This is a genomic window from Candidatus Binatia bacterium, from assembly GCA_035631035.1.
In the GTDB taxonomy this organism is placed as follows: Bacteria; Eisenbacteria; RBG-16-71-46; order SZUA-252; family SZUA-252; genus DASQJL01.
This window is the reverse complement of record DASQJL010000060.1, coordinates 1-114,265: the sequence shown is the minus strand read 5'-3', so window position 1 is coordinate 114,265 and position 114,265 is coordinate 1. Positions and strand designations below refer to the sequence as shown.

Below are 114,265 nucleotides of genomic sequence, written 5' to 3'. Positions count from 1 at the left end.
CCGCACCTTCTCGCGCACGCCGCGGGGCGCCCCCTGATGCTGCGCCGCTGTCCCGAGGGGATCGACGCGGCCTGCTTCATCCAGAAGCATCCGGGGCAGGGGCTGTCGGGGATGGACAGCGTGCGCGTGCGCGAGCGCCTGAAGACGGAGCAGCATCTCGTCCTGCGCGATGAGGCGGGCCTCCTGTCGCTGGCGCAGGTGGGCGCCCTGGAGATCCACGTCTGGGGAGCGCTCGCCGAATCGCTGGAGCGTCCCGACCGCGTGGTCTTCGACTTCGACCCCGCTGCCGAATCGCCGTGGAAGGACGTGGTCCTCGGCGCGCGGCGCGTGCGCGAACGGATCGAGGCCCTCGGCCTGGAGTGCTTCGTCAAGACGTCGGGAGGGAAGGGACTCCACGTCGTGGTTCCGACGCGGCCGGGTCCGACCTGGGACGACGTGAAGGAGTTCTCGGCCGCGCTCGCCTCGTCCCTGACGCGCGAGGCGCCGGACCGGTTCACGACCCATCTCGCGAAGGCCCGCCGCGGCGGGCGCATCTTCATCGACACCCTGCGGAACCGGCGCGGCGCGACCTGGGTCGCGCCCTACTCCCCCCGCGCGCGGCCCGGCGCGCCCGTCTCGATGCCGCTCGCGTGGGACGAGCTCACGACGTCCCTCCGCCCCGACTCCTTCTCCATCCCGCGCCTGCTCGAACGCCGCCGCGGGTCCCGCGCTGACGCCTGGGATGGGATCGGCCGCGTGCGGCAGACCATCACGCGAACGGTCCTTCGCGAGGCCGCGAGCGCGGGTTGAAAGCGCTACAACGGCCCGGCAACCGTTACACGTAGAAGACTGCCACAGCGGCCCTTGCGGCGGCTCGGCATCCACTCTCCCATCGAATTGGACCTTCCGCGGGGCTGGCACGGATGCTGCGGTGAGGGAGAAGCAGGCGCCGCTTCTGCTCCGTCCCTCGCGTCCGGTCGGGGCGCGGTCCAAGCGGGCCTCGTGGCCTGGACGCTAAGGAGGTTCCAAATGCTTTGGACCATCACGATCATCCTGTTCGTGCTGTGGCTCATCGGGATGGTGTCGAACTACACGATGGGTGGACTGATCCACCTGTTGCTGTTGATCGCCGTCATCACGTTCTTGATCCGGATTATCCAGGGACGGCGCCCGGTCTGATCCACGGCTTGGATCCCGGGGCTGCGCGCGAAGCGGCGCGCAGCCCCGTTGCTTTGCCTGGCGATGCCCCGGCAGGGGTCCGGGGGCGTCACCGCCGGACATGCTTCGGGCGGCCAGCGCGGATGCGCCGGCCGCCCGTGGTGGCGAAAGGGGGGACTCGCGCCGCTAGCGCGATTCCGAACGGGAACGCGAGCTCTGCGTACCGCTGCGGGCGCCCGTTTCCATCAGCTCCATCTCCTCGCCGCAGCAGCACGTCGGGTTCTGGGCCTCGGACTCTTCGATCTGCGACGCCTTCGTCACGCTGATCTGGCAACCGCAGTCCTCGTTCGTGCACTGATACTTCTCTCCCTGCTGCATCATGACCCTGCTCCTTTCTCGGTGCGCCGGACTACCGGCGCTCCGGGCCACGCTCCGCGGCCTGAACGTTGATCTGGGACTCCGCGACCTGAGTCAGGGTCTTGTCGGCCTCGTACTCCTCGTCGAGGGTCTCCTGGAGGGACTGCGCCGCCTGGCGGTCGCCGCGGAATTCGGCGAAGGTGCGGAGCGTCCCGTAGGAAGCGATCTCGTAGTGCTCCACCTTCTGGGCCGCCGCGATCAGGCCGGCATCCCTGACGCTCGGTTCGGAGTCGCCCTTCACGATCTCCTCACCCTCTTCGATCAGGCCGATCATGGCCTTGCACGACTTTCCCTTCGAGGGGTGTCCCAGGCTGCGGAAGATCTCGTCGAGCCGGCGCACGTGACCGCGCGTCTTCTCGAGATGGTCTTCGAACGCCGTTCGAAGCTCGGGGGACGTCGCGGCCTTGGCCATCTTCGGGAGGGCGCGCACGAGCTGGTTCTCGGCGTCGTAGATGTCCCGAAGCTGGTCGACATAGAGTTTCTCCAACGAATCGACTTGCATGACGCGCTCCTTGCGCGGCCGGCTCCGCGAGGGTCAGCCGGCGTGGGTCTGGAAGCCCGGCCGGTTCACCGGCTGGCGGGCCTGGTTGAACGACTCGCGCCCGCGATCCACGGCCACGCGCGCATCCTCGCGCACGCCCTCCATGGTCCCGCGAGCCTTGCCGATGATGTCCTTCGCTCCCGTCCCGACCTTGCGGGCGGTGGTGCCCAGTCGGCGCCGCACGTCCTTGCCGGGCGTGGGGGCGAGAAGGAGTGCGATGCCGGCGCCCACGATCGCGCCGACGGCAAACGACATCCCGCGCTTTCCGGCCGGCGCGGCATCGACGTTCGACTGCTGCAGTTCGTACATGGCTGCCTCCCATCGGGTGGTACGTGGCGGTACGGGATTCACTGTCGCGAGCGCGGCGGCGTTGTTACAATTACCGTAGCGGTCCGGCGCGGCTCCTGCCGTGTCCCGGACCGGCGGCTCGCGAAATCCCGACGCGGCACGCGCACGATACGACTTCCCTTCGGCGCGGTTCCGCATACGAGGGGGTCGTGCAAGGACAAGGCCACCAGGGGAAGGGGATCAAACCCTTGCTTGAATCGGCCCCGGCGGACCCCCAAACTTAGGGGCAGCTCCGCGTTCGGCGGACGGCTCCGGGTGCGCCCGCAACCGGGCCCGCCGAACCGATCCGTCCACCCTGACCCGGGAGGACGGACGCCGCGCCGAAGGAGGAACCAGTCCTGCACGTTCACGATCAGGAAAGCGCCGATCCCCGGGCCGAAACTTCGACGCCCGATGCGGGGTCCCCGGAGCGGGACGCACTGCTCGCCCGTCACCTCCGGAACCTGGGGCGCATGTACCCGGTGCTGGCGCACGACCTGCATGGATTCCTGAATACGATGACGCTGAATCTCGAGCTGCTCCAGCGCGCCGCCGGCAAGGACGAGGTGGATGGCGAGAGCCTGGCCCGCATCCGCCGTTACGCGGCGCTCGTCGCCAACGAGATTCCGCCGCTCGACCGGATGCTGACGGCGGTGGTCGGACAGATGAAGCTCTCGGCTCATCCGACCACACGCTTCGATTGGCGCGCGCTCTGCGAGGAGCTGGCGATCGTGTTCGATTCCTACGCTCGTCACCGGAGGCTGCGGCTGAAGGCGACCCTGGCCGACGTGCCGATGGCGGTCGCGGGAGATCGCGACGCGATGGCGCACGCGCTCACGGCGCTGATCTTGAACGCCGTGGAGTCGGCCCCCCCGGGGGCCGATCTGACGCTGTCGCTGCAGGCGGACCGCCGCCTGGCGACGCTGACGCTGGCGGCGGTACCGCCGGCAGTCCTGACGCGGGAGCCCGCCGTGCCGGAGAGCGCGGCGGCCGCGCGCGAAATCCTGGAAGGGCTCGGCGCCAGGATCGACGATGCACCCGGAGCGGACGGCTCCTCCACGCTCGGCATTACCGTGCCCCTCGTACCCCTGATTTCATAGGAGATCCGTCGTTTATGCCTGTTGCCCTGGTCGTCGATGACGAACCGAACAGTCTCTCCGCGCTCGCGGAGCTGGTTGAGAGCGAAGGTTTCGCCACCGTCACGGCGGGAACGCTGGCCGACGCGCGGAGCCGTCTGAGCCAGACGCCTCCGGACGTCGTTCTGGTGGACCTGATGCTGCCGGACGGAAGCGGGCTCGACCTGTTCGCCGAGCTCGATCCCACCCATCGCACCGAAGTGATCCTGATCACGGGAAACGCGACCGTGGACTCCGCGGTCGCCGCCCTTCGGACCGGCGTGCTCGACTACCTGACCAAGCCGGTCGATTTCCGGCGCCTGAAAACGGTTCTCCAGAACGTCTCGCGCACGCTCGCGCTGAAGGAGGAGATCGGGACCCTCCGCGACGAGCTGCGCCAGCTGGGGCGGTTCGGCCGGCTGATCGGGAACTCCACGGCGATGCAGAAGGTCTACGACCTGATCGTGCGCGTCTCCCCGACCGACGCGACCGTGCTCCTCGTGGGTCTCAGCGGCACCGGTAAGGAAGAAGTGGCTGCCACCATCCACGAGGTCGGCCGCCGCAAGAAGCAGCCGTTTCTGCCGCTCAACTGCGGCGCCGTGCCCCCGAATCTGATGGAAAGCGAGCTGTTCGGACACGAGCGCGGCAGCTTCACGGGCGCCGCCCAGATGCACCGCGGCTATTTCGAGCGCGCCTCGGGGGGGACGCTCTTTCTCGACGAGATCACCGAGATGCCGCTCGACCTGCAGGTGAAGCTGCTCCGGGTGCTCGAGACCGGGACGATCATGAGGGTGGGCGGCGACAGCCTGATCGAGGTGGACGTCCGGGTGATCGCGGCCAGCAACCGGTCGCCCGAGGCCGCGGTGCGGGAGGGGAAGTTCCGGGAGGATCTCCTCTACCGTCTGAACGTCTTTCCGATCCAGCTTCCGCCCCTCAAGGAGCGCAACGGCGACATCGAGCTCCTGGCCGAACACTTCCTGGCGCAGATCAACCGCGAGGAGGGATTCACGAAGCGCTTCAGTCCGAACGCGCGGCGGCGCATGGCGTCGTACGCCTGGCCGGGGAACGTGCGCGAGCTGAAGAACCTGATCCGCCGCGAGTACATCATGTCGGACGAGGTGATCGAGATGGACGCGCTGCCGGTCAACGCGGCCGCGGCCGCTACCGCGGCCGGCGACGGGGCCGCCCCCGAGGCGATCAAGGTGGGGATGTCGCTCTCGGACATCGAGCGCTACTTCATCCTGGCCACGCTGGAGCAGTACGGCGGGGACAAGCGGAAGGCCGCGGAAGTGCTGGGGATCAGCCTCAAGACCATGTACAACCGGCTGAACAACTACGCGGCGGCGGTGCAGTAGCGGGCTACTTGATGACGATGACCTCGACTTCCCCCCGCTTGCGGAGGACGTTCACGTCCACGCCGTGCTCGTGGGACTGGAAGGAGAGCTCGACCTGGGCGTCGCCGACGGCGAGCTCTCCCAGGGAGATCTGCTCCACGCTCTCGGGCAGGACGGGGCGGTGCAGCGTGATGGTCCGGCGCGGAGCGTCGATGGTGAGGCCGAGGCAGGCCTGCAGGAAGAGGAAGGGCGCGCCGGCAGCCCACGATTGGGGGGCGCAGGCGACGGGGTAGAGAATGGGCCCCGCGCCCGACCGGCGGGCGAAGCCGCAGAAGAGCTCCGGGGTGCGGTGCAGGTCGAAGTGGAGCGTCGCGTCGAAGAGCCCCCCGAGCAGCCGGGACGCGGCGTGGCGGAACCCGTACCGCGAGAGGCCGGCCGCCACGATCGCGTTGTCGTGCGGCCAGACCGATCCGTCGTGATAGGACATCGGGTTGTACCGCGCTTCGCGCGACGAGACGGTGCGCAGTCCCCATCCCGTGAAAAAATCCTCGCTCAACAGGGTGTCGGCCATCCGCGCGGCGCGCTCCTTCGAGGCGATCCCGGTGTAGAGACAGTGGCCCGGATTCGACGTTCGCACCCGGCAGGGCTTCTTGGCCCCGTCGAGGGCCAGGGCGTAGGATGCGATCTCCTCGCACCAGAACGCCTCTTCGAAGCGGGCACGCAGCGCCTCGGCGCGCATGGCCAGCCGCGCCGACTCGTTCTCGTCGCCGAGGACGCCGGCCAGCGCGGCCGCCGCGTGGTAGGCCGCGAACACGTAGCCCTGCACCTCGCAGAGCGCGATGGGCGGATCGGCGAGCGACCCGTCCGCGTGGAAGACCGAGTCGAAGGAATCCTTCCACCCCTGCTGCACCAGCCCCGTGGACGACTGGCGCGCGTACTCGACGAAGCCGTCCCGGTCCGGATCTCCGTCCCCCTCGATCCACGCGAGCGCGCGCTCGACGTGAGGCCAGAGCGCCGCGGCCAGCTCACGGTCTCCCGTCCGCTCGTAATAGGCGCCGGCCAGCATCACGAACAGGGGCGTGGCGTCCACGCTGCCGTAGTAGCGGCCGAAGGGCACCTCGCCCAGGGCCGCCATCTCGCCGCCCCGCGCCTCGTGCAGGATCTTTCCCGGCTGGGCATCGCGCTCGTCGTTCACCGCGTCCGCCTGCGTGGCCGCGAGATAGGCGAGCACGCCGCGGGCGATCCAGGGATTGACCCAGAGCGTCTCCAGCGCGGTGATGATCCCGTCACGGCCGAACGGGGTGCTGAACCAGGGGACGCCGGCGTAGGGGTAGGGGCCGGTCGGCGTGTCGGTGGTCATCATGTGGATGTCGGCCAGGGAGCGGCGGAGCCAGTCGTTGAAGAAGGCGTTGGAGGAGCGGATGCCGCAATCGCCGCGGCAGCCCTGCTCCATCGACTGCGCCAGGCCCCGGAGCGCCTCGTCGTAGGGCACCGGCTCCGGGCGCGCCCGCCCGGTCTCGAAAGCGAACGTGGTGAGGAGCTCCCAGAACGCATGCTCCTCCAGGGAAAGGTCGAAGCGCAGCTCGCCTCCGGAAGCCGTGTCGGCCGGCGTGGAGCAGACGATCCGCGTGGTGCGCCGCACGTGGTCCCGCCCTTCGTAGTCGAAGCGGAGAACGCCGGCCGACTCGTTCTCGGGAGGCAGGCGCCGTCCCCGCTGGAGGCGCTTGGTGCCGCGGACCTCGAAGATGTCGGCGAAGTCGGCGTCGAAGGTGAGTCCCATTGGCACCGTCACCGTGGCCAGGCCGTGGTTGGTGACGCGGATCCGCTCGTAGCAGACGCCGTCCCAGAGGAGCATCTCCCGCGACACGTGAAGGGTGCCGCGCGGAATGACCACGCCCTCGCCGATCGGCAGATCGGGGTTCGTGAGGTCCACGACGACGCGCGTATTGTCCCGCGTGACCGTCGACGAGAGCAGGAGCGGCCGGTGCCAGCCGATCGTGAGCCCCAGCCGGGAGAGGAATCGGGTGCCGTCGTGGTAGAGGCCCAGCTCGCCGAAGCCCACCGGCGCCACGTCGCCGAAGCGGTCGAGCACGGCCATCGAGTCCCCATGCTTCAGGACGTGCGTGCGATCGTCGATCCGCGTCGAGCTTGCCAGGATGTAGAACTGATCCTGGATCTGGATCAGGTCGTCAGCTTCGGTCGGCATACGCTCTCGGGTGCTCCGGCTGCGCGATGCCGGCGTAGACGTCGAGGTAGTCGCGCGCCATGCGGCGCGCCGAGAAGCGGCGCTCGAAGACGCGCCGCACGCGCGAGCGGTCGATCGCGCCCAGCCGCTCCACGGCCGCCACGGCCTCCTCGACGCCCGACACCACGAATCCCGTCGCTCCGTCGTCGAGCACCTCGGGGACCGAGCCCCGCGGGTAGGCGATCACCGGCGTGCCGCACGCCATCGCTTCGATCATGACCAGACCGAACGGCTCGGGCCAGTCGATGGGGAAGAGGAGGGCCATGGCATTGCCCAGGAACGCCTCCTTGTCCGCCTCGCCGATCTCACCCAGGAACTCCACGCCCGGCTCGTCCAGGAGCGGGCGGATCACCGCGTCGAAGTAGTCCCGGTCGGAGCGGTCCACCTTCGCGGCGATGCGCAGCGGGACGCCGGCGCGCCGCGCGATCTCGATCGCGACGTCCACCCCCTTCTCCGGGGAGACGCGCCCCAGCACCGCGAGGTAGGCGCCCGGACCGAGCCGCGGCGTCCACGCGGACTCCGGCAGTCCATGATAGACCGTCGCGCGCCACCCGGCCCACGGGAGCGGCGCCCGCTGGGCGTTCGAGATGGAGACGAGCGGGAGGCTCGCGAACTCGCGGTAGAGCGGCGCCAGTTCCGGAAGATCCAGGCGGCCGTGCAGCGTCGTGACGTTCGGAAGGCGGCTCCGGCGCGATAGGGGGAAGTGCAGGTAGTCGCAGTGGAAATGGACCACGTCGAAGCGGTGCGCCTGCTGAAACACCTTCTCGAGCAGCAGCAGGTGCGCGGCGATCGGGTCGCCGGCAGAGGCGTTCAGCCGGAGCGCGGTCGCGGATCCGGGGATCAACTCGGCGGCGGTCACGGAATCGCCGCTTGCGAACAGGGTGACCTGGTGTCCCAGGGAAACGAGCTCTTCGGTCAGATACGAGACGACACGCTCCGTTCCGCCGTAGAGCCGCGGGGGCACCGACTCGTGGAGCGGAGCGACCTGGGCGATCTTCATGGAGTGACGAACCTCCGCGCTCGGAGGAGCTTGGAATGGGTGACGTGATGGCCCCACGCTGGCGCAGCAGACCGATGTTTAGCAGAACACATGCCCGCTAAGAGCCGGTACGCCCCCCGCCGCCGAGGGCGATCCCTCCGGTCCAGCGAAGCGTCGTGGCACGAACCCTGCGATCCGCCGCCCCGCAGCAGAGCAGCCGCGGACGCAGCGCGGGGCAACGAAGTCACCGACGCGCCCTTTTCTTCAAACAGGAGGAAGTCATGTCGAAGCTCGTGACGGCCATCTTCAATTCCAGAGCCGCGGCCGAAATGGCCGTGGATGAGCTGACCCGCGCCGGCTTCGCGCCGGAGGACGTCAGCCTTCTGATGTCGGAGTCCACGCGCGGCCGTGAGTTCGCCGTGAAGAAGGGTTCCAAGGTACCCGAGGGAACGGCGACCGGAGCCACGGTCGGCGGCGTCATCGGTGCGGTGGCCGCGGGACTCGCGGCGGTCGGATCGCTGGTCATTCCGGGACTCGCCCTCGTGGCCGCCGGACCGGTCGTCGCCGCCCTGGCTGGGCTGGGAGCGGGCGCCGCGGCGGGCGGACTGACGGGTGCCTTGATCGGACTCGGGATTCCGGAGCACGAGGCCAAGTTCTACGACAAGGAGATCGAGAAGGGCGGCATCCTGCTGGGCGTCTATGCCCACGACGATCGGCAGAAGGTGGCGCGTGACATTTTGGAAGCCGCGGGCGCCGAGAAGGTCGGCCGGGCCTGAGCGACCCCATTTGTACACGGTACAGCGGGGTTTTCCAGGACTTACATGGGTAGCGGAGCGGCCTCGGGCCGCTCACCCCGCTGTTTCCAAGAACTTACGCCCAATCTGGAATCGGCACGGAGGCTGCTAGGTGAACATCCGACGAGTTCACGGAGCGAAGGAATCTCGACCCGGCTCCAGATACCTGAAGCGACATTCCAGCGATCACGGGTGCTGAGCTGAGCAGGCACGCCGTTCCGTGCCGGCTCACGACAAGCACCTTTCGAGCGATCCGACGCTCCAGCGAGGGATGAGATGAACTGGGACACCGTCGAAGGCAACTGGAAGGAATTCAAGGGACGCGTCCGTGAGCAGTGGGGACGCCTCACCAACGACGAAGTTGACGTCATCAGCGGACGGCGGGACAAGCTCGTCGGGAAGCTGCAGGAGCACTATGGCATTGCGCGCGAGGAAGCCGAGCGCCAGGTCCGCGAGTGGACCGACATGCTCGAGGTGTCGCGCCCCTAGGCCGCAATAAAATCCTCGTAGAAGCCCAAGCGGGGGGCCCTCCTCCTCCAATTGGCCTTCCCACGGGAATCGGGCGGTTCCCCACCCAACCCATTCCCATAGATGGAAGGGCCCCCGCTTCAAAACCTCCGGTCGCGGACGCCGCGGTCGGAGGTTTTCGTTGGTCCTCGGGTGGAGTCTTCGCGGTGGGGAGGCTTCGCGTGCCGGAGAGCAAAGCGAGGCAAAAAAACGGGCGGGCAACGTGCTCGTTTGGATTTCAACTCGGTGAGGCGAAGAGTTCACTTTCGTGATCTTCGATTCTCACGTCTGAATTCCACGAGCACCCTGCACCGCCCAACAAGCGGCCGCTTGGCGCATCTCTCTATGTCAACGGGCCCGGTCAGGGACCGCTGATCGATCAGCGGTCGTTCTCGCATCCGAGCGAGAACGGTGCCAATGGCGCGGCACACGGGATCCGCCATGACGAGCGCTGCGGCGCCGCGGCTTATGCGGCTCGAGCGCGAGCGCCGCGGGCTCGGCGTCGCGGCGACGGGCGAGCAATTCTACAAATAACAACAGTAGAGGGCCGCCCGTCCGCGCGTTTAGCCGCTGGGGCGCCCTTCCTAGCGCCCATGGCACATCTGTTGCGCGGCTCCGCCGCAGTCGAGGGACCTGAACGCATGACCATCATCGAACGACTCCAGACGACCGGCATACGCCGGACCGGCTCGCCGGCAAGAGGATTCCGCTACCGCACCGCCAAGGGCCCCGTTCCGCGCGCGGAGCTGGCGCGTATCGACGCGCTGAAGATTCCTCCCGCGTGGACCCGGGTCGCCGTCGCCCCATCGCCGAAGTCCGCCGTGCAGGCGGTAGGGCAGGATGCCGCCGGCCGGTGGCAATACCTCTATCACGAGACGCACACGGCCCGGCGGGAGCGGGCCAAGCAGCAGCGCCTTCTTCGCTTCATTGCGGCGCTCCCCAGAATGCGCCGCGCCATCGCGCGGGATCTGCGCCGCCGGGGGTTGGGGCGCGAGAAGGTGCTGGCCGGGATCCTCAAGATCCTGGGCACCTGCTTCCTCCGCCCGGGCAACCAGGTCTATGCCGACAAGAACGGCAGTTTCGGGCTCGCGACGCTCCGGCGCCAGCACGTCAGCGTGGACGGAGACCGGGTCGTGTTCGACTTCATGGGGAAATCCAAGAAGCGCCAGCGCCGCGAGCTGGTCGATCCCGAGATCGCGCGGCTCGTGCGGGAGCTGCTTCGCTATCCCGGCGAAGTCTTCAAGTTCCGGTCCGAGGACGGCTCCATGACCGACGTGCACACGGGGCACATCAACGCCTACATCAAGGAGGTCATGGGCGAGCAGTTCAGCGCCAAGGACTTCCGCACGTGGGCGGGTTCGCTCCTCTGCGCCTGCGCCCTGGCCCGGGCGGAATCGGAGCGCGCCCGCACCAAGCAGGAGCGGAAGAAGCGGATCGCCGCCGCCCTGCGCGAAGTGGCCGAACAGCTCGGGAACACGCCCGCCGTCTGCCGCTCGTCGTACGTGTTCCCGGCGGTTCTCCGAAAGTACGAGCAGGGGCGCGTGATCGGAGCCTTCTTCGAGGACGTGTCCGAGCTCTCCAACGGCAACGCCAGGCGCGTCGAAAAGAGCGAGCGCGCGCTGATCGAGCTGCTCCGATGAGCCCTCGCTCGGCCCGCCCGCGCGCCAAGTTGGTGGTGATCCGCCCCGAAGAGCGGGTCCGCCCCCGGGGCAGCCGCGCCACGCCGGCGCGGAGCCGCCCGGAGCGCGGAGCCGGAGAGCCCCATCGAAACGGCTCGCCGCCGCCCGACCTCCTCATCCTCCACAACGCCGGCTCCGCCCGCTTCACGACCGAGGCGATGAACGCGGCGGCGCAGACGGTGTTCGGACCGCTCGGCCTCAAGCACCGCGTGGTCACGGTGGAGGCCGGGCCCGGCGCCGACGCGGCGGTGCGCCGTCACGTGGCGCGCGCGATCCGCGAGGGCTGCAGGCGCGTCGTCGCCGCGGGAGGCGACGGCACGGTCAGCATGGTGGCGCAGTGCCTGGCGCGCCGGCGCGGCCAGGACCCCGCCGTCTCGCTCGGCATCATCCCGGGCGGCACCACGAACGTCCTGGCCCGCGAGCTGGGAATTCCACTCGGGCTGGAAGAAGCGATGGCGGTGATCGCCGAGGCCGGCCAGGTCGTGGCGCTGGACGCCATCCTCGTGGGCCGGCGGTACGTCTTCACCCAGGTGGGCGTCGGCCCCGACGCGCTCATGATCCGCGACACGACCCGCGAGCGGCAGGAGAAGCTGGGCCGCCTCGCCTACGTGCTCACATTCGTGCGGCGGGCCTTCGGCTTCCGGCCGCGGTGGTTCACGCTGCGTCTGGACGGCTCCGTGGTCCGCGCGCGCGCCTGGCAGATCGTGGCCGCCAACGTGGGAACGGTGGGCGCCCCTCCGTTCACGTGGGGACCCCGCATCGATCCCACCGACGGGACGCTCGACCTGTGCGTTTTCAACGTGAACCGGAAGCGCGACTTCGGAAAGCTGCTCTGGCGCTCCCTGACGAGCCGCCACCGGAGGGACGAGAACGCGCGCTTCTACCGCGTCAAGGACCGCGCGGTCGTGGAGTCGAGCCAGCCGGTGCTGGTGCAGGGCGACGGCGAGATCATCGGACGCACCCCGGTGACGATGCGGGTCGTTCCCTCGGCCCTCCGCATCCTGGTCGCCAAGCCCGCAGCCGGCGCCAGCGTGACCGAGCCTGCCACGGCGGCAGCCGAAGCGGCGCCCCCCGCGACCGGGACCGGGGAGGCGCTCCCCGCGGCGGCGGAAGCGGCTCCCTCGGCGCCGAGCCGCAGCGCGGCTTCCGAAGAAGACGCTCCGGCGGCGGCCTCCGACGCGGGCGCCGGTCCCGAGGCCGCGCCCACCGTGACCGAGGACGTCGCCCGGATGATCGGCGAGCGCTCCCGCACGTGGCCGCTCCAGGGGATCTTCCGCCACCCGCTCGCCGCGATCGAGGCGTACGACGCCGCCATCTTTCTCCACCTCAACAACGTCACGTTCGGCGAGGCCGTGGACCGCGGGCTGGAGGCCCTCTCGCGCTTCATCCACTATGGCGAGGGGTGGGCCGTCGTCGTGCTGCTCATCCTCTTCGTGGACCTTCGGCAGGGGCTGGAGGCCGCCGTCGTGGCGCTTCCGGCGCTGTGGGCCACGATGATCACGGTCAACGTCGTCCTGAAGCCCATCTTCCGGCGCCGGCGTCCCTTCATCGCGTTCGTCAAGGCGCGGGTCATCGGAACGCGTCCGCGCGACTTCTCCTTTCCCTCGGGCCACGCCGCCGCCGGGTTCGCGGGCGCGGTGCTGCTCGGCATGTTCCTGCCGCGGTGGGCTCCTCTCTTCTACCTGTTCGCGCTCGCGGTGAGCTTCTCGCGGATCTATCTCGGCGTGCACTACCCGAGCGACGTCGTCATGGGGGCGTTCGCCGGCAGCGTCCTCGCGGTGGTCTATCGCGCGCTCATCCACCTGCTCCTCGCCGGCGGCGCCTGACCGGAGGAACCATGCCCCAGAAGACCATGCCCAAGAAGCCGCAGCGGCCGCCGCAGAAGCAGCGGCGCCAGCCGGGACGCGAGCGCCTGATGAAGCCGCGGCCCAAGTACGACGATCCGTCGCGTCCCTCGTGCGGGCGGCTCCTCGGCAAGGCCGCCCTGATCACGGGAGGAGACAGCGGGATCGGACGCGCCGTGGCGGTGGCCTTCGCCCGGGAGGGCGCCGACGTCGCGATCGTCTACCTGGAGGAGCACGAGGACGCGCGCGAGACCGAGCGGCTGGTCCGGGAGCACGGCCGGCGCGCGATCCTGATCGCGGGCGACGTGGGGGACGACTCGTTCTGCCGCGAGGCGGTGCGACAGACGGTCGCCGGGCTCGGGAAGATCGACGTGCTCGTCAACAACGCGGCCGAGCAGCATCCCCGGGAGCGTCTCGAGGAGATCTCGGAGGAGCAGCTCGTGCGCACGTTCCGGACGAACGTCTTCTCCATGTTCTTCCTGACGCGCGCCGCGCTGCCGCACATGCCGGAGGGCGCCTCGATCGTGAACACGGCCTCGGTGACCGCCTACCGCGGGAGCGCGCACCTCATCGACTACGCCTCCACGAAGGGGGCGATCGTCTCCTTCACCCGCTCGCTCGCCCAGGCGCTCGTCGACCGGAAGATCCGGGTGAACGCCGTGGCGCCGGGACCGATCTGGACGCCGCTCATCCCCTCGACCTTCCCGCCGGACCAGGTCAAGACCTTCGGATCGGACGTTCCGCTGGGACGCGCGGGCGAGCCGGTCGAGGTCGCTCCCCATTACGTGTTCCTCGCGTCGGAAGAGGCCTCGTACACGACGGGACAGGTGCTCCACCCCAACGGGGGGGAGATCGTGAACGGATGAGCGCCGACGAGATCACGCGCGCCGAAGAGCGCCCCCTCTCGATCCTCGTGGTCGACGACGATCCCGACTCGGCCGACAGCCTGGCGCTCCTGCTGGAGCACTGGAACCACCGGGTCTGCGTCGCCTACGACGGCGCGCAGGCGATCGAGACCTTCCGCCGGGAACGGCCGTCGGTCGCGCTGATCGACATCAGCCTTCCCGATATGGACGGGTACGAGGTCGCGCGCGCGCTGAAGAAGGAAGAGCACCCCGCGACGCTCGTCGCATTGACCGGCTACGGCGACGACGGGGACCTGCGCGCCTCCAAGGAGGCCGGCTTCGACCGTCATTTCGTGAAGCCGATCGATCTGCGCAGCCTTCGGGAGCTGCTCCTGGGCGCGGGCGCGCGGTCGTGAGCCGCGGGATCGCCGTGTCGGCGCCGTTGGCCTTCATATTGCTGTTCCTCGGAAGAGAAGGGGTTGGGCCATAGGAGCGAAGCGAAGGGTGCGCTCCAACCGCAAGGCCGATGGGGCCGGAGGAGGATGAAGGATGTCGCTGCTACTCGAGATCTGCTTTGTAATTGTAACAATTGCGGTAGTGGCCATCGCCATCGCCACGGTCAGCGCCCTCCAGCGGGTGGGGAAAACGACCGAGAAAGTCAACGAGCTCACGGAAGAAGTTCGCGGCTGGATCGCTCAGCTGAAGCACGTGACGAGCGGCGCCGAGGAACTCGTGGTCTCCATCAAGGAAGTCGTCCCTCCCGTACGACGCGTCGTGGACCGCTTCGAGGCGATCGGCGAGCGTACCGCCCAGCTCTCGGACGCCATTCTGGAAGAGGTGGAGCGTCCCGTCATGACCGCCGTCGCCGTCGCGCGCGGGGTCCGTACGGGAACGGCCCACTTCTTCGAACGAATCACGAACCGATTTCATCGCGGCCGCGCCGCGACGAACGGAGGCTACGCAGATGAATGAGAATCCTTATCTGAACGAAGAGTCCAGGGGCGTCGCGTCCGGGATGTCCGGCTTCATGCTCGGCGCCATCGTCGGCGCCGGCGTCGCGCTTCTGTTCGCCCCCGCCGCCGGGACCGACACGCGGCGCAAGCTGGGCGAGACGGCCAAGCGTCTCGGCAGCGCGGCGCGCGACAAGGTGCAGGAAGGCCGCGAGCAGCTTCAGGACCGTTTCGGCAGCAGCAGCGATCGCGAACGCCAGGGCTCCTCGTCCTCGAGTCCGACCACGGGCTTCGAAGCGGGCCGCCGCGAGCCGGTTCCCAGCACGGGCAGCACCACGAACCCGGGGCAGACGGGACGCACCGGCGCGACGCCGGGACGGTCGAATCCCTAACAGGCGTTTCTCGGCTATAGAAAAACCCCCCACAAGGGGGCGGCACCGCGGAGGTGTAGGCCGGACGGTTCGGGCTCAGGCTCGGCCGTATGCGAACTACACCTTTCGCGGGCCTTTTTTTGGGTGCTCCGCCGCATGATACTCTGATCGTATGCCACGCCCCTCCGCACGCGACCTGATTCGCGCCGCAGGCGTCGCGGCCCTGTACTACGGGGCGGGAAGACTGGGACTCGCTCTCGCCTCGGTCAGCTCCAGCGCGACGGCGGTGTGGCCGCCCACCGGGATCGCGCTCGCCGCCCTCCTCGTGTTCGGATATCGCATGTGGCCGGCGATTCTCGCGGCCGCCTTCCTCGTCAACATTCCCGTGTCGGGAGCCGGCGCCGTGTCGGCCGCCGTCGCCGTCGGCAATACGCTCGAGGCGCTGGCGGGCGCCTGGCTGGTGCGACGCTTCGCCGGGGGTTCCGCCGCGTTCGAAGAGCCCCGCCGGATCTTCGCCTTCGCCGGGATGGGCATGCTGGCCACCGCGGCGAGTCCGACCATCGGCGTGACCGCCGTCGCCGCCGCCGGCGCGGTCGCCTGGCGCGAGTACGGGCCGGTGTGGCTCACCTGGTGGCTCGGCGATCTCTCCGGCGCCCTCGTCGTGGCGCCGTTCCTCATCCTCTGGCTCCGCCGCCCCCACGTTCGATGGAAGCTGCGCCGCGCCGCGGAGGCGGCCGCCCTGTTCGCGTCGCTCATCCTCATCGCATCGCTCGTATTCGGGGGCGCGTCCAGCTTCCCGGGAGGGGCGCCGCCGCTGGAATTCCTGTGCGTCCCGGTGCTGGTCTGGGCGGCGTTCCGATTCTCGCTCCGCGAGGCGTCCACCGCGACGCTGCTGCTCTCGGGGATCGCCATCCTGGGCACCCTCCGCGGAGCCGGGCCTTTCGCCCGGGCCGACGTGAACGAGTCGCTCCTCCTGTTGCAGGCCTACACCTCGGTCTCCTCGGTGCTGGTGCTCGCCGTCACCGCCGCGCTCGCGGGCCGCCGACGGGACGAGGTGCGCGTGCGCCGCCTGGCCACGGAGCTGGAGGGGCGCGTCGAAGCGCGCACCGCCGAGCTGAAGCGCGCGGTGCAGACCCTCCGCGAGGAGGCGCGCGAGCGCGAGCGGGCCCAGGAGGCGCTCGGAACGAGCGAGGCGCGCCTGCGCGAAGCGCAGCGGGTCGCGCGGGTGGGCAGCTGGGAGTGGGACATCGAGCGGGACTCGCTCTGGTGGTCGGAAGAGCTCTACGAGATCTACGGGGTGGACCCCGCCACCTTCCCGGCGACGTTCGATTCCTTCATCGCGCTCGTGCACCCCGAGGACCGCCCCCTGGTCCGGCGTGTGGTCGAGGCGGCCCACCGGAACCGGCAGCCGTTCAAGATCGAGCACCGCGTCGTGCGTCCCGATCAGACGGTCCTCACCGTGGCCGCGCGGGGCCGCGTGGTCGTCGACGATCAGGGGCGCGCGGTCCGGATGCTCGGCACCGGGCAGGACGTGACCGACGAGAAGCGGGCCGAGGAGGAGCGCTCGCACCTACTCGTGGAGCGCGAGGCGCGGCGCCAGGCCGAGGAGGCGAACCGGCTCAAGGACGAGTTCCTCGCCACCCTCTCCCACGAGCTGCGCACGCCGCTCAACGCGATCGTGGGCTGGGCCAATCTGCTCCGCGAGGGAACCCTGGATCCCGCCACGACGACCCGCGCGGTCGAGACGATCAGCCGCAACGCCCAGATCCAGAGCCGGCTGATCTCCGACATCCTCGACATCTCCCGGCTCATCGCGGGACAGCTCGACTTCAAGCTCCAGATGGTCAGCCTCGAGAGCGTGATCGAGGGCGCGCTCGACACCATGCGCCCCGCCGCGGAGGCCAACGGCGTGCGCCTCGAGGCGAACCTGGCGCCGGCGATCGGCTCGGTGCTCGGAAGCCCCGACCGCCTCCAGCAGGTCGTCTGGAACCTCCTCTCGAACGCGATCAAGTTCACGCCGAAGGGCGGACGGGTCTGGATCGCGCTCTCCGCGCGCGAGACGAGCGCCGTGATCCGCGTCGAGGACGAGGGGATCGGCATCGATCCCGACTTCCTGCCGCACGTCTTCGAGCGCTTCCGGCAAAAGAATCCCTCCAGCTCGCGGCGGCACGGCGGCCTGGGACTGGGGCTGGCCATCGCGCGGCACATCGTCGAGTTCCACGGCGGGACGATCACCGCCGAAAACCGGGAAAGCGGCCGGGGCGCGCGCTTCGTGGTGACGCTGCCGCTCGTGGAGGCGGCCGAGGCGGCGCGCGCCGTGGAGGGGGGCGCGCCCGGGAGGGGCGCCCCGCGCGCCGAGTGGGGTCCCGACCCGGCGGGCGCGCCGGCCCGCGCCGCCGCGGCGGCCGAGGGGGCGGAGCCGGAGCCGGCGGCGAACCCGCTGGCCGGGGTGCGCGCGCTCCTCGTCGAGGACGAGGCCGATTCGAGGGAGCTTCTGGCGCGGCTCCTCACCAGCTGCGGCGCCGAGGTGCGGGTCGCCGGCAGCGCGGCCGAGGCGCTGCCGCTCCTGGTGCGCGAGCATCCGAACCTCCTGATCAGCGACATCGCGATGCCCGGGGAGACCGGCTACGACCTGATCGAGCGCGTTCGAGCGCTCGCTCCCGAGGCCGGCGGCCGCATTCCCGCGATCGCGGTGACCGCCTATACCGGCGCGGAGGACGCGCGCCGCGCGCTCCGCTCCGGCTACCAGGCCCATCTGTCGAAGCCGGTCCAGCTCCGGGAGCTGGTGCGCTTGGTGGCGGACCTCATGGAGGGCGCCTCGCTCCCGCTCGAATCCCCCGGACCCTCGGGACCGCATGGCCGCTGAGGGAAGCGGGGGCGTCGCGCGCAGGGGCGGGCCGCTCGGCCTGATGGGCATCTTCGCCCACCCCGACGACGAGACGCTGGGGGTGGGCGGCGTCTTCGCCCGCTATGCCGCCGAAGGGGTGCGGACCTCCCTGGTCACGGCGACGCGCGGGGACCGCGGTCGCTTTCGCGGCGTCCGCCACGGCGAGGGCCCGGAGCATCCCGGTCCCGAGACGCTCGCCCGAATCCGCGAGCGCGAGCTGCGCGAGGCGGCGCGTGTGCTCGGGATCGGGGACGTCACGCTCCTCGACTACGGCGATGGACGGCTGGACGAAGCCGATCCGCGCGAGGCGGTCGCGCGGATCGCGGCGGAGATCGGCCGCGTCCGGCCGCACGTCGTGCTCACGTTCGCGCCGGACGGAGCCTACGGACACCCGGACCACATCGCGATCTGCCAGCTGGCCACGGCGGCCGTCGTCGCCGCGGCCTCGGCGCCGGCGCCGCACACCGTCTCCAAGCTCTACTACATGGCCACGACCCAGGCGCGCTGGGACGCCTACCAGGCGGCCTTCAAGAAGCTCGTGTCGCTGGTGGACGGCGTGGAGCGCCAGGCGCAGCCGTGGCCGGAATGGATGGTCACGACCACCGTCGACACGCGCGAGCAGTGGCCCACCGTATGGCGCGCCGTCGTCTGCCACGACTCGCAGGTGGGAGGCTATGAGAAGCTGAGGCATCTCGCGCCGGAGCACCACGAAGCCCTGTGGGGCCGTCAACAGTTCTATCGCGTTCTGAGCGTCGTGAACGGAGGCCGCGGCATGGAGACCGATCTCTTCGAGGGGTTGCGATGACGACGAAGACCGATGGAGGCGCCGCGTCCGCCGGCGCGAACGAGGCGACCCGCCGGGAGGCGCCGCTCGCGATGGATGCCGATCGCTTCCGCGCGGCGGGGCACCGTCTGGTGGACCGCGTGGCCGATCTCCTCGCGTCGGTGCCGGAGCGGCCCGTCACGCGCGGCGAGGCGCCCTCCGGCGTCCGCGCCGCGCTCGATCTGAACGGGCCCTTGCCGGAGGAGGGCTGCGAGCCGGAGGCGCTGCTGACGACCACGGCCGGGCTCCTCTTCGACCACTCGCTCTTCAACGGCCATCCGCGCTTCTTCGGCTACATCACGTCGCCGCCGGCGCCGGTGGGCATCCTGGGCGAGATGCTCGCGGCGGCGGTGAACGCGAACGCCGGCGCCTGGATCCTCGCGCCGGCGGCCACGGAGATCGAGACCCAGACGATCCGTTGGATCGCGGAGCTGATCGGCTATCGCGCGTCGGCCGGCGGGATCCTCGTGAGCGGCGGCAACATGGCGAACTTCGTCGGCTTCTTCGCCGCGCGCGCCGCCATGGCGCCCTGGCCCGTGCGCGAGAAGGGTACCGCGGGCGGACCGCCGCTTCGCGCCTACGGCTCGGCCGAGACGCACACCTGGATCCAGAAGGCGGCCGACCTCGCGGGCATGGGCACCGAGTCGGTGCGGTGGATCGAGACCGACGGCGCCTTGCGGATGCGCGTGGACGCGCTGCGCCGGAAGATCCGCGAGGACCGGGAGCGCGGCGATGTGCCCTTCCTGGTGGTCGGCACCGCCGGGAGCGTCGGGACGGGCGCGGTGGATCCGCTCCCGGAGATCGCGGCGCTCTGCCGCGAGGAGAAGATCTGGTTCCACGTGGACGGCGCCTACGGCGGGCTCGCCGCCGCGGTGCCCGAGGCGCCCGAGGATCTCCGCGGGCTCGCCCTGGCGGACTCCGTCGCCGTCGATCCGCACAAGTGGCTCTACGCCCCGATCGAGGCGGGCTGCGCGCTGGTGCGCGATCCGGCGCGGCTGCGCGCGGCGTTCGCGTACCACCCGCCGTACTACCGCTTCGGCGAAGAGGGACTCAACTACGTCGAGTACGGCCCGCAGAACTCGCGCGGGTTCCGCGCGCTCAAGGTGTGGCTGGCCCTCCGGCACGCCGGCGCCAAGGGCTACCGCGCCATGATCGCCGAGGACATGCGCCTGTCGCGCGTGATGGCCGAGCGCGTGGACGCCGAGTCCGACCTCGAGCGCTTCACGCAGTCCCTGAGCATCACGACCTTCCGGTTCCTCCCCCGCGATCTGCGCGAGCGCCGCGGGGAGGCCGAGGTCGCGGAGTATCTCGACCGGCTGAACCAGGACCTGCTGGACCGCATCCAGAACGGCGGGGAGTGCTTCGTGTCGAACGCCGTCATCGGCGGGCGCTACGTGCTGCGCGCCTGCATCGTGAACTTCCACACGGGCGAGGCGGACGTCGCGGCGGTTCCGGCGATCGCCGCGCGGGTCGGGCGCGAGGTGGACGCGGCGCTCCGTCCCGCGGCCCTGCGCGCCGCGCGGACGTGAAGCGCGGCGAAGGGACGGCGCGCTAGCGGAAGCGGACGGGCAGCCGCACCGACGCGGCGTGCTCCGGCAGGTCGGAGGGGTTGCTCCGCTCGAGGATCAGCGTGCCCTCCTCCGTCTCGGGAGGCTCGAAGTCGAGCGTGAGGGAGAAGGGAACGTACTCGGGCGTCATCCAGTCGCCCGTCGCGCGCGCGACGCCGCGCGCCACCACCGAATCGCGCGCATCCAGCAGGCGCACCGGAAACTCGGCCTCGAAGAACCACGAGCCGCGCGCCCGCCCGGCGATCCAGAGCGGGCTCTGGGCGACCTGGTTCGGCTTGGGGGTATCGAGGAGCACGGGACCGAGGCGCGTGGCTCCGGCATCGGCGGGCGAATCGGCCAAGGGATCCTCCCCGCCATCCGTCGGCGGCGCTTCGCCCGCCGTCATGGCGACCGAGTCGATCCCGTAGGGGGCCGGCCGGGGAGGCGGCGAGGCGAGGCTCTCGGCGACGCTCGCTGCGCTGGAGTCGACCATGTATCCCGCGTCGGGGTTCGCCGCGTCGGAGTCTCTCGGCAGCGGGCGCAGTGCGAAGTAGCCGAAGCCTGCTCCCGCCAGGAGCGCCGTGATTCCGGCAATCCACCAGAGGCGATGGGCGCGGCTCATGGAGCCGCTCAGGCCACCAGGACGCGGCGCCGCGCCGCCGAGGGAACGCGCGGCTCCGGCGTGAGGATCCCGTCCAGGTTCAGGGGGTCGGCGGCCGCGACGCGGACGCCGGCGCCGGAGCCCGCTTCCGAGCGGCGCAGCCGGCGGAGCAGCTCCACCGCCTCCGGCAGCGCGTACTGCTCACCGGCGAAGCGCTGTACGAAGCGCCCGCCGCGCACGTCTCCGCGGAGCTCCCACAGGCGGTAGACGCGCACCAGCTCCCGCCACCGGACCGGAAGGCGCTCGCGGTCGAGCAGGCGCCGGAAGATCACCCCGTAGCGATCGATCAGCCGGCGCGCGAGGAACTCGGTCTCCGCCTCCGCCGCGAGCGTGAAGGGAGCTCCCGCGGCGAGCCGCCCGGCCGTATCGGCGTCGCCGGCCTCGCGCGGCGCACGCAGCACCGTCCACCGGCCCGGCGGCGCGAAGCGCGCGCGCTTCAGAACGCCGCGCCGTCGGCTGGGAGGCGTGATCAGCCGCCGGAGGCCGCTCCAGGAATCGCAGGTGACGAGTCCCCGGCCGATGAGCTCGGCGAGACCCATCTCCACGTGCGTGGGGAGGAGGCCGGAGTGCCGCTCCAAGTCCTGCGCGAAGGAAGCCCCCCGGGCCGCGAGAACCGAGAGGAGAACGTCGGCGTAGGTCGAGATCTCGCGCGGATCGCTGTCGCCACCGGCCGCTCCGGCGTCCTCGCCGTCGTCGGCGGGCGCCGGCGTTCGCGCCGCGGCGGGTGCCGCGAGCGAGAGCCAGAGGTCCAGCTCTTCGCGCGGGAGGAGCGCGACCGGCGTCGCGCGGATCGGGGAGCGGCCCCCGCCCCACAGGCGGCCCCAGGCCAGCTCGCCCGAGAGGGTCGCCTGATCGAGCCATTCCTGGCGGTAGCCCTCCACGCGGGCGGGAAGGACGCTCGATTCCCACGCCGCGGCGGGGATCTCGAAGCCCGCGAGCTGGCGCGCGATCTCAACCACGCCGCGCGGGCCCTCGAGCCGGTATCCCTCGGCGGCGTGCTGCCAGCAGGCGAGGAAGCGCCAGAAGCCGGCCGCCGTGACCGGCTCGATCTCGCGCCGCAGCCGCTCCAGCGTCTCGCGATGGATCCGCGCGAGAAGCCGCCGGTCGCACCACGCCTGGCGCCCCTCGAGCCGGCAGCGGAGCACGCGGCCTTCGACCTCGAGGGCGAGGAGATATTCTTCCGCCGAAGGCGGAAGAAGTCCGTCGCCCGCGCCCACGAACACCGGCCCCAGCGCCTCGAGCCGCCCGCGCAGCACCGTCTTCGGATCCGTCGCCGCCTCCACCGCGCGCCACCGCGCCTCCTCGCCAGCCGGCGCCTCGCGAACCACGCGGCGGGCCGTCGCCAGCTCCTCGATCCAAGGCATCCACCCGGAAACCTCAGCCTCACGCTCCGTGACGTACCCCATCCAGAGGAGCGCCTCGTGCACCTCCTCGGCGTTCTCGGGATCGGGCCACGCCTGCTCGCGCACGCGGGTCACCGCGTCGGGATCGAGCGCGCCGAGCGTGTCGGCGGTCTCGGGATCGAGGAAGCGGCGCGAGCTCACCGCCTGCGTGCGGCGCTCCTCGAGCGGCGCGTCGTCCAGGAAGGCGTACGGCGCCGCGTTCAGGATGCCGCGCGCGAAGGCCGAGGGCTCGGGCGTGTCCACGGCGATGCGCTCGATCGCGCCCGACCGGAGCCCGCGCAGCACCTCGAGGAAGCCGTCGGCGTCCATCGCCTCGGTCAGGCAGTCCTCGATCGTCTGGCGCACGATCGGGTGCTCCCACGGCACTGGCAGCTCTCCGGGAGGAAGCGTCTCGGGGCAGGCGAGCACCTGGGGGAACGCCTGGGTCAGCGCGTCCTCGGCCCGCATGCGCAGGAGCGGCGTCGGAACCCGCTTGCCGCCTCCCTGCGTGCGCGAGAGGAGGAGCGCGCGGGTCAGGTTCCACCGCCACCGCGTTCCGAACATCGGCTGGTCCAGGAGCGCCTGCACCAGCAGGTCGCGCGCGGTCGCGGGGTGCAGGAACTGGAAGACGTCCTCGAGGGGGAAGCTGTGGTGCGGCCCCAGCGAGATGATGATCGCCTCCTCGTTGGCCGCGGCCTGCAGCTCGAAGCCGAAGCCCCGGCAGAAGCGCTTGCGGAGCGCGAGCCCCCAGGCCCGGTTGATCCGCCCGCCGAAGGGCGCGTGCACGACCAGTTGCATCCCTCCCGACTCGTCGAAGAAGCGCTCGAGCACGACCCGCGCCGGCGTGGGGATCGCGCCCAGCGAGCGTTCCCCTTCGCGGAGATAGTCGGAGAGCTGCGTCGCCGCCTCGGCCGAGAGCCCGAGGTCGCCCGTGAGCCACGCGGGGTCGCGCCCGCGCACCCGCACGCGACCGACCGCCGCCGCCAGCTCGCGCGTTCGCGCGGGAGCCTCGCCCAGCCAGAAGGGGAGCGTCGGGGGAGCGCCGTGCGCGTCGGCCACGCGCACCACCCCCGGCTCCACGCGGAGCACCTGCCACGAGGCGTTGCCCAGCTGGAAGACGTCTCCGCCGTTCGACTCCACGGCGAAGTCCTCGTCCAGGGTGCCGACGAAGGTCCCCTCCGGCTCGACCACGACGCGGTACTGCCCGGTGTCGGGAATGGCGCCCCCCGACGTGAGGGCCGTGATCGAGGCGCGCCGCGTGGCGCGGAGCTTCCCGTTCACCCCGTCCCGGTGCAGCAGCGCGGCGCGCCCCGCCGTGTGCAGTCTCACGACGTCGTCGAACTCCTCGCGCGTGAGGTCCTGGTAGGGCCAGGCGCGCCGGAGGGTTTCGTAGAGCCGCTCCTCGTCCCACGTTTCCTGGACGCACGAGGCCACGATCTGCTGCGCCAGGATGTCCAGCGAGCGGCGCGGCATCGGTGTGCGGTCGAGCTCGCCGGAGCGGACCGCCTCGAGCAGCGCCGCCGCCGTGACCAGCTCGTCCTGGGTGAGCGGGAAGATCCGCCCCTTGGGCACGCGGCCCAGCCCGTGACCGCTCCGGCCCACGCGCTGGAGAAAGACCGAGATCGCCGGCGTCACCCCGATCTGGATCGCGAGGTCCACGTCGCCGATGTCGATCCCCAGCTCGAGCGACGCCGTGGCGACCAGCGCGCGCAGCGAGCCCTGCTTCAGCCGCCGCTCGGCGTCCAGGCGGCGCTCGCGCGAGAGACTGCCGTGGTGGCTGGTGACCTGCTCCTCGCCGAGGACCTTGGTGAGGCGCGCCGCGATCCGCTCGGCCAGCTTCCGCGTGTTCACGAAGACGAGCGTCGTCCGGTGTTCGCCGATCAGCTCCGCCATCCGCTTCGTGATGTCGTCCCAGGTCTCGTGCGAGCAGACGGTGGCGAGCGGCGCGTCGGGGAGCTCGATGCCCAGGTCCAGTGCGCGCCGGTGGCCGGTGTCCACGACGGCGCAGTCGCGCCCCACCCCCACGAGGAGCTCCGCCACGTCGGTGACCGGCTTCTGCGTCGCCGAGAGCCCGATCCGCTGGATCGGCCCTCCGGCCAGAGCCTCGAGCCGCTCGAGGGAGAGGGCGAGGTGGGCGCCGCGCTTGGAGCCCGCGACGGCGTGGATCTCGTCCACGATCACGGTGCGCACCGTGCGCAGCAGCGCGCGCCCGCCCGCGCTGGTGAGAAGGATGTAGAGCGACTCGGGGGTCGTGACCAGGACGTGCGGCGGGCGCCGTCCCATCGAGGCGCGCTCGTTGGCCGGCGTATCGCCCGTCCGCACCAGCACGCGGACCGCGGCGCAGTCGGAGTCCAGGAGCGTGAGCTCGGCGAGTGGCGCCTGGAGGTTCTTCTGCACGTCGTTGCTCAGCGCCTTGAGTGGGGAGACGTAGAGAACCTGCGTCTCGTCGGGCAGCGCGGCGCCCTGGCGGAGGAGCCCGTCCAGCGCCCAGAGGAACGCGGCCAGCGTCTTGCCCGACCCGGTCGGCGCGGCGATCAGCGTGTGCGCGCCGGAGCGGATCCGCGGCCACCCCTCGGCCTGCGCCGGGGAGGGAACGCCGACCCGCTCGCGGAACCATCGCGCCACGGTGGGATGGAAGCCGTCGAGGGGATCGCCCGCGAGCGCCTCCTCCCGGGCGCCGCCGGGCGCGGCTCCGTTCGAATCAGCCATGGATCAGCCCCGCGACGACCTTCAAGTCCGCGACGAAGCGCGCCATCTCGCGCCGGCGCTCTTCGGAGCCTCGCTGCCGGAGGATGGAGGAGGGGTGCACCGTGGCGACCGTGCGCGGCGAGAGCGCCGTCGGCACGATGCGCCCGCGCATGGCCGTCACCTTGAAGTCCCGCGCGACGAGCGCCTGGGCCGCGGTCGCGCCCAGGCAGACGAGCACTTCGGGGCGGATCAGCTGCATCTCGCGCTCCAGCCAGGGCAGGCACGCCGCGATCTCTCGCGCGCTCGGCTTCTTGTGCTTCCGCCGCTTCCCCTGCGGCTCCCATTTGAAGTGCTTGACCACGTTCGTGACGTAGGTCTCGTCGCGCGCGATCCGGGCCGCCTCGAGCGCCTCGTCCAGGACACGGCCGGCCGGTCCCACGAAGGGGTGTCCGGCGAGGTCCTCGTCGTTGCCGGGCACCTCGCCGACCAGAACCACCCTCGCCGCGCGCGGTCCCTCGCCGAAGACCGTCTGCGTCGCGTTCTTGTAGAGCGGGCAGCCGCGGCAGCCGCGCGCGGCCTCGCGCAGAGAGGCCATCGTGAGGCGCGCCGGGAGGAATTCGAGGGCGCTGGCGCCGGTGGAGACGCGTGGTGTCATGGAGGAATTGTACCCCGGCCGGAGCGTCCGGAGCCACGCGGCGGAGCGCGCCGCGACACGCGGCCGCTGTCCGCGGCCGCGCGCCCGGCCCGCGTCACGTGCTCTTGACTTCGAATTCCTTCGAGGCGGCGGGGGAGCCGTTCACGAAGACCTCCACCTTGTACTTCCCGACGGGGAAGCCGTCCGGCTTCGACACGTGAAACTCGGTGACCGCCTGTCCGCTGGGGGCGATCGTCCGGGTCGATTCGTCCACGACCTGCCCGTCCTGGTACGTGAATCGCGTCTTGATCTCGGCGGAGGGCGCCGACCCGTTGGTCACGACCGAGGCGTAGATCGTCTGGTTCGGCAGGAACGAGTCGGTCTGGTTGGCGACCGTGTTGTCGTTGGCGAGACTGGTACCGAGATCGACGCGCGCGACCTGGACGCCCTGGGCCGACGGGCTGGTCGCTTCCGTGCCGGAAGTGCTCGACGTCTCGGCCGCCTTCTTCTGGCAGGCGCCGGTGAAGGCCGCGACCGTCAGGCAAAGGGCGACGGCCACGGTCCGATGATCGAATCGCATAGGTCCTCCTTCGAAGGGGTGCTAGGGGAGCCGCAGCGTCCAGCCGGGCTGGATCATGTCCGGATCCTGGATGCGGTCCTTGTTGGCCTCGTAGATCTTGTGCCACTGGTTCGGATCGCCGTAGTGGTGCTTCGCGATCTTCGAGAGCGAGTCCCCCGGTTTCACGACGTACGTGGCTCCCGCGCCGCCGTCGTGGCCGGGGGACGGAGCCGTCGACGATGATCCGCTTTGCACGTTGGAGAAATCGGGCCTCGGCTGCTTCTTGTCGTCCGGCTTGTCGGTCATGACTGCACCTCCGATCGGTGGTTCCGCCTACGCCCCGGCAACGCGTGCGGGGCCGCCGGCAAGCCTGCATCCCGCATGCCATCGGGAAAGGAGGCCGCCCGCCCCGGAACTTTGTAGAACGAGGTCGAGGCTCCGGGCGAGGGCCGTCCCGCGCGCGGTCGCTGGGGCACTTCGAACGTCGCCCTGGAACAGCGTTTGGCGATTCCGGCCGCAGGTTGCGGGCTCCTCCTCGCGGGGCACGCTTGATGCGGCCCGCCCATCGGGCATGATCCTGGTCGTGGGAGCCCATCCCGGCGACGAGTCGGTGGGCGCATCTTCCGTTCTCCTTTCTTCCGAGGCCTCGGTCCTCCACGTGACCGACGGCGCGCCGCGCGACCCGGCTGAAGCGCTGGCGCGCGGGTTCGAGAGCCGGGAGAGCTATGCCGCGGCGCGCGACGCCGAAGCGCGAGCGGCGCTCGCGCTCGCCGGCATTCCGCCCTCCCGCCGCTTCGCGTTGCGCGTGGTGGAACGGGAGGCGCCGCTTCGGCTCGCGGCGCTGACACGGGCGCTCGCCGAGACCATCGAGCGGGTGCGGCCCGACGTGCTGATCACGCACGCCTACGAAGGGGGGCATCCCGATCACGATGCCGCGGCGTTCGCCGCCCACGCCGCGATCGCGCTCCTGCGCGCTGCCGGGTCGCCGCACCCGGCGCTCTCGGAAATGACCTCGTATCACCGGGGGCCCGGGGGCGGCTTCGAATCGGGGGTCTTCCTGGGGGGCGCCCGGCCCGAGGACGTGGTGCGCCGGCTGGACGCCGGGGGGCGCGCACGCAAGCTTCAGCTGCTCGCACGCTATCGAACCCAGTGGGGCACGCTCCGGAAGTTCCGCGCCGAGGAGGAGCGCTTTCGCCCCGCCCCTTCCTACGACTTCACGCGCCCGCCGCACGCCGGCCGGCTCTGGTACGAGTCCTTTCCGTGGGGCATGAGCGCGCCGCGGTTCGGCGATCTGGTGCGCTACGCGCTGCTGGAGCTGGGGCTGAGGCAGGCCGCCGAGCCCGTCCTGGGCGGGGCCGGCTTCCGGTAGCTCGGGCCGCGCGTCACCGCGGCGCTCCCGCCGTGTCGCCGGCGAGACAGCGCGTCAGCTGGTCGCGCCAGCGCTCTCGCGCCAGATCGAGCCGCGCGCGTTCGGCGGCGTCCCGCTCCATCTCCGCGAAGAACGCGGTCTGGCCGGCGCGGTGCGCCGCGTAGGCGGTGCGGTAAGCGTGAAGGGCGGCGGGCCCGGGCGGTGCTCCTCCGGCCTCCTGGTAGCCGCGAAGCAGCGCCTCGGCCTGCGCCCCGTGCAGGTCCCACTCCTCCAGCGCACCGGCGAGGTCCCACACCACCGGCTGCGGCCCGGTCCAGGTGTGATCCACGTCGTGTCCGCCGACGTCGGTCTTGACGATCGATCCCGATCGGGAGCGGACCCATTCGTGGGGCGCCAGGTGACCGTCGCCGGCCGCCGGGACGCCCCTCTCGACGGCGCCCTTCCGGAACTCGGCCTCGGCCGCGCGCACCGCATCGGCGCCCAGGGTCTCCCCGGCATTGGCGCGCAGCATCGCCGCGGTCCGCTCGCGCGCCTCGTGCGCCTCTTCGGCGGAGAGCGGCGGCAGGGCCGCCCGCGCGATGTAGGCGCCCATGCGCGCCAGGAACGGGAACGAGGCGTCCTGAATCCCCAGGGGACGCCCCTCCACCCACTCCCAGGCCACGAAGCCGTGCATCTCGCCGAGCAGGCGCGGCGCGAATCCCTGCGCCGCCAGGGGAGCGGACCGCCGCGCGGTCTGAGCCGCCAGCGTTCGCTCCATCCCGGGCGCGGTGGCATGTCCGCAGTACTTGAAGAGGATCCGGGCACCGTCGCGCGAGGCGCAGAGGAGCTTGGAGCGCTCGAGGGCGCGCAGCACCGCCGGCCACGCCCGCTCGCCGCCGTCGTGCGCGGTGCGCCAGGCGCCCCCGCCCACCTCGGTGGCCGAAGCCAGCTCCCCGTAGGCCGTCCGCACTCCGGTCCAGAGCTCTTCGGCCAGCGTCCGATCGCCGAATCGAGGCGGCGAATCCTGGGCCGGGTAGGGCCGGAACGATCGCCAGCGGACGCGAAGCTCCGCGGACGCTCCCGCGCCGGGGCCGCGGGCATGGGCCGGGAGAAGCGCGATCTCCTCGACGCCGCTTCGGCGCATCGCGTCGGCGACCGCCAGCATCGAGGAGCCGGAGAGACCGGGACCCTCGTCCACGACGATGCCGAACGGCGCCTGGGGAAGGGATTGTTCCACGCGGCGGTCGGAGGGGTGTCCCGAGGGTCGCACGGTGATCCGCTTGACGCCAAAGCCGCGTCCCCGGAGCGCCGCCGCGACGACGGCCGAAAGGGTGGTTCCGATGGTTCGGATCCCGACCACGAGAACGCGCCGGTCGGTCGCGCTCTCGTGATGGCGCGCCCATCCGAGCGCCTGTTCCCGGTAGGACTGCAGCATGAGGCCGTAGAACGCGAACCCCTCCGGCACCTTCACGACGAGCGTTCCGCCGCGTCGGCGCAGGGGCGCGAGGGCGCGGTGCGAGGCGCCGATCTCCCGGCGCGCTTCGGCGGCCCGGCCGGAGCAGGAGCGGTCGAAGGCCTCCGCCGCCAGGGTCGTCACGCGCCGGGCGGCCGCCAGACCGCGCGCTCGCGCGGATTCCGTTCCGAGCGCGTCGGGGGCGTCGAAGAGCGCCTGCTCCAGCTCGCCCGCGCGCTCGACCAGCCCCCGCACCCGCGCCGGCCGCAGGTCCGCGGATTCGGCCTGCTCGAGCATGAGGTTCAGCGTCTCGACACAGCGTTCGAGCGGCTCGCGGCGCGCGGGATCTCCGTAGACGATCATCGCGCGACGGCGGGGCGCTCCGCGGGCGCCGCGCTTCCGTTTCGGGAAGGCGAATCCTCGCGGGCTTCGAAGGCCGGAGGGGAGTCGTTCAGGCGGACCAGCGTGGCGCCGTGACCGGCGACGTGGAGCGTGGTGATCGACGCGGGCTCGATCATGAAGCGCTGGAGCAGGTCGAGGCAGAGTCCCAGGTAGTGTGCGACCACCGCGCGAAACACGTCGCCGTGGCTCACCACCAGGACGTTCCCGTCGGCGTGGCGCTCGCGCAGGCGCTCCAGGGCGGCCACCGCCCGCACCTGCGTCTGGAGCATCGTTTCACCGCCGGGAACCGGCGTCACGCTGCGGCAAGTGTTGAAGGCGCGCCAGCCGGGAACCTTCTCGAGCTCTTCGAAGGAGCGTCCGGTCCACTCGCCGAACGCCATCTCGAGGAGGGCGGGCTCGATCTGCGGGACGAGTCCGAGCGCGCTCGCGATCGGGTCCGCCGTCTCGAGGCTCCGCTCGAGCGGACTCGTGACGATCGCGTCCACCGGCACGGAACGGAACCGCTCCCGCAGCCAGTCGGTCTCCTGGCGGCCGCGCGCGTTCAGGTGCACGCCCGGCATGCGGCCCGCGAGGACGCGGCCGAGCAGGTCGTGGGAGGCATGGCGAACGAGGTAGAAACACGTCATCCGGCGGCAGGCAGCATGGGACGTGCCCCCGTCACCCAAAAGTATAAGTTATTATTGTGCAACGAAATATGTCTTGACGCCAGCCCGGCACCCATGCGATTCCTACAAGGGAATGAAAAGGGTTCCCTTGAACCGCGCCGCCGTGCCGATCGTCTAAGTATGTACGGCGCCACCGCGCCGTCCCGCGTCCTAAATCCTGATTTCCGAGGTGGTTCCAATGGCTCTTCGCAAGCGATCGGCTCGTGCGCTGTTTCTCTCCCTGCTCCTGGCGGCCGTGGCGGTTTTCGGCTTCGTCGCCGCCGGTCTGGCGAACGGCGGTTCGCCGGCCGAGGGCAAAGCACTCGCGTCCATGCCGGCGGCGGTTCCCGCCGATGCGGCTCAGCCGGCGGTTGCCGGGCCGTCTGCGGCGCGGGCCGTTCCCGCCGCCTGGCTCGGCTATTCGGGCCGGCTTCGCGCGGTCATCGACACCCCGGCTTCGCTGGAGGCCCAGCTGGTAGCCGATTCCATTCAGAGCGCGGCCGAGCTTCAGCCCGGTCTGCACGATCTCGGCATCGTGACCCCGGACGGCGACCCCTTCTACGTCGTGTCGCTGCTGCCGTACGAGCAGAAGGACGGGAAGCGCCTGAACGGGTACTACGTCGGGAACTGGCCGGAGAAGGCCACGACCGGCCGCTACGCGCCGCCCGCCGGCTTCATTGAGGTGACGCCCGAGAACGAGTCGACGCCCGTTTCGCAGAGCTTCAAGCTCCAGGACTTCCTGACCCACGACCAGCAGGGCGTGTGGCCCAAGGTGCTGGTGCTCAAGCCGAAGCTCGTCGACAAGCTGGAGCTGATCTCGGCGGCGCTGGCGGAGCGCGGACTGCCCAGCCACCTCCACGTGATGTCCGGATTCAGGACGCCGCAGTACAACGAGCAGGGCGTGGGGCCCAAGGGCGGCCGCGCCAGCATGAGCCGTCACATGTACGGAGACGCCTCGGATGTCTTCGTGGATGAGAACGGTGACGGCGTGATGGACGATCTGAACGGCGACGGGAGAACGACGGTCGCCGACGCCCAGGTTCTCTTTCACGTGGCGGAGAGCGTGGAGGCCGCCCACCCCGACCTGATCGGCGGGCTTTCCCCCTACCCGTCGAACGGCGTGCACGGCCCCTTCGTCCACGTGGACACGCGAGGCTTCAAGGCCCGCTGGTAGTTCCTCGGATCCGCTTCGCCCTACCGACGTCCAGCAGCGCGGGGGCTCTCAAGCCCTCGCGCCGCTCAGTTCCGGAAGCGCTTCCTCGATCACGAGCGATGTGAGCCGCGTCCAGTCGGGCGCGCCGACCCCGCCGTTCTTCGACTTCTCGTCGGCGGCCAATCGCAGGAGCGCCGCCGAGGTGTAGGCGGCCAGGCGATTCGGCCGGAGCACGCCGCCCCCGAGGTATCCGGCGCGCAAGGCATCCGCCCGAGCGGCGGCCATCCTCGCCTCGCTGCTCCGCTTCAGATCGGAAAGCATCATGTGCGCGATCAGCGTGCCGAGGTCCAGCTCCGGCTCGGCGAACGACGCGTCGTCCAGGTCCACCACGGAGATCCCGTCGGCTCCGAAGATGACATGCGTGGGGCGGAGCTGCCGGTGGACCATTGAGGGGCTTCGCGACACCCCGCCGTCGTCGATCAGCTCGGCCTTCAGGGATCCGGCTCCGTCGCGCAGCCGGTCGGCCGTTCGCCCGTCGATCCCGGACTGGCGGAGACGGGCCACGACTTCGTCCAGGGCCTGCGCCTCGGCGGCCGCGTCCCATCGCCCGAAGGCGGGACGTTCGGTGCTTCGCGCGGAGGGCCCGGGCGAGCGGATCGCATGGAAGGAGGCCAACGCCCGGCCGAGCCGCTTCAGGCTGGCCGCGACGCGGCTCTCGATCGGGTCCTCCAGCACGCCCGCGAGCGGGCGGCCGTCCATTGTGGTCTGGATCAGAAGCCGGTGCTCGCGCGCATAGCCGAGCGGAACGGGAACGCGGATCTCGGGAGCGGCCGCCGCGCGTAGGAAGCGAAGGACGGGAAGCATCCGGTCTCCCTCGCCGGAGCGGTACTGCAGGCCATGCCACGTGACCTCCGAGAAGGGGGAGCCTGCCCGGCGCGCGCTCACGCGGAAACGCAGCGTCCGGCGCTTGTCGGGCCGCTCGCTCAGCACGTCCACCGAACGCACCTCCTGGACGAACCATCCTGAATCGGAGATGGCGTTCTGAAGAATCCGCGACGCGCGGCTCGGGTCCAGAATGGGATCTCCATGCCTCGCGTCCATCGGAGGCGACGAGGCAGTCTCGCGCGACTCGTAACCGCGGCTGCTGATGTGGGTCATGGTTTGCTCCGATCTGACGAGCCCGAACGCGGTGCTCGGTCGTGGTGCGAGAAACACGTTGGTATGCGATGGGAGATTGAGCAACTGACGTGCCACCCGCCGGGGGCCTTCCATCCTTCGAAGTCGCTGTGGCTTCCGGCGCATCGGGCTCACGTTGTCCGTCGCGAAGGGCCCCGCACTTTGTACAACTCTCCGTTCGATGTGTTCCTGATCGAACACCGGGAACGTCAATCCTAAGCGCGAGAATGTCTGTCGTCGGGGTCGTTGAGGGAGTCAGCGGGACGCGTTCCGCACGGACCGGACCCGCGGGGCGTCACGGCGCGACCCGGACAGTCGCCCCGGCGCCCGCGGGCCGGCGAACGCGATGCGTCTCATCGAAGCATCGCGTATTCGGGCATCTCCCGCTCCAGTTCGTCGAAGCGCGCCGCGCGCACGCGCGCCACGATCCGCCCCGCGCCGTAGGCCACGGCCGTGGCGCCGAGGACTCCGGCGAGGAGCTGCAGCCCGGCGGGCATCGCCGGGGTCGAATCGAAGAGGCGGGGGCGGGATCCCTGGGACGTTCCCTGGAGCTCGGGGACTTTGTCGTCGGGATCGTGCGGCTCCAGGCGATTCAGGACTTCGCGCACGCCGCGAACCGAGGACACCGCGCCGATCAGCGATTCCGCCTCGCCGCGAAGGATGCGTCCGTTCAGCGTCACCGATCCGTCGCGCGCCTCCACCGATACGGCTCGAGGATGCGCGACGTAGCGGCCGAGCTTCGCCCGGACGCGCGCGACGATCGCCTCATCCGATGCTTGATCGGGTCGGGGGACCGACTCGGAACCCGCGGTCGTCCCCCCGGTGCGGAGCGCGTCATCGAGGAATTCGCGGCTGTCGGCGAGAGCCCCGGTGATGCGGTCGCGAAGCCGCGCGCGGCGCGTCCGACCCCGCGAGGGGTCGAGGAGGTACATGAGTCCCGCACCCAGCACGAGACCGCGATAGAAGTTCGGAAAGCGGATCATGGAGGCTCCTCCCGTGGTGCAGAACCAAGCTATACTTTGATTTGATACAGCAACACGCATGCCCGCGTCCTGACATCGACGAGTCGCGGGACGCCGCCTCGGCTTACCCGTCGCGGTTCGTTCGCGGCGCGCGGGTCCTTGTAATATTGTCCTGCAACTTTCGCCGAGCCTTGGGCATCGCACTCGACGTGGAGGAAATCCCTTGAACCGTCTCGCGGCGAAGGAGCGAAGCTGAGACCGTCCGGCCAGGAGCGCGGCTTCTTCGACGGCCGGACGTTCGACGACTTCCTCTTCCGGCCCGGCCAGGGGCGCGTCGGCTCACGCCGCGACGTGCGTCTCACGGGTCGCTTCACGGGCGCCATCGCGCTCGAGCTGCCGATCGTCTCCGCGAACATGGACAGCGTGACCGAGGGTCCGATGGCGCGCGCGCTCGCGCTGGAGGGGGGCATCGGCGTCGTGCACCGCGCGCTCCCGATCGGAGACCAGGCCGCGGAGATCGAGCGCGTCAAGCGGAGCCACGGCTGGGTGGTGGAGGAGCCGCTCTGCCTCCCACGCGCCGCCAGTCTCCGCGAGGCGCGCGACGTGATCCGGCGGCACGGCATCACGGGAATCCTCATCGAAGAGGAGCGGGGAAACCGCAGGCTCGCGGGCCTCCTTTCCAACCGCGACATCCCGTGGGGTCCCGGGCACGAGGCCGAACCGGTGGAGCGCTTCATGACTCCGTTCGAGCGCCTCGTCACCGGAGCTCCGGGCATCGCGCTCGAAGAGGCGGAGCGCGTGCTCTACCAGCGGCGCATCGAGAAGCTCCCGCTGGTGGACGCGGACCGGACGATCCGGGGCCTCATCACCAAGAGCGACATCCTGCTCGCGCGCGAGCGCCCTGAATCCACCAAGGACGGTAAGGGCCGCCTGCGCGTGGCCGGCGCGATCGGAGCCCGGGGCGACTATCTGGAGCGCGCGGCGGCGCTGCTCGATGCCGGCGCCGACGCCCTGGTCGTGGACATCGCGCACGGCCATTCCGAGGTGATGGCGCAGGCGGTGCAGGCGCTTCGCGCGCGGTTCGGAAAGGGCGTGGAGCTGGTCTGCGGGAACGTGGGCACGTCGGAGGGAGCGCGCTTCCTGCGGGACCTGGGCGCCGCGGCCGTGAAGGTCGGGATCGGTCCCGGCCGGGGCTGCCGCACGCGGCTCGAGACCGCGGCCGGCGTGCCGCAGCTCCAGGCGATCCACGAAGCGCGCATGGCCCTGGAGGACGGAACACCGATCGTCGCCGACGGCGGGATCCGGCACGACAAGGACCTCTTTCTCGCGCTCGTCTGCGGCGCCGACGCCGTCATGCTCGGCAGCATGCTCTCGGGAACGGACGAAGCGCCGGGCCGCGTAATTGAGGACCCTTCGAGCCGGGAAAAGCGTAAAATATACCGTGGCATGACGTCCCCCCAGGCGGTCTTCCAGGCGCTGTACGACGACACCGATCCGGTCGAGCTGGAGCAAGCGCTCGACACCCCATCGGAAGGACAGGAGATTCAGGTGCCGTACCGCGGAGGCGTTCGCGACGTGCTTCATCGCGTCCGAGGACACCTACGCTCCGCGGTGAGCTACGCGGGAGAGGAATCGCTCGCATGCGTTCGCGAGCGTGTCCTCGCCAACCCCTCGGAGTATCTGATCGCCCTCTCCGCGGCTTCCCGCCGCGAATCCTTCGACCGCTAGCGACCGCTGGCAGGCAGGCTCACTCCTTGCGACTTCTATCCATGGGTGGCCGGGCGCGCGTGCCCGCGCTCCCGCCTCATTCCGGCGACGGAACGGAAAAGGAAGGTAGCCCTCACGGCAGCAACGCCTTCCCGTTCGCGATTCCACGCCGCCGGGGATCGCCTCGGAGCGTACAGCCGTGTCCCGCGCGGGGCGGTTGGAACGGATTACAGGTGACCACGGTAGAGTCTTCCATCGCAGGGAAGGAGGCGACGATGGCTCAGATCGATCGCCGCAGCGAGACGGAGCAGGACGAACAGAGACGACTGGACGAGGAGCGACGTGCCCGCCAGCCGGAATCGGGGATGGGACCGCGTCGCGAGACCAGCGAGGAATATCGCGAGCGCCGCCGCCGCATGGAGCGCGATCAGGGAGCCTGGCCCTACGCGGGGCCGCTGTCCGCGACCGGCTATCGCCCGCCGACCTATATGGGCTATCCCGGGTACATGAGCTACCCCTGGAGCCGTTTCTCCCACGGGTTGGATCCCTCCTACGAAGACTGGCAGGGACCCGGCTTCGGCACCCACACCCCGGGCGGCTGGGAGCCGCGGGTGGAGACGTTCCACCGCGGTGACGACCTGATCGTTCGAGTGGAGCTGCCGGGCTGGGACAAGGACGAAGTGAGCGTGTTCGTCGAGGACGAAGACCTGGTCGTGGAGGGGACGCGCGAGGAGGGCGGCGAGGGAGATCAGGCCCGCCGCGACGACGAGCGCCGCCGCGACGAGCGGCGCGAGGAATGGAGCGGCAGGCGCTATGCGGCCGAGCGCTTCTCCACCCGGGTTTCGCTGCCGGCGGGCGCCGATCCGGGCGACCTGAAGGCGAAGTTCAAGAACGGGGTTCTGGAAGTCAGGGTCCCCATGCCGGAACGGCGCACCGAGCGCCGGACGGTCAAGATCGACACCTGAGAGACGGGAGCGACGGCGCTGCATCCAAGCTAAGGAATCCATGAAAATCGACCTCAATCGCTTTCGCGCGCCGCTCCGCTTCCAGGCAGGAGTATTCCTCGACCGCAAGCTGTTCCGCGGCATGCCCGCGCCCAAGGCAGCCTCCGAGCCCGAGCAGGGCCGGAGGCTGCCGGTCCGGCTCTGGGCCGCCGCCGGCATCGGCCTCATCCTCTTCGCCCACTGGGAGATGTCGACCGCGGCGCTGGAGTCGCGCCTGTTCTCGTCGCTCGCCTCCCGTATGAGCTACCGCGTGGAGCCGGGGAAGAGTCCCCGGATCACGTTCCCCAAGTCGGGCCCGTTCGACACGCGCCTCGGGTATTCCCGCGTCCCCGAGTTCGCGAAGCGGCTCGAGGCGCGCGGCTTCGAGTACCAATCCCAGGCGCGCTTCACGAAGACGATGGCCCTGGTCGCCGGTCTCGGGGTGCCGCCCCCCTATCCCGAACCCCCGGTCGCGGGACTCGTGATCGACGGCTCGGGCGGGGAGCCCCTCTATGACGCCATGGGGACCCGGCGGACCTTCGCGCGCTTCGAGCAGATCCCGCCCGACGTGGTGAAGAGCCTCCTCTTCATCGAGAACCGCGAGCTGGACCGCTTCGACAGCCCCTACGCCAATCCCGCCATCGACTGGAGCCGCTCGGCCAAGGCGATGGTCATCTACGCGGCGAGCCGTCTCGGCCTCCCGACGCCGGTCGAGGGCGGGAGCACGCTGGCGGTCCAGATGGAGAAGTACCGCCATTCGCCGAGCGGCCGGACGTCCGGAGCCGTGGAGAAGCTGCGCCAGATGATCGGCGCGAGCCTTCGCGTCTATCGACTGGGGCCGCGCACGGTCGAGGAACGCCGGCGCATCGTGCTCGACTACGTGAACACGGTTCCGCTGGGCGGCACCCCCCGCTACGGCGAGGTGTTCGGCATGGACGAGGGGCTTCGGGTCTGGTTCGGCACCGCGCCGGAGAAGGTCTACGCCGCGCTGGCCAAGACGCGCGTCACCAAGGCGCGGGCGCGGGCGCTCAAGGAGGTGCTCGCCCTGGTCTGCGCGGTGCGCGCGCCCTCCCGCTACCTCGTTTCGGACCGGGACGCGCTCGAGGACCGGGTGGACAAGTTCGTGAAACTGATGGCGAGCCGGGGGCTGCTCGAGCCCAAGCTGGCCGGCGCGGTCATCAAGACGCGCCTCCGCTTCGCCGACGTGTCGACCCAGCGCTACCGCACGCAGACCGACAAGGCGACGGTGCTGGTGCGCATGCGCCTTCGGAACCTGCTCGGCGTGCCGAATCTCTACGACCTCGACCGGCTGCACGTGAACGTGAAGACCACGGTGAACGCCGGGCTCGAGCGGGACGTCACCGCCTTCTTCCACCGGATGAACGACGAGGGCTACGTCGACTCGACCGGGCTCAAGGCGGCGCACCTGCTCTTGGACGGCGATCCGGGCCGCGTGGTCTACAGCATGATCCTCCGCGAGCGCACGCCCACCGGAGACGTGGTGCGCGTGCACGCCGACAACGTGGAGGGTCCTTTCGACGTGAACGAGGGGACCAAGATGGAGCTGGGGAGCACCGCGAAGCTCCGGACGCTGGTCCATTACCTGAACGTGATGGCCGAGCTGCACCAGACCCTCTCGGCGCTCCCGGACGACGTGGTCCGGGACCGGGCGAGAGCTTCCCGCGACCCGCTCACGCAGTGGGCCGCCGAGACGGTCCGCGACAACCCGGGCATCACGCTGTCGGACTTCCTCTCCAAGTCGCTCGACCGGAAGTATTCGGCGAGCCCCTACGAGCTGTTCTTCACCGGGGGCGGGCTGCTCACGTTCGAGAACTACGACAAGTCGGAGAACAGCCAGATCCTGCCGATCCGCGAGGCGGTCGTCCACTCGACCAATCTCGTCTTCATCCGGCTCATGCGCGACCTGGTCCGCTACCACGAGGCGCGGCTTCCGTACGACGCGGAGAAGATCCTCGGACCCAAGGACACCCCCGAGCGGACCTGGATGCTTCGCCAGGTCGCGGCCGAGGAGGGAACGCCGGAACAGATGGCGTGGCTCTTCCGGACGAGGAACCGGGCGGCACAGGACAATCGGCTGCGCGCGCGGATCGAGCGCGACGCGTTCGCGCGCATGACCCCCTATTGGCGGCGGCTCGGCTTCCCCTTCTCCCGCCTCGTTCCCTCGTATGCCACGGCGATCGGCAGCTCGTCCGACCAGCCGGCGGCCCTGGCCGATCTGATGGGCGTCCTGGTGAACGACGGCGTCCGCCGTCCCCCCGCGCTGATCCAGGAGATCGCCTTCGCCAGCGACACGCCGTACGAAACGAGGCTCGACGCGCCCGCTCCGCAGGGAGGGGACCTGCTGGTCCCGCCCGAGGTGGCGCGCGCCGCCCGCTCGGTCCTGGGTGACGTGGTCGAGCGCGGAACCGCGGCGCGCCTGCGCGGCGCCTTCGTGGACTCGACCGGCGCGCCCATCTGGGTCGGCGGCAAGACGGGCACGGGCGACAACCGATTCGACACCTTCGGGCGAGGCAGGAGGCTCCTGTCCTCGCGGGCCGTCAGCCGCACGGCGGCCTTCGCCTTCTGTCTCGGCGACCGCTACTACGGCGTGGTCACGGCGTCGGTCCTGGGTCCCGAGGCCGACCAGTACACCTTCACCAGCGTTCTTCCGGTCGAGGTGCTGCGGCGGCTCGCGCCCACGATCGAGAAGCGCATGCACCTGGTGGGCGGCTCCGCTCCCGCCGCCATGAACGCGGTCGCGGTCGCGGAGGGCGCGGGCGTGCCGGACGACGCTTCGACGGACTCGGCGGCCGTGACGCCCGCGACACCGCCCGTCGCTCCCCAGGCCGGAGCGGCTCCGGCCGCCGGGGCGCCTGCCGCGTCAGACGACGTGAAGTCCGGAACGCCGGCGCAGACCGGCGACACGGCCGTCAAGGAGCGCGACGACGAGAGCCGGAAGCGCGAGGCCGAGCGGGCGAAGAAGCGGCGCGACAACGACCGCCGCCAGTGGGATTGGGAAGCGCCCTCGCGCACTTCCGCCGGAGGGCGGCTCTAGCTCCGGCCGCGACCGGCGAGGTGCTCCGTGAGCTCCATGAGGAACGGCGCCTGGCCGGGATGGATGCGCCGCGCCGCCTCGTCCGGGGCGAACCAGGCCGCCCGGTCCACCTCCGGAAACGCCTGCTGCCGCCCCGACCGCGGCGGCCATTCCAGCGTGAAGGTATTGCTCCGGACCGCCGACGCGTCGAGGTCGCCCTCGGCCGCCCAGGCGTGGATCACCTTGCCGCTCTTCTGCCGCAGGGGGCGGAGGGGCGTGAAGGGTCCCGCCGCCGCGAAGCCGGTCTCCTCTTCGAATTCGCGGCGCGCGGCGTCGAGCGCCGGCTCGTCGTCCTCGAATTCCCCCTTCGGAATCGACCACGCGCCCGCGTCCTTGTCCTTCCAGAACGGTCCCCCCGGATGCACCAACAACACCTCGAACGACGCGCCGCGGCGGCGGAAGATCATTAGCCCGGCGCTCGTTCTATTCGACATGGGAGGGTTCCATCATGGCGACGATCCCCTGGCTCACCAACGTGGACGATGCCCTGGCGCAGGCCCGGGCCGGAACCAAGCCGCTCCTCTTGGATTTTAGCGCGGCCCCCATGTGAAGCGGATGCGCTCGGCTGGAAGCCGAGGTCTATCCCGACGAGCGGGTTGCGCGCTTCATCACCGACAACTTCATCCCGGTCAAGGCGCACATCAAGCAGCAGCCGGAGACCTTCCAGCGCTTCCACGCCACGTGGACGCCCACCCAGCTCGTGCTGGAGCCCGATGGAACGGAGCGGTACCGGATCGAGGGGTTCCTGCCGGCGGACGACTTCCTGGCCCAGCTCGAGATGGGACTGGGACGCCTCCTCTACGAGCGGGAGGACTTCGCGGGCGCCGAGCGGCGCTTCCACGCCGTCTGCGAGGAGCATCCTCGCGCGGGCGCCGCGCCCGAGGCCTGCTACTGGGCGGGGGTCTCGGCGTACAAGTCGAAGAACCAGCCCGCGCCGCTGCGCGACACGGCGGTGCTGCTGCGCGAGCGCTATCCCGAAAGCGAGTGGACCCGCAAGGCATCGGTCTGGGTGTAGACTGCCCGGCGTGACGACCGCAGACCGGATGGGGGCCGTCGAGCGCGCCATCGAGAGCCGCCTGGAGCGGAATCTCGAGGAGCTCGCGCGCCTCGTCGCGCAGCCGAGCATCGCGGCGCAGAACGTCGGCATGGACGCGTGCGCCGAGCTGGCGGCCGGGATGCTGCGCGATCGAGGGTTCGCGGTCGAGTTCCCGCGCGTGCCGGGCTTTCCGGTGATCGTGGCGGACCGTCCCGGCGCCTCCGACCGCACCCTCCTCATCTATAACCACTACGACGTCCAGCCCCCGGAACCACTCGAGCTGTGGACCAGTCCGCCGTTCGAGGCGACGCGGCGGGGCGACCGCCTGATCGCGCGCGGCGTGAGCGACGACAAGGGGCACTTCACGGCCCGCCTGCTCGCGATCGACGCCCTTCTCGCCGAGCGGGGAGAGCTTCCGTGCCGGATCGTCTGGGTGCTGGAAGGGGAGGAGGAGATCGGAAGCCCGAATCTCCCGGCGTTCGTGCGCGACCACAAGGAGCGCCTCGCGGGGGAGGGCTGCCTCTGGGAGTTCGGTTACGTGGACCAGGGCGGAGTGCCGGTGCTGCACGCGGGGCTTCGCGGGATCTGCTACGTCGAGCTGACGGTCGAGACGGCGGACCGCGACGCCCACTCGGGCGTCGGAGGCTCCATCTTTCCGAACGCGGCGTGGCGGCTCACCTGGGCGCTCGCCAGTCTCAAGGGTCCCGACGAGCGGATCCGGATCGCGGGGCACTACGACTCGGTACGGCCGCCCTCGGCGCGCGACCGCGAGCTGATCGAGGCCATGCCCGAGACGGCGGAGGAATACCGCGAGCTCTACGGCGTGAAGCAGTACCTGCGAGGACTGCGGGGAGGCGCGGAGCTCCGCATCGCCGAAGTGTTCGAGCCGACCTGCACGATCTGCGGGCTCGATTCGGGCTACCAGGGAGCGGGCTCCAAGACGGTTCTACCCGCGCGGGCGAAGGCCAAGGTCGACTTCCGGCTCGTTCCCGACCAGACGCCGGAGGAGGTGCTCCGGAACCTGCGCGCCCATCTCGACCGCGAAGGGTTCCCGGACGTGGCGATCCGCTTCCTGGGGGGAAACCCCGCGGGCCGCACCGATCCGGACCATCCCTTCCTGCGCCTCGTGGCCACGACCGCGCTACCGGCGTTCGGCGTTCCGATGCGGATCGTGCCGATGATCGGCGGCTCCGGTCCCAACGAGTCGTTCATCCGCCACCTGGGAGTCCCGGTCGCCACGGCCGGCTTCGGCTATCCCGACACGCGGGCCCACGCACCGGACGAAAACCTCCTCGTCTCGCTGTACGCCAAGCACGCGAAGCACGTCGCCCGGCTCATCGACGCGTTCGCGAGCGGCTCCTAGAGCCGCGCCTCACCCGCCCCTACAGCCGGCCGCTCGAGGACCGCTCGGTCGTGCGCGTGCGCGGCGAGCTGCCCGAGGGCTGCGAGATGCTCCGCACGACTTCGGCGGTATCCCGCTCGGACGCGAAGGTGGCGATGTCGGCCTGCGCGATCATCCCGCACACCTGGCCGCGCTCGTCCACGACCGGCACGCGACGGATCTGGTTCTTCTCCAAGATGTCGCAGCACCGGGCCACGTCGGTCTCGGGGGTTACGGTGAACACCGGCGAGGACATGCACTCCCGCGCCGTCGTCCGCGCGGGATCGCGCCCCTCGGCCACCACGCGGGTCGCGATGTCGCGGTCGGTCACGAGGCCCATGGGCCGCTTCGACCCTGACGACTCGATGACCGGAATGCCACCGCAGTCGTGCTCCACCATCATCCGGGCGATTTCCTGAACCTTGGTGTCGGGGGAGCAGCATGCCGGCTCCCGGGTCATGATTTCACGGACCTGCATCGTGTTGCCTCCTTTCATCACGAGCGTTCGTTCGCCCCACCCGGCGGCCGAGGCCCCGGGCCCTGCCGCCCCGCGCCAATGCAAGAGGCGAGCCCGTTTCCGCATCTCCGAAGGGCCCGGCGCGGCGTGGTCCTTGCGACGCCGACCCAGGCTGATACGAATGCGCCCTGCCCCACGGGGGCAGCGTGGATGGCGCGGCGGACGTGCGAACCCCGGCGCGAGAGCGCGGCGGCGGTCGCGTCCCGCCCGGTGCGAAAAGGAGAGCCCCATGGACGATCGTGATCGGACCGAAGAGGTCAGGCTGGAGGAGATCCGGAGACGCGCCCGCGAGACGCGGGAGCAGGAGAAGCGTGAGAAGAGCGAGCCGCGATCGCGGCGCACGGACCGCGGCCCGCATGTCTCGGCGTGGCGATCGCCGGCCGGCGGCTCGATGCCCGCGGGCTACCCCATGGAAGATCGCTGGCGCCCGAACGAGCGCGCGGTGCGCGAGACGTGGTCCCCGCCCGCGCGGGTCTACGAGAGGGACGGCGCGCTCATCGTTTGCCTCGACCTTCCGGGGCTGGAGCGGAAGGACGTGGAGGTTCGCGTGGAGGACCAGATGCTGGTCGTGGAAGGGGAGCGGCTCGACGACCGGCCGCAGGACGGCGGCGTCGACGCGCGAAGCCGCTGGGGCTACGGCCCGTTCCGCCGCGAGGTGGCGCTACCGCACCCGGTGGATGCCGACCACGTGAAGGCCCGCTTTCAGAACGGCCGGCTCGAAGTCGCCGTGCCGCAGCCCCGGCGCGAGGAGCGGCGAACCAGGATCAAGCTGGAGACGTGAACGGGTCCGCTCGCGGCGCGCCCCGCGGGCGGATCAGCGCTTTCGAAGACGCAGGGTGAAGAGCGCCTGGGCGGAGCCGCCGTTGTTGTCCGCGATCAGCAGGAGCAGGCGGCTTCCGTCCGCGAGCTCGGGGCCCAGCGCCATCCCCTCGAAGTTGGAATCGGTGAGTCCCCACCCCTCTTCCCAGAGGAGCGTCTTCCGCGCGGGGCGGTAGCGTTTCCCGGCGAGCCCGTCCCTGTACTCGGGCGTCGAGACATCGGTCGCGCCGGCGAGGTCCACGAGATAGAGGCGGCTTCGCAGGCTCGCATACCCCCCGATGTCGCCGCCGAAGGCACGCTCGAGCGCGAGCAGCCGTCCGCCCGGAAGCGTCACCAGCTCGCTCAGGCCGCTGATCTCCTTGCCGGAGACGATCGAGGGATTCCGGATCTTCCGGGACCAGGGATCGAGCGGATAGGCGAACTGGGCGACCGGGTGGAGATCGCCGTCGAGATGCAGCAGCCGGACCGTGGCGCCCGCGGAATCGGATGCGGCCGGCCCGTCCCCGAGGAGGGCGTCCTCGTTGGCCGTCCAGTAGGTCCCATCGTCGGACCGCGTGAGCGATTCGAATCCCCGGTTGGCGCGCGCGTGCAGGAAGGGCGCGAGCGCGGGGTCCGAATCGGCGCGCAGCACCGCCACCGTCTTTCCGTCCATCCCGTAGCGCTCGATCGAGGGCCACCGCTTGTCCGCTCCCGTCTGCTCGTTGGCGATCAGGATCTCCTTCTTGACGGGGTCGTACGCGATCGCCTCGCGGTCCTCGGCCATCGCGGGCTCGGGCAGGCGCGACCCCGGAGCGTCCCGAAGGAGGATCGGCGCCCCGAACGAAGCCCCCCGGACCGCGCCGGTGCGGGGATCCACCGTGATCGTCAGGGAATGCACGGTGGCGTGCGCGTCGCCGATCGCGAGGTAGCGGTCCCCCTCGATCCGGACCAGGCCGCTCAGCTCCTCGGGCACGAGCGACGGGTCGGCCGCGGGGTCGGGCGTGTCGATCCGGGAGTTCGCCGACTCGAAGTCGTACCGGCCGACCGCGGTCGCGCGGAGCGGGCCGGAGGCCAGCGGATCCTTGGACGTCCTGGCGGCGGCCGCGCAGGAGACGCCGGAGAGCGGGGCGAGAACGGGGATCGCAAGGGCGAGCGCGAGCGCGAGACGCATGGGGGATGAGCATGGGGCCGCGGCGCCCCGGAATCCAGCCGAGAAGCTACCGGACCGGCGCGGGCTCGGGCTCCACGGGGGCGAGCCGCGCCGTGAAATGGCGGAGAACCGGCGCCTCATAGACGAGACGCAAGCCGCGCAGCGTCTCCCGGTGGCGATAGATCTCCACGACCGACTGGGCCACGTACCGCATCTGCTCGTAGGTGTAGACCCGCCGCGGGACGGCGAGGCGAACCAGGTCGAGCGTGGGGAAGACGTCCTCGCCCGTGGCCGGATCCTTGTGGCCGAACATGAGGCTTCCGACCTCGACGCCGCGGATGCCGTAGTCGCGGTAGAGGGCGACCACCAGGGCCTGCCCCGGAAAGCGCGATTGCGGCACGTGCGGGAGGAAGCGCCGCGCGTCGATGTAGACCGCATGGCCGCCCACCGGCTTGACGATCGGCACGCCGCCTTCCATCAGCATCGTTCCGAGCTCGCGCACCTGGTGGATGCGAAAGCCCAGGTAGTCCTCGTCGAGCACCTCGGAGAGCCCTCGCGCCATCCCCTCGAGGTCGCGTCCGGCGAGTCCCCCGTAGGTGGGGAAGCCCTCGACGCGCAGGAGCAGGTTCGTCACCGTGCTCTCGAGCGCGTCCGCCTGGAACGCCAGGAAGCCGCCGATGTTCACGAGTCCGTCCTTCTTCGCGCTCATCGTGCAGCCCGCGGCGAGGTCGAACAGCTCCCGCGCGATCTGGCGGACCGACTTGCCGGCGCATCCCGGCTCGCGCTCCTGGATGAACCAGGCGTTCTCGGCGAAACGGCACGCGTCCAGGAAAAGGGGCACGCCGTGGCGGTCGCAGACCTCGCGCACCGCGCGCACGTTCGCGAGCGAGACCGGCTGCCCGCCGCCCGAATTGTTGGTGACGGTGAGCATGACCAGCGGAACGTTCGACCGGCCCTTCTCGCTCAGCAGGCGCTCGAGCCGGGCGACATCCATATTCCCCTTGAAGGGGTGGTCGGCGTCGGGATCCTGGCCCTCGGGGATCACCAGGTCGAGCGCCTCGGCGCCCTGAGCCTCGACGTTCGCGCGCGTCGTGTCGAAGTGGCTGTTGTTCGGGACGATCTGGCCGGGCTTCAGCACCGACGAGAAGAGGAGGTGCTCGGCCATGCGGCCCTGGTGCGTCGGGATCACGTGCTTGTAGCCGGTGAGCTCGCGCACGGTGCGCTCGAGGTTGTAGAAGTTCTTGCTCCCGGCGTACGACTCGTCGCCCATCATGAGCCCCGACCACTGCGCGTCGCTCATGGCGGAGGTTCCCGAGTCGGTGAGCAGGTCGATGTAGATCGAGTCGGCGGGAACCGCGAACAGGTTGAGACCCGCTTTCTCGAGAAGCTCCGCGCGCTCCTCGCGCGACACGTAGCGGAGCGGCTCGACCACCTTGATCCGGAACGGCTCGGCCGGGAATCGCATCCCCACCACTCTAACGGAGCCGGGCGCTCGCGCGACATGGTCCCTTGGTAGCGGCGCGGACACCGGCCCCGGTGCCCCTCGACGCCCGCACTCGATGCGCGGAAGGCGCTGTCAGGTCGTTCCGCGTCCGTCTGACAGCGTGTCAGGCCCGCGGCGCCGCGATCGGCGCGCCGCCGCCGGACGGCGGGAGCGGTGCCTTCCCAAGCGCTTCGCGCCACGCGCGTTGGACGATCCCCGAAGACCCCGCCGTGGCCCCGTGGGGGGCGGCACGGCGGTTGCAGCTCCGTCCTCTCGCAAGGGGGCCGCGCACGCGGCCCGAAAGGGGGAGCCATGAAATCGATCGTCCTCACGGTGTCGCTCCTCGCGGCCGTTCTCGCGATCGCGGCGCCGGCGGTGGGGAAGGAATCCCCGCCCGCGACGCCTTCGCCCGCTCCGGCTCTGTTCCTGAGTCGCGTCGACCAGGTCATGATCTCGACCGAGGAGTTCTCGGACTGGATGGCGCATCACAAGACGCGGATGGAGCTGCGCGACACGAACAAGGCCATCGAGCAGATGTGCGACCGGCTGCAGGATGCCGAACGCAGGATGAGCGCCATCGCGAGCGACTCGGAAATCAAGCCCGGTGACGCGCAGGGGAAGGAGATCCAGCAGTTCGGAAACGAGATCGGCACCGTCGCGCGCGAGCTCACGACGCTGCACGCATCGCTCCGGCGGATCGCGGAGGCGACGCCCGCCGTGGCGGACTCGGTCGCGTCCACGGAGCGGCAGCGGATCGAGGGGCGTCAGAGCGAGCTGATCGCCGCCCTGGACCTCGCGGACAAGCATGCCCGCGAGACGCACGCATGGATGATCGAGAAGCCGGCGCCGCGCGGACTGGACGAGATGTGCCGCGACATGGACCTCTCTCGCGACGAGCTGCGGGGCGTCGTGACGTCCCTGGGGCGCCTGGCGGCCGACCCCGTGCTCACGAGCGACCGCGTCCGCGATCTGGTCCAGATCCAGGACTGCTCGCGCGCGCTGCTCGCGGCGCTGGGGCAGGCGCAGGATCGCATCGAAGCGCTCGCCAGGACTCCCTAGCCGGGAGCCCGTTTCTCGAGAGCAGCAAGGGTGGTACCGCGAAGCGCGCCGGCGTGTAAAGACCGCCACGCTTTTGTAAGCCCTTCGGTCCGGCGCGCTTCGGCCATCGCCGTCCCTTCGCGGAACTCACGAAAATAGCGCGATCTCCCGCCTTTCGGCGTGGCATGGAAGCTGCTGCCGGTCGACGGCATCTGCACCCGGGCCACACCCGCAATCGGGATTCGTTTCGCCGGAGATCGCGTCCATGGAATACACCCCCGTCGTCGTCTTTTCGCACCTGCGCTGGAACTCGGTGTTCCAGCGGCCGCATCACATCATGACCCGCCTGGCCCAGCGCCGGGACATCCTCTTCGTGGAAGAGCCGGTGACCAACGGCGCCGTCGCGGGGCTCGAAGTCATGCGCGTCGCTCCCCGCGTTCGCGTCGTCCAGCCGCATCTCCCGGTCGAGGGCCCGGGGTTCGGCCCGCGCCAGGAGCGGATCCTGAGCGCGCAGCTCGCCCGGTTCCTGGAGCGCGAGGGCTACGAGCGCTTCGCGGCCTGGCTCTACACTCCGATGGCGGTGTCGGTGGCGCAGGGGCTGCAACCCACGGCGATCATCTACGACTGCATGGACGAGCTCTCGCACTTCCTCCACGCTCCCGCCGGAATCCGGGAGCGCGAGCAGGAGCTGTTCGAGTGCGCCGACGCCGTCTTCACGGGCGGGCCCAGCCTCTATCGCGCGAAGCAGCGGCTCCATCCCTACGTCCATTGCTTCCCGAGCAGCGTCGACGTGAAGCACTTCGCGAGCGCCGCCTCGGTTCCGGAGGTGCGCGCGCAGGCCCGCCTCCCGCGCCCGCGCTTCGGCTTCTTCGGGGTGATCGACGAGCGCATGGACCTGGACATCCTGCGCCACCTGGCCGCCGAGCGGCCCGAGTGGACGTTCGTGATGGTCGGCCCGGTCGCGAAGATCGATCGCTCGGCGCTCCCGTGGGGAGCCAACCTCCGATACATGGGGCAGCAGCCCTACCACGATCTGCCCGGCTACCTGGCGGGATGGGACGTCTGCCTCATGCCGTTCGCGAAGAACGAGGCGACGCGGTTCATCAGCCCGACCAAAGTGCTCGAGTACATGGCGGCCGACCGTCCCATCGTCAGCACGTCGATCGAGGACGTGGCGGAGCCCTACCGCGACATCGTGTTCCTGGGGGACGGACCGGAAGGGTTCCTCGAAGCGTGCGAGCGCGCGCTCGCCCAGAGCGAGGCCGAGCGGGCGTCACGGCGCGCGAGGGCCCGCGAGGTGCTCGCCGGCACGTCCTGGGACGAGACGGTGGATCGGATGGACGCCATTCTTCGCCGGGTTGCCGGCGATTCGACCCACCGCGAGGCGCCGGCCTACCCGGCGGCCTCCGCGAGGTCGATCGCGTGACGCCCCGCACCGCGGTCGTTCTGGGAGCCGGGCCCACCGGACTCTCGGCCGCTCTGACGCTGGGCGACGAGGCGGTCCTGGTGGAGCGCGAATCGAGGGTGGGCGGCTGCTGCCGCTCGATCGTCTCCGGCGGTTTCACCTTCGATCACGCCGGCCACATCATGTTCTCCAACGATCCCTACGTGCACGACCTCTACCGCCTCCTCCTCGGGGACAACGTCCATTGGCAGGAGCGGGAGGCCTGGATCTACAGCAAGGGCGTCCACACCCGGTATCCGTTTCAGGGCGCGCTCTACGGCTTGCCGAACCAGGTCATCAAAGAGTGCCTGGTCGGCGCGATCGAGGCTCGCTTCGGCCCCTTGAGGCCCCCCGATGCGAAGACGCTGAAGCCGATGACGTGCGCCGCGGCGGAGGGGAACGGCAACGGCCATGCGAACGGGAACGGTCATTCAAACGGGCATGGCAACGGGCACGCGAACGGCCACGTGAACGGCCACGCGAACGGCCATGCGAACGGCCACGGGCGGCTGACCGGCGGCGACGTGAAGGACTGCTGCGCCGACGGGATCCTGGAAGCCGAGGCGCCGCTCGCCGCGCCCGAGGCGCTCGCGGCGGCCGAAGGCGCGCCATGGACGGAGCCCCGGAGCTTCGAGGAGTTCATCTATCGCGTGTGGGGCTCGGGCATCGCGAAGCACTTCGCGATTCCGTACAACCGGAAGCTCTGGAAGGTGCCGCTGGATCAGATGGAGACGTCCTGGCTGGGTGGCCGCGTGCCGCTCCCCGATCTCGAGGAGATGATCGACGGGGCGCTCTCGCCGGTGCCGAAGCCGATGGGCCCCAACGCGCGGTTCGGCTATCCGCTGCGCGGGGGGTTCCAGGCGCTGATGGATGGATTCCTGCCGCGGCTCCGCGCCGATCTGCGCCTCGAGACCGAGGCGGTTCGGCTCTGCCCCTCGAAGCGCATGGCCTGGCTCAGCGACGGCTCGACGCTGGAGTACGAGACCCTGATCAGCACGATTCCGTTGCCGCGCCTGGTGCGCCTCCTGGGACCCGAGGCTCCGTCGGCGGTGCGCGACGCGGCCGCCGGGCTCCGCCATCTCTCCGTGCGCTGCGTGAATCTCGGCGTCGGACGGCCCGACCTGACCGAGAAGCACTGGATCTATTATCCCGAGGACACGGTGTTCCACCGGATCTTCGTGCAGGGAAATGCCAGTCCCCACTGCAACCCGCCGGGAGGGTTCGGCCTCACCTGCGAGATCACCTATTCCGGCGATCACCCACTTCCGGCCGACGGCGAGGCGCTCACGGAGCGCTGCATCGCGGACTGCCGCAGGGTGGGGCTGATCGGCGACGAGGATCCGATCTGGACGGCGTGCCAGGCCGACCTGCCGTACGCCTACGTCATCTACGACCATGAGCGCAGGGAGCGGGTGGAGCACATCCGCGCCTGGCTCCTGGAACGCGACATCTTCCTCGCGGGACGCTTCAGTGAATGGGAGTACTACAACTCGGACCATGCCTTCATCGCGGGAAGGAACGCCGCGCTGAAGGCCTGCGAACGGCGCGAGGAGCGCCGGGCGCTGACCCGGCGGCCGGGGCGGCCGGCGCCGGGGACCGAGCGGGCGCCGATGACGCTCTGAGCGCGTGAACGAGCGGGACGAGATCGCGGCGCACCCACGCCCGCAGCGGCGGCGTCCGTGGTGGCGCTCGCTCGACGGTCCGTGGGAGTTCGCGCTGGAGACGACCGCGGTCTGGGAGATGCCGGAGGACGTCCGCTGGAGCGGCACGATCGAGGTCCCGTTCGCGCCGGAGGCTCCGGCCAGCGGGATCGGCGACGACGGATTTCACGAAGCCTGCTGGTACCGGCGCACGCTGGAGGTCCCGAAGCTGGACCCCGGCGAGCGCCTCCTCCTCCACTTCAACGCCGTGGACTACGCCGCCTCCATCTGGGCGAACGGCTGCCGCGTCGCCTTCCACGAGGGAGGCTACACCCCCTTCGTCGCCGACCTCACCGAGTTCGCCGCCCACGCACCGGTCACGATCGTGGTGCGCGCCCACGACGACCCTCACGATCTGGCCAAGCCGCGCGGCAAGCAGGACTGGGAGCGCGAGCCGCACTCGATCTGGTATCCGCGCACGTCAGGCATCTGGCAGAGCGTGTGGCTGGAGCGCGTCCCGGAGACCTCGATCGACTCGCTCCGCTGGACTCCCAATCTCGAGCGCTGGGAGATCGGCCTGGAGGCGCGGATCGACGGGCGGTCCCGCGACGACCTGCGCCTGCGCGTCGAGATGCGCGCGAACGACCTGCTGATCGCCGACGACATGTACGCGGTCGTCTCGGGAGAGGTGAACCGCAAGATCGCCTTCTCCGACCCGGGGATCGACGACTACCGGAACGCGCTTCTCTGGAGTCCCCACTCGCCGACCCTGATCGACGCGCGGCTCCAGCTGATCGACGCGACGGGACGGGTGATCGACCGCGTGGACAGCTACACGGCGCTTCGATCGATCACGACCGAGGGGCGGACGGTGCTCCTGAACGGGCGTCCCTATCCGCTCCAGATGGTCCTCGACCAGGGCTACTGGCCCGGATCCGGCCTCACCGCGCCCAGCGTGGAGGCGCTCCGAAAGGACGTCGAGCTGGCGAAGGCGATGGGCTTCAACGGCGTCCGCAAGCACCAGAAGATCGAAGACGAGCGCTACTACTTCTGGGCCGACTGCCTGGGACTCCTGGTCTGGGTGGAGATGCCGAGCGCCTATCGCTTCACGACCCGCTCGATCGAACGGGTGACGCGCGAGTGGCTGGAGGTGCTCCGGCGCGACTACAGCCATCCCTGCGTCATGGCCTGGGTGCCCTTCAACGAGTCCTGGGGGGTGCCCAACCTTCCGGAGGTGCCGGCGCAGCGCCACTTCGTCCAGTCGCTCTACAGCCTGACGAAGACGGTGGACCCGACGCGCCCGGTGGTGGGCAACGACGGCTGGGAGAGCAGCGCCACGGACATCATCGGCATCCACGACTACGACGATCAGCCGGAGCGGATCGCGGCGCGCTACCGGAGCGACGAGGACCTGCCGAGCCTCTTCCAGCGCCATCGCCCGGGAGGGCGCGCGCTGGCGCTGGCCGGGCATCCCCACGAGGGAATGCCGATCATGCTGAGCGAGTTCGGAGGCATCGCCTTCAGCGCGAAGCGGGCGCCCTACTGGGGCTACTCGTGCGCCGCCGCTCCCGAAGACCTGTCGGCGCGCTACAAGGCGCTCCTCGACGTCGTGCGCGCCTCGCCCGCGCTCGCGGGCTTCTGCTACACGCAGTTCTCGGACACCTATCAGGAAGCGAACGGCCTCCTGGACGCCGACCGCATGCCCAAGATTCCGATCGAGCAGATCGCCGACGCGACGCGCGGCCCGCGCGTGCCGCGCCACCAAGCGGAGCAGCAGAAGCGGGTGGAGCGGGGCGCGCCGGGCAGCCAGCACGACGCGGCGGCGCCGTGAGCATGCCGGCCTCGCCCGCCGCCACGATCCGGCGCCGACTGACCAAGCCGGACGGACGGTCGGTGTGGCTCTACGCCGCCGAGCCGATCCCGGAGGGAATCGAGGCGCCCGCGCCGCGCGGCGGACCCGTCGTCGCGACGCCGGAGCTGCGGTGGCATCCGCTCCGGGCGGAGTGGGTGGACTATGCCGCGAACCGCCAGGAGCGCACCTTCCTGCCTCCGGCGGGCTACGATCCGCTGGCCCCGACGGAGCCCGGCGGCGAGCCGACCGAGCTGCCGGCCGGGCCGTGGGAGGTGGCGGTCTTCGAGAACCGTTTCCCGTCGCTCGCTCCCGGAGCGCCCGAGCCTCCGGGCACGCTCGTGCCGACGCGCCCGGGGCGCGGCGCGTGCGAGGTGGTGGTCTACACGCAGGCGGCGAAAGGGGGGCTGGGGGACCTCGAGCTTTCGCGCGTCGAGATGCTGATCGACGTCTGGGCCGATCGCACGCGCGAGCTGGGAGCGCGGCCGGAGATCGAGTACGTGATGCCGTTCGAGAACCGCGGCGTCGAAGTCGGGGCCACGCTGCAGCACCCGCACGGACAGATCTACGCCTACCCCTTCGTGCCACCGATTCCCGCGCGCGAGCTGGAAGAGGAGCGGCGGCATCGGGCGCGCTCCGGCCGGGGGCTCCTCGAGACCCATCTCGAGGCGGAGCTGGCCGACGGCCGGCGCATCCTGTTCGACGAGGAGGGCGTCGTGGCGTTCGTGCCGGTGTTCGCCCGCTATCCCTACGAGGTCTGGGTCGCGCCACGCGCTCCGGTGCCGGGGCTTCCCGACGTCGACGCGCCGCTCCGCGCCGCGTTCGCGCGCGCGCTTCGCGCCGTGGTGCGCGGCTACGACGCGCTCCGCGGACGCCCGTTCCCCTACGTGATGGTGTTCCACCAGGCGCCCACCGACGGCGCGGCGCATCCCGAAGCGCACCTCCACGTGGAGTTCTATCCCCCCTATCGGACGACCGAGCGGCTGAAGTATCTCGCGGGGACGGAGATCGGGGCCGGCATGTTCACGAACGACGCGCTCCCCGAGGCCAAGGCCGCCGAGCTCCAGGCGGCGCTGTCCGCGGCCGGGGAGCTTCGGTGAGGAGGAGATCCTCGTGAGCGGATTCGCGCGGCGCTTCGGGCGCCCGCCCGAGACCCAGGCGCGCGCGCCGGGGCGCGTGAACCTGATCGGGGAGCACGTCGACTACAACGGCGGCTCGGTGCTCCCGACGGTGATCCCCCAGTGCGCTTCGGTCGAGCTCGCCGCCGGGGAGGGCCGGGTCGTTCGGCTGTCGAGCGCGGAGGCGGGCGGCTCCGACCTGAGGTACGAGCTTGGGGACGAGACTCCGCGGGGATCGTGGATCGATTACGCGCAGGGCGCGACGCGCCTCCTGGCGGTCGAAGGATTCGCGTTCGGCGGCTTCGACGCCTGCATCCGATCCGACGTGCCGATCGGAAAGGGCCTCTCCTCGAGCGCCGCGCTCACGGTGGCGCTGCTCCGCGCGCTCCGCGATCGGTTCCAGCTCTCCCTGGACGACGTGGCGCTCGCGCGGCTCGCCCAGCGGGTGGAGAACGAGTTCGTCGGCGCGCGGGTGGGGATCATGGACCCGATGGCCTCGAGCCTCGGCAAGGAGGGACAGGCGCTCCTCCTCCGCACGAAGGACCTCACCTACCGCTACGTGCCGATCCCCGAGTCGGTGGAGATCGTCGTCGTGGACTCGGGGCAGGAGCACCGGAACGCGAGCGGCGCCTACAACCGCCGCCGCGCCGAGTGCGAGGAGGCGGCCCGACGTCTCGGGGAATCGCTTCTGTGCGACCTGCCGGTCTCGGCGTGGAGACGGATTGCGACGCTCCCCCCGCCGCTCGACCGCCGCGCGCGGCACGTGGTGACGGAGAACGAGCGGGTGCACGCCGCCGTCGCGGCGCTGGAGGGCGCGCGTTTGGAGGAGCTGGGCGCCCTTCTGGACGCGTCCCACCGCTCGCTCCGCGACGACTACGAGGTCTCCACCCCCGAGGTGGACGCGCTCGTCGAGGCGCTCCGCTTCCGCGACGGGGTCCTCGGGGCCCGGCTCACGGGCGGCGGCTTCGGCGGCGCCGTGATCGCCCTGGCCCGCGCGGGCTTTGGAGAAGCGGCCGCGCGCGAGGCCGCGTCCGAGTACGGCCGGGCCACCGGGCTGCGTCCGGCGGTCGTCATGCCGCAGGGCCGTCTCGCGGCGGCGGCCCGGGAGTAGCGCGCCGGTGGACGGTCGGATCGCGGCCAGCTACTTCATGGGCGGATTCGAGTGCTCGACGCACCGGCTCCGGACCGGCCGCCGTCTCGACCTGGCCGCCTCCACGCGCCACGAGGAGTTCGCTTCCGAGGACTACGCGCGGCTCGCGCGACTTGGGATGCGCACCGCGCGCGACGGGATCCGCTGGCACCTCATCGAAGCCGCCCCCGGACGCTACGACTTCGAGGGCGCCCGCAGGATGGTGCGCGCCGCGCTTGAGGAAGGCGTCCAGGTGATGTGGGACATCCTCCACTTCGGATGGCCCGATCACGTGGATCCCTTCTCGGAGGACTTCCCGAAGCGGCTCGGCGCCTTCGCGCACGCGTTCGCGGAGGTGCTCCGCGAGGAAGGGGACTTCGCGCCGCTCGTGGCGCCCGTGAACGAGATCTCCTTCCTCGCCTTCGCCGGCGGCGAGGCGGGCTTCTTCAATCCGTTCGCCCACGGGAAAGGGGACGCGCTGAAGCACCAGCTGGTGCGGGGGGCGCTGGCGGCGGGACGCGCGGCGCGGGACGTGAATCCGGCCACGCGCCTCGTCCACACCGATCCGATCATCCACGTGATCGCGCGGCCCGACCGTCCGGAAGACGAGCCCGCCGCGCGCGCCCACGAAGAGGCGCAGTACGCGAGCTGGGACGCGATCGCCGGGCGGGCGCATCCCGAGCTGGGGGGATCGCCGGACATGCTGGACATCCTCGGCGTGAACTACTACGTCCACAACCAGTGGGCCTACCCCGGGGGGCACCGCTCGATGGTGCGCCCTTCGAGTCCGCGATACCGCCCCGTGCACGAGATGCTGAGGATGGTCTACGCGCGCTACGGGCGACCCCTCTTCATCGCCGAGACCGGGATCGAGGAGGCGCCGCGTCCCGCGTGGCTCGCCTACATGGCGCACGAGGCGCGCGCGGCGATCCGCCGCGGCGTGGAGTGCTTCGGCCTCTGCCTCTATCCGATCGTGAACCATCCCGGCTGGGACGACGATCGCCACTGCCGGAACGGCCTCTGGGATTACGCGGACGATCTGGGCGACCGCCCGCTCTACGTTCCGCTGGCCGAGGAGCTGGCGCGGCAGCGCGTGCTGCAGGAGCGCCTGGGTCTTCCGGGATCGGAGGCCCGGGATCCCGCTCCGGACCTTGCGGGGTTCGACACCATCGCGGAATGGGTGGCGGAAGCGACGGAGCGCTCGCGGGGGTAGGGGAGGGGGCGCGCCGGCGCGACGCGGCGTGAGGCCGCCGCGCTCAGAAGGTCGCGACGAGCGAGAGGCCGCCGGGAGCGACGCCCAGCCCGAGTGCCGGCTTCACGCGCTCGGGCTCCGGGGCCGCGGAGTGCCGCGCCGAGGCCACCGCCAGTCCGATCGCCGTGCCGATTCCCGCGCCCACGACCACGTCCGACAGGTAATGCTTCCGATCCTCCATCCGTCCGAGCGCCGTGCTCGTGGCGAAGGCATACGCGGGGAGCGCCGCCAGCCATCCGAACCGGCGCGCCAGCACGGGCGCCACCGCGAAGGCGGCGGCCGTGTGGCCGGAAGGGAAGGAGTAGGCTCCGCCGTTCGGGCGCGTGCGGCGCACGGCGACCTTGAGCGCGGTCACCGCGATGCCGGTGTAGGCGAGCGAGCGCGCCATCTCCGATCCGGCGCGGACCCAGTCGGGGTGCTTTTCCACCAGACCCGCCCCCGTGAGGCCGGCGGTGACGCCGGCGAGCACGAGGCCGCTTCCGTAGATGTTGCCGAAATCGGCGGGCACGTCCACGGCGCCCCGGCCGAGGGCGTGCTCTTCGGTGTCGGCATTCTCGACCAGGAACGAGGCCGCCCCGAGCACCGCGGCGCCGGCCAGAACGTCGGCGGTCCGGCGGCTCGCCAGGCTCTTCATGTCCCGCGTGAGGAACGAGGCGCCGGCCGGAGCGGCGGCCAGGGGGCCGACCCCCAGGGAAACGAGAAGGGCGATGGGGATGGCGCGCAAGGCTCGGGACGGGTGCCGCGTGCGGACGAGACGCATGGGGTGCCCTCTCCTACCCCGTGGGGGAGCATCGGTTCCGGTCGAGAAGGACCGCTCCGGTGCCGATGCCGTCGTCGAAGGGCCGCGGACTCCTTCCGCGGGCCGCGGCAGGAGGAACCCATGAGCGATCCCCTTTCGAGTCCGTCCTATCGTCCGATCGGCGAGGAGCCGAGCGGCGCCTCGGCGCTGCTCCGCCATGTCCTGCCGCTCGCGCTCGTGGCCGTCGTGGCCGTCGGCTTCCTGGCGCCGGAGCTCCTGCGCCGCGTCCTGCCCGGGGTGGACCCGATCGCGGCGCGCATGACCGCGATCGTGGGGCTGTTCCTCTTCGTCGCCATCACCGGAATACGCGAGGGCCGCCGGAGGCTCGCGTCCCGCCGCTCCGCGTTCGCCTCCTTCGCCGCGAGCGTCGGAGGGCGCGTGACGGAGCGACGGCCGGGGCCCGGTCCGTCGGCATGGGAAGCCGCCGGACACGTGGAGTACGACGTCCAGGGCCGCCCGGCGGTGCTCAGCGCGGTGAATTCCAAGGAAGCCTCGTTCGCGTTCCGTCTCGCCTGCGACGTCGCGCTTGGCCGCGACTTCCAGTTTCAGATCCTCCCGGGCGGCCGGGCGATGCGCTTCGTGCTCTCCAAGTCCTTCCTCCTTCCGGTCCTCTCGGTGGCGGTGAAGACTTCGGGAAGCGGGCGCGCGAGCGTGCGACGGTGGACGGTGGGCGCCGACGGGAGCGCGGCGGGATCCATGACCGACCCGGCGCAGCTCATCGATCGGATGCGCTACCTGGCGGACGATCCCGTCACGACCGGCGACACGTCGTTCGACAACGCCTATCTCGTCAAGGCGAGCGACCGGGATGCGGGACGCGCGTTCGCGTCCGATCCCGGCTTCCGCGCCGCGATCGCGGCGCTCGCGGGCCGGGCTCCGACGTTTCAGGTCGGTCTGGAGTCGGAGACGGCGGGGGGAACTGCCCGGCTCGTGATCGCGGCGACGGCCGAAGCGTCTCCCGAGCTCTTCCTCGCGATGGACGGGGCGCTGCGCGCGACCGTCGCCGGGCTCGCGCGGGCCGGGATCGTCGACGGCGCGCGCGGCGTGGCCTGACCGGGCTCCCTCCGCTACCATCCGCCCATGACCCCGGACAGCGCCGCGCCGCGCGCCATCCGCCGCCTCCCGCTCGTCGTCCGGGATGCCGAGGCGGGCCGGAACGCGGAGCGGTTCTTCGTCGCGGCGATCGCGACGCTCCTCGGATTGCGGGCGCTTCTCGCCGCCACCGGCTACCCGCAGATCGGCGGCCGACACATCCACATCGCCCACATGCTGTGGGGCGGCCTGGTGCTGACGGCGGCCCTCCTCCTCGTCCTGGTCTCCATCGGCCGCCGCACGCGGCCGGCCGCCGCGTTCCTGGGCGGCGTGGGATTCGGGCTCTTCATCGATGAACTGGGGAAGTTCCTGACGCGCGATAGTGATTACTTCTATCGTCCTGCAATATCAATCATTTACTTCGTATTTCTAACGTTGTTTCTAGGGATGCGCGCGCTGCTCGCGCGGCGCCAGCTGACCGAGGACGAATGCCTCGCCAACGCCATCACGCTGATCAAGGACATGGCGCTGGAAGACCTCGATCCCGACGAGAAAGCGCAGGCCGCGGCACTGCTCGACCGGTGCGATCCCAAGGACGCGCGCGTGATCGCGGTGCGGGGCTTCCTCGACCGGCTGAACACGGTCTCCGCGCCGCCGCCCGGCCTCCTCGAGCGGGCGCGGCACCGGCTCCAGCCTCGCGTGGAGCGGATCCTCACGCGGCCCCGCTTCCCGCGGGTGCTCGCCGGAATCCTGTTCGCCCTCGCGGTATCGGGACTGGCGTGGGCCGTCTCCACGGCGCGCGGCCTGCCGATGACCGGGCACCCGGAGGGGCAGACGCATCTCGACATCGGCTATGCGAGCTGGGGGGAGATCGCCTCGAACGGCATCGCCTGCGTGCTGATGATGGCGGGAGTCGTGCGGCTCTTCGGAAACCGGAACGCCGCGTACCGCCTCTTTCGGCGCTCGGTTCGCGTGACCGTCTTCGTGACGCAGTTCTTCGTGTTCTACCACGCGCAGATGGCCGGCGTGATCTGGCTGGGGCTCAATGTCATCGCGCTCGGAGTCCTGGACTACCTGATCGCGCGCGAAGAGAAGGCGCCCGCCGTCGCCGCGGAAGAGCGGCGGCCGGTTCAGGCCTCGGCGGCGACCGACTCGGCGTGATCGCCGCCCTCGTGCCCGCGCAGGAGGAACGCGAGCGGCACCGCGGCGACGAAGAGGATGGCCACGAGGAAGAAGGCATGGTTGTACGCCATGACCGTCGCCTGGCCGAGCACGATCCGGTCGAGCGCGGCGAGCGCGCGCCGCGCCGCCTCCACCGAATCGGCGGAGGCGCGCGCGAAGCCGCTCCGCGCGGCGGCGAGCCATCGCGACGTCGCTTCGCTGTAGCCGGTGACCTGCCAGGATAGGATCGCGTGGTAGCGGCGCGTCCCGGTCTGGAGCTGGGTCGCCGCCAGCGCGACGCCGACGCTGCCGAAGACCTGCCGCACCACGTTGTAGAGGCCGGCCGCGGCCGTCACATCGCGGCGCGGAATGGTCGCGAGCGCGGCCGTGCTCAACGCCACGAAGATCAGCCCGAATCCCACGCCCTGCCAGATCTGAGGCACCAGGATCGATGCGGCGCTCGTCTGGAGCGAGAGGCGCGACAGGTCGTAGAACGACCACGCGCTCACCGCGAGCCCGGCGGCCACCAGCGCGCGCGGGCCGATCCGGTTGTAGAGATAGCCGCTCAGCGGCATGACCACGGCCATCGTGATGCTGCGCGGAGCGAGCGCCAGCCCCGACTGCATGGCGGTGTAGCCGAGCAGGCGCTGGAGGAAGAGCGGCAGGATGAAGAGGCTTCCGTAGAGTCCCATCCCGAGGATCCCGCCGAGGAACGTGGCCGAGCTGAAGGAGGCGTTCTTCGCCAGGCGCAGGTTCACCGCCGGCCGCTCCGTCGTGAGCTCGCGCCAGAGGAAGAGCGTCAGCCCCGCCGCGGCCGTCACGGCCAGCGCGAGGATCCAGGTCGATTCGAACCAGTCCTTCTCGGCCCCCTGCTCCAGCACCAGCTGCAGGCAGCCCAGTCCCACCGTCATGAGCGCGAGACCGGGGAAGTCGATCGAGCCGGTATCCCGCGCCAGGTAGGGCGGGTCGTGCACGTAGCGCAGGACCAGGAAGAGGCAGAGCATCCCGAGCGGGACGTTGATGAAGAAGATCCAGGGCCACGAATAGGTGTCGGTCAGCCAGCCCCCCAGCGTGGGGCCCACGGCGGGCGCGACCACGACGCCCATGCCGTAGAGGCCCATCGCCAGCCCCTGCTCCTCGGGCGGGAAGGTCTCGCGGAGGATCGCCTGGGAAACCGTCATGAGCACGCCCCCGCCGATCCCCTGGAGGATGCGGAACACCACCATGAGGGGAAGGGAGCGCGCCATCCCGCAGAGCATGGAGGCGGAGGTGAAGAGGACGATGTTGGCGACGTAGAAGCGCTTCCGCCCGAACCGCGCCGAGAGGAGGGCGATGATCGGCATGATCACCACGTTCGCGAGCATGTAGCCCGCGATGACCCAGGTGATCTCGGTCGTGGAGGCGCCCAGGCTCCCGCTCATGTCGGGCAGGGCCACATTCACGATGCTCGCGTCGAGGACGGCCATGATCGTTCCGGTCAGCACGCTGACCGTGATCAGCCATCGCGGCGCGGAGCGGTTCACCGCGTCGTGCGGACCGAAACCCGGACGCTCATCCCGGGACGCAGGGGGCGCGCGGGATCGGGGGGCTCGTCCAGGGCGATCTTCACGGGGACGCGCTGCACGACCTTGACGAAGTTCCCGGTCGCGTTGTCGGGTGGGAGCAGGGAAAAGCGCGCGCCCGTCGCGGGGCTCAGGCTCTCGACGTGGCCGCGGAACGAGTGCCCGTGATAGGCGTCCGCGCGAATCGTGGCGGGATCGCCGGGCTTCAGCTCCTCGAGCTGGGTTTCCTTGAAGTTGGCCACGACCCAGACGTCCCGGAGCGGCACGACGGCGAGGAGCGCCTGGCCGGGCTGCACCAGCTGGCCCACCTCGACGCTCTTCTTCGTCACGACGCCGTCGTGCGGCGCCGTGATGCGCGCGTAGGATTCCTCGAGGGCCGCTTCGTCGCGCTCCGCCACCGCCGAGGCGACTTTCGCGGTCGATCCTCTCGAGCCGGCGACGGCGGCCTCCGCCCGGTTCTGCGCGGCGCGGAGCGCGGCCTGGGCGGCCTGCGCCGCCGCGACCGCGTTGTCCAGCTCCTGGCGCGCGATCGCCCCCTGGGCCGCGAGCTCGCGGTCGCGGCGCAGCTCCGCCGCGGTGCGATCGGTCTCGGCGCGCGCCTGCGCGACGGCCGCCCGCGCCGCGCCCACTTCGGCCGCGCTCTCGCCGCCGGGGCCGGTCGAGGACCGGGCCACGGCGAGATCGGCCTCCGCCTTGCGAAGCCGCGCCGTCAGGTCCTTGTCGTCGAGCACGACCAGGAGATCTCCGGCGCGGACGCGCTGGTTCTCTTCGACGCGGACCTCGCGGACGTACCCGCTCACGCGCGAGAGGACCGGGATCACGTGCCCCTCGACCTGCGCGTCGTCGGTGCCCTCGCGCCCCCGCGAGGAGAGCCAGAAGTATCCGGCGACGGCCGCGACGAGGAGCAGGGCGACGCCGGCGATGACGAGCATCTTCGTCCGGCGCGGCCTCGTTCGGACCGGCTCGGCCGGCGCTTCCTTCAGGGGCGGCGCCTCCTTCAGCGGGCCGCGGCGAACGGCGGAATCGGCATCCATACAAAAGACTTGGAAGCCGGAGCACCCGGTTGCGGTTCAGGGGCCTCCGGGACCGGTCCCGAGTGGTTCCGCCAGGGCCTGGCTAATCACCGGTAAAGCAACATTCTAGGCTCGCCGTCTCAGAAGATAGGCGAACCCTCCGTCGCCGCAACGGCAGCCCGGCGCGGCTCCCTACGGAAGCGCCTCCACGAACGCCCGCGCCGCGGGCGGGTTCGCCGGAGCCGCATGGTCCGTCAGGATCTTCTTCCCGTCCGCCGAGGGGCCGTAGAAGCGGCGGGTGGCCTTGTCGTCGGGGGCGACGCGCGCCCCTTCCAGCGAGATCCCCGCGAAGAGCCCTTTCGATCGCGCATAGGAATAGATCTCGGCGTCGAGCTTGAGATCGGTGGAGGCCTCGGCGGTCCGGCCCACCGGCCCCGCGGCGAGGCCCGCCTTGCCGCCGAGCGTGAACTTGCTCTCCATCAGCGATCGGGCGCTCTTGTCGGTCATGAAGAAGAGCACGACGTCGGCCTTCTCCACCCCGATCTGGAACCCGAAGCTCCCTCCTTTGACCGTGAGGAAGATCGGCGGGCCCCAGTGGCCCGAGGCGTCCCGGCAGCTCATCACGCCCTTCCCGACGCGCGCGCCCCAGCCCAGCGCGCCCTTCACCATGCCGGGGAAGACGGCGACGCAGCGGGCGCGCTCCATCAGCGGGCGCGGGATGTTCTCGTCCTTCATGTCGCGGATCTCCTGGAAGGCGACGCGGGCCTTGTCGAGGCGCTCCGCCTCGTCGCTCGGTACGGAATCGGCGGCGCGCGCCGCGGGCGCCAGAGCGGCGACGCCGAACAGGACCGCGGTCGCGAATCGGATCAGCTTGGGGTGCATCGTGGCCTCCGTGGCTCGGGGACGATCGTTCGGCCCTTCCTGCTGCCCATTAACTGTAGTCCACGCCGGTCCCGATCGCGCTACCCTACGTGCATGCGACGATCCCGAGAAGAACGCCGGTGACGGGGCGCGAGGCGACGCGCCTCTACATCGCCCGGCACGGCGCCACGCCGCTGACCGCCGAGGACCGCTTCTCCGGAGACGAGGGGGTCGAGCTCTCCGAAGAGGGGCGCCGCCAGGCCGCGCTCCTGGGCGAGCGCCTTCGCGGCGAGGGGATCGCCGCCGTCTACGCGAGCCCGCTCTCGCGCGCCATGGACACGGCGCGCCTCGCCTGCGCCGCGTGCGGCGAGGCGAGCCTCGAGCCGATGGCGCGCGACGGCCTGCGGGAGATCCGGCACGGGCACTGGGAAGGGAAGAGCCGCACCGAGGTCGAGGCTCGCTTCGGGAGCGAGTACGCCGCCTGGGAGGCCGACCCCTTCACGTTCGCGCCGGAGGGAGGGGAGTCGGGCGTCCAGGTGCTCGCGCGGGCGCTGCCGGTGATCCGGGAGATCGTGACGCGTCACGAAGGGGCGCGCGTCCTCGTCGTGTCGCACAAGGCGACCATCCGCCTCGTGCTCTCCAGCCTGCTCGGGATCGACGAGCGCGGGTACCGCGACCGCCTGGACCAGGCGCCGGCCGCGCTCAACGTGCTCGACTTCAAGGGTCCCGTGCGCGCCCGCCTCATGCTGTTCAACGACACCTCGCATTACGCGAGCCGGCCGCGCGTGCCGGGGAGGAACCTCTCGAAGTGGTGGGACCGGGAACGGGCGGAGTAGCTCAGCGCCTCGCGAAGGACCACGCGAGAAACGCCCAGCCCCCGAGGTAGCAGAGGCCGCCCAGGGGGGTGACGGCGCCCCAGAGGCGGACGCCGCTCAGCGCGAGCGCGTAGAGGCTTCCCGCGAAGATCACCTGACCCAGCACGAAGAGCCATCCGGCCGCGGTCGCCGGGCCCGTGGCGGCGCGGTCCAGAGCCAGGGCGACCGCGACCAGGGCCAGCGCGTGGATCAGCTGGTAGCGCGCCCCCGTCTCGAAGACCTGGAGCCGCTCCGGCGGAAGGGTGTCGCGAAGGGCGTGCGCGCCGAATGCGCCCGCCGCGACCCCCAGGAAGCCGAAGACCGCGCCCAGCATGCCGAAGAGCGCGGCGGGCTTCATCGGGAGTGGGGACCGGCCGCGCCGGAGGGGGCGTCCGCCGCCGGAAGGCCGCCGAGACGCCGCATCCGCTCGAGCCGCGCCGGCTCGTCGCGGCGGAGCCAGGGATCCTCGGAGAGGACCTTCCAGGCCGCGGCGAAGTGCGGCTTCGCTCCGGCGTCGTCGCCGCGCGCGAGGAGGATCTCGCCGATCTCCTCGTGGACGTAGCCGTCGGGCGCGCCGACCGCCTCGTTCTCGGCGAGGAGACGACGCTGGGTCGCGAGCGCCTCGTCCAGCCTTCCCAGCGAGCGGAGCGCCCGCGCCACGCACCACCGCGCGATCCGGACGAGCCCCGCCTTCCCCTCGGCCTCGCGCGCGGCCAGGGCCTTCTGGAAGAGGTCGAGAGCCCTCGCCGCGTCCCCCGCGTCGTGCCAGGTCCAGCCGAGGTTGTTGTAGAGGGAGCCGAGCCAGCGGCGCGCCTTGGGGTCGCTGGAGGCCTCGGCGTAGGCGATCGCTTTCTCGTTCCACGCAACCGACGCGTCGCCGCGCTCGACGATGCCGAGCATGTGCGCCGCGTCCACGGCCAGCCCTCCGGCGCCCGTCTCGCGCGCGAGATCCCAGGCTTCGAGGAAGAAGGGCTTCGATTCCTCGCGCCGCTTCGAGGAGTTGAGCACCCGGCCGCGTTCCAAGAGGAGGCGCACGCGCGCCGTCGGCGTCTCGGGGGTGATCAGCGCCTCGGCCTCGTCCAGCGTTTTCGAGGCGTGATCGAACTTCATCTGCAGCCCCTCGGCCCGCGCCACCTGGGTGAGGAGCTGGGCCAGGTAATCGGGATCGCCGGAGGCGCGCGCCAGCGGCAGGAGTGCCGCGAACGCGGCTTCGGACGCCTCGGGATGGTCGAAGTCCCAGACCGAATCGAGGTCGGGCAACGGCGCGAAACGGGTCATGGCGTCTCCTCCCGCAGGCGCGCCACGTGCTCCCGGTAGCTCGCGCGCGCGGCGATGAAGTCCTCGTGGGCCAGGTCCAGCTCCTTCACGATGCGGCGGATCTCGTTCTCCTCGACTCCGGAGATGTTCTCGTCGGCCGCCGACACCGCAAAGAGGCACCCGAGCAGCTCGCGCTTCTGCTCGGGGGTGGCGGTCTTCGCGAAGTCGCGGGTGATCGAGAAGCTGTCGGTGGCGCCGAACAGTCGGTGCTGCACCTTGGCGATCTCGACGACGAGCACCGCCTCGGCCTCGTCCAGGCCGCCCAGGGCCTGGACCTGGCGTTCCATGGCGCGGGTCTCCATCTCGGTCACCTCGAGATCGGCGTTGGCGACGCGGCCCAGCACGTAGGCGAACCGCGCGACGTAGCGCGCCCGGTCCGGGTCGAGGCGCTCGAGGCGCTCGACCACGTCGCGCATCGCCTCGGCCGACGAGGCGAAGGTGCCGGGGTCCCGGTCCTCGGGCTCCCGCTCCACACCGAAGAATCTCCAGATCGACATCGTTCCTCCCGGCGGGGAGGGTAGCACCCTTTGGCGTTGCCTCCGAGCCCCCGCATCGCGCAGGGTTCCCGCGTGACGGAGCGTTCCCCGGCGTGAGACTCCCCGATCTCCTGGCCACGCGGCGCGGGCGTCTGGCCGCCTTCTTCCTCCTCTACGTCACCGAGGGGATTCCCGCGGGGTTCACCGGAACCGCCGTTGCGACGCAGATGCGGCGGCAGGGGCTGGATCCGGCGGCCATCGGCGGATTCATCGCGGCCCTCTACCTTCCCTGGGCGGTCAAGTGGGCGTTCGGCCCCTTCGTGGACGTGCTCTCGGTGGAGCGGTGGGGGCGCCGCCGCTTCTGGATCCTCCTCACGCAGGGGATGATGGCGGTGAGCCTCCTGGCCGCCGCCCCCGTGGAGTTCCGGAGCCATCTCGGGCTCTTCACCGCGATCATCCTGGTCCACAACGTGTTCGCGGCGACGCAGGACGTCGCGATCGATTCCCTCGCGGTGAACACGCTCCAGGGCGGCGAGCGCGGGCTGGCGAACGGGCTCATGTTCGCGGGGCAGTACCTCGGGAACGCGGCCGGGGGCGCCGGCGTTCTCCTGCTCACCCCGCTCGTCGGCTTCCGCGCGACCTTCCTCGTGGTGGCCGGGGCGATCGCGCTCGTCACGCTGCTCGTGCCGGTGCCGATGCGGGAGGCGGCGGGGCCGCCGCGCGCGGCGCGCGCCGGTTCGCCGGCGATCGCCGTCGCCCGCGAGATCGGGCGGTTCGCGCGGGACGCGGCGCGGGCCTTCACCGGAAGCCGCCCCGCGCTCCTCGCCATTTTCCTGGCGCTCCTGCCGATGGGCGCGTATGCGCTCTCCCTCTCGCTGCAGTCCAATCTCGCGGTGGAGCTGGGACTGACCGACACGCAGATCGGAATCCTCGGACTCTGGAGCACCGTCCTTTCGGCGGGGTTCTGCGTGCTCGGAGGATGGCTCTCCGACCGCTTCGGCCGGCGCCGCACCCTGGCCCTCTTCGTGGTCGGCACCACGCTTCCGACGTTCGCCATGGCCCTGGCCATGCGCCACTTCGGCTGGATCCTGCCGGTGGATCCCTCGATGCCCGGGCGCCCCGTGGTCCCGCACGAGCTGGTCCGGCTCTTCTGGGTGCTGACGCTGGGCTATTCCGTCTTCCAGGGGCTCATGTACGGGGTCGGCACCGCCATCTACATGGACGTGACGACACCGGCGGTGGCCGCGACGCAGTTCACCGCGTACATGGCCCTCTGCAACCTCGTCTACTCCTATACGTCGGGATGGCAGGGGCACGCGCTCGTGCGGTGGGGCTATCCCGCCACCCTGGCCCTGGATGGCGCGTTCGGACTGGTCTCGCTCGTCCTGCTTCCCTTCATGGGACGCCCGCGCCGATAATCAGGGGCGCGCGACGCGGCCATGAGGGCCGCGTCCCGCGGTCCCGGAGCAGGGGACCCCGAACCCAACGAATCCCCGGTCGATACCGGAAGGAGAATCCATGGCCAAACGCGCCTTGAACGCCCGCCCGACGGCTCCCCGGCCTCTGGCGACGCCCACCGACCTCGGACCGGATGACGTCCGCGCCGTGGTGGAGGCCGTCAATCCGCTCATCGCCGACGCGCTCGCGCTGTACGTGAAGACCAAGAACTTCCACTGGCACGTGAGCGGGCCGCATTTCCGAGACTACCATCTCCTGTTCGACGAGCAGGCCGAGACCGTGCTGGAGTCGGTGGACATCCTGGCGGAGCGCCTGCGGAAGATCGGCGGGACGACGATCCGGAGCATCGGTCACATCGGGTCCCTCCAGAACGTGGCCGACGACGAGGAGGAGTACGTCACGCCGCTCGAAATGGTGCGGAGGCTGCTCGACGACAACCGGGCGATGGCCGAGCGCCAGCGCGCGGCCATCGAGACCTGCGACGAGCATCACGATACGCCGACCGGCAACCTGCTCCAGGACATCCTGGATCAGACCGAGCGCCGCGTGTGGTTCCTGTTCGAAGTGAGCCAGACCGGCGAGCCCGCGGCCGAGCAGCCGTCGGAGGAATCCCGCCGGCCCGCGAGCGGCGCCTCGGAATCGCCAGATTCGGGCTCGCGCGCGACGGCGCGGAACCGTCCGCCGGGCGGGCGGTCCGGCCGGCGATAACGTCACGAACCCAACCTGAGTCCGGCACGCGGCGAGGGTCGCGGGCCGGAATGGAGGCTTCCATGCGGATTTCCATGCACAAGGCGGCGACGCTGGCGCTGGCCGGAGCGCTCGTCTTAGGCGGCGTTCCCGGATGCTCGTCGCTCAGCAAGGAGCAGAAGGGCGCAATCATCGGCGCCGCGGCGGGCGCCGCGGGCGGCTCGGTGATCGGGAACGCGACCGGCTCGACGGCGCGCGGCGCCATCATCGGCGCGGTCGTCGGTGGAGCGGCCGGCGCGATCATCGGCCACAAGATGGACCAGCAGGCGCGGGAGCTGGAGCAGAACATCCCGGGGGCGATCGTGGAGCGCGTCGGGGAGGGGATCCAGATCACCTTCGAGTCGGGCCTTCTCTTCGACTTCGATTCCGACGCCATTCGCGGCACGGCGCGCCGCAACCTGGACGAGCTGGCGCGCAGCCTGGAGAAGTACGACGAAACCAATCTCCTGATCGTCGGGCACACCGACGCCGTCGGCACCGACAGCTACAACATGGATCTCTCGGAGCGTCGGGCCGCCGCGGCGGCGCGCTACCTGCGCTCGCAGGGCGTCGATCGGGACATCGAGACGGCGGGCCGCGGCGAGCGGGAGCCGGTAGAGTCGAACGACACCGAATCGGGGCGGAGCCGCAATCGCCGCGTCGAGGTGGCGATCTACGCGAGCCCGGAGATGGTGGACCGGGCGCGGCGCGAGGCCCGCGCCGAGTAGCGGCGGCGCGGAGAGCCGGCGGCGTCCGTCAGGACGACGCCGCGGAGGAGTTCTCGACGGGCGATTCGCGCGGAGCGGGCACGGGCCGGACGAGGCCGGCGCAGCGCTTCGCGCGCTCGCGCGCGTCGGCGACGTCGCCGCCCCAGGCCGTCGCCACCCCCATGCGGCGGCGGGGAAACGACGCCGGCTTTCCGAAGAGCCGCACCGAGGTTCGGGGCACCCGGAGCGCTTCGTCCAGCCCCTCGAAGGCGATCCCCTCCGCGTCCATGCCGCCGTAGATCACGGCGCTCGCCCCCGGAGCGCGGAGCTCCGTGCTCACGGGCAGGCCGAGGATGGCGCGCGCGTGGAGCTCGAACTCGCTCTGCGCCTGCGTCGCCATGGTGACGAGCCCCGTGTCGTGGGGCCTCGGACTCACTTCGCTGAACCAGACCTGGTCGTCGCGTACGAACAGCTCGACCCCGAAGACGCCGCGTCCTCCCAGGGCCCCCGTGACGGCGCGGGCCACCTCGCGCGCCCGCTCGAGCGCGGCCGGGCGCATCGGCTGCGGCTGCCAGCTCTCCACGTAGTCGCCCTTCGCCTGCACGTGCCCGACCGGCTCGCAGAAGCTGGTGGCGACCTTGCCGTCCGGGCCGAGCGCGCGCACGGTGAGCAGGGTGATCTCGTACTCGAACTCGATCTTCTCTTCCACGATCACGCGGCCGTGCTTCACCCTTCCCGCGCTCTCGGCGTAGTCCCACGCGGCGTCGGCGGCGTCGGGGCCTTGCACCACCGACTGCCCCTTGCCGGACGAGGACATGACCGGCTTCACGACGACGGGGTAGCCGAGCGCCGCGCCGGCCTCCCGGACCTCCGCCGCGCTCTGCGCGAAGCGGTAGCGCGACGTGGGGAGCGAAAGCTCCTCGGCGGCGAGCCGCCGGATCCCTTCGCGGTTCATCGTGAGCTGGACGGCGCGCGCGGTGGGGATCACCTCCGCGAGCCCGTCCGCCTCGACGCGCGCGAGCTCGTCCGTGGCCAGCGCCTCGATCTCGGGGACGACCAGGTGGGGGCGCTCCCGCTCGATCACCTCGCGGAGCGCGCGCGGATCGGCCATGTCGACGGCGTGCCATCGGTGCGCCAGGTGATGGGCGGGGGCATGCGGGTAGCGATCGACCGCGATCACTTCGGCGCCGTAGCGCTGCAGGGCGATGACGACTTCCTTGCCCAGCTCGCCGGAGCCGAGCAGCATCACCTTGACGGCTCCGGGCGAAAGGGGAGTTCCAATGCGCACGGCGTGCCTCCGGGACCAGGTGCGTGAGGGCGGGCGAGCGGCTTCGAGGGGCGGAGCCTAGCGGGGCGCGCCGCCGCGTTCAAGCGCCGGGAATGATGCGGAACTCCACCCCCTGGTCGCGCAGGAACGCCTCGGCGCCGGAGCCGTGCAGATAGGCGAGGGTCGAGAGCGTGCCCGCCTCGAGGCAGCTGCGCGCCAGCACGGTGACCGAGGCCGGCGGGTCCTCGACCGGCCATCCGGTCCGCGGATCGAGGATGTGTCCCAGGCGCTTTCCGTCCCGCAGCACGAAGCGCCGGGCGTCGCCCGTCGTGGCGAGACCGCCGCCGAGGAGGTCGACGCGATAGAGCGCGGAAGCGCCGGTGCGCGCGGGATCGTCCACGCCGACGATCCATGCCGCGCCGCCCCGGCGCGGACCGCTCGCGAAGAGATCGCCGCCGAAGTTCACGAGGAGCGGCGCTTCGGTTCGCTCCATGAGGAGGGCGGCGGCGCCGTCGACCGCGTATTCCTTGCCGATTCCCCCGAGGTCGACCTCCATCCCCGCCGGCATCGTGAGCGACGCGCCGTCCCACCGGACGCGCGCCCACCCCACGTCGCGCAGCGCCGCGCGCACGGCGTCCTGGCTCGGGAGCCGGCCGCTCCCGTCGAACGTCCAGGCCCGGCGAAGGGCCCCGGTCGTCACGTCGAAGAGGCCGTTCGATTCCTCCCAGCAGGCGGCGGCGTAGTCCAGGAGGCGCGCCGTCTCCTCGTCGACCGCCGTCGGCGCTCCCCGCGCGCGGTTCAGGCGTCCGACGACGCTGTCCTCGCGATAGCGGCTGAACTTCGCCTCGACGCGGCGTGCTTCGGCGGCGGCCCGCGAAGCGAGCGAGCCCGCCTCGGCCGGGTCGTCGGTGTCGACCAGGACCTCGCACGGGCTCGCCATGGCGGTGAATCGTCCGATGAAAACGTCTCCGGCGCGCTCCACGATGGGAGGCGCGCCGGCGGTACTGGCGTGGGCCGGACGCATGCGGCGCCTAGAAGGGAACCGAGTACCCGACCACGATCGATCCGATGCTCTCCGGCGGGATGAAGTCGATCGGCCCGGACGAAGCGGCCGGGGCCGCTTCGCCCTCGAGCTCGCCGCCGTCCTGACCTCCCGATCCCTTGCCCCACTGCCGGAGATACTCGGCCCGCAGGGTCACCTCGCCCGGACCGGCGTGCGGATGGAATCCATACGTGGCGCCGAGCGTGATGGTCCGGAGGTCTCCCAGGCGCGCGTCGCTCGTCGCGAATTCGGGGAGCGGAGCGCCCTGGGGCAGCCCGAATTGGAAGAAATTCGCGCGCGTCTGGAAGTAGTAGCGGATGTGCGGCTGGAGATAGCTCTGGTTCGGCAGCTCCACGCGATAGCGCGCGTCGGCCGTGTGCGACCGGACGCCCCAATCGTCCCAGTAGTAGCGATAGGAGGCGTACAGGATGTTCTGCGCCAGGTGGTAGACCGAGCTCGCGAGCACGTCGTCGCGCGTCCGCGAGGAGGGGCGCGATTCCGTCACCACGTCGCTCGTGGGCGCGCCCGTCGCGTCGAGCACGCTGATCACCTTATAGGGATCGGTGAGATAGCCGTGCTCGGTCGTGCGCGAGCCGGTCACCCCGAACAGCCAGCGGCGCGTGAGCACCCGCGAGACCCCCGCGAGCGCGCTCCGGACCCGCTTCGGGTTCGCTCCCGTGCCGAGGAGGACGGTGCCGTCGGTGAGGGGCGCGCGCGTTCCGCCGCGCGGGTCCACGCGGTCTTCGTTGTAGCCGGCTCCCACCGTGAGGGTCGTGAGCCGCCGCATCATCGCCACCGACAGCTTGGCCGTGCCCCCCAGCGAGCGGTAGTCCTTCTCCATCGAGACATGCGTTCCCAAGGACGGGGTGAGCCAGCCGCCGACCGGCTTCGTCCACTCGAGGTCCAGCCCCGTGCGGAGGTCGTTGAAGGGGTGCGTCGGCACCTCGTTCGCGGTCTGCGTCTGGACGTTGCCGGAGGGGGTGGTCGTCGTCTGGACGGTGGTCGTGGGGATCGCGCCCGTGGGCGAGGCGCCGGTGATGACGTCGAGGCCGAGGGTGGCGGAAAGGGTCTGCCCGTCGGGGAAGAGCCGCGTGATGCGGGCCTGCGGCTCGATCACCTTGGCGCGCCCCTTCTCGCTGTAGAGAAGGCCCGCGCCGTCGAATTGCCACCGGTAGGCGGCGGCGGGCGCCGCCAGCGGGGCCCGCGTCGAATCGGGATTCCAGCTGGTGTCGGGCGCGACGGTCGAATCGGGAAGCTGCGCCGCCGCGCTCCGCGCGCCCGCGGCCACGAGAAGACAGGCCGCGGCGCCGAGGCGGGCGCGGAGCGGAGAGACGCGCCGGGGCGTCGCTCCCGGAGGAGGCGTCATCGCGCGCGCCTCCGCGATCGGCTCAGTTGCATCCGCATCCGCCCCCGCCGACGCCCTGGCCGCCGGTCGAGCCCTCCTTGCTGAAGTAGACATGGTCGTCGATGGCGGACTCGAGGGGTGCGGGGGTGAAGCTCATCTTCTTCTCGGCGAGGAGATCGCGGTCCCAGGGCTCCACCTTCATCGCCGCGCAGCCGGCGGACGCCGCGGCGGCGGTGGCCAGGAGCGTCCGCGCGATGAGGAGCCGAACGCGCGCGCTCATCGCGCGCACGCCTGGGCGATCATCGCCTCGACGTCCTTGGCGTGCTTGGGATCGAAGCCCGATCGCGCGAAGAGGATCGACCGGTCCGGCGCGATGAGGTAGCTCGTGGGCATGCCCCAGACGTGGAACGCCTTCGCGGTCTTGCCGTCGGGGTCATAGGCGACGATGAACGGAGCGGGATGCTTCTCGAGGAACTCCTGCGCCGACTTCCGCGATTTGTCCACGTTGATCGCGACGATGGCGAGGCCCTTCGGGGCGTAGCGCTGGTGCATGGCGGTCATCCAGGGAAAGGAGCTTTTGCAGGGAACGCACCAGGATGCCCAGAAATCGACCAGCACGACTTTCCCCCGGAGCGAGTCGAGCGAGACCGAACCGGTGGCGGTCGGGAGGTTGAACGACGGCGCGACGGCACCGCGCGGCGGCGCCGCTGCGTGGGCGCCGGGTGCGAGCATGAACAGCAGGGCCGCGGCCAGGAACGCGGCCGCCGGAACGGGTGAGCCACGTTTCAAAGCCGCATCCCTCCGTTGTTCGAGCCGTGCGAAAGGGGGGACCTTCGCTCTTCCCGGATGGCCCGGGTGTCCGGCGGTCATGCCCTCGGTACCCCTCCGGACCGGCGGCGGTTCCCGCCCGTCCGGGTCCTCACCGGCAACGGCTTTACCCTGGGCGCCCCGCCCCGCTCGCATCTGTGATGCCGGTCACGCAGGGAAGGATCCATGACCGAGCCCGCCGATCGAGGCCGGACGTCGCGTCAGCGCGCGTCTTCGTCCGGGGTCCATCCCAGCTTCTTCATTTTCTTGTAGAGATGGCTGCGCTCCAGCCCCAGCCGCGCCGCGGCGCGCGTCATGCTGCCGCCTTCGGCCGCGAGGGCCGCCTCGATCGCGCTCCGCTCGAAGTCGCGCACGCGGTCCGCCAGCCTCCCCACGCCCGGGCTGTCGGACGCGCCGTGCTCCGCCGGCTCGGGCGGCAGGATCGAGCGCACCGCCTCGACCCCGACGCGCTCGCCCGGGGCCATGATCAGGAGGCGCTCCACGATGTTCCGCAATTCGCGCACGTTCCCGGGGAAACGATAACGCGCCAGCGTCTCGAGCGCGGCGGGGGCGAACGCGCGCGGCCGCACGCCCGCCTCCGCCGCGGTCTCGACGACGAAGCGCTCCACGAGGAGGGGAATGTCCTCGGCGCGCTCGCGCAGCGGAGGCACCGTGATCGGGATCACGGCGAGGCGGAAATAGAGGTCTTCGCGGAAGCGGCCGGCGCGGACCAGCGCAGCGAGATCCTGGTTCGTGGCGGCGATCACCCGCACGTCCACGCGGATGGCGCGATTGCCTCCGACCCGCGTCAGCTCCCCCTCCTGGAGCACGCGGAGCAGCTTGGTCTGGGCGCGCGCGCTCAGGTCTCCGACCTCGTCGAGGAAGAGCGCTCCGCCGTGCGCCTCCTCGAAGCGGCCCTTGCGCGCCTGCGTCGCGCCGGTGAAGGCGCCGCGCTCGTGCCCGAACAGCTCCGACTCGATCAGCTCCTCGGGGATCGCGGCGCAGTTCACGGCGACGAACGGGCGGCCCTCCCGCGGCCCCGCGGCGTGGAGCGCGCGCGCGACCAGCTCCTTGCCGGTGCCGTTCTCCCCCTGGATCAGCACGCGCGCCGCGCCCGCGCCCGCGCGCTCGATTTCGCCGAGGAGTCGGCGGATCGCGGGGGATCGCCCCGTGATCGGCGTGGCCCATCCCCGCGTGAGCCGGCGGTTCTCCGACTTGAGCGCGGCCGCGGCGCCGGCGTTTCGAAGCAGCACGAGGAGGCGCTCCAGGGAGAGCGGCTTCTCGAGGAAATCGAAAGCGCCAAGCCGCGTCGCCTGGACCGCGGCGTCGATCGTCGCGTGCCCCGACATCATGATCACGACCGCGTCGGGATCGGCGGCGAGCGACTCGCGGAGCAAATCGAGGCCGTTCCCGTCGGGAAGCCAGACATCCAGGAGGATGAAGTCGAAGGAATCGCGGAGCTTCGCCCGCGCCTCCGCCACGGTCGCGGCGCCCTCCACCTGATAGCCCTCGCGGCCGAGCGCTCCCTCGAGGCTGGAACGGATGTTCGCTTCGTCGTCGACGATCAGGATGCCGGGCATCGTCAGGCCTCGCGCCGCAGGGGGAGCCGGAGGGTGAAGGTGGTGCCCTGGCCCGGCCCGGAGCGCACGTCGATCGTCCCGCCGTGGTCGTTCACGATCCGCTCCACAATCGTGAGTCCCAGGCCGCTTCCCTCCGGCTTGGTCGTGAAGCCCGGCGTGAAGAGGCGCGCGCGCTGCTCGGCGGTCAGGCCGGGACCGCCGTCGGCGACGGTGATCACGGCGGTGGAATGCTCCGCGCACGCGCCGACGGCGACGCGCCCGCCGCCGGCGGCCGTGGCGTCGAGACCGTTCCGGACCAGGTTCACGAGGGCCTGGCGGATCTGTCCCGCGTCGGCGGGGAAGACGAGTGCGCGGCCTTCGGGGGACACCGCCAGTCTTCCGGATCGGATCTCCTCGCCGTAGAGCGTCTCGAGGTCGGCCGCCAGGCCCGACCAGCGGCAGGGCTCGATGCGCGGCGGCGGGAAGCGGCCGAAGTCGGAGAACTCCTGGAGGAGCCGCTTCAGGGTCTCGACCTCTTCGCCGATGGTGCGCACGGCTTGATCCAGGATCGCGGGGAAATCGGGGCGCTTGGACTCGTAGCTTCGCCGGAGATCGGCGATCGAGATCGCGATCGGCGTGAGCGGATTCTTCACTTCGTGCGCCACCTTGCGCGCCATCTGGCTCCACGCCGCCTGCCGCTCGGTCACCACGAGGCGCTCGCGATAGGACAGGAGATCGCGCCGCATCCGGTCGAGCGCTTCGACCAGCGTCTCCAGCTCGCGCACGCTGTGCAACGCGAGCGGCTCGTCCCACTCGCCGCGCGCCAGCTTCTCCGAATAGGCGGCCAGCTGCTCGACCGGGCGCGAGATCTGGCGCGACCAGGCCAAGCCGAGCACGATCGCGATCGCCAGCGCAACGAGCCCCAGGACCGCGGACGCCCACTGGAGCGACGTGATCGTCGCCTCGGAGGATTCCGTACCCGCGCCGCCGACGAGCGACGCGTACGGCGGATCGCCGATGGCGATCGGAACCGTCTCGCTGATGATGGCCCCTTGGGCATAGACCCTCCGGAGCCGCCCCCACACGCCGGGGGACATGGGAAACCCCGCGGCGGCGTCCCCGACGACCGGTTTGGCCTCGGCATCCCGAAGCGCCAGGCCAATCCCGCTCCGCGCGCGCCAGCGGTCGAGGTACTCGGCGTCGAGGGCGAGTCCTCCCTCGACGCTTCCCACGCTCTCCCCCTGATAGGGGATCGGGGCCCGCGCGACGAGCGCCAGGCCGGAGTCCCCTTCGAGCCTCCGGATGGAGACGACGAATCTCCCGCCGGGGCGCGGCGGCGCCGGACGGACCGCGCGCCGCACCGCATCGGACGTCGTGACGGCCTCGGCGGCGTCGGCGCGTAGGGCACCGCTCGAGTCGAGGACGCGCAGGAAGTCGAATCCGAGCAGGAACCGGCGCTCTTCGAGGTAATCGGCGAGTTCGCGGCCTCCGGCGCCGCGGACGAGGTAGAGCCGCTTGAGCTCGGGATCACGCGCGAGGATCTGCGTCTTCTCCAGGGTCCGCCGCTCGTCATCGGCGAGCTGGGTCGTGATCGCTTGAAGGGCCGAAGTGACCCGGTCCGCGGCCTGGGTCCGGACCATGGTCTCGATCCGATCCGTGAGGAGGACGATCGCGATCGCGAGGGGCACGAGGGCGACGAGCGCAAAGCCCAGGATGAGCCGGACGCGGAGGGAGTTCATCGCCCTCCGGCCGCGGCCGGCGCGCAGACCGCCATGTTCACGAAGACTCCGGCGCCGATGGCCTCGACCGTCCGGCGCCACGCGGGCCCGCTCACCACGGGGCAGGTGATCCGGTAGAGCGGCTGGAATCCCGGGGCCGCGGCCGAATCGAACGGCGCGTCGACGTACGCCATCCGCCCGACGACGCCTCCGCGGGGCGTCCCGAGGCGGCGCGTGAGCCACGCGCGGAGGGTCGCGGCGCCGGGAAGGCTCTCGTCGATTCCCAGCTGGCCCGGCCCCCGCTCCGAGGGCGGCAGGAAGAAGCCGGTCCATTCCAGGTCGCCGCGGAACAGCTCGTCGTCCAGGGCCAGCGCGGTGGACGAGTCGAGGCCCGCGGGGACGAGGTCGGCTCCCGTGATCGCCACGATCCCGCGGCTTCGCACGCCGCGAGGCGAATCCTTCCAGCGCGCGTCCTCCCGCATCCTCCGCGACAGCTCTCCCGGCCAGAACACGGCCACGTCCACGTCGCCGCGCTCCAGGGCGATCTCCTCGTCGGTCGCGTTCTCGAAGTAGTGAACGATCAGCGTATCGGGCCAGGGCGAGGGGGGACGCACGTGCGGATCGGGCCGCAATCGGATTGGCCGTTCGGATCGCTGCGCCTCGTTGAGCACGTATCCGCGAAGCCCCTCGGGGAGACGAGGCACCCCGGGCGGCCGATCCGGGCAGCGGAAGAGAAGGTTGCCGCGATCTCCCGAGGGGAGCGCTACGCGAAGGGACGCGGGCACAGCACCGGGCGCGTGCGCGATCACGGCGCGCACGCGCTCGAGCTTCTTCACGCGCGCGAGCGATCCCGAGGTGAGCGCGACGATCGCCATCTCGTCCCGAACGACTTCGATGACGGTGCCGCTTCCCACCGGGGTTCCTCGATCGCCGAAGCGCACCGAATCGCCGGGAGCGGCCGGCGCGCCATCCCCCAGCGCGACGTAGACGTGGTCGCCCCGGACCCAGAGCACGCGCGTCGGCGAGCTTCTCGGGGTGACCGCGGCGCAGGAGGCCGTCGCCAGCGCGATGGCGGCGAAGAGCAGCTTCCCGCGTCGGCGCATCCCGCGCACTTCCGTGTCCGTCATGACACGCGCCTCCATCACCTGGGTCCGATTGAGCTTGGGATTGGCGCCAGCGTGCTCTCGATGAGGTCGCGTGTCAACATTGACACGTCATCCGAGCCCTCGGATCCGGGCGCTTTGGTTAAGTTATTTAGTTATAGACACTTAGTGGCGCGGCATGGCGATTGATTAGGGACGGTGCGAGCGGCAGCACTCGAACGCCGCTCACGGCCCTGGCCCGGGGACGCAGCCCACGCCAGGCGATCGAGCCCGCGGCCCCGGCGCCGCTCCTCGACGCCGCCAGAAGCCGGATGTGGGAGACAGTCATGAACCAGAACCCGAACACCCAGGAATCGCAACGCGACGACCGCCTCTTCTTCCTGAAAGCCGCCCTGGTCGCGACGCCGCTCCTGATCGCGCTCGCCGCCCTCGGATGCGGCGAGCACAAGGAGAAGGCGACCGCCGAGCTGGCCAACCACGAGACGGCCGTCGTTCCCGTTCAGCAGGGCGCCGTCGGCCAGGGCGCCGCCGCCACCCCGACCACGCTCGCGTCGGACGGGGTCGTGACCGGCGTGGCCGAGACCACGCCGAGCGCGGAGGAGACGCTGCCTCCGGACATCGTCGCCACCGGACCGGAATCGGTCGTGATCCCCGGCAGCGTGGTGACGATCGCGGCGACCGGATCCACGGACGTGACCTCGGTGACGCTGACCGACCGAGCCGGCGAGAAGACGCCGTTCACGTACGACTCCGAGTCGAATCTCTGGCAGGCGTCCTATCGCGTGCCGCTGCGCGCGAACACCGAGAAGCTCGCGCTCGGGGTCACCGCGACGACGGGCGCGAACCGCTACAAGCGGGTCTGGGTCTTCCTGCGCCTGCGCGACGAAGGTGCGAAGCCGGCGGAGGCGGCTCCCGATTCGGCGCAGTGAAGCGCCGCGGCGCGACCGCCGTCGGCGGTCTGAACGAAGGGCCCCTGGGCTTCCGCCCGGGGGCCCTTGGCGTCTCGGCTGCGCGCGGCCGCGGCATCACCCCGAGAGAACCTCCAGCCGCACGCGCGCCGTGCCCTCGCGCAGGAAGCCGAGATCCTTCGCCGCCCGGCGCGAGACGTCGATGACGCGATGGCGGCGGAAGGGACCGCGGTCGGTGACGGTCACCACGACCCGGCGCCCGTTGTCGAGATTCGTGACCCGCACGCGCGTGCCGAAGGGGAGCGTGCGATGCGCCGCGGTGAGGCGGCCGGCGTCGAACCGCTCGCCGCTCGCCGTTCTCTGGCCGTGGTGCTCCCGGCCGTAGTACGAGGCGTATCCCTCCTCCTCGAACGCGAGCCGCTCTTCCGAGGAGGGCGCGGGCCCGACGCCCGGCGCGGGAAGCGAGCCGGCGCATCCGGGGGTGATGCCGAGGAGCAGGGCGAACGCGAGGATCTGGCGCATCCCGTACTCTTCGGCATCCCGCGTCCGCGCCTGAATGCCGTCCGTAACCCGTTGGGATCAAGGGAGATTACGGCGGAACTGCCGGCGGACCGCCGAACACCCTCGCCCACCCGCCCGTTTCGGGGCCCCGATCCCGCCCCATTCGCGGCGCAGTTCGAATCACGCAGGGCCCAGTGTCCATGCTACTTGCGGCCACCTTACCGGCGCCTGAATCCGGACCGAAGATGGGCTCAGACGGGGCGTTACGGCGGGCCGCCGGGCGCTCGAGTCGAAAGGGGACGAAAGCCATGGCCGACGCACTCTTCAAAGAAGCCCTCGACTATCATCGGGGCGGCCGCCCCGGCAAGATCGAAGTCGTATCCACGAAGCCCTGCGCCACGCAGAAAGATCTCTCCCTCGCCTATACCCCCGGCGTCGCGGTGCCCTGCCTGGAGATCGAGAAGAACCCCGATCTCGCCTACGAATACACGGCGCGCGGAAACCTCGTGGCCGTCATCACGAACGGCACCGCCGTGCTCGGCCTGGGCGACATCGGCCCGCTGGCGGGCAAGCCGGTCATGGAGGGGAAGGGCGTCCTCTTCAAACGCTTCGCGGACGTGGACGTGTTCGACATCGAGATCGCGTCGAAGGACCCGGAGGAGATCGTCCGGCTCTGCGCGCTCCTCGAGCCGACGTTCGGGGGCATCAATCTCGAAGACATCAAGGCTCCCGAGTGCTTCGCCATCGAGCAGAAGCTCCAGGCGCTCGTTTCCATTCCGGTCTTTCACGACGACCAGCACGGTACGGCGATCATCACCGGCGCGGCCCTCCTGAACGCGCTCGAGGTCACGGGGAAGAAGCTGCGGGACATCCGCGTCGTGATCCTCGGAGCGGGCGCGTCCGGCATCGCCTCCGCGCGCCACTTCACCAAGCTCGGATTGCGCAAGGATCAGATCACGTTGTGCGACCGCAAGGGGGTCGTGCACACCGGCCGCCTCGGCGAGCTGAATCCGTACAAGGCCGAGTTCGCCGTCCAGACGACGGCGCGCACGGTCGCCGACGCGCTCCGCGGCGCCGACGTGCTGCTCGGGCTCTCGAGCGCGGGGCTCGTGACCCAGGACATGGTGCGATCGATGGGGCCGAAGCCGATCCTCTTCGCCTGCGCCAACCCCGATCCCGAGATCAGCTACCCCGACGCCAAGGCGGCCCGACCCGACGTGCTCATGGCGACCGGCCGCTCCGACTACCCGAACCAGGTCAACAACGTCCTCGGGTTCCCCTTCCTCTTCCGGGGAGCGCTGGACGTCCGCGCCCGCCGTTTCAACGACGAGATGAAGCTCGCCGCGACCGCCGCGCTGGCCGACCTGGCGAAGCAGGACGTGCCCGACGCGGTGGCGCGCGCCTACGGCGTCGAGACGCTGCATTTCGGTCCCGACTACCTGATTCCCAAGCCGTTCGACCCGCGCGTGCTGCTCTGGGTCGCGCCCGCCGTGGCGAAGGCCGCCATGGAGACCGGCGTCGCCCGCCTGACGATCGATCTCGGTGAGTACCGGGATCGGCTGGAGGCGCGGCTCGGCAAGTCGCGCGAGATCGCGCGCGCCGTGATGCATCGCGCGCGCCGGTCGCCGCGGCGGATCGTGTTCCCGGAGGGGACGCATCCGCGCATCCTGCGCGTAGCCGCGCACCTGGTGACCGAGGGCATCGCGCGCCCCGTGCTCCTCGGCAAGCCGGAGGAGATCGAGCGCGAAGCCCGGCACCTGGACCTGTCGCTCGCCGGGATCGAGCTCGTGCATCCGCGGCGCCATCCCAAGCGGGAGGCGTACGTGGACGCGCTCTACCGCATGCGGCAGCGAAAGGGGCTGACCGCGAAGGAAGCCGATACGCTGCTGCTGAATCCGAACTACTTTGGCACGATGATGGTGCAGATGGGGGACGCGGACGGGCTGGTGTCCGGGGTGACGCAGCACTATCCCGACACGATCCGCCCCGCGCTCCAGATCATCGGGCTCCGCCCCGGCATCACGCGCGTGTGCGGCGTCTACTGCATCATCGCGCGCCGGAAGTGCTGGTTCTTCGCGGACACCACCGTGAACATCCAGCCCACGGCCGAGGAGCTCGCGGAGATCGCGATCCTGGCGGCCGGTGTGGCGCGCGAATTCGGTTTCGACCCGCGCGTCGCGATGCTCTCCTTCTCCAGCTTCGGATCGGCCCAGCATCCGCTGGTGGACACGGTGCGCGAGGCGGCCCGGCTGGTGGCGAAGCGGGCGCCGGACCTGGTCGTGGACGGCGAGATGCAGCTCGAGGCCGCGGTGGACCCCGCCGTCGCCCAGGAGCATTTCCCCTTCAGCCGCATCCAGGGGGACGCCAACGTCCTCGTCTTCCCCGATCTCCATTCGGGCAACCTCGCCTACAAGCTGATGCAGCGCCTGGGCGGGGCCGAGACGATCGGCCCGATCCTCACCGGCCTGGCGAAGCCGGTCCACATCGTGTCGCCGACCTCCGACGACAACGAGATCATCCACATCGCCTCGATCGCCGTTCTCGAGGCGCAGCTCCGGGACGAGGAGCGGGAGCGCGTCGCGCGGCGTCCCGCGATTCCGGTCGAGGAGCTCGTGTGATGGACATCGGAATCCTGAAAGAGACCTATTCGGGCGAGACCCGCGTCGCGCTGATCCCCTTCGCCGTCGGGGAGCTGGTGCGGCAGGGGAACCGCGTGGTGATCCAGTCGGACGCGGGCGCGAGCTCGGGATTCGACGACCAGGCCTACCGCGACGCGGGCGCCACCATCGTCTACTCGGCCGAGGAGGTGATCGGGCGGTCGCGGGTGATCCTCAAGGTCATCCCGCCCTCGCTCGAGGAGAGCCGCCTGCTGGAGGAGGGAAAGATCCTCTTCTCCTTCCTGCACCTCTCGTCCGCGCCGAAGAGCCTGGTGGAGCACCTGGTGCGCCGCCGCGTCACCGCCATCGGGTTCGAAGCGATCGGAGGCGAGAACGGCGACCGTCCCGTGCTGACGGCCATGAGCGAGATCGCGGGGAAGCTGGCGGTCCCGATCGCGGCGCAGTACCTCCAGACGCGGCAGGGAGGGCGCGGGATCATGCTCGACGGCATCCCCGGCGTCCCTCCGGGGATCGTCGTGATCCTGGGCGCGGGCGTGGTGGGATCGACGGCGGCCATGCGCGCCGCCGTCACCGGCGCCCAGGTGATCGTGCTCGACCGGGACGTGGAGCGCCTCCGGAGGCTCCTCGCCCGCGTGCCGGCGCCCGTGACGACCGCGGTGGCGACCCCGTACAACATCGAGCGGTTCGTGCCGATCGCCGACGCCCTGATCGGCGCGGTGCTGATCCCGATGGAGACGACGCCGCACCTCCTGGACGAGCGGCTCGTCCGCTCGATGCGGCCGCGCTCGGTCTTCCTCGACGTCTCGATCGACCAGGGCGGATGCTCCACCACCTCGCGTCCCACCAACATCCTCGATCCGACGTACGTGCGCGAGGGCGTCGTCCATTTCTGCGTCCCGAACATTCCGGCGCTCGTCCCGCGCACCGCGACGGCGGCGCTCTCGAACATCATCCTGCCGTATCTCGCCGAGATCGCCCGGCTCGGTCCCGACCGGGTGCTCCACGACGACCCGGTGCTCGCGCGCGGCGTCTACACGCACGACGGCTACTGCCTCGAGCCCAAGATCGCCTCGGTTCTGGACCTGCCGTACCGGAATCCGGAGCGGGAGAGGAGCTACGATGTCGCCCGATAGCCTGGACGCGCCGGCCGTCGCGACGACCACGCTCCCTCGTTCCACCCTCGAGTATCACGACAAGCTGGTCTCGCCCGAGGAGGCGCTGCGCCTGGTCCGGCCGGGCGACACGGTGTACGTGCATCCGGGCTGCGCGGCGCCGCAGACCCTGCTCGCCGCCCTGGTCGCGCGCCGGGACGGGCTTCACGACGTGCGCGTGATGCATCTCATGTCCCAGGGGCGGGCCGACTACGCCCTTCCCGGCATGGAGCGTCATTTCCGCCACGTCGCCCTCTTCATCGGGAAGAACACCCGCGATGCCGTGAACGAAGGCCGCGCGGACTACCTCCCGGTCTTCCTCTCCGAGATCCCGCGCCTCTTCACCACGCGCACGATCCCGCTGGACGTCGCCCTGATCCAGGTGTCGCCGCCCGACGAGCACGGCTTCTGCAGCTTCGGCGTCGGGGTGGAGTGCACCAAGGCGGCGGCGGCGACGGCCCGCATCGTGATCGCACAGGTGAATCCCCGGATGCCGCGTGTGCTGGGGGACAACTTCATCCACGCGCGCAACGTGACCCGGTTCGTCGAGGTGGACGAGCCCCTGGTCGAGCTCCCGCACGTGCGGATGGCCGACGCGTTCGACGACATCGGCCGGAACGTGGCCGCGCTGGTCGAGGACGGATCCACGCTGCAGCTGGGCATCGGCGGCATCCCGGACGCGGTGCTCCACCATCTCAGGGACCGGAAGCACCTGGGCGTACACACCGAGATGTTCTCGGACGGCATCATCGAGCTGGTCCAGGCCGGCGTCGTGACGAATGAGCGGAAAACGCTCCACCCCGGGAAGATCGTCGCCTCGTTCGTCCTGGGCACGCGGCCGCTCTTCGACTTCATCCACGACAACCCCATCGTGGAGTTCCATCCGAGCGACTACGTGAACGATCCCTTCGTGATCGCGCAGAACGACCGCATGGTCGCGATCAACTCCGCGATCCAGATCGACCTCACCGGGCAGGTCTGCTCCGATTCCATCGGGGACATGGCCTACTCGGGATTCGGAGGGCAGGTCGACTTCGTCCGGGGCGCCTCGCGCGCCCGGGGCGGCAGGGCGATCATCGCCCTCCCCTCGACCGCCAAGGGCGGCGAGGTCTCCCGCATCACGCCGTATCTCGATCCCGGCGCCGGCGTGGTGACGTCGCGCGCCGACGTCCATTTCGTGGCCACCGAGTTCGGGGTCGCGGACCTGCACGGGAAGTCTCTCCGCGAGCGGGCCCGCGCCCTGATCGACATCGCCCATCCCCGGTTCCGCGAGGAGCTGGAGCGCGGCGCGATGAAACGGAAGCTCCTCTGACCCTTGGCGCGGCGCGGCCGCGCACGGAGGCTGACCCATGGCATCGACCAAGACCGCGGACCTGGCGGGTCCCGGCATCAGCACGTACGAGGAGGTGGAGCGCATCCTGCCCAACGGGTACCGGTCGCTCCTCGATCCGAAGGAGACCCAGCTCGCGATTCACGCGCTGAAGCTCCATCTGGAGGAGAACCTCTGCAAGGCGCTGGGTCTGTTCCACGTGGAGGTGCCGCTCGTCGTCACGCGCGAGAGCGGACTGAACGATTATCTGGATCGCGACGGCTCGCGCACCCCGGTGGAATTCCGGTGCGGCCTGGGCCTCGACGAGCGGATGCACACGCAGGTGGTGCAGGCGGCCACGAAGTGGAAACGGCTCGCGCTCCGGCAGTTCGAGTGCGTGCCCGGCGAAGGCATCTGCACGGATATGCGCGCGGTGCGGAAGGACTACTTCCTGGACCACGACCACAGCGCCTACGTGGACCAGTGGGACTGGGAGAAGGCGATCCGTCCCGAGCAGCGCAACCTGGCCTACCTGAAGGAGACCGTCCGGGCGATCTGGGGCGTGATCCATGGCTCCGAGGCCTTCATCCGGAAGGAGTTCCCGAAGCTCCAGGCCTCGTCCTTCCCGGCGCTGCCCGAGGAGCTCACCTTCATCCACGCCGAGGATCTGCTCGCGATGTATCCCGATCTCCCGCGGAAGCAGCGCGAGACCGCGATCCTCCAGAAGCACCCGGCCGTATTCATCATCGGGATCGGCTGGATCCTCGGGGACGGCTACCCGCACGAGATGCGGGCGGCGGACTACGACGACTGGGTCACGCCGACGGTGACCGAGGATGGAAGGCCGATGCACGGGCTGAACGGGGACATCCTGGTCTGGAATCCCGTCACCCAGCGGCGGCACGAGCTCACGTCGATGGGGATCCGGGTGACCAAGGAGACCCTGCGGCAGCAGCTCGAGATCACGGGACAGCTCGATTTCCTCAAGCTCCCGTATCACCAGGCGATCCTGAACGACGAGATCCCGCTGTCCATCGGAGGCGGCATTGGCCAGTCGCGCACCGTGATGCTCCTACTGCGGAAGGCGCATCTCGGAGAGGTCAGCGTGACCGTGTGGCCGGACGAGCTGAACCGGATCTGCGAGCGAAAGAATATTCACGTGCTGCAATGAGCGGCTTCTGGTTGTAACGTTCGGGCGGAAGCAGACCGTCCGTTTCTGGAAAGGAGCGATTCATGAGCGGGTTGGATGTAGCGGTGCGTACCCCTGGAAAATCCATGACGGCCAAAGAGTACGTGCAGAACGTGATGGCCGGCATCAAGGCGAAGAATCCCGCGGAGCCGGAGTTTCACCAGGCGTCGCAGGAGGTGTTCGAATCGCTGGTGCCGATGCTGGAGCGCCACCCCGAGTACCGGGCGGGAAAGCTCCTCGAGCGGATCGCCGAGCCGGAGCGGGTCCTCATGTTCCGCGTGCCGTGGCAGGACGATCGCGGGGAAGTGCAGGTCAACCGCGGCTTCCGGATTGAGATGAACAGCGCGATCGGCCCCTACAAGGGCGGGCTGCGCTTCCACCCCTCGGTCAACCTCGGCATTCTCAAGTTCCTCGCCTTCGAGCAGGTGTTCAAGAACTCCCTCACCACGCTCCCGATGGGCGGCGGCAAGGGCGGATCGGACTTCGATCCGAAGGGGAAGAGCGACAACGAGGTGATGCGCTTCTGCCAGAGCTTCATGACGGAGCTCTCGCGGCACATCGGCCCGGACACCGACGTTCCCGCCGGCGACATCGGCGTGGGCGGCCGTGAGATCGGGTTCCTCTTCGGCCAGTACAAGCGGCTCAAGAACGAGTTCACCGGCGTGCTGACGGGCAAGGGGCTGAACTGGGGCGGATCGCTGATCCGGCCCGAGGCCACCGGCTACGGCTGCGTCTACTTCGCCGACGAGATGCTGAAATCGCAGAAGCAGTCGCTGGCCGGCAAGACCTGCCTCGTCTCGGGCAGCGGCAACGTCTCCCAGTACACGGTGGAGAAGCTGCTCGACCTGGGCGCCAAACCGGTCACCTGGTCCGATTCCGACGGGATGATCTACGACGCCGACGGCATCGACCGGAACAAGCTGGCGTGGGTCATGGAGCTCAAGAACGCGCGGCGCGGCCGCATCAAGGAATACGCCGACCAGTTCAAGGGCGCCAAGTACACCGCGACCGACGCGCGCCTCGGCTACAACCCGCTCTGGGACATCAAGGCCGACTGCGCGTTCCCGAGCGCGACCCAGAACGAGATCAACGCCAAGGACGCCTCGAACCTGATCAAGAACGGCGTCGCTCTGGTCGCCGAGGGCGCCAACATGCCGAGCACGCTCGACGCGATCCAGATCTACCTGGACGCCGGCATCCTGTACGGTCCGGCGAAAGCGGCGAACGCCGGCGGCGTGGCCACGTCGGGGCTGGAGATGTCGCAGAACAGCATGCGGCTCTCCTGGACCCGCGAGGAGGTCGACGACCGGCTCCACAAGATCATGATCGAGATCCATCGGAACTGCTTCGAGACCGCCGACAAGTACGGCACGCCGGGGAATCTCCTGAACGGCGCGAACATCGGCGGCTTCCTCAAGGTGGCGAACGCCATGCTGGACCAGGGGCTCGTCTAGACCGGTCCGGACGCATCGCTCTCCTGGCGGGCGGCGGGGTTCTCCCGCCGCCCGCGCTGTTTTTCCCGCGTCGTCCGTGGCATCATCCCGCCGTGAGCACGACGCCGACCGACGCGATCCCCGACGTTTCCAATCCCTTCCAGGCGTTCCAGAACCTGATGCCGTTCCGGGTCCAGGACATCCTCCTGGTCTCCAGCCTCTATGACTCCTTCACGCTGCAGGAGGACGGGCGGCTGAACGAGCTGATCGCGGGGGAGTTCCTGGAGCTCTCGCTTCACCACACGCCGGGGCTCACACACGTCTTCAGCGGGCACGAGGCGCTCGCCCTGGCAAAGGCCGAGCGCCGCTTCAACCTGATCCTCACGACCCTGCGCGCCTCCGACGCCGACGCCACGGAGATCGCCCGCGAGGTGAAGCGGTCCGGCCTCGACATCCCGGTCGTGGCCATGGCGTACGACAACGACGAGCGGAAGGAGTTCGAGGCCCGCCACGACCTCTCCGACCTGGACGGGCTCTTCCTCTGGCAGGGGAACGCGCGTGTGCTGGTCGCGATCGTGAAGTACGTCGAGGACCGCCGGAACGCGGCGCACGACACCGGCGCGATGGGGGTGCGGGTGCTCCTCATCGTGGAGGACAACGTCCGCTACTACTCCTCCTTCCTGCCCGAGATCTACACCGAGCTGATCCACCAGTCGGAGCGGCTGATCGGGGAGTCGATCAACCCCTCGCACCGGCTGGTGCGCTCGCGCGCCCGCCCGAAGCTCCTCCTGGCGAAAACGTTCGAGGAGGCCTGGGCGCTCTTCCTGCGCTACCAGCCCTATCTCCTCGGGTTGATCTCGGACGTGGAGTTTCCGCGCGGGGGGACGCCCAGCCGCGAGGCGGGATTCGATCTCGCGCGCATGGCGCGCGAGCGGATCCCCGACCTGCCGATCGTCCTGCAGTCGAGCCGCCCCGAGTTCGCGGCGGGCGCCGCCCGGGTCGGGGCGGCGTTCCTGCGCAAGTACTCGGAGACCCTGCTCTCCGACCTGCGCGCCTTCATGGTGGAGAACTTCGCGTTCGGCGACTTCATCTTCCGGATGGAGAACGGCGCGGAGGTGGACCGGGCACGCGACATGAAGAGCCTCGAGGCCAAGCTCGGCACCGCGCCCGCCGAGAGCATCGCGTTCCACGCCCAGCGGAACCACTTCTCGAACTGGCTCTCGGCGCGGACCGAGTTCGCGCTGGCCCGGAAGCTCCGTCCCCGCCGCGTGGACGACTTCGACACGCTCGAGGAGCTGCGCCGCGACCTGATCGCCTCGATCGCGGAGTACCGCCGCGAGCAGAGCGAGACCCTGGTCGCCGACTTCGATCCCGACACGTTCGATCCCGAGAGCAACTTCTTCGCGCGGATCGGGAACGGCTCCCTGGGCGGCAAGGCGCGCGGGCTGGCGTTCGTGCGCTACCTGCTCAACTACCAGGGAATCGGCCGGAGGCTCCCGGGCGTGCGGATCGCCGTCCCGCCCGCGGTCGTCCTGGCCACCGACTGCTTCGACCGCTTCCTGGCCCGGCGCGAGCTGCGGGACCTGGCCCTGAACAGCCGGGACGACGACCGGATCATCGCCGAGTTCCTGGCGACGCCGTTGCCGCGCGACGTCGTGCGGAAGCTCCGCCATTTCGTGGAGGCGGTGCGCTGGCCGCTCGCGGTCCGGAGCTCCAGCCTGCTCGAGGACTCCCAGTACCAGCCGTTCACGGGCGTCTACGAGACCTTCATGCTCCCGAACAACCACCCCGATCCTAAGGTGCGGCTTCGCGAGCTGGTCGGCGCGATCCGGCGCGTCTACGCCTCCACCTTCCTCCGCCAGGCGAAGGACTATCTCCACGCGACGCCCTACCGCCTGGAGGAGGAGAAGATGGCGGTCGCCATCCAGAAGGTGGTCGGGGCGCGGCACGGCACCCGCTTCTACCCCGACTTCTCGGGGGTGGCGCGCTCCTTCAACTACTACGCGAGCGAGCCGCTGAAGCCGGAGGACGGCGTCGCGGCGGTCGCGCTCGGGATGGGGCGCGGCGTCGTGGGCGGCGAGCGCTGCCTCACCTTCTGCCCGCGGCATCCGCAGGCCATCGTCCAGTTCTCGGACGTCGAGGAGATCCTCAAGAACTCGCAGCGCGAATTCTGGGCGGTGGAGCTGGATGACGCGGGAGGGGCCGACGCCGATCCCGACCGCGGCATGCGCGAGAAGCGCTTCGGGCTCGAGGCCGCGGAGCGGGACGGCACGCTCTACGCCATGGGCTCCACCTACTCGGCGGAGAATCACGCGATCTACGATGGGCTGGCCCGCCCCGGCGTCCGGCTGGTGACCTTCGCCCCCATCCTGAAGCATGGGGTCTTCCCGCTCGCCGACGTGATCACCGTGCTCCTGAACGTCGGAAGCCACGGGATGAACCGGCCCGCGGAGATCGAGTTCGCGGGCTGCCTCTCCACGCGCGAGGACCGGCCGCACGAATTCGGCTTCCTCCAGATGCGGCCGCTCGTGGTGGCGCGGGAGACCGAGGACCTCGACCTCTCCGACGCGCCCCCCGAGGTGCTGATCTGCCGCAGCACCCAGGTGCTCGGAAACGGCGTCGTCGATTCGATCCGGGACGCGGTCGTCGTGGACTTCCACCGCTTCGACCGCTCGGCGAGCCGCGCCGCCGCCGCCGAGGTCGCGCGCTTCAACGCCGAGCTCTCCGACGAGGGGCGCCCCTATCTGCTGATCGGCGTGGGGCGCTGGGGCTCCACCGACCCCTGGCTGGGCATTCCGGTCACGTGGGACCAGATCGCGGGCGCGCGCGTGATCGTCGAGTCGGGGTTCCGCGACTTCCGCGTGACCCCCTCCCAGGGGAGCCACTTCTTCCAGAACCTCACGTCGTTCCAGGTGGGGTACTTCACGGTGAACGCGGACCTGGGGGAGGGATTCCTCGACTGGGACTGGATCGGGGCGCAGCCGGCGGAGTCGAAGCTGGAGTTCGTGCGGCACCTGCGTTTCGACGCGCCCGCGATCGTGAAGATGAACGGCCGGAGAAACCTGGGGCTGATCTTCAAGCCCGCCGCCCCGGCGGGCGCCACCGGGGCCGGCGCGCCGGGAGCCGCTACGGCGCGGTAGGGGCGGGAACGAGGGCCGCGGCGGGGGGGCGCACGACCAGCGCCTCCATCGCGAAGTACTCGGGCAGCCCCAGCTGGTCCACGACGGCGGCGGTCGCCTTGTTGCGCTCCTCGACGCGCTCCCAGAACTCCCGCTCGTCCACGCCGGGGAAGGGGGCGCGATCCTTCTGGCTCTGGTGCTTGAAGATCGCGCTGATCTTGAGCCGCAGCTCCTCCTCCGACATCGGCACGAGGAGATCCGCCTCGGTCACCGACCACTCCTGCCACGCGCCGCGGTAGAGCCACACCTCGGGGGCCGGGCCGGAGTACCGGAGAAGCGCCTGGTCCACGGCGTCGAGGCACATGCGGTGCGTCCCGTGCGGGTCGGAGAGGTCTCCGGCCACGAGGAGGATCTCCGGCCGCCGCTCCTCCAGCACCTCGAGCACGATCTCGACGTCGCGCTCCCCGATCGGATCCTTCCGGACCTTGCCGGTCTCGTAGAAGGGAAGGTTCAGGAAGCGCGTCTCCTCGCGGCGGAAGCGCAGCGTCTCGACCGCGGAGACCGCCTCCACCTCGCGGATCCGCCGCTTGATCTGAAGCACCGGCTCGGGATCCACGTCCCCGGGGCGCTTGCGCGCGAGCGAGGTCTCGACGTCGTCCAGGAAGCCGAGAAAACCGTCCGCGCCCGGATGGAAGTCGGCCGTCAGCCGCCGCGCGAAATCCAGGTAGCGCCGCACCTCGTGGTCGAAGACGGCGATGTTCCCCGACGTTTGATAGGCGATCGTGATGTCGTTCTCATTCTGCCGGAGCTTCCAGAGGATTCCCCCCGCCGAGATCACGTCGTCGTCCGGATGGGGCGAGAAGACCACGATCCGCTGCCCGCGCGGGAGCCGGCTCCGCCCGCGCACCTTGGCGCCGAGCGCATTGAACACCACGCCGTTCAAGGCGCCGGAGGAGCCGTAACGGGTGAGGAGGGTGCCGAGCCGGTGCTCGCGATAGTCCACGTCGTCCAGCTTGAGCACCGACTTGCCCGTCTCCCGGGCCAGCCACACCACCGCAACGATCGCGAGCGCCGGCGTCCATTCCACCTCGTGGAGGAGCCAGGGGGTCTTCACGCGCGTGAGCTCGGCCGCGGCGGCCGGATCCAGGTGGAAGGTGGCGTTGGGGTGCCGCTGCAGGTAGGTGGCCGCGACCGACCGGTCCACCTCGCCCTCGACGGCGCGCTTCACGACGGCCGCCTTGTGCTCGCCGGTGGCGATCAGGGCGATCTCGCGCGCGTCGAGGATGGTCGCCACCCCCATCGTGATCGCCTCCGTGGGCACGTTCTCGGCGCCGAAGAAGTCGGCCGCGGCCACCCGTCGCGTGATCGTGTCGAGCACGACCAGGCGGGTGCGGGAGGCCACGCTCGATCCGGGCTCGTTGAAGCCGATGTGCCCGGTCTGGCCGATGCCGAGGATCTGGAAGTCGATGCCGCCCGCCTCGGCGATGGCGCGCTCGTACTCGCGGCAGTGCGCCTCGACCTGGTCGCGGGGCACGTCGCCGCGCGGAATGTGCACGTTCTCACGGGGGATGTTCACGTGCGCGAAGAGGTTCTCCCACATGAACCGGTGGTAGCTGTGATAGCTGTCCGGCGCCATCGGGTAGTACTCGTCGAGGTTGAAGGTCTTCACGTGGGACCAGTCGAGCCCCTCTTCGCGATGCATCCGGATCAGCTCGCGGTAGACGCCGATCGGCGTCGAGCCGGTGGCCAGGCCGAGGACGGCGCTCCGGCCGGCGGCCCGGCGCGCGCGCAGGATCTCGCCGATCCGGCGGGCGATGCGGACCGCGACCTCGTCGTAGGAGGCGGAGACGACGACGGGAATCCGTTCGGGATCTTCGAGCATGCTCGTGCGCGGTCTCCAGGGTTCGGTGGAGCAGCGGGCCGTAGAATGTTTCGACACCGCGCAGCCGATCTCCAGCCTAAGATGCGGGCCGAGTCCATGGAACCCCCGGAACCCGTCATCGCCGCGGCCGTCGTCCGGCCGCCCGGACCGACCTTCGCCCAGGGTATCACCCGGGCCGGGCTCGGACCGCCCGACCTGGAACGGGCGCTCGCGCAGCACGCCGCCTACGCCGCCGCGCTGGAAGCGGCGGGCGTGCGCCTGGTCCGCCTGCCCCCCGATCCGGCGCACCCCGATTCCACGTTCGTCGAGGACACCGCGGTGATCCTGGGGCGTGAGGCGATCCTGACCCTTCCCGGCGCGGAGAGCCGCCGCGGGGAAGTCGACCCGATGCGCGCGGCGCTCCTCCCGCTCGTCGCGTCGCTCGAGGCGATCGAGCCCCCCGGCACGCTGGATGGAGGGGACGTGCTCGAGACCGACCGCGGCTTCCTGATCGGGCTCTCGGAGCGGACGAACGAAGCGGGCGCGCGCCGCCTCGCGGCCTGGCTCGCGGCCCGAGGCCGCGCCGCGCATCTCGTGGCCGTCGGAGGGCTGCCCGGCATCCTCCATCTGAAGACCGGGATCTCCTGGATCGACGGCGGCACGGTCGCGGCGGTCGGGCCGCTCGCGGCGGCGGCGCGCGCGCTCGGCCTCGACGTGATCCCGGTCGAGCCGGAGGAGGCTTACGCCGCGAACGCCATCCGGGTCAACGGCCGCGTGCTGATTCCGTCGGGAGCGCCGAGGCTGGAGCGGCGCCTGCGCGAGCGCGGATGCGCCGTCGTGACCCTCGACATGTCCGAATTTGAAAAGATGGACGGCGGGCTCTCGTGCCTGTCGCTCCGGCTGCCTGCCGGAGGGTGAAGGGGCCGCGTGACGAAGCGGCGGGGGCGCCCGGCCCCCGTCCCGTCAGACAGCCCGGCGGCCCCGTAACAAGCCGACAAGGAACAGGACGATCGCCAGGACCAGGAACAGGTGCACGATGGCGCCCAGGGTCTTGAACGCGAGCATCCCGACCAGCCAGAGGACCAGGAGCAGAACGGCAAGAATTCGAAGCATGGTGTTCCTCCCATTTCGCGCGGCCGCCGGCGCGGTTCGGCCCGGCTGAAGCCGCGATCTCTCGGCAAACCACCAGCAGGAAGCGGGCCCGTGGACGCGGCGGCGGGTGCTATCATCGATCCGGCCCCCACGGGGCCCCGCCCCGCCCATCGTCCAGGAGACCGGCCCATGCTCTCCCGAGCTCTCGCTATGGCTCTCGTTCTCTCGATCCCGGCGCTTCCGCACGCTGCCGCTTCGGCCGCCCCGGCATCGAAGACCCCACGGCACGCCGCCAGCGCGCGCCGCGCGGCGCTGCCGCGCCTGCCTCACGCTCCGAAGCGCACCGTTTTCGATACCTACTGGGGCGTCAAGGTCCCGGACGACTACCGCTACATGGAGCGCGCTTCCGATCCCGGGGTGATGAAGTGGGTCAAGGGCCAGAACGCGTATACCCGCTCGTGGCTGGACGGGCACCGGGAGCGCGCGGAGATCCAGAAGCGGGTGGCGGCCCTCAGCCGCTCCGACTCCCCGGACTTCTACAGCGGGAGCTGGGCCGGAGGCCGCTACTTCTTCCTCGAGGAGAAGCCCCCGAAGCAGCAGCCGTTCCTGGTCGCGATGCGATCCCTCTCCGACCGCGCCGGGGAAACGACGGTGGTCGATCCGAACGCGCTGGATGCTTCGGGGGGGACGACGATCGACTTCTACGTTCCGTCGCTGGATGGCCGGCTCGCCGCGGTCTCTCTTTCCAAGAACGGCACCGAAGACGGCACGCTCCACGTCTACGAAACCGAAACCGGACGCGCGCGGGATGACGTGATCCCGCGCGTGAACGGCGGCACGGCCGGGGGGAGCGCCACCTGGAACGGGGATGGCACGGGCCTCTACTACACGCGCTATCCCGCACCGGGCGAGCGACCCCAAGCCGATCTGCCGTTCTACCAGCAGATCTGGTTCCACAAGCTCGGGACGCCGCTTTCGTCCGACACCTACGTGCTGGGGCGGGAGTTCCCGAAGATCGCCGAGGTGGCTCTGGCGACCAGCCGGGACGGGCGGTGGATCCTGGCCGACGTGAGCAACGGCGACGGCGGCGAGCACGAGTACTGGCTGATGGCGCCCGGCGGCGCGTGGAGCCAGGTCTCGAAGTTCCGGGACGGACTCATCGCCGCCCACCTCGGCCAGGACGGGGCGCTCTACGCGCTCTCGCGGGCGGGGGCCCCGAACAAGAAGATCCTCCGCATCCCTCTCGACCGGCCGCACCTCGACGCCGCGCGCGTGGTCGTGCCCGAGACGGAGAACGCGATCGAATCGTTCACGCCCGCGGCGTCGCGCCTCTACGTGCGTGAGATGGTCGGCGGCCCGACCCAGCTGCGCGTGTACGACCTGAGCGGCAAGGCCCTCGGCGTGGTCGCGATGCCCGAGCCCGCGTCGATCGGCGGGGCGGTCGTGACGGAGGGCGACGACGCGATGGTGCGTGTGCAGAGCTACACGCGGCCTCCGGCGACCTACGCCATGGCCGGCGGCTCGACCCGGCTCACGCCGACGGCGCTGGCGCAGACCTCCCCGGCCGACTTCAGCGACTGCGAAGTCCGGCGCGAGTTCGCGACGGCCGACGACGGCGCGAAGATCCCCGTCAACATCCTCCTCCGGAAGGGAACGCCCCGGGACGGAAGCGCTCCGCTCCTGCTCTACGGATACGGGAGCTACGGCTTGAGCGAGACCCCCTACTTCCGCGCGTCGATCCGAGCCTGGATCGAGCAGGGCGGGATCTACGTCGACGCGAGCGTCCGCGGGGGCGGCGAGTTCGGGGACGCCTGGCACGACGCCGCGCGCCTCGGGACGAAGAAGCGCTCGATGGACGATTTCGCCGCGTGCGCGCGCTACCTGGTGCGGGAGGGGTACACCACGCGCGACCGTCTCGCGATCGAGGGGGGCAGCGCGGGGGGGCTCCTCGTCTACGGCACGGTCGTCCACCATCCCGACGTGATGGGAGCGGCCGTGGCCGAGGTCGGCTACGGCGACGTCCTGCGCACGGAGTCCTCGCCCAACGGCGAGTTCAACACGACCGAGTTCGGGACGGTCAAGGACTCGACCCTCTTCCGTCAGATGTTCGCCTACTCGCCGTACCACCACGTGAAATCGGGTACCGCCTATCCCTCGGTGCTCGCGCTCACTGGGGTGAACGACCCGCGCGTCGAATCGTGGGAGACCTACAAGATGGTCGCGCGGCTCCAGGCCTCGGGGACGCGCCGTCCGGTGCTGATGCGCGTGAGCTACGATTCCGGGCACATCGGGAGCTCGTTGTCCGAGGAGGACCGGCAGAACGCCGACGTCTTCCAGTTCCTCTTCGACCAGCTGGGCGTGACCTATCGCCCCGTGAAGGAAGCCGAGCGGCCGAAGAGCGCCAAACCCAGTCTCTAGCGGGAGGAACCGTCATGCCGAATCCGGTCGCCGGCGGCCGCTCGTCGGCCGCGCTGAAGCAGGAAGTGCTGGCCAAGGTTCCCTTCATCGACGAGGCCTCGACCGAGCTGCGGAACGCGCTCGCGGAGAACGCCGTCGTGGTGCGGCTGCGCGCGGGCGAGTACTTCCTGCGCGAGGGCGACTCGTGCGCCCACTTCGCCGTGGTCGCGAGCGGCAAGATGCGGGTCTTCAAGCTGGGGGAGAACGGCCACGAGATCACGCTCTATCACGTCGGCGCGGGAGAGGCCTGTCCGCTCAACGTCTCCTGCATCCTGTCCGATACGCCGGTGCCCGCCATGGCCTGCGTCGAGGAGGACGTCGAGGCGATCGTCGTTCCGGCCGCCACGTTCCGGCGCTGGATCGCCGAGCACGAATCGCTTCGCTCCTTCGTCTTCCGTATGTTCGCCGGACGCCTCACCGAAGTCATGTCCCTGGTCGAAGAGGTCGCGTTTCGCCGCATGGATCAGCGGCTCGCGGGTCGCCTGGCCGAGCTGTTCGAGAGCGGTGGGCCGGGGGGTTCGGTCGAGATCACGCACGCCGAGCTCGCCGCCAATCTCGGCACCGCGCGCGAAGTGGTGAGCCGGCTGCTCAAGGAATTCGAGCGGCTGGACGCGATCCGGCTCCAGCGGGGAAAGATCTTCGTGCGGAACATCGGGCTTCTTCGCACGCTGGCCGAGCGGGGCGAAGCGTAGGGCGGAAACAAAGGACCGGCGGCGCAACGGCGACCCGTGGGGAGTGGCCTGTCCCTCTTCGAGGTAGCTGGCTGGCTAGTGGTGAGGGCCCAGGCCGGAGGGTGATGCCGAGCACCGCCGGCTGACGGAGACAGGATGGCGTCCGCCGGACGTAGGCTCCGTGACCGGGGTCACGGAACTACGTATTTTTTCGGGGTCGGCCACCCCCCCGCCCGTGGTCGAAACCTCCTCCTCGTCTTGAAATCTCTTCGCCGCCGGCGCTCCGCCGAACCGGGTCGAACGCGCCCCGACCGGATCAGGACCACCTCGCCGGCCCTTCCCATCCCCCGGCGCGGAGCCCCGCTCGCGAAGGACCCCGGGCGGGAGCGATTCGCGAATCACGCGAACGCCGAAATGTAAGTGGCTTGACGGCAAATGGTTATGTGCCCGCCGATCGTCCCCTTTAAGCCCGGGCCGGGGGAGCGTCCCCCGCCACGCCGTCGGCGCCGAGGCCCGGGTGCCGTCGCGCGATCGCCCCGGCGACCCCTCCGGGCCGTTCCCGGCACACGACATGCGATAGAGAGCGGACCTCGCGGCCCCACCCTGACCTGGGCCGCTGTCACGGAGGCCCTATGAAACGATCGATTGTCTGGACCGCGGGCGCGGCGGCGCTCGCCCTGTGCCTGTCCGCGGCGCCCGCGTCGCGCGCTTACGCGAGCCGGCACTATCACCCGGCCCGCGCCATCACCATCGTCGAGCCCGCCGCGACGGTGGCCGCGGGCTCGCGCGTCTATCACGTCACCGATGATCCCAGCTACGACCTCTCCGGCACGAGCCACACGCTGTTCCTGGTGGACGACGGCACCATGTGCCGGACTCCGGCGGGCCGCAGCGTCGCCTTCGCGCGCGCGGGCGCGATGCCGACCGAGGTGGTCTCGATTCCGGCGTCGTACCGGCAGGACTGGATGGCGGTCGCCGCGGGCGACCGGCCCGTCCGGTGCCTCACGCCGGTGCGCGGCGCGGCCGTCGAGCCCTCCATGATGAGCATGGGGCCGGCGGGCGAGGAGTCGGAGGCTGCTGAGTACCGCGCGGCTCACCCCGTGCGCTATTCGGCGACCCATCGCCGTCCGTACCGCAGAAACCACAAGAAGCTCTCCTTCGCTTCCTACCGGCCCGCTCGGACCACGACCTATCAGGCGAGCGCGCCCGCCGGCTACGAGTACGCGGCCACGGCGTCGTACGCCGTCGACGAGGGCGTGATCGACCACGAGCTCTACCAGCTCGGCAACTCCTGGTACATGCAGGACGGCGAGGTGTGGTGCCGCGCCGAGTCGTGGCGCGGTCCCTACGTGCAGGTGAAGAAGGGTATGGTTCCCCGCGAGGTGCGCGAGGTCGCCAAGGCCCGCGAGGACCGCGACGACAAGGACGACGAAGGGATCGAGGACTAGGACGTCCCTGGTTCGAACTCGGGGGCTCCCGGTTCCGGGAGCCCCCTTCGCTTGCCTCCGTCGTCGCGCGCGCCCCGGCGGGCGGGCGCGCCGCGGTTTCGCCTTCGCTTGGAACAGGGTAGGGGGTCCGGTAGTATTCCCTGATGTGCCCGAGGATCCGCATCTGAACGCTCGTCGCGTGCGCCACCTCGGGGTCGTTCTCCTCGCATCGTGCTTCCTGCTCGCGGGCGCGGGCTGTGCCTCCAAGAAACGGGTCCGGTCCAGCCGCGTGCCCGTGCGCGTTGCCGTCGCCACCGAGGCGCCCATGCCCTTCCAGCTCACGTCGACCGGAACCGTCGAGGCGATCCGGTCCGCCAGCGTCGCGGCGCAGGTCGGCGGCGTCATCACCAAGGTCGCCTTCCGGGAAGGGGACAACGTTCGCGCGGGCCAGGTGCTCTTCCACCTCGATCCTCGCCCGTTCCGCGCCACCCTCGACCAGGCGATGGCCGTGCTGGAGCGGGACCGCGCCCACGCCGAGACCGCCCGCAGCGATGCCGCGCGATCGCGGACCCTGTACGACCAGAACGTCCTCTCCCAGGCGGAATGGGACCAGAAGCGGAGCGATGCCGAGGCGCTCACGGCCACGGTGAAGGCCGATGAGGCGGCGGTGCGCACCGCGCGCCTGAACCTCGAGTTCGCTTCGATCCGCGCGCCGATCGCGGGCAAGACCGGACGGCTCCTCGTGCACGAGGGGGACCTCGTGCGCGGCGGCTCCAACGACGCGCTGGTCACGATCATCCAGCCGCAGCCGATCTGGGTGCGCTTCACGGTGCCCGACCGGGACGTGCCCACGGTCCTCCGCTACAAGGACCAGAAGCCGCGCGTGATCGTGCAGCCGCCGGGCGGCGGCACAGCACCCCTGGAAGGGAAGCTGGTGTTCGTGGACTCGGCGGTGGATCCCTCGACCGGGACGCTCCTCCTGAAAGGAGAGTTTGCGAATCGGGACGACCGCCTCGTCCCCGGCCAGTTCATGGACGTGCGCCTCGTTCTCTTCGTGGAGCCGCGGGCGCTGGTCGTTCCCGCCGTCGCGGTATCGAACGGGCAGGAGGGGGCGTACGTCTACCTCGTCCGGCCGGATTCGACCGTGGCGCCGCGCCCGGTCTCGGTCGAGCGGACGCAGGACGACGTGGCGGTGCTGGCGGGAGGGCTGAAGCCCGGCGATCGCGTCGTCACCGACGGCCAGCTGCGACTCTCGCCGGGAGCGAAAGTGGTGATCCGCCGCGACACGCCGGGGGGCCCCGCCGGAGTGCGGGAGTGAATTTCTCCGAGCTCTTCATCCGCCGCCCCATCATGACCACGCTCGTCATGGTGGGGATCCTGCTCTTTGGGATCATCGGCTACACCAAGCTTCCGGTCAGCGACCTTCCGAACGTGGACTACCCGGTGATCTCGGTGAACGCGTCCCTGCCGGGCGCGAGCCCCGAGACGATGGCCTCGGCCGTCGCGACGCCGCTCGAGAAGCAGTTCTCGACCATCGCGGGCGTAGACGCGATGACGTCGAGCAGCACGCTGGGGAGCACGTCGATCACGCTGCAGTTCACCCTGAGCCGGGACATCGACGCGGCCGCCCAGGACGTCCAGGCCGCGATCACCAAGACGCTCCGCTCCCTGCCCACCGGGATCACGCCCCCGTCCTACCAGAAGGTGAACCCGGCCGACTCGCCGATCCTCTTCCTGTCGCTCACGTCCAAGATGCTCTCCCTATCCCAGCTGGACGACTACGCCGAGAACGTGCTGGCGCAGAGGATGTCCACGATCAACGGGGTCGCGGCGGTCTCGGTGTTCGGGGCGCAGAAGTACGCCGTCCGCATCCAGCTCGACCCGCGGGCCCTCTCGTCCCGGGGGATCGCGATCAGCGAGGTGACCGACGCCATCGACGCGGCGAACGTGAACCTGCCGACCGGGATCCTCTGGGGGCCCAACCGGTCGACGACGATCATGTCGGAGGGGCAGCTTCAGAACGCCGAACAGTTCGGGAACGTGGTCGTCGCGACGCGCGACGGAGCGCCGGTGCGCCTGCGCGACCTGGGCGTGGTCCGGGACGACGTGCAGAGCAACAAGGTGGCGAGCTGGTACGGCTCCGAGCGGAGCATCACGCTGGCGGTGCAGCGGCAGCCGGGGACGAACACGGTGGAGGTGGCGCGCGGCGTGCGGGATCTCATCGACCGGCTGCAGCCGCAGCTCCCCTCGTCGGTCAAGATCCACCTGCTCTATGACCGCTCCGAATCGATCCGCCACTCGGTGATCGACGTGCAGTTCACGCTGCTGATCACGCTGGCGCTGGTCATCCTGGTGATCTTCCTCTTCCTGCGCAATCTGCCGGCGACGATCATCCCCAGCCTCTCGCTCCCGCTCTCGATCGTGGCGACCTTCGCGGTGATGCTCGGCCTGCACTACAGCCTGGACAACCTCTCGCTGATGGCGCTGACCCTGTCGGTCGGCTTCGTGGTGGACGACGCCATCGTCATGCTCGAGAACATCCACCGCCACATGGAGATGGGAAAGCCGCCCCTCCGTGCGGCGCTGGACGGCTCGCGCGAGATCGGCTTCACGATCCTCTCGATGACGCTCTCCCTGGTCGCGGTCTTCATCCCGATCCTCCTCATGGGCGGTCTCATGGGACGCCTGTTCCACGAGTTCGCGGTCACGATCAGCGCCGCGATCCTGGTCTCGGGCGTGGTCTCGCTGACCCTGACGCCGATGCTCTGCAGCCGCTTTCTCAAGGCAGAGCACGCGCAGCGCCATGGTCGCGCGTACGAGACCATCGAGCGGACCTACCAGCGGTCGCTCGCCTTCTACGAGCGCACGCTGCACTGGGTGATGGATCACCGGGGCACGGCGCTCCTCTTCTCGCTCGGCATCCTGGTGGGCACCGCGCTCCTCTTCCAGTTCGTGCCCAAGGGCTTCATCCCGAGCGAGGATACCGGCCGCATCATCGCGAGCACCGAGTCGGCCGAGGGGACCTCGTTCCCGGCCATGGTGGCGCATCAGCAGGCGATCGGCGGCATCCTGAGCCGGGATCCGGCCATCGAATCGTTCATGTCGTCGGTCGGATCGGGCGGCGGGGCGGGCTCCACGAACCAGGGGCGCATGATCATCCGGTTGAAGCCGCGGAACGAGCGGGACGCCTCCGCCGACGAGGTGATCCGGCGGCTGCAGCCGAAGGTGGGGCAGGTGCCGGGCATCCGCGTCTACCTGCAGAATCCTCCCACGATCAACGTGGGCGGGCGCCTCTCGAAGAGCCAGTACCAGTACACGCTGCAGAGCGGCGACATCGAGGGGCTCTATGCCTCGGCCGACCGGCTCCTCGACCGCATGAAGGACCTTCCCGACCTCCAGGACGTGACCAGCGACCTGCAGATCGCCAATCCCCAGGTCTCGGTGCAGATCGACCGGGACCGCGCCTCCGCGCTCGGCATCTCGGCGCGGCAGATCGAGGAGACGCTCTACGACTCGTTCGGCTCGCGGCAGGTCTCGACCATCTTCACGCCGAGCGACCAGTACTGGGTCATCCTGGAGCTCCTCCCGCAGTTCCAGCAGGACGTGAACGCCCTGCGCGGGCTCTATCTCAAGTCGAAGGACGGCTCGCTGGTGCCGCTGGGCACCATCGCCACGCTGACGGCGGGAGCGGGCCCGCTCTCGGTCAATCACACCGGCCAGGTGCCCGCCGTGACCCTCTCCTTCAACCTGCGGCCCGGCGCTTCGCTCGGAAGCGCGGTGTCCGACGTGGAGCGGGCGGCGCGCGAAACCCTCCCGAACACGGTCACCGGCAGCTTCGCGGGAACGGCGCAGGTCTTCCAGGCGAGCCAGAAGGGGTTGCTCCTGCTCCTGGCGGTGGCGATCCTCGTCATCTACCTCGTGCTCGGGATGCTCTATGAAAGCTTCATCCACCCGCTCACGATCCTCTCGGGATTGCCGTTCGCCGGCTTCGGCGCGCTCCTCACGCTGATGATCTTCCGGACCGACCTCAGCATCTACGCGTTCGTGGGGATCATCATGCTCGTCGGCCTCGTGAAGAAGAACGCGATCATGATGATCGACTTCGCGCTGGACGCCGAGCGCAACGAAGGCAAGCCCCCGAAGGAGGCGATCGTCGAGGCCTGCCTCATCCGCTTCCGGCCGATCATGATGACGACGCTGGCCGCGCTGATGGGCACGCTGCCGATCGCCATCGGCTTCGGCGCCGGCGCGGAGTCGCGCCGGCCCCTGGGGTTGGCGGTGGTCGGCGGTCTCGCCTTCTCGCAGCTCGTCACCCTGTACGTCACCCCCGTGATCTATACCTATCTCGACGCGTTCCAGGCGCGCCTCAAGCGCCGGAAGCAGGCGGAGGCCCCCGAGACGGCGAGGGTGCCTGGGATCGAGCCCGCGCTTCCGGCCTCCTGAGCCCCGAACGACCACCCGGCGCTTCGAAGCCGGTCACACGAGGAAACCACCATGAAGAAGCGAACGCTGGGCCGGCAGAAGCTCGAGGTATCCGCCCTCGGGTTGGGCTGCATGGGGATGTCCGAGTTCTACGGAGCCACCAACGACACCGAGTCGATCGCCACGATCCATCGCGCGATCGACCTCGGCATCACCTTCCTGGACACCGCCGACGCCTACGGTCCCTTCACGAACGAGGCCCTGGTGGGCCGCGCGCTTGAGGGTCGGCGCGATCGCGTGGTGATCGCCACCAAGTTCGGGAACGTGCGGGGACCAGAGGGGCAGTGGGCCGGCATCAACGGACGCCCCGATTACGTGCGCTCCGCGTGCGAGGCCTCGCTGCGGCGGCTGGGCGTGGAGACGATCGACCTCTACTACCAGCACCGCGTCGACCGCAACGTGCCGATCGAAGAGACGGTCGGAGCCATGGCCGAACTGGTGCGCGCCGGCAAGGTGCGCCACATCGGCCTCTCCGAGGCCTCGCCCGCCACGATCCGGCGCGCGTACCAGGTGCATCCGATCACGGCGCTCCAGACCGAGTACTCCCTCTGGACCCGCGATCCGGAAGACGAGGTGCTGCCGACCTGCCGCGAGCTGGGGATCGGATTCGTCGCGTACAGCCCGCTCGGGCGAGGGTTCCTCTCGGGCCGCTTCCAGAAGCCGGAGGATCTTCCGGCGGACGACTTCCGCCGCAACCATCCCCGGTTCCAGGGGGAGAACTTCCAGAAGAACCTCGACCTGGTCCACCGCGTCGAGGAGATCGCGCGGGAGAAGCGCTGCACCCCCTCGCAGCTCGCGCTCGCGTGGCTGCTCGCACAGGGGGAGGAGATCGTACCGATCCCCGGCACCAAGCACCGCCGCTATCTCGAGGAGAACGTGGGCGCGATCGAGATCACGCTGAGCGAGGGCGATCTCCGGCGCATCGAGGAAGCCGCGCCGCAGGGCGTCACCGCGGGGCCGCGCTATCCCGAGGGAGGAATGCTCACCATCAACGGGTGATCGGCGCGGGAGGCGCGCCGGGGGTCAGCGGGTCGGAGCCGCCGGCGCCGCGAACGTGGCGAGGGCGTCGATCACGCGCGCGTCCACGTGTCCCGGCGTTTCGTACTCCGCGGGTCCGGGCTTGCCCGTCCCATCGATGAAGAGGTGGTTGAGGCCGGGGAGCGAGAGGAAGCGGACGTTCGGCATTCCCGCGAGGCCCTTCTTCCAGATCGCGATGTCCTCGTCCACCACCTGGAAGTCGCGCTCCCCGTGCACGACGAGGACGGGGCGGGCGAGCTTCCGGGCCTGGGCCGGCCCATCGCGGCGTCCCCATTCCTGCCAGTAGGACAGGGGCACTCCGACGAGTTTCATCGAGCCTCCCGTCGCGGTTCCGGAGCGTAGGAGTGCCGCCGCCCGCTCCGCGTCGGCGACGCTCGAATCGGGCGCGCCGAGGTAGCGCATCTGCGCGACGACGATGTCCCACGGCTTCCGCCCGGGAGGCGCGAGCAGCGCCACTCCCGCGACCGAGCCCGCGCGGGCTGCGATCTCGGGGGCAAGGCCCGCTCCCAGGCTGTGCCCCATCACGAAGACCCGCTTCGGGTCGATCTCCGGGCGCGCCTGCAGCAGCTTCACCGCGGACACCGCGTCCAGGATCACTTCGGCGTCGATCGTGGGGTTGTCCTTCAGCGCTTCGGGGTAGCGCAGGCTGCGCTTGTCGTAGCGGAGCACCGCGACGCCCCGGGAGGCGAGCCCCTCGGCGATGTCGCGGAACACCTTGTTCGCGCCGATCGTCTCATCCTTGTCCTGCGGCCCCGATCCATGGACCAGAACGGCGGCCGGGAAGGGGCCGCTCCCGACCGGCATCGTCAGCGTGCCCGGCAGCCCGAGCGGGTCCGAGCCGACGGTCACCGGGAGCTCTCGGAACCGCGTGGTGTCGGCGTAGGCCGGGTGCCCGGTCGCGGGACGGCTCGACGGGCGGATGAAGAAGCCGGCCACCTGCCCCGGGAGCGGATCCACGGCGACCATCGCCTTCAGCTCGCCGCGCTCGAAGTGGAGGGAGGCGAGGCGCACCTCGTAACCGCGCCCGGGGTCGCCGGCCTGCTGCTGCCACGACTGGAACGCGCCGAGCTGCGCGATCTGCTCCTCCCAAAGGGTACGTAGTTTCGCTTCCGAAACGGAGGCCTGCATCGTGGCATTGAAGAGCCGGAACGCGGCGCCATAGTCGCGGGCCCGGAGCGCGGCGAAGAGGGAATCGGCGACCTGGCCGGCGGTACGGTGCGTCGCAGCTGCCGTGGGCGCCGGTACATCGGCGGCGAGCGCGCCGGACGCCGCGGCAACGATGAAAGCGGCCGCCAGCGACGCGATCACCCTGGAACGGCGGGGAACACCCTCCTGCGAGACTGTTGCGTGCATGGAGGCCATGCTACTCCCGCCGACCTACGGCGCGCCATCCCGGTGTCCCGATTCCGTTCTTGAGTAGGGTGAACCGCCGTTCTGGAGTAGAATGGGGATTCGCGCTCCGCCCTTCTCTCTCCTGGAGATCCGATTGCTCATCGCCACCATTCTCGTTGCGCTCATCGCATCGATCATTCACGGCAGTTTCTACGAGTGGGCGTTCCATCGCTACTGGCTGCACCGCCCCTGGCTCCCCAAAGAGTGCTTCACCCAGCACACCCTGATCCATCACCAGCTCTGCAAGTTCGACGATACGTTCCACGTCGTCGAGGAAGAGCAGCACGAAGCGCTTCACTTCCAGTGGTGGGGCGGCCCCCTGCTCATCGTGATCGCCTCGGTGCCCTGGGCCCTGCTGTCGCTGGCGCTTCACGCGGCGGGCGTGAACCTGCCGTACGTCCCGTTCCTGATCACCTTCACCGTGGGAACGGGGATCTACTACGCGGGCTACGAGAGCCTGCACTACATCATGCACAAGCCGATGTTTCCCTGGATCGAACGCACGCGCGCGTTCCGCTTCATCGAGCGCCACCATCGCATCCACCACGTGCGCATGAATCGCAATCTCAACGTCCTGCTTCCGATCGCCGATTGGGTCCTGGGGACCCTGGTGACGGAGCTGGAGCCGCATCCGGTCACTCCGGACAGCGCGCGAACGACGGCGCGCCGTCACAGCCGCTTCGGCCGCCGCATGCCGGAGCGCGGAGCCCATTCCCGCCCCAGGAGGGCGAAACCCGAAGGAGACAATCCGGTATGGCAGGATTCAAACGACCTTCGTTCTTGAAGAAGCAGAAGGAGCAGAAGCGCGTGGCGAAGGCGGCCGAGAAGCGCGCCGCGCGCCAGGCCCGCCGCGAGGCGCAGCGGACCGACGATCTGAACCCGGCCGCGGGCGAGCCGATCGAGGACGGCGGCATCGCTGAAGACGGCGCCGAGGAGGCGGAGACGACGGGCGGGGAGACGGGCGAGGAATAGGCGCTACGCCGCCGCCCCGAACAGGGCTCCCACCGCCGCGGTCACTCCCATCGCGAGGGCGCCCCAGATCACGACGCGCGCCGTCCCGCGAACCACGGGAGAGCCGCCCGTGCGCGCCGCCAGCCAGCCAAGCGCGGCCAGGCACGCGAGCGCCGTCGCCATGACGCCCCAGACCAGCGCCGAGATGGGGATCAGGAGAACCGTAGCGAGGGGCACGAACGCTCCCACCGCGAAGCTCGCGGCGGACGCGATCGCGGCCTGAAGCGGCCGGGCGCGGAGGGTCTCGGTGATGCCCAGCTCATCGTGGGCGTGCGCGGTCAGGGCGTCCCGCTCCATCAGCTGCCGCGCGACCTGTCCGGCCAGATCCGCATCCAACCCGCGCTTCTCGTAGATCCCCGCGAGCTCGGCGTGCTCGGCTTCCGGCGCCGTGGCCAGCTCCTCCCGCTCCCGGGCGATGTCGGCGCGCTCGGTGTCCGCCTGCGAGCTGACCGAGACGTATTCCCCCGCGGCCATCGACAGCGCTCCCGCGACCAGGCCGGCGACGCCGGCGACCATCACGGCGTCGCGCGTCGCGTGCGCCGCCGCCACTCCGGCCACGAGGCTGGCCGTCGAGACGATTCCGTCGTTGGCTCCCAGCACGGCGGCACGGAGCCATCCGATCCGCCCGGTGCGATGCCCCTCCACGTGCGCGCGCATGGCCCTTCCTCCTGTGCTCTCGGGACCGCGATCCGCGGCAGCGAACCATAGCACCGCGCCCCGCCGGAGCCGCCCGATTTCCTTGACGGCGGCCGGCGGGCTGCCCTAGGTTCGCGCAAAACACAGGCGATGGAGTTCGCCACAACCGCCCGGAAGGCACCGCGGGCTGATGACTCCTGACCCCGGAGACGGGGCCCGGAGTCTTTTTTATGGAAGGAGGTTCGTCATCGAGCGCGTCTCCGAATTCCTCTGGATCTCCCTGGGAGCCGTCCTCGGCGCCAACCTGCGCTACGTCGTGAACCGCGCGGCGGCGCAGTGGCTGGGGACGGGGTTTCCGTACGGAACCTTCGCGGTCAACGTCGCGGGGAGCTTCGCCGCGGGCCTGATCGGCGCCATGGTCACGGCCCGGCTCCTCGGCCGCCCCGAGCTGGTGCGCCAGATCGTGATCGTCGGGTTCCTCGGGTCGCTCACCACCTTCTCCTCGTTCATGTACGAGACGAACACCCTGGTGAGCGACGGCGAATGGGCGCGCGCCCTGGCGAACATCGGGCTGAGCGTGGTCGCCGGCATGGCCGGGGTCCGCCTCGGCGTCCTGCTCGCGGCCCGGTTGGGAGGTGCGGCGTGAAGCTGGAAGGAGAGCGGGCGTTGTTGCGCATCCACCTGAGCAATTTCCTGAAGCGGCGGGGACGGCCGCTCTACGAGGAGATCGTCGAGACGGCCCGCCGGGAGCGCCTCGCCGGCGCCACGGTGCTCGCGGGGACGTCGGGGTATTTCGGGAGCGGCCCCATGCTCGGCGACCATCCCCAAGCCCTCGCGGTCGAGCGGCCCGTCATCGTGGAGATCGTGGACGATTTCGTCGCGCTCGAGCGGTTCCTGGACGGCGTGGAGGCGCTGCTTCGCGATCAGCCCGCGATCGTCACGATGGAGCGGGCGCGCGTCGCGCGCTACGGGACGGGGCTCGCGAACGAGGAGGGCGCCCGATGAGACGTACCCGCGAAGGGGTGCTGCTCCGGATCTTCATCGGCGACTCCGACCGCTACGAGGGGAAACCGCTCCACCACGCCCTGGTCGAGCGGGCGCGCGAGCAGGGCCTCGCGGGGGCGACGGTGCTCCACGGTCCCATGGGCTTCGGCCACCATGCGCGCCTCCACACGGCGAAGCTGCTCGAGCTGTCCTCCGATCTGCCGGTCGTGATCGAGATCGTGGACGCCGAAGAGGCGATCGAGCGGTTCCTGGCGGAGGTGGACCGGATGGTGGGGGAGGGCCTGGTCACGCTGGAGAAGGTGAGGATCGTCACCTTCGGCTCCTAGCGTCCCGCCGTGCCCGCGCGCGCCCCGGCCGCGCGGCCGAGAAGAATCCGGCGCTCGGCCTCGTTCCGCGTGAGCGCGGCGGCGCGCTCGAACTCGGCGCCCGCGTCTCGGGCGCGCCCGAGCTTTTCCAGCAGGTCTCCGCGCACGGCGAAGAGCAGGTGATAGCTCCGGAGCAGGGGATCGGTCGCGAGCTTGTCCACGATCGGCAGCGCCGCGTCGGGACCGTCCGCCATGGAGACCGCGACCGCGCGGTTCAGCTCCACCACGGGTGACGGCGACACGAGATGGAGCTCCCCGTAGAGCGCCGCGATCCGCGGCCAGTCGGTCTCGGCCGCCGTGCGCGCCCGCGCATGGCAGGCCGCGATCGAGGCCTGGAGCGCGTAGGGCCCGAGGGGGCCGCCGAGCCGCTCGGCGCGCGCGAGCGCATCGAGGCCGCGCCCGATCAGCAGTCGGTCCCACCGTCCCCGGTCCTGGTCCTGGAGCAGCACCGGCTCGCCCGAAGCTCCGACGCGCGCCCGGAGCCGCGAGGCCTGGATCTCCATCAGGGCGACCAGCCCGAGCACCTCGGCCGCTCCGGGCATGAGCGTCGCGAGGATCCGGCCCAGCCGGAGCGCCTCCTCGCACAGCTCCGGCCGGGTCCAGTCGCGGCCCGCCGTGGCGGCGTAGCCTTCGTTGAAAATCAGATAGATCACCTCGAGCACCGAGGCCAGGCGCGCCGCGAGATCGGCGCCCCGCGGAACCTCGAAAGGAACGCCGGCGTCCGCGAGGGTTCGCTTGGCCCGGACGATCCGCTGCGCCACGGTCGGCTCGGGAACGAGGAAGGCGCGGGCGATCTCGTCCGTGGTGAGACCGCCGAGGAGACGGAGGGTCAGGGCGGAGCGCGCCTCGGTGGAGAGCACGGGGTGGCAGGCGATGAACAGAAGCCGGAGCAGATCGTCACCGACCGGGTCGTCCAGCGCCTCGTCCCGGACGGCGCCCTCCCGGTCGCGCCGCTCCTCCAGCTCGCGCGCGATCGCTTCGTGCTTCGGCTCGATCCGCTTCTCCCGCCGGAGGAGATCGATGGCGCGGCGCTTCGCGGCGGTCATCAGCCAGGCGCCCGGCTTCTCGGGAATGCCGTCCGCGGGCCACCGCTCGAGCGCCGTCACGAGCGCCTCCTGCGCGAGATCCTCGGCCAGACCCACGTCGCGTACCATGCGCGCGAGCGCCGCGATCAGGCGGGCCGACTCGATCCGCCAGACCGCCTCGATGGCTCGGTGGACGTCGCGGCCGGCGGCACGGCCGGCATCGTTGCCACGTGGATCCGCATTGTGCATGGCCGGGGATGATACCCCGGCCGCCGTGGCGGACGAAGCTGCGGTCCCGCGAGTGCATCCACGGGACCGCGGCCGTCGTGAAGGGAGCGGGGATTACTTCCGCGAGGCGATCCGGCCCCTCAGATTCTCCTCCTGCTCGCGAACGTCCTGGGGCAGGGCGTCGCCGAAATCCTCCGTCTCGTACACCTGGCGGATCTCGATCTCGGTGTCCTCGAACGGGGCCCGCTTGATCCACTCGATCGCTTCCTCCTTCGACTTCACCTGCCAGAGCCAGAACCCGGCGATCAGCTCCTTCGCTTCGGCGAAGGGCCCGTCGATCACGGTCTTCTTCCCGCCGGAGAAGCGGACGCGCACGCCCTTGGAGCTGGGCTGAAGCCCCTCGCCCGCGAGCATCACGCCCGCGTTGACCAGCTCCTCGTTGAACTTGCCCATCTTCGCGAAGAGTTCCTTGTCGGGAAGGATGCCCGCTTCGCTGTTCTTGTCAGCCTTCACAATCACCATGAAGCGCATGATGGAATCTCCTGTTAAATAGTTAGTTGCGTCGGCTATCGTCGCCACCGCCCCGGCCCCTGCCGGCCCGGGCTTCAACCAAACGACGAACCGGCGACCCTCCGATCGACACGGCTTCGAAAAAATCTTCCGGCCGGGTCAGGAGCCCGCCACAAGCCTAGGCCGCCGCGGCCGCGACCCGCGGCTCCCCGCGTCTTCGAATCAGCGCGTCCACGCTGAACGGGCCGGCGCCGTTGGCCGCGAAGAAGAGGAAGAGGAAGCAGAAGAGCACGGCGGGCTCGCCGTGGTTCTGGATCGGCCAGAACCCGTGCGGGAAGTGGCCGATGAAGTAGGCGAACGCCATTTCGCCGGACGCCAGGAACGCGGCCGGACGCGTCAGGAATCCGATCAGGATGAGGGTGCCGCACACCAGCTCGATCCATCCGGCCGCGGTGAGGAGCGGGGTGAGCGTGACGCCGGCCGGCATGCCGCCGAACCAGCCGAAGATCTTCATGCCGCCGGGATGGATGAAGAGCAATCCGGCGACGATCCGAAGCAGCGCATGGGTGGCTCGCGCGAGACGGTCCATCATGGGTTCGTCCTCCCGAACAGGGTCCGATCCCGCCCGACCGCGGGCGGGCCCATCAGCATAGCCGAAGCCCTGGCGATCGCGCCCCCCTCGACGAGCCGTCTCCCCGGCCGGCGCCTTTTCGTTCAGGATCGTGCCGATTTGGCCGATCAGGCCCGGGTGAGGCGATCGGATCGCTGGTTCCACATCGTCGCGCTGCTCACCGTCGCCGTCTTCGGCCTCTCGCTGGCGGTGGTGTTCCCGCGCGCGCCCGGATTCCCGGGCGACGGCCGCGACGCCGAGCTCAGGGCCGAGCCGCCGCCGGTCACCCTGAGCGGCACCCTCACCCCGGGCCGCGCCCTCTCCGAGCTGCTCGCCGCCAGGGGGCTGGATTCCGATCAGATCGGCGAAGTCATCCGGCTGATGCGGAGCTACAAGAACCCGCGCTCGCTTCGCCCCGGCACGTCGGTCGATTTCTCCTTCGATCCGGTGGGACCGTACGGCCCCCAGCGGAATCCCGAGCGCCTCCGCATCGCCCTGAGCCCTGACTCGGTCCTCGATTTCCTGCGCACCGACGCGCGATGGTCCGTGCGCGTCGACGCCGTTCCCTTCGTGGTGGACACGGTCTGCATCTCCGGCGTGATCACCTCGAGTCTCTGGTCGGCGAAGCTGGGAGGCGACCTCGACCGGCTCGGGGAGGGAGAGTTCGAGGAGCTGGTCTACGACCTGGCGGACATCTTCGCGTGGGAGATCGACTTCACGCGCGACCTCCGGCGGGGCGACGTCTTCCGCGTGGCGCTCGAGCGCAAGGTGCGTCCCGACGGCTCGGTGCGAAGCCGCCACTTCCTCGCGATCGAGCTGCACAACCAGGACCGCGTGCTGCGTGCGATCCCGGTACCCCGCGGAGCGGGCTGGGCCTACTTCGACGATGAGGGGCGCTCGCTGCACGGGGCCTTCCTGCGCTATCCGGTGCCATACCGCATCACGAGCCGGTTCACCACCCGGCGCTTCCATCCCATTCTGAAGCTCTGGCGCAAGCACGAGGGGATCGACTACGGCGCGCCGTTCGGAACGCCCGTCGAAGCCACCGCGTCCGGCGTGGTGACCCGCGCCGGGTTCACGGGAGGGTACGGCCGGCTGGTGGAGCTCCGGCACGCGGGCGGCATCCGCACCCGCTACGCGCACCTGAGCGCCATCGGCGCCGGGATCCGTCCCGGCGCCCGCGTGGAGCAGGGGGCCATCGTTGGTAGGGTAGGAGCCTCGGGCCTCGCGACCGGCCCCCACCTGCACTACGAATTCGTGCTGAACGGCAGGCATGTCGACCCGCTCACCGTCGAGCTGCCCAGCCAGCCGTCGCTGTCGGGCGCGCGCCTGGCCGAGTTCCGCAAGGTGCGCGACGGCGCGGTGTCGCTCCTGGAAGGCGTGCCGATCCCCCTCGACCTCAGGGTGGCTCTGGGCCGTCACCAATAGACGCCGCCGGGCCCCGCCGGTAGAGTGGACCGGCGATGGCGAAGGCGCTCGCGGTTCTTCTCCTGCTTCTCCCCGCGACCTGCGGCGCCGCGCGCGCGCCGGGCGATACGGTCGTCGTTCTTCCTCCCGTCGTCGTCACCCCGACCCGCGCGGCCGAAGATCCGCTTCTCGTTCCCGCCGCCGTCGACCGGGTGGACTCGACCGCGCTGGCCCGAGCCCGGCCGCGCTTGAACCTCGCGGAATCGCTGCCGCGCATCCCCGGCGTCCTCGCGCGCGACCGGCAGAACGAGGCGCAGGATCTCCAGATCTCGATCCGGGGATTCGGCGCGCGCTCCACGTTCGGCGTGCGCGGGGTGCGCCTCTACGCGGACGGCATTCCCGCCACGATGCCCGACGGCCAGGGGCAGGTCTCCCACTTCCTGCTGGACGCCGCCGACCGCATCGAGGTGCTGCGGGGTCCCTTCTCGGCCCTCTACGGCAACGCCTCCGGCGGCGTGATCCAGATCTTCAGCGCCGATCCGCCGCCAAGGGCGGAGTGGCGCGCGGGCTCGTACGCCGGGTCGGACCGTCTCGCCCGTGGCTCGTTCGGCTTGCGAGGGCCGTGGGAGGGAGCGCGCGGCGGCTACGTCATCGACGGCGCGGGCGTCTCCGAGGAGGGATTTCGCCACCACAGCGCCTCGCGCCGCACGTCGGCGCAGGCGCTCCTCCGCGGCGGGTTCGGCTCCGGGGGCGCATGGCGTCTCGCGCTGAACGGGCTCGACGCGCGGGCGGACGACCCCCAGGGACTCACGGTGAACGAGCTGGCCCGGGACCGACGCGCCGCCAGTCCCGGCGCGCTCGCCTTCAACACCCGGAAGACCACCCGGCAGGGACAGGCCGGCGGGCGGGTCGAAGGAAAGGCGCTCGGCTCGCTCTGGAGCGCGGGAGGCTACGCGGGCTCACGCGCCGTCGTGCAGTTCCTGGCCGTGCCGGTCGCGGCGCAGGCCAACCCGCTCCACGGAGGCGGCGTCGTGGACCTGGACCGGGGCTATTACGGTTTCGACGCCCGCGCGCGCCGTCAGGGCCTGCTCGGCGTCGGGGGACTCGCGCTGACCGCGGGGATGGAGCGGCAGGTCGTGAACGAGCGGCGCCGCGGCTACGAGAATTTCGTCGGCTCACGTCTCGGCGTGCGCGGTGCGCTCCGCCGCGACCAGGAGGACCGGGTGGGGTCGGTCGACGAATACGTGCAGGCCGAGTGGGCGCCGGGGGCGCGATGGCGCGCGGACGCCGGCGCTCGGCACAGCGAGATCCGCTTCCGCTCGCGCGACCGCTACGTGAACGCGCAGAACCCGGACGACAGCGGCGCTCTGGAGTACCGGAGAACGACTCCGGTCGCGGGGGTCCTGTGGCGCGCGACCGAAGCGATCAGTCTCTTCGCGAACGCGGGGAAGGGGTTCGAGACGCCCACCCTGAACGAGCTGGCCTATCGTCCCGACAGCTCGAGCGGGCTCAACACCGCGCTCCGCCCCGCGCGGAGCGACGACGCGGAGGCCGGCATCCGGGGGCGCGGCGCCGGGGGAAGCTATGGGTTGTGCGGTTTCATCGCGAGGACCGACGACGAGCTGGTCGTCGCCTCCAGCCTGGGCGGACGCACCGTCTATTCGAATGCCGCGCGCACCCTCCGGAAAGGCGTGGAGGCGTCATGGGTTGGCGCGCTCGGGTCCCGCTGGCGCGCGACTGTCGCCGCAACCTGGCTCGATGCGCGCTTTCGCCGTGCCTTCGGCGCCGTGGCGGAGGGGAGCCGGATCCCGGGCATCCCGCGCGCCGACGGCTTCATCGAGCTGCGCTGGCTTCCCTGCGCGGCGGTGGATCTCGCGGCCTCCGTGACCGCGGTGGACCGGGTCGCGACGAACGACGCGAATACCTCGTCCGCCCCCGGGTACGCCACCGTGGATCTGAGCGGGGAGGCGCGGCAGCGCATCGGCGGCGCGCTCGTCACGGCATTCGTGCGCGTGACCAACGCGCTCGATCGCGCGACGGTCGGCTCGGTCATCGTGAACGAGGCGAACGGGCGCTACTTCGAGCCGGCGCCGGGACGAGGCTGGGTCGCCGGTATCACGTTGCGATGAGCCCCTCCGTCAGAGGTTTTCGATTTCAGTGCGCCGCGCTCGAATCGTGCGCGGCCGCCTTGGGCGTCGCGGCCACCGGCTTCGGCGCTTCGGCCGCGACGGGCTGGGGCGCTACCGGCGTGAGCGACGGCGCCTTGGCCCTGGCGGTTTCGACCGCGGGGGCCGGCTCGGGCGAAGCCGCGGGAATCGTCACCGGCTTCTCTTCGATGCGCGAGATCCGATGGGTCCGCGTGCTCGCCTTCTTGGCGCTGACGCGGGCCATCTTGGGCGTTTCGGTTTCCTGGACCGGCTTCGGCGCCGGAGCCGCGGCCGCGGACTGAGCGGCAGGCTGCGCCGCGGGCGCAGTGGCTGCCGCGGGCTGCACGGCGGGGGCGGTCGTCGGAGCGGCGGCCGCGGGCGCCGCCGCTTCCGGCGCGGGCTGGGCGGTTTCGTCCGCGGACGACTTCGAGGCGACGGCATCGGAGCCGATGCTTCGCGCCGAGACGAGGCTGTACCCCGCGATGCCGACCGCGACGATGGCGAGAATCGCGGCCGCCATGCCGATCGCGGCGCCGCGCTTCAGGGCCTTCAACTGGCTCTCGGTGAGGGTGACGGGCTCGTCCGTCGGTTCCGTGTACTTCTCTTCCCAGCGGCTCCTCATGATGCCCTCCTTCGGCGGATCGTTCGTTCCTTTGGGCCGCGACACGGCGGCTGCGGTAAGACTGCGCGGGACATTCAAGGGCTGTGCCAGAGATACCCCTTTCGGACGGGAACGCGGTCTCGCTTGCAGTTATCGGGAGGGCTGCGTCTCGGCGGGCGTGTGTGGCATGTACGAGGAATCCCCGGTTTGTACGGTGGAGAGCAGGATTTCCATGCCCCCGTTCATTTGACCATTCGGCCGAAGTGCGTCACAGTACCGCTCCACCGAACGCCAAACCCGGAGCTCTCGTGAAGCCCGATCCACTGCCGCCGCCGGACCTCGATCTCAGCCGCACCCTCCTGGGCGTCTGGAGGCTCGTCGCGCGGGAGGATTACGACGCGAGCGGCAGGAAGGTCATCGATCCCTTCCTCGGGCCGGACCCGATCGGCATCCTGAGCTTCGCGCCGAAGCAGTTCGCCGCCCAGTTCATGAACCGGTCGCGAGGGGGCGGCTCCGCTCCCGCGGCCCCATCCGCCGGTGCCCTCCCGCCGGCGTCGGGCGTCAACAACACCAGCGCCATGGACGGCTACGACGCCTACTTCGGCACCTACGATCTCGACGCGGCGGCCGGCACGATCACGGTGTCCCTGGAGGGCGCGCTCGCGCGCGGCAACATCGGGATGAAGGCGACGCGCGACGTCCGGGTTGCCGGCGAGCGGCTCTGGATCCGGCTCGCGACGAATGCCGCGGACGGCACGCCGATCACGCGGACGCTCACGTTCGAGCGCTGCCGGTAGCCGTGAGCAGCCTGATCCCCATCCAGGCGATCCGCGAAGCCGCGGCCCGCACGGGGACCCGCCTCCACCGCACGCCGCTGGTTTCGTCTTCGACCCTGGGCGACCGCGCCGGCGCGCGGCGGCTCCATCTCAAGTGTGAAAGTTTCCAGAAGACCGGCTCCTTCAAGCCGCGAGGCGCGCTCAACGTCGTCCTCTCGATGGAGCCGGAGCGCCGCGCGCGCGGGCTCATCACGGTCTCCGCGGGGAACCACGCTCAGGCCGTCGCTTGGGCCGCGCGCGAGGCCGGCGTTCCGTGCACCGTCGTCATGCCGGCCGACGCGCCGCGGTCCAAGACGGACGCCACGCGCGGGTACGGCGCGACGATCGTGCCGCATCCCGACCGGACGACGCTGTTCGACCGGATGCGCGAGGAGGAAGCGCGGACCGGCGCGGCCTTCGTGCATCCCTTCGACGATCCCGTGGGGCTCGCGGGCGCCGGCACGCTGGGGCTCGAGATCGTCGAGCAGGTTCCGGACGTCACCTGTGTCGTGGTCCCGATCGGCGGCGGAGGATTGATGGCCGGCGTGACCTCCGCCGTGAAGGCGCTGAAGCCGTCCTGCCGCGTGATCGGGGTCGAGCTGGAGGCGAGCCGGGGGATGACCGCTTCGCTTTCGGCGGGCAAGCCGATCCCGATTCCCGTGCCCAGGACGCTCGCCGACGGGCTCACGCCCCCCTTCGTCGGAGCGATTCCGCTCGCGATCGCGCGGGACGCGCTCGACGAGATCGTCCCGGTCACCGAATCCCAGATCGTCGAGGGTATGCGCTGGCTCTTGACGCGGGCGAAGCTCTACGTGGAAGGAGGGGGGGCTGCGGCCACGGCCGCCCTCCTCTCCGGCGCCGTGCGCGTTCCTTCCGGGAGCGTCGTCGTGAGCGTCGTCTCGGGCGGCAACGTGGACCCCGAGCGCGCGCTCGCCGCGATGGCGGAGGGCGCGCGATGAAGGTGCTGTTCGTGAACGAAGAGGGGGTCGAGCGCCTGCTGACGATGGAGGCGTGCATCCCCGCGATGCGGGACGCCCTGACGGCCCTTTCTCGAGGCGACGTCGTGATGCCGCTTCGAAGCCTCGTCCGTCTTCCCGACCGCTCCGGCCTGCTCGGACTGATGCCCGGCTACCTGGGGGCGCCGCGCAGCTTCGGGCTCAAGGTGGTCACGGTGATGCCGGGGAATCACGGAACCGCGTACGACTCCCACCAGGGCGTGGTGATGCTGTTCGGGATCGAGCGCGGCGAGCCGCTCGCGATCCTGGACGCGAGCGCGATCACGGCGGTCCGGACCGCCGCCGCGTCGGCCGCCGCCACCGATGTGCTGGCGCGCGGAGACGCGGGGGATCTCGCGCTGATCGGGTCGGGAACGCAGGCGAGGACCCATCTCGCGGCGATGCGCGCGGTGCGTTCCCTCCGGCGCGTTC

Annotated in this window: 102 protein-coding genes and 1 riboswitch (1 of these 103 cut by a window edge); of the genes, 60 read left to right on the top strand and 42 right to left on the bottom strand. The window is 70.7% G+C overall.

Going from position 1 to position 114,265, the window contains the following annotated elements; all coding sequences use genetic code 11:
• Both ligD and VE326_06070 read left to right on the top strand, forming a co-directional pair.
• On the top strand, positions 1-789 hold the 3' portion of the coding sequence (gene ligD / locus VE326_06075) for a DNA ligase D (GenBank protein ID HYJ32771.1). The gene continues 1,983 nt to the left of window position 1, outside the view; only the last 789 of its 2,772 coding nucleotides appear in the window; its start codon lies beyond the left edge, outside the window; its stop codon occupies positions 787-789.
• A gap of 219 nt (positions 790-1,008) precedes the next feature.
• Positions 1,009-1,158 (top strand): lmo0937 family membrane protein, encoded by a 150-nt coding sequence (locus tag VE326_06070; GenBank protein ID HYJ32770.1) that lies wholly within the window; start codon positions 1,009-1,011, stop codon positions 1,156-1,158.
• A 165-nt stretch (positions 1,159-1,323) separates the two neighbouring features.
• Here VE326_06070 and VE326_06065 read toward each other — a convergent pair whose 3' ends face one another.
• The 3 genes from VE326_06065 to VE326_06055 are packed head-to-tail and all read right to left on the bottom strand — an operon-like array spanning position 1,324 to position 2,404.
• Complete coding sequence (locus VE326_06065) at positions 1,324-1,518, bottom strand: hypothetical protein (GenBank protein HYJ32769.1); 195 nt, start codon at positions 1,516-1,518, stop codon at positions 1,324-1,326.
• A 28-nt stretch (positions 1,519-1,546) separates the two neighbouring features.
• Positions 1,547-2,056: a ferritin-like domain-containing protein gene (locus VE326_06060; GenBank protein ID HYJ32768.1), complete on the bottom strand. Its 510-nt coding sequence runs from the start codon at positions 2,054-2,056 to the stop codon at positions 1,547-1,549.
• 33 nt (positions 2,057-2,089) lie between these two features.
• Positions 2,090-2,404: a YtxH domain-containing protein gene (locus VE326_06055; GenBank protein ID HYJ32767.1), complete on the bottom strand. Its 315-nt coding sequence runs from the start codon at positions 2,402-2,404 to the stop codon at positions 2,090-2,092.
• 491 nt (positions 2,405-2,895) lie between these two features.
• Here VE326_06055 and VE326_06050 point away from each other — a divergent pair, with 491 nt between their 5' ends.
• Both VE326_06050 and VE326_06045 read left to right on the top strand, forming a co-directional pair.
• Positions 2,896-3,522, top strand: a complete 627-nt coding sequence (locus tag VE326_06050; protein ID HYJ32766.1) for a hypothetical protein — start codon at positions 2,896-2,898, stop codon at positions 3,520-3,522.
• 14 nt (positions 3,523-3,536) lie between these two features.
• The gene (locus tag VE326_06045) at positions 3,537-4,892 is read left to right on the top strand and encodes a sigma-54 dependent transcriptional regulator (GenBank protein ID HYJ32765.1); all 1,356 of its coding nucleotides are present in this window, start codon (positions 3,537-3,539) and stop codon (positions 4,890-4,892) included.
• A gap of 4 nt (positions 4,893-4,896) precedes the next feature.
• On the opposite strand, the gene VE326_06040 is transcribed toward VE326_06045, so the two are convergent.
• A complete protein-coding gene (locus tag VE326_06040) occupies positions 4,897-7,077 on the bottom strand; it encodes an amylo-alpha-1,6-glucosidase (GenBank protein HYJ32764.1) in 2,181 nt (726 codons plus the stop codon).
• Complete coding sequence (locus VE326_06035; protein HYJ32763.1) at positions 7,061-8,116, bottom strand: glycosyltransferase family 4 protein; 1,056 nt, start codon at positions 8,114-8,116, stop codon at positions 7,061-7,063. Before VE326_06035 ends, VE326_06040 begins: the two co-directional genes overlap by 17 nt.
• 260 nt (positions 8,117-8,376) lie before the next feature.
• Here VE326_06035 and VE326_06030 point away from each other — a divergent pair, with 260 nt between their 5' ends.
• The 11 genes from VE326_06030 (at position 8,377) to VE326_05980 (ending at position 20,324) form a co-directional block, all read left to right on the top strand.
• Positions 8,377-8,871 carry a hypothetical protein gene (locus VE326_06030; protein HYJ32762.1) on the top strand — a complete coding sequence of 165 codons (495 nt, stop codon included), beginning with the start codon at positions 8,377-8,379 and terminating at the stop codon, positions 8,869-8,871.
• Positions 8,872-9,165: 294 nt separating this feature from the next.
• The gene (locus VE326_06025) at positions 9,166-9,378 is read left to right on the top strand and encodes a CsbD family protein (GenBank protein ID HYJ32761.1); all 213 of its coding nucleotides are present in this window, start codon (positions 9,166-9,168) and stop codon (positions 9,376-9,378) included.
• Between the two features lie 659 nt (positions 9,379-10,037).
• A complete protein-coding gene (locus tag VE326_06020) occupies positions 10,038-11,036 on the top strand; it encodes a DNA topoisomerase IB (GenBank protein ID HYJ32760.1) in 999 nt (332 codons plus the stop codon).
• Positions 11,033-12,901, top strand: coding sequence for a phosphatase PAP2 family protein (locus VE326_06015; protein ID HYJ32759.1), 1,869 nt, complete (start codon positions 11,033-11,035; stop codon positions 12,899-12,901). Before VE326_06020 ends, VE326_06015 begins: the two co-directional genes overlap by 4 nt.
• Positions 12,902-12,927: 26 nt before the next feature.
• On the top strand, positions 12,928-13,785 hold the full coding sequence (locus VE326_06010) for an SDR family oxidoreductase (protein HYJ32758.1): 858 nt from the start codon (positions 12,928-12,930) through the stop codon (positions 13,783-13,785).
• Positions 13,782-14,180, top strand: a complete 399-nt coding sequence (locus VE326_06005) for a response regulator (GenBank protein ID HYJ32757.1) — start codon at positions 13,782-13,784, stop codon at positions 14,178-14,180. Before VE326_06010 ends, VE326_06005 begins: the two co-directional genes overlap by 4 nt.
• Before the next feature lie 133 nt (positions 14,181-14,313).
• Positions 14,314-14,736, top strand: a complete 423-nt coding sequence (locus tag VE326_06000) for a hypothetical protein (protein HYJ32756.1) — start codon at positions 14,314-14,316, stop codon at positions 14,734-14,736.
• The gene (locus tag VE326_05995) at positions 14,729-15,106 is read left to right on the top strand and encodes a YtxH domain-containing protein (protein ID HYJ32755.1); all 378 of its coding nucleotides are present in this window, start codon (positions 14,729-14,731) and stop codon (positions 15,104-15,106) included. Before VE326_06000 ends, VE326_05995 begins: the two co-directional genes overlap by 8 nt.
• Before the next feature lie 151 nt (positions 15,107-15,257).
• Positions 15,258-17,951, top strand: a complete 2,694-nt coding sequence (locus tag VE326_05990) for an MASE1 domain-containing protein (protein HYJ32754.1) — start codon at positions 15,258-15,260, stop codon at positions 17,949-17,951.
• A complete protein-coding gene (locus VE326_05985) occupies positions 17,941-18,777 on the top strand; it encodes a PIG-L family deacetylase (GenBank protein HYJ32753.1) in 837 nt (278 codons plus the stop codon). The genes VE326_05990 and VE326_05985 overlap by 11 nt, the downstream gene beginning before the upstream one ends.
• The gene (locus VE326_05980; GenBank protein HYJ32752.1) at positions 18,774-20,324 is read left to right on the top strand and encodes an aspartate aminotransferase family protein; all 1,551 of its coding nucleotides are present in this window, start codon (positions 18,774-18,776) and stop codon (positions 20,322-20,324) included. The genes VE326_05985 and VE326_05980 overlap by 4 nt, the downstream gene beginning before the upstream one ends.
• Before the next feature lie 22 nt (positions 20,325-20,346).
• Here VE326_05980 and VE326_05975 read toward each other — a convergent pair whose 3' ends face one another.
• From VE326_05975 to VE326_05955, 5 genes are all read right to left on the bottom strand, one after another.
• Positions 20,347-20,964 carry a Gmad2 immunoglobulin-like domain-containing protein gene (locus VE326_05975; protein HYJ32751.1) on the bottom strand — a complete coding sequence of 206 codons (618 nt, stop codon included), beginning with the start codon at positions 20,962-20,964 and terminating at the stop codon, positions 20,347-20,349.
• 8 nt (positions 20,965-20,972) lie between these two features.
• The gene (locus VE326_05970; protein HYJ32750.1) at positions 20,973-25,094 is read right to left on the bottom strand and encodes a DEAD/DEAH box helicase; all 4,122 of its coding nucleotides are present in this window, start codon (positions 25,092-25,094) and stop codon (positions 20,973-20,975) included.
• Positions 25,087-25,728, bottom strand: coding sequence for a UdgX family uracil-DNA binding protein (locus tag VE326_05965; GenBank protein ID HYJ32749.1), 642 nt, complete (start codon positions 25,726-25,728; stop codon positions 25,087-25,089). Before VE326_05965 ends, VE326_05970 begins: the two co-directional genes overlap by 8 nt.
• 94 nt (positions 25,729-25,822) lie before the next feature.
• Positions 25,823-26,287, bottom strand: a complete 465-nt coding sequence (locus tag VE326_05960) for a hypothetical protein (GenBank protein HYJ32748.1) — start codon at positions 26,285-26,287, stop codon at positions 25,823-25,825.
• Positions 26,288-26,308: 21 nt separating this feature from the next.
• On the bottom strand, positions 26,309-26,572 hold the full coding sequence (locus VE326_05955) for a LysM peptidoglycan-binding domain-containing protein (protein ID HYJ32747.1): 264 nt from the start codon (positions 26,570-26,572) through the stop codon (positions 26,309-26,311).
• A gap of 265 nt (positions 26,573-26,837) precedes the next feature.
• On the opposite strand from VE326_05955, the gene VE326_05950 reads away from it, so the two are divergent.
• On the top strand, positions 26,838-27,635 hold the full coding sequence (locus VE326_05950) for a PIG-L family deacetylase (GenBank protein ID HYJ32746.1): 798 nt from the start codon (positions 26,838-26,840) through the stop codon (positions 27,633-27,635).
• Positions 27,636-27,648: 13 nt separating this feature from the next.
• Here VE326_05950 and VE326_05945 read toward each other — a convergent pair whose 3' ends face one another.
• Complete coding sequence (locus tag VE326_05945; GenBank protein HYJ32745.1) at positions 27,649-29,430, bottom strand: hypothetical protein; 1,782 nt, start codon at positions 29,428-29,430, stop codon at positions 27,649-27,651.
• Positions 29,427-30,095 (bottom strand): histidine phosphatase family protein, encoded by a 669-nt coding sequence (locus tag VE326_05940; protein HYJ32744.1) that lies wholly within the window; start codon positions 30,093-30,095, stop codon positions 29,427-29,429. The genes VE326_05945 and VE326_05940 overlap by 4 nt, the downstream gene beginning before the upstream one ends.
• A 217-nt stretch (positions 30,096-30,312) precedes the next feature.
• Here VE326_05940 and VE326_05935 point away from each other — a divergent pair, with 217 nt between their 5' ends.
• Positions 30,313-31,287: a hypothetical protein gene (locus tag VE326_05935; protein HYJ32743.1), complete on the top strand. Its 975-nt coding sequence runs from the start codon at positions 30,313-30,315 to the stop codon at positions 31,285-31,287.
• A 48-nt stretch (positions 31,288-31,335) separates the two neighbouring features.
• Here the strand turns inward: VE326_05935 and VE326_05930 are convergent, their stop codons facing one another.
• Positions 31,336-32,424, bottom strand: coding sequence for an aminoglycoside phosphotransferase family protein (locus VE326_05930; protein HYJ32742.1), 1,089 nt, complete (start codon positions 32,422-32,424; stop codon positions 31,336-31,338).
• 371 nt (positions 32,425-32,795) lie between these two features.
• The gene (locus tag VE326_05925) at positions 32,796-33,425 is read right to left on the bottom strand and encodes a BON domain-containing protein (GenBank protein ID HYJ32741.1); all 630 of its coding nucleotides are present in this window, start codon (positions 33,423-33,425) and stop codon (positions 32,796-32,798) included.
• A 231-nt stretch (positions 33,426-33,656) separates the two neighbouring features.
• On the opposite strand from VE326_05925, the gene VE326_05920 reads away from it, so the two are divergent.
• From VE326_05920 to VE326_05910, 3 genes are all read left to right on the top strand, one after another.
• Positions 33,657-35,132 carry an IMP dehydrogenase gene (locus VE326_05920; GenBank protein HYJ32740.1) on the top strand — a complete coding sequence of 492 codons (1,476 nt, stop codon included), beginning with the start codon at positions 33,657-33,659 and terminating at the stop codon, positions 35,130-35,132.
• A gap of 254 nt (positions 35,133-35,386) precedes the next feature.
• Positions 35,387-36,076: an Hsp20/alpha crystallin family protein gene (locus VE326_05915; GenBank protein ID HYJ32739.1), complete on the top strand. Its 690-nt coding sequence runs from the start codon at positions 35,387-35,389 to the stop codon at positions 36,074-36,076.
• A gap of 40 nt (positions 36,077-36,116) precedes the next feature.
• Entirely contained in the window at positions 36,117-39,149 is a 3,033-nt protein-coding gene (locus VE326_05910; protein HYJ32738.1) for a transglycosylase domain-containing protein, read from the top strand.
• Here VE326_05910 and VE326_05905 read toward each other — a convergent pair.
• On the bottom strand, positions 39,146-39,622 hold the full coding sequence (locus tag VE326_05905; protein ID HYJ32737.1) for an NUDIX domain-containing protein: 477 nt from the start codon (positions 39,620-39,622) through the stop codon (positions 39,146-39,148). The two genes, VE326_05910 and VE326_05905, sit on opposite strands and share 4 nt — an antisense overlap.
• Before the next feature lie 131 nt (positions 39,623-39,753).
• Between VE326_05905 and VE326_05900 the strand changes: the two genes are divergently transcribed.
• Positions 39,754-40,203 carry a hypothetical protein gene (locus VE326_05900; GenBank protein ID HYJ32736.1) on the top strand — a complete coding sequence of 150 codons (450 nt, stop codon included), beginning with the start codon at positions 39,754-39,756 and terminating at the stop codon, positions 40,201-40,203.
• 10 nt (positions 40,204-40,213) lie between these two features.
• The gene (locus VE326_05895; protein HYJ32735.1) at positions 40,214-41,587 is read left to right on the top strand and encodes a M20/M25/M40 family metallo-hydrolase; all 1,374 of its coding nucleotides are present in this window, start codon (positions 40,214-40,216) and stop codon (positions 41,585-41,587) included.
• 19 nt (positions 41,588-41,606) lie between these two features.
• Here VE326_05895 and VE326_05890 read toward each other — a convergent pair whose 3' ends face one another.
• Positions 41,607-42,083, bottom strand: a complete 477-nt coding sequence (locus VE326_05890; GenBank protein ID HYJ32734.1) for a CBS domain-containing protein — start codon at positions 42,081-42,083, stop codon at positions 41,607-41,609.
• Positions 42,084-42,351: 268 nt separating this feature from the next.
• Between VE326_05890 and VE326_05885 the strand changes: the two genes are divergently transcribed.
• Positions 42,352-42,903 (top strand): Hsp20/alpha crystallin family protein, encoded by a 552-nt coding sequence (locus VE326_05885; GenBank protein ID HYJ32733.1) that lies wholly within the window; start codon positions 42,352-42,354, stop codon positions 42,901-42,903.
• A 33-nt stretch (positions 42,904-42,936) separates the two neighbouring features.
• Here the strand turns inward: VE326_05885 and VE326_05880 are convergent, their stop codons facing one another.
• Positions 42,937-44,091 (bottom strand): esterase-like activity of phytase family protein, encoded by a 1,155-nt coding sequence (locus tag VE326_05880; protein ID HYJ32732.1) that lies wholly within the window; start codon positions 44,089-44,091, stop codon positions 42,937-42,939.
• A gap of 46 nt (positions 44,092-44,137) precedes the next feature.
• On the bottom strand, positions 44,138-45,535 hold the full coding sequence (locus tag VE326_05875; protein ID HYJ32731.1) for a tryptophanase: 1,398 nt from the start codon (positions 45,533-45,535) through the stop codon (positions 44,138-44,140).
• 330 nt (positions 45,536-45,865) lie between these two features.
• On the opposite strand from VE326_05875, the gene VE326_05870 reads away from it, so the two are divergent.
• The 7 genes from VE326_05870 to VE326_05840 all read left to right on the top strand — a co-directional run bounded on the left by VE326_05870 (position 45,866) and on the right by VE326_05840 (position 54,984).
• Positions 45,866-46,612, top strand: coding sequence for a hypothetical protein (locus VE326_05870; GenBank protein ID HYJ32730.1), 747 nt, complete (start codon positions 45,866-45,868; stop codon positions 46,610-46,612).
• A gap of 244 nt (positions 46,613-46,856) precedes the next feature.
• Positions 46,857-48,017: a glycosyltransferase gene (locus VE326_05865; GenBank protein HYJ32729.1), complete on the top strand. Its 1,161-nt coding sequence runs from the start codon at positions 46,857-46,859 to the stop codon at positions 48,015-48,017.
• Complete coding sequence (locus VE326_05860; protein HYJ32728.1) at positions 48,014-49,657, top strand: FAD-dependent oxidoreductase; 1,644 nt, start codon at positions 48,014-48,016, stop codon at positions 49,655-49,657. Before VE326_05865 ends, VE326_05860 begins: the two co-directional genes overlap by 4 nt.
• Before the next feature lie 4 nt (positions 49,658-49,661).
• Positions 49,662-51,506 (top strand): glycoside hydrolase family 2 TIM barrel-domain containing protein, encoded by a 1,845-nt coding sequence (locus VE326_05855; GenBank protein ID HYJ32727.1) that lies wholly within the window; start codon positions 49,662-49,664, stop codon positions 51,504-51,506.
• A 2-nt stretch (positions 51,507-51,508) separates the two neighbouring features.
• Positions 51,509-52,624, top strand: coding sequence for a galactose-1-phosphate uridylyltransferase (gene galT, locus VE326_05850; protein ID HYJ32726.1), 1,116 nt, complete (start codon positions 51,509-51,511; stop codon positions 52,622-52,624).
• A gap of 13 nt (positions 52,625-52,637) precedes the next feature.
• Positions 52,638-53,753: a galactokinase gene (galK, locus tag VE326_05845; protein ID HYJ32725.1), complete on the top strand. Its 1,116-nt coding sequence runs from the start codon at positions 52,638-52,640 to the stop codon at positions 53,751-53,753.
• A gap of 7 nt (positions 53,754-53,760) precedes the next feature.
• Complete coding sequence (locus VE326_05840; GenBank protein HYJ32724.1) at positions 53,761-54,984, top strand: beta-glucosidase; 1,224 nt, start codon at positions 53,761-53,763, stop codon at positions 54,982-54,984.
• A gap of 43 nt (positions 54,985-55,027) precedes the next feature.
• Here the strand turns inward: VE326_05840 and VE326_05835 are convergent, their stop codons facing one another.
• The gene (locus VE326_05835; GenBank protein ID HYJ32723.1) at positions 55,028-55,783 is read right to left on the bottom strand and encodes a phosphatase PAP2 family protein; all 756 of its coding nucleotides are present in this window, start codon (positions 55,781-55,783) and stop codon (positions 55,028-55,030) included.
• Positions 55,784-55,903: 120 nt separating this feature from the next.
• On the opposite strand from VE326_05835, the gene VE326_05830 reads away from it, so the two are divergent.
• Together VE326_05830 and VE326_05825 are read left to right on the top strand one after the other, a co-directional pair.
• Complete coding sequence (locus VE326_05830) at positions 55,904-56,875, top strand: hypothetical protein (GenBank protein HYJ32722.1); 972 nt, start codon at positions 55,904-55,906, stop codon at positions 56,873-56,875.
• Between the two features lie 27 nt (positions 56,876-56,902).
• Complete coding sequence (locus VE326_05825; GenBank protein ID HYJ32721.1) at positions 56,903-58,015, top strand: hypothetical protein; 1,113 nt, start codon at positions 56,903-56,905, stop codon at positions 58,013-58,015.
• Here VE326_05825 and VE326_05820 read toward each other — a convergent pair.
• From VE326_05820 to VE326_05810, 3 genes are all read right to left on the bottom strand, one after another.
• Positions 57,985-59,538 carry a DHA2 family efflux MFS transporter permease subunit gene (locus VE326_05820; protein HYJ32720.1) on the bottom strand — a complete coding sequence of 518 codons (1,554 nt, stop codon included), beginning with the start codon at positions 59,536-59,538 and terminating at the stop codon, positions 57,985-57,987. The two genes, VE326_05825 and VE326_05820, sit on opposite strands and share 31 nt — an antisense overlap.
• Positions 59,535-60,611: an HlyD family secretion protein gene (locus VE326_05815; GenBank protein HYJ32719.1), complete on the bottom strand. Its 1,077-nt coding sequence runs from the start codon at positions 60,609-60,611 to the stop codon at positions 59,535-59,537. Before VE326_05815 ends, VE326_05820 begins: the two co-directional genes overlap by 4 nt.
• Before the next feature lie 171 nt (positions 60,612-60,782).
• The gene (locus VE326_05810) at positions 60,783-61,472 is read right to left on the bottom strand and encodes a lipid-binding SYLF domain-containing protein (protein ID HYJ32718.1); all 690 of its coding nucleotides are present in this window, start codon (positions 61,470-61,472) and stop codon (positions 60,783-60,785) included.
• A 119-nt stretch (positions 61,473-61,591) separates the two neighbouring features.
• Between VE326_05810 and VE326_05805 the strand changes: the two genes are divergently transcribed.
• A complete protein-coding gene (locus tag VE326_05805) occupies positions 61,592-62,287 on the top strand; it encodes a histidine phosphatase family protein (protein ID HYJ32717.1) in 696 nt (231 codons plus the stop codon).
• A gap of 1 nt (position 62,288) precedes the next feature.
• Here VE326_05805 and VE326_05800 read toward each other — a convergent pair whose 3' ends face one another.
• Genes VE326_05800 through VE326_05790 form a run of 3 tightly spaced genes read right to left on the bottom strand, consistent with a single transcriptional unit; the run spans position 62,289 to position 64,119 of the window.
• Positions 62,289-62,663, bottom strand: a complete 375-nt coding sequence (locus VE326_05800; protein ID HYJ32716.1) for a DUF423 domain-containing protein — start codon at positions 62,661-62,663, stop codon at positions 62,289-62,291.
• A complete protein-coding gene (locus VE326_05795) occupies positions 62,660-63,583 on the bottom strand; it encodes a tetratricopeptide repeat protein (GenBank protein ID HYJ32715.1) in 924 nt (307 codons plus the stop codon). Before VE326_05795 ends, VE326_05800 begins: the two co-directional genes overlap by 4 nt.
• On the bottom strand, positions 63,580-64,119 hold the full coding sequence (locus VE326_05790; GenBank protein ID HYJ32714.1) for a TerB family tellurite resistance protein: 540 nt from the start codon (positions 64,117-64,119) through the stop codon (positions 63,580-63,582). Before VE326_05790 ends, VE326_05795 begins: the two co-directional genes overlap by 4 nt.
• Before the next feature lie 92 nt (positions 64,120-64,211).
• On the opposite strand from VE326_05790, the gene VE326_05785 reads away from it, so the two are divergent.
• From VE326_05785 to VE326_05775, 3 genes are all read left to right on the top strand, one after another.
• Positions 64,212-65,516, top strand: a complete 1,305-nt coding sequence (locus VE326_05785; GenBank protein HYJ32713.1) for an MFS transporter — start codon at positions 64,212-64,214, stop codon at positions 65,514-65,516.
• 100 nt (positions 65,517-65,616) lie between these two features.
• On the top strand, positions 65,617-66,264 hold the full coding sequence (locus tag VE326_05780; GenBank protein ID HYJ32712.1) for a DNA starvation/stationary phase protection protein: 648 nt from the start codon (positions 65,617-65,619) through the stop codon (positions 66,262-66,264).
• Between the two features lie 62 nt (positions 66,265-66,326).
• Positions 66,327-67,010 (top strand): OmpA family protein, encoded by a 684-nt coding sequence (locus VE326_05775; protein HYJ32711.1) that lies wholly within the window; start codon positions 66,327-66,329, stop codon positions 67,008-67,010.
• 28 nt (positions 67,011-67,038) lie between these two features.
• Here VE326_05775 and purT read toward each other — a convergent pair whose 3' ends face one another.
• The 8 genes from purT to VE326_05735 form a co-directional block, all read right to left on the bottom strand.
• A complete protein-coding gene (purT, locus tag VE326_05770; protein ID HYJ32710.1) occupies positions 67,039-68,277 on the bottom strand; it encodes a formate-dependent phosphoribosylglycinamide formyltransferase in 1,239 nt (412 codons plus the stop codon).
• Between the two features lie 79 nt (positions 68,278-68,356).
• Positions 68,357-69,196 carry an FAD:protein FMN transferase gene (locus VE326_05765; protein ID HYJ32709.1) on the bottom strand — a complete coding sequence of 280 codons (840 nt, stop codon included), beginning with the start codon at positions 69,194-69,196 and terminating at the stop codon, positions 68,357-68,359.
• Between the two features lie 91 nt (positions 69,197-69,287).
• Positions 69,288-70,664 (bottom strand): DUF3570 domain-containing protein, encoded by a 1,377-nt coding sequence (locus tag VE326_05760; protein HYJ32708.1) that lies wholly within the window; start codon positions 70,662-70,664, stop codon positions 69,288-69,290.
• Between the two features lie 22 nt (positions 70,665-70,686).
• Complete coding sequence (locus tag VE326_05755) at positions 70,687-70,923, bottom strand: DUF4266 domain-containing protein (GenBank protein HYJ32707.1); 237 nt, start codon at positions 70,921-70,923, stop codon at positions 70,687-70,689.
• On the bottom strand, positions 70,920-71,432 hold the full coding sequence (locus tag VE326_05750; GenBank protein HYJ32706.1) for a TlpA disulfide reductase family protein: 513 nt from the start codon (positions 71,430-71,432) through the stop codon (positions 70,920-70,922). Before VE326_05750 ends, VE326_05755 begins: the two co-directional genes overlap by 4 nt.
• Before the next feature lie 239 nt (positions 71,433-71,671).
• Complete coding sequence (locus VE326_05745) at positions 71,672-73,030, bottom strand: sigma-54 dependent transcriptional regulator (protein HYJ32705.1); 1,359 nt, start codon at positions 73,028-73,030, stop codon at positions 71,672-71,674.
• A 2-nt stretch (positions 73,031-73,032) separates the two neighbouring features.
• Positions 73,033-74,748 (bottom strand): ATP-binding protein, encoded by a 1,716-nt coding sequence (locus VE326_05740; GenBank protein ID HYJ32704.1) that lies wholly within the window; start codon positions 74,746-74,748, stop codon positions 73,033-73,035.
• Positions 74,745-75,854 carry a hypothetical protein gene (locus VE326_05735; GenBank protein ID HYJ32703.1) on the bottom strand — a complete coding sequence of 370 codons (1,110 nt, stop codon included), beginning with the start codon at positions 75,852-75,854 and terminating at the stop codon, positions 74,745-74,747. The genes VE326_05740 and VE326_05735 overlap by 4 nt, the downstream gene beginning before the upstream one ends.
• 302 nt (positions 75,855-76,156) lie before the next feature.
• Between VE326_05735 and VE326_05730 the strand changes: the two genes are divergently transcribed.
• Positions 76,157-76,759 carry a hypothetical protein gene (locus tag VE326_05730; GenBank protein ID HYJ32702.1) on the top strand — a complete coding sequence of 201 codons (603 nt, stop codon included), beginning with the start codon at positions 76,157-76,159 and terminating at the stop codon, positions 76,757-76,759.
• A gap of 96 nt (positions 76,760-76,855) precedes the next feature.
• On the opposite strand, the gene VE326_05725 is transcribed toward VE326_05730, so the two are convergent.
• Complete coding sequence (locus VE326_05725) at positions 76,856-77,260, bottom strand: septal ring lytic transglycosylase RlpA family protein (protein HYJ32701.1); 405 nt, start codon at positions 77,258-77,260, stop codon at positions 76,856-76,858.
• A 287-nt stretch (positions 77,261-77,547) separates the two neighbouring features.
• Between VE326_05725 and VE326_05720 the strand changes: the two genes are divergently transcribed.
• From VE326_05720 to VE326_05695, 6 genes are all read left to right on the top strand, one after another.
• Positions 77,548-79,857 carry an NADP-dependent malic enzyme gene (locus tag VE326_05720; GenBank protein HYJ32700.1) on the top strand — a complete coding sequence of 770 codons (2,310 nt, stop codon included), beginning with the start codon at positions 77,548-77,550 and terminating at the stop codon, positions 79,855-79,857.
• Positions 79,857-80,990, top strand: coding sequence for an alanine dehydrogenase (locus VE326_05715; protein ID HYJ32699.1), 1,134 nt, complete (start codon positions 79,857-79,859; stop codon positions 80,988-80,990). The genes VE326_05720 and VE326_05715 overlap by 1 nt, the downstream gene beginning before the upstream one ends.
• On the top strand, positions 80,977-82,320 hold the full coding sequence (locus VE326_05710; protein ID HYJ32698.1) for an acetyl-CoA hydrolase/transferase C-terminal domain-containing protein: 1,344 nt from the start codon (positions 80,977-80,979) through the stop codon (positions 82,318-82,320). The genes VE326_05715 and VE326_05710 overlap by 14 nt, the downstream gene beginning before the upstream one ends.
• 37 nt (positions 82,321-82,357) lie before the next feature.
• Positions 82,358-83,488: an aspartate--ammonia ligase gene (gene asnA, locus VE326_05705; GenBank protein HYJ32697.1), complete on the top strand. Its 1,131-nt coding sequence runs from the start codon at positions 82,358-82,360 to the stop codon at positions 83,486-83,488.
• A 104-nt stretch (positions 83,489-83,592) separates the two neighbouring features.
• Entirely contained in the window at positions 83,593-84,960 is a 1,368-nt protein-coding gene (gene gdhA / locus VE326_05700) for an NADP-specific glutamate dehydrogenase (GenBank protein HYJ32696.1), read from the top strand.
• A 92-nt stretch (positions 84,961-85,052) separates the two neighbouring features.
• Positions 85,053-88,079 (top strand): PEP/pyruvate-binding domain-containing protein, encoded by a 3,027-nt coding sequence (locus tag VE326_05695; GenBank protein ID HYJ32695.1) that lies wholly within the window; start codon positions 85,053-85,055, stop codon positions 88,077-88,079.
• Here VE326_05695 and nagB read toward each other — a convergent pair.
• Entirely contained in the window at positions 88,066-89,940 is a 1,875-nt protein-coding gene (gene nagB, locus VE326_05690; protein ID HYJ32694.1) for a glucosamine-6-phosphate deaminase, read from the bottom strand. The two genes, VE326_05695 and nagB, sit on opposite strands and share 14 nt — an antisense overlap.
• A 96-nt stretch (positions 89,941-90,036) precedes the next feature.
• Here nagB and VE326_05685 point away from each other — a divergent pair, with 96 nt between their 5' ends.
• Positions 90,037-90,837: an arginine deiminase family protein gene (locus VE326_05685; protein ID HYJ32693.1), complete on the top strand. Its 801-nt coding sequence runs from the start codon at positions 90,037-90,039 to the stop codon at positions 90,835-90,837.
• Between the two features lie 45 nt (positions 90,838-90,882).
• On the opposite strand, the gene VE326_05680 is transcribed toward VE326_05685, so the two are convergent.
• The gene (locus tag VE326_05680) at positions 90,883-91,032 is read right to left on the bottom strand and encodes a lmo0937 family membrane protein (protein HYJ32692.1); all 150 of its coding nucleotides are present in this window, start codon (positions 91,030-91,032) and stop codon (positions 90,883-90,885) included.
• Positions 91,033-91,221: 189 nt separating this feature from the next.
• Here VE326_05680 and VE326_05675 point away from each other — a divergent pair, with 189 nt between their 5' ends.
• The 6 genes from VE326_05675 to VE326_05650 all read left to right on the top strand — a co-directional run bounded on the left by VE326_05675 (position 91,222) and on the right by VE326_05650 (position 101,047).
• Positions 91,222-93,429 (top strand): prolyl oligopeptidase family serine peptidase, encoded by a 2,208-nt coding sequence (locus VE326_05675; protein ID HYJ32691.1) that lies wholly within the window; start codon positions 91,222-91,224, stop codon positions 93,427-93,429.
• Between the two features lie 14 nt (positions 93,430-93,443).
• Entirely contained in the window at positions 93,444-94,160 is a 717-nt protein-coding gene (locus tag VE326_05670) for a Crp/Fnr family transcriptional regulator (protein HYJ32690.1), read from the top strand.
• 611 nt (positions 94,161-94,771) lie between these two features.
• Positions 94,772-95,587, top strand: coding sequence for a hypothetical protein (locus VE326_05665; GenBank protein ID HYJ32689.1), 816 nt, complete (start codon positions 94,772-94,774; stop codon positions 95,585-95,587).
• A gap of 145 nt (positions 95,588-95,732) precedes the next feature.
• The gene (locus VE326_05660) at positions 95,733-96,884 is read left to right on the top strand and encodes an efflux RND transporter periplasmic adaptor subunit (protein ID HYJ32688.1); all 1,152 of its coding nucleotides are present in this window, start codon (positions 95,733-95,735) and stop codon (positions 96,882-96,884) included.
• Positions 96,881-100,009 carry an efflux RND transporter permease subunit gene (locus VE326_05655; GenBank protein ID HYJ32687.1) on the top strand — a complete coding sequence of 1,043 codons (3,129 nt, stop codon included), beginning with the start codon at positions 96,881-96,883 and terminating at the stop codon, positions 100,007-100,009. Before VE326_05660 ends, VE326_05655 begins: the two co-directional genes overlap by 4 nt.
• Positions 100,010-100,060: 51 nt before the next feature.
• Positions 100,061-101,047, top strand: a complete 987-nt coding sequence (locus VE326_05650) for an aldo/keto reductase (GenBank protein ID HYJ32686.1) — start codon at positions 100,061-100,063, stop codon at positions 101,045-101,047.
• A gap of 24 nt (positions 101,048-101,071) precedes the next feature.
• Here VE326_05650 and VE326_05645 read toward each other — a convergent pair whose 3' ends face one another.
• Positions 101,072-102,439: an alpha/beta fold hydrolase gene (locus tag VE326_05645; protein HYJ32685.1), complete on the bottom strand. Its 1,368-nt coding sequence runs from the start codon at positions 102,437-102,439 to the stop codon at positions 101,072-101,074.
• Positions 102,440-102,572: 133 nt separating this feature from the next.
• On the opposite strand from VE326_05645, the gene VE326_05640 reads away from it, so the two are divergent.
• Positions 102,573-103,262: a hypothetical protein gene (locus VE326_05640; GenBank protein HYJ32684.1), complete on the top strand. Its 690-nt coding sequence runs from the start codon at positions 102,573-102,575 to the stop codon at positions 103,260-103,262.
• Complete coding sequence (locus VE326_05635) at positions 103,259-103,450, top strand: hypothetical protein (GenBank protein ID HYJ32683.1); 192 nt, start codon at positions 103,259-103,261, stop codon at positions 103,448-103,450. The genes VE326_05640 and VE326_05635 overlap by 4 nt, the downstream gene beginning before the upstream one ends.
• Before the next feature lie 3 nt (positions 103,451-103,453).
• Here the strand turns inward: VE326_05635 and VE326_05630 are convergent, their stop codons facing one another.
• On the bottom strand, positions 103,454-104,146 hold the full coding sequence (locus tag VE326_05630; GenBank protein ID HYJ32682.1) for a VIT family protein: 693 nt from the start codon (positions 104,144-104,146) through the stop codon (positions 103,454-103,456).
• Positions 104,147-104,262: 116 nt separating this feature from the next.
• A riboswitch (Fluoride riboswitch) is annotated at positions 104,263-104,332 on the top strand.
• Here VE326_05630 and crcB point away from each other — a divergent pair.
• The 3 genes from crcB to VE326_05615 all read left to right on the top strand — a co-directional run bounded on the left by crcB (position 104,316) and on the right by VE326_05615 (position 105,456).
• On the top strand, positions 104,316-104,771 hold the full coding sequence (crcB, locus tag VE326_05625; protein HYJ32681.1) for a fluoride efflux transporter CrcB: 456 nt from the start codon (positions 104,316-104,318) through the stop codon (positions 104,769-104,771). (Overlaps the previous riboswitch by 17 nt.)
• On the top strand, positions 104,768-105,130 hold the full coding sequence (locus VE326_05620; protein ID HYJ32680.1) for a DUF190 domain-containing protein: 363 nt from the start codon (positions 104,768-104,770) through the stop codon (positions 105,128-105,130). The genes crcB and VE326_05620 overlap by 4 nt, the downstream gene beginning before the upstream one ends.
• Positions 105,127-105,456 carry a DUF190 domain-containing protein gene (locus tag VE326_05615; protein HYJ32679.1) on the top strand — a complete coding sequence of 110 codons (330 nt, stop codon included), beginning with the start codon at positions 105,127-105,129 and terminating at the stop codon, positions 105,454-105,456. The genes VE326_05620 and VE326_05615 overlap by 4 nt, the downstream gene beginning before the upstream one ends.
• Here VE326_05615 and VE326_05610 read toward each other — a convergent pair.
• From VE326_05610 to VE326_05600, 3 genes are all read right to left on the bottom strand, one after another.
• A complete protein-coding gene (locus VE326_05610; protein HYJ32678.1) occupies positions 105,453-106,769 on the bottom strand; it encodes an RNA polymerase sigma factor in 1,317 nt (438 codons plus the stop codon). The two genes, VE326_05615 and VE326_05610, sit on opposite strands and share 4 nt — an antisense overlap.
• A 93-nt stretch (positions 106,770-106,862) precedes the next feature.
• Positions 106,863-107,279 (bottom strand): YciI family protein, encoded by a 417-nt coding sequence (locus VE326_05605; protein ID HYJ32677.1) that lies wholly within the window; start codon positions 107,277-107,279, stop codon positions 106,863-106,865.
• Between the two features lie 157 nt (positions 107,280-107,436).
• Entirely contained in the window at positions 107,437-107,850 is a 414-nt protein-coding gene (locus VE326_05600) for a DoxX family protein (protein HYJ32676.1), read from the bottom strand.
• Positions 107,851-108,006: 156 nt separating this feature from the next.
• Here VE326_05600 and VE326_05595 point away from each other — a divergent pair, with 156 nt between their 5' ends.
• Together VE326_05595 and VE326_05590 are read left to right on the top strand one after the other, a co-directional pair.
• Positions 108,007-109,296, top strand: a complete 1,290-nt coding sequence (locus tag VE326_05595; GenBank protein HYJ32675.1) for a peptidoglycan DD-metalloendopeptidase family protein — start codon at positions 108,007-108,009, stop codon at positions 109,294-109,296.
• 35 nt (positions 109,297-109,331) lie between these two features.
• Complete coding sequence (locus VE326_05590) at positions 109,332-111,404, top strand: TonB-dependent receptor (protein HYJ32674.1); 2,073 nt, start codon at positions 109,332-109,334, stop codon at positions 111,402-111,404.
• A 25-nt stretch (positions 111,405-111,429) separates the two neighbouring features.
• Here VE326_05590 and VE326_05585 read toward each other — a convergent pair whose 3' ends face one another.
• Positions 111,430-112,044: a hypothetical protein gene (locus VE326_05585; protein HYJ32673.1), complete on the bottom strand. Its 615-nt coding sequence runs from the start codon at positions 112,042-112,044 to the stop codon at positions 111,430-111,432.
• A gap of 287 nt (positions 112,045-112,331) precedes the next feature.
• On the opposite strand from VE326_05585, the gene VE326_05580 reads away from it, so the two are divergent.
• The 3 genes from VE326_05580 to VE326_05570 form a co-directional block, all read left to right on the top strand.
• Complete coding sequence (locus VE326_05580; protein HYJ32672.1) at positions 112,332-112,820, top strand: lipocalin-like domain-containing protein; 489 nt, start codon at positions 112,332-112,334, stop codon at positions 112,818-112,820.
• Positions 112,821-112,822: 2 nt separating this feature from the next.
• Positions 112,823-113,797, top strand: a complete 975-nt coding sequence (locus tag VE326_05575) for a threonine/serine dehydratase (protein ID HYJ32671.1) — start codon at positions 112,823-112,825, stop codon at positions 113,795-113,797.
• A partial coding sequence (locus VE326_05570; GenBank protein HYJ32670.1) for an ornithine cyclodeaminase family protein occupies positions 113,794-114,265 on the top strand: 472 nt, incomplete at its 3' end. The genes VE326_05575 and VE326_05570, both read left to right, overlap by 4 nt.

Coding starts and splice junctions, on each gene's coding strand:
- VE326_05665 (HYJ32689.1), top strand. CDS start 94,772: ATGAAACGATCGATTGTCTGGACCGCGGGCGCGGCGGCGCTCGCCCTG.
- crcB (HYJ32681.1), top strand. CDS start 104,316: ATGACTCCTGACCCCGGAGACGGGGCCCGGAGTCTTTTTTATGGAAGG.
- VE326_05605 (HYJ32677.1), bottom strand. CDS start 107,279: ATGCGCTTCATGGTGATTGTGAAGGCTGACAAGAACAGCGAAGCGGGC.
- VE326_05950 (HYJ32746.1), top strand. CDS start 26,838: ATGATCCTGGTCGTGGGAGCCCATCCCGGCGACGAGTCGGTGGGCGCA.
- VE326_06055 (HYJ32767.1), bottom strand. CDS start 2,404: ATGTACGAACTGCAGCAGTCGAACGTCGATGCCGCGCCGGCCGGAAAG.
- VE326_06030 (HYJ32762.1), top strand. CDS start 8,377: ATGTCGAAGCTCGTGACGGCCATCTTCAATTCCAGAGCCGCGGCCGAA.
- VE326_05995 (HYJ32755.1), top strand. CDS start 14,729: ATGAATGAGAATCCTTATCTGAACGAAGAGTCCAGGGGCGTCGCGTCC.
- VE326_05670 (HYJ32690.1), top strand. CDS start 93,444: ATGCCGAATCCGGTCGCCGGCGGCCGCTCGTCGGCCGCGCTGAAGCAG.
- VE326_05755 (HYJ32707.1), bottom strand. CDS start 70,923: ATGAGCGCGCGCGTTCGGCTCCTCATCGCGCGGACGCTCCTGGCCACC.
- VE326_05590 (HYJ32674.1), top strand. CDS start 109,332: ATGGCGAAGGCGCTCGCGGTTCTTCTCCTGCTTCTCCCCGCGACCTGC.
- VE326_05975 (HYJ32751.1), bottom strand. CDS start 20,964: ATGAGCCGCGCCCATCGCCTCTGGTGGATTGCCGGAATCACGGCGCTC.
- VE326_05675 (HYJ32691.1), top strand. CDS start 91,222: ATGGCTCTCGTTCTCTCGATCCCGGCGCTTCCGCACGCTGCCGCTTCG.
- VE326_05905 (HYJ32737.1), bottom strand. CDS start 39,622: ATGTCGAATAGAACGAGCGCCGGGCTAATGATCTTCCGCCGCCGCGGC.
- VE326_05865 (HYJ32729.1), top strand. CDS start 46,857: ATGGAATACACCCCCGTCGTCGTCTTTTCGCACCTGCGCTGGAACTCG.
- VE326_05940 (HYJ32744.1), bottom strand. CDS start 30,095: ATGACGTGTTTCTACCTCGTTCGCCATGCCTCCCACGACCTGCTCGGC.
- VE326_05775 (HYJ32711.1), top strand. CDS start 66,327: ATGCGGATTTCCATGCACAAGGCGGCGACGCTGGCGCTGGCCGGAGCG.
- VE326_05715 (HYJ32699.1), top strand. CDS start 79,857: ATGGACATCGGAATCCTGAAAGAGACCTATTCGGGCGAGACCCGCGTC.
- VE326_05875 (HYJ32731.1), bottom strand. CDS start 45,535: ATGCGATTCCCGGCCGAGCCGTTCCGGATCAAGGTGGTCGAGCCGCTC.
- VE326_05965 (HYJ32749.1), bottom strand. CDS start 25,728: ATGACACCACGCGTCTCCACCGGCGCCAGCGCCCTCGAATTCCTCCCG.
- VE326_05610 (HYJ32678.1), bottom strand. CDS start 106,769: ATGCACAATGCGGATCCACGTGGCAACGATGCCGGCCGTGCCGCCGGC.
- VE326_05760 (HYJ32708.1), bottom strand. CDS start 70,664: ATGACGCCTCCTCCGGGAGCGACGCCCCGGCGCGTCTCTCCGCTCCGC.
- VE326_05870 (HYJ32730.1), top strand. CDS start 45,866: ATGAAATCGATCGTCCTCACGGTGTCGCTCCTCGCGGCCGTTCTCGCG.
- VE326_05795 (HYJ32715.1), bottom strand. CDS start 63,583: ATGACCCGTTTCGCGCCGTTGCCCGACCTCGATTCGGTCTGGGACTTC.
- VE326_05980 (HYJ32752.1), top strand. CDS start 18,774: ATGACGACGAAGACCGATGGAGGCGCCGCGTCCGCCGGCGCGAACGAG.
- VE326_05890 (HYJ32734.1), bottom strand. CDS start 42,083: ATGCAGGTCCGTGAAATCATGACCCGGGAGCCGGCATGCTGCTCCCCC.
- VE326_06020 (HYJ32760.1), top strand. CDS start 10,038: ATGACCATCATCGAACGACTCCAGACGACCGGCATACGCCGGACCGGC.
- VE326_05720 (HYJ32700.1), top strand. CDS start 77,548: ATGGCCGACGCACTCTTCAAAGAAGCCCTCGACTATCATCGGGGCGGC.
- VE326_05985 (HYJ32753.1), top strand. CDS start 17,941: ATGGCCGCTGAGGGAAGCGGGGGCGTCGCGCGCAGGGGCGGGCCGCTC.
- VE326_05930 (HYJ32742.1), bottom strand. CDS start 32,424: ATGACCCACATCAGCAGCCGCGGTTACGAGTCGCGCGAGACTGCCTCG.
- VE326_05725 (HYJ32701.1), bottom strand. CDS start 77,260: ATGCGCCAGATCCTCGCGTTCGCCCTGCTCCTCGGCATCACCCCCGGA.
- VE326_05615 (HYJ32679.1), top strand. CDS start 105,127: ATGAGACGTACCCGCGAAGGGGTGCTGCTCCGGATCTTCATCGGCGAC.
- VE326_05935 (HYJ32743.1), top strand. CDS start 30,313: ATGGCTCTTCGCAAGCGATCGGCTCGTGCGCTGTTTCTCTCCCTGCTC.
- VE326_05745 (HYJ32705.1), bottom strand. CDS start 73,030: ATGCCCGGCATCCTGATCGTCGACGACGAAGCGAACATCCGTTCCAGC.
- VE326_06025 (HYJ32761.1), top strand. CDS start 9,166: ATGAACTGGGACACCGTCGAAGGCAACTGGAAGGAATTCAAGGGACGC.
- VE326_06005 (HYJ32757.1), top strand. CDS start 13,782: ATGAGCGCCGACGAGATCACGCGCGCCGAAGAGCGCCCCCTCTCGATC.
- VE326_06040 (HYJ32764.1), bottom strand. CDS start 7,077: ATGCCGACCGAAGCTGACGACCTGATCCAGATCCAGGATCAGTTCTAC.
- VE326_05960 (HYJ32748.1), bottom strand. CDS start 26,287: ATGCGATTCGATCATCGGACCGTGGCCGTCGCCCTTTGCCTGACGGTC.
- VE326_05915 (HYJ32739.1), top strand. CDS start 35,387: ATGGCTCAGATCGATCGCCGCAGCGAGACGGAGCAGGACGAACAGAGA.
- VE326_05600 (HYJ32676.1), bottom strand. CDS start 107,850: ATGATGGACCGTCTCGCGCGAGCCACCCATGCGCTGCTTCGGATCGTC.
- VE326_05630 (HYJ32682.1), bottom strand. CDS start 104,146: ATGCGCGCGCACGTGGAGGGGCATCGCACCGGGCGGATCGGATGGCTC.
- VE326_05955 (HYJ32747.1), bottom strand. CDS start 26,572: ATGACCGACAAGCCGGACGACAAGAAGCAGCCGAGGCCCGATTTCTCC.
- VE326_06065 (HYJ32769.1), bottom strand. CDS start 1,518: ATGATGCAGCAGGGAGAGAAGTATCAGTGCACGAACGAGGACTGCGGT.
- VE326_05710 (HYJ32698.1), top strand. CDS start 80,977: ATGTCGCCCGATAGCCTGGACGCGCCGGCCGTCGCGACGACCACGCTC.
- VE326_05815 (HYJ32719.1), bottom strand. CDS start 60,611: ATGGATGCCGATTCCGCCGTTCGCCGCGGCCCGCTGAAGGAGGCGCCG.
- VE326_05685 (HYJ32693.1), top strand. CDS start 90,037: ATGGAACCCCCGGAACCCGTCATCGCCGCGGCCGTCGTCCGGCCGCCC.
- VE326_06035 (HYJ32763.1), bottom strand. CDS start 8,116: ATGAAGATCGCCCAGGTCGCTCCGCTCCACGAGTCGGTGCCCCCGCGG.
- VE326_05730 (HYJ32702.1), top strand. CDS start 76,157: ATGAACCAGAACCCGAACACCCAGGAATCGCAACGCGACGACCGCCTC.
- VE326_05885 (HYJ32733.1), top strand. CDS start 42,352: ATGGACGATCGTGATCGGACCGAAGAGGTCAGGCTGGAGGAGATCCGG.
- VE326_06045 (HYJ32765.1), top strand. CDS start 3,537: ATGCCTGTTGCCCTGGTCGTCGATGACGAACCGAACAGTCTCTCCGCG.
- VE326_05880 (HYJ32732.1), bottom strand. CDS start 44,091: ATGCGTCTCGCGCTCGCGCTCGCCCTTGCGATCCCCGTTCTCGCCCCG.
- VE326_05735 (HYJ32703.1), bottom strand. CDS start 75,854: ATGACGGACACGGAAGTGCGCGGGATGCGCCGACGCGGGAAGCTGCTC.
- VE326_06000 (HYJ32756.1), top strand. CDS start 14,314: ATGTCGCTGCTACTCGAGATCTGCTTTGTAATTGTAACAATTGCGGTA.
- VE326_05645 (HYJ32685.1), bottom strand. CDS start 102,439: ATGCACGCAACAGTCTCGCAGGAGGGTGTTCCCCGCCGTTCCAGGGTG.
- VE326_05945 (HYJ32745.1), bottom strand. CDS start 29,430: ATGATCGTCTACGGAGATCCCGCGCGCCGCGAGCCGCTCGAACGCTGT.
- VE326_05765 (HYJ32709.1), bottom strand. CDS start 69,196: ATGGCGAGCCCGTGCGAGGTCCTGGTCGACACCGACGACCCGGCCGAG.
- VE326_05790 (HYJ32714.1), bottom strand. CDS start 64,119: ATGTCGATCTGGAGATTCTTCGGTGTGGAGCGGGAGCCCGAGGACCGG.
- VE326_05830 (HYJ32722.1), top strand. CDS start 55,904: ATGAGCGATCCCCTTTCGAGTCCGTCCTATCGTCCGATCGGCGAGGAG.
- VE326_05650 (HYJ32686.1), top strand. CDS start 100,061: ATGAAGAAGCGAACGCTGGGCCGGCAGAAGCTCGAGGTATCCGCCCTC.
- gdhA (HYJ32696.1), top strand. CDS start 83,593: ATGACGGCCAAAGAGTACGTGCAGAACGTGATGGCCGGCATCAAGGCG.
- VE326_05585 (HYJ32673.1), bottom strand. CDS start 112,044: ATGAGGAGCCGCTGGGAAGAGAAGTACACGGAACCGACGGACGAGCCC.
- galT (HYJ32726.1), top strand. CDS start 51,509: ATGCCGGCCTCGCCCGCCGCCACGATCCGGCGCCGACTGACCAAGCCG.
- VE326_05990 (HYJ32754.1), top strand. CDS start 15,258: ATGCCACGCCCCTCCGCACGCGACCTGATTCGCGCCGCAGGCGTCGCG.
- VE326_06015 (HYJ32759.1), top strand. CDS start 11,033: ATGAGCCCTCGCTCGGCCCGCCCGCGCGCCAAGTTGGTGGTGATCCGC.
- VE326_05825 (HYJ32721.1), top strand. CDS start 56,903: ATGACCCCGGACAGCGCCGCGCCGCGCGCCATCCGCCGCCTCCCGCTC.
- asnA (HYJ32697.1), top strand. CDS start 82,358: ATGGCATCGACCAAGACCGCGGACCTGGCGGGTCCCGGCATCAGCACG.
- nagB (HYJ32694.1), bottom strand. CDS start 89,940: ATGCTCGAAGATCCCGAACGGATTCCCGTCGTCGTCTCCGCCTCCTAC.
- VE326_05810 (HYJ32718.1), bottom strand. CDS start 61,472: ATGCACCCCAAGCTGATCCGATTCGCGACCGCGGTCCTGTTCGGCGTC.
- VE326_06070 (HYJ32770.1), top strand. CDS start 1,009: ATGCTTTGGACCATCACGATCATCCTGTTCGTGCTGTGGCTCATCGGG.
- VE326_05680 (HYJ32692.1), bottom strand. CDS start 91,032: ATGCTTCGAATTCTTGCCGTTCTGCTCCTGGTCCTCTGGCTGGTCGGG.
- VE326_05910 (HYJ32738.1), top strand. CDS start 36,117: ATGAAAATCGACCTCAATCGCTTTCGCGCGCCGCTCCGCTTCCAGGCA.
- VE326_05740 (HYJ32704.1), bottom strand. CDS start 74,748: ATGAACTCCCTCCGCGTCCGGCTCATCCTGGGCTTTGCGCTCGTCGCC.
- VE326_05925 (HYJ32741.1), bottom strand. CDS start 33,425: ATGATCCGCTTTCCGAACTTCTATCGCGGTCTCGTGCTGGGTGCGGGA.
- VE326_05780 (HYJ32712.1), top strand. CDS start 65,617: ATGGCCAAACGCGCCTTGAACGCCCGCCCGACGGCTCCCCGGCCTCTG.
- VE326_05835 (HYJ32723.1), bottom strand. CDS start 55,783: ATGCGTCTCGTCCGCACGCGGCACCCGTCCCGAGCCTTGCGCGCCATC.
- VE326_06060 (HYJ32768.1), bottom strand. CDS start 2,056: ATGCAAGTCGATTCGTTGGAGAAACTCTATGTCGACCAGCTTCGGGAC.
- VE326_06010 (HYJ32758.1), top strand. CDS start 12,928: ATGCCCAAGAAGCCGCAGCGGCCGCCGCAGAAGCAGCGGCGCCAGCCG.
- VE326_05970 (HYJ32750.1), bottom strand. CDS start 25,094: ATGGCTGATTCGAACGGAGCCGCGCCCGGCGGCGCCCGGGAGGAGGCG.
- VE326_06050 (HYJ32766.1), top strand. CDS start 2,896: ATGTACCCGGTGCTGGCGCACGACCTGCATGGATTCCTGAATACGATG.
- VE326_05800 (HYJ32716.1), bottom strand. CDS start 62,663: ATGAAGCCCGCCGCGCTCTTCGGCATGCTGGGCGCGGTCTTCGGCTTC.